Consider the following 114,175-nt stretch of genomic DNA (forward strand, 5'->3'; position numbering starts at 1 on the left):
CGACGTCGACGGTCAGCGGGAAGAAGTCGAAGTGCTCCTTCGGCGACTTGCTGGCCGTGGTCGCGGAGAGCACGGTCGTGTCGCCCAGCTGGACGATCACGGAGCCGGCGGCCTGCATGGCGAGGCGGCCGGTGGAGAAGATGATCTCGCGGGTGCCGAACGATCCGTTGTCGATGACGGCCGTGCGAGATTCGGTGCCGAGAGCGGTCTGCTCTGTCAAGTGAGGTACTCCTCATTCGTCGAGGACCCGGCGGTCTACAGCGCGTTTCAACTTGGCCGGTCTTCGATCGAAGTACCCAGGTAGAGATGCCTGGGAACCACTACCGGAGACCGGAGCTGCCGGTGTGAGCCGCGCGGGTCCGTGGGGTGGTGGTGCGAAGGGGGCAGCCGAAGCCGCCCCCTTGGGAAAACTATCGGCGCAGGCCGAGGCGCTCGATGAGCGTCCGGTAGCGGGCGATGTCCTTCTTCTGAACGTAGTTCAGCAGGCGGCGGCGCTGACCGACCAGCAGCAGCAGACCACGACGGCTGTGGTGGTCGTGCTTGTGCACCTTGAGGTGCTCGGTCAGATCGGCGATCCGCTTGGTGAGCATCGCAACCTGGACCTCGGGCGAACCGGTGTCGCCTTCCTTGGTCGCGTACTCACCCATGATTTTGTTCTTGGTGTCCTGGTCGAGCGCCATATTCTCCGAACTTCTGTGTTGCCGTTTTCAACGGCTCCGCGACCCGCGGCGTCGGGCAGGCCATGTGAGAAAGCGCGGCGGAGCCGGTGTCGCACAATCCATACGACGCCTAAACCCTACCAGGGGGTCACCGGAGCAACACGCGGGTCTCTTCCACGTCGGCCCGGATCTGCGCCACCAACGGCTCGATCGCGTCGTATTTACGCTGCTCACGAAGGTGCGCCACGAAGTCGAGGCTGACCCGCTCGCCGTAGAGGTCGCCCTCGAAGCCCAGGGCGTACGCCTCCACCCGGCGCTCCCGCCCGTCGAACGTCGGATTGGTGCCGATCGACACGCTGGCCGGCCAGCGCCCGGCGTTCTCCCCGGCCCGGGTGAGCCAGGCCGCGTAGACCCCGTCGGCCGGGACCGCGGCATAGCGGTGCGTCATCAGGTTCGCCGTCGGGAAGCCCAGCTCACGGCCGCGCTGGTCACCCCGGATCACCACGCCGGCGAGCCGGTGCGGCCGGCCGAGCGCGGCGGCCGCGGCGCGCACGTCCCCGGCGTCGACACAGCTGCGGATGTACGTCGAGGAGAACACCACCCCGTCCGCGGAGACCAGCGGGGCCTCCTCCACGGTGAAGCCGAACGTGCGCCCGAGCGTCTCCAGCAGCGTCACGTCCCCGGCCGCCTTGTGCCCGAACCGGAAGTTGTCGCCGACCACCACGTCCGCCGCGTGCAGCGCCTCGACCAGCACGTCGTGCACGAACGCGTCCGGGCTCAGCCGGGAGAACTCACTCGTGAACGGGACCACGCAGAGCGCATCCACGCCGAGCCGGTCGATCAGCTCGGCCTTGCGCACCGACTCGGTCAGCACCGCCGGGTGCGAGCCCGGGCGGACCACCTCGGAGGGGTGCGGGTCGAAGGTCATCACGACCGACTGCAGGCCCATGTCCCGGGCGCGCTTCACCGCGTGCCCGATGATCGCCTGGTGGCCGCGGTGCACGCCGTCGAAGACGCCGATGGTCACGACCGAGCGGCCCCAGCCCCCCGGAACCGATTCCAATCCCCGCCACCGCTGCATCGAAAAGCTCCTCCGCCTCGTTGTCAGCCATAGCGTATCGATCGCGTATTCCTTCTGCGACGCGCCCGGATCGGTACGATTGGGACCGATATGAGCGTCGAGTGGACCCGCCTCGTCCTGCTCGCCGCGGAGATCACCTTCGCGGTGCTCTTCCTGCGCGCGCTGTTCGGTTACCTACGCCGCCGGGATCCGCTGCAGGGCGACCTCACCCTGGTCTTCGGACCGTGCACGCTGGTCTTCGCGATCGACCTGGCGTGGCAGACGATCGGGGACCGGCCGGCCTGGACCGGCGCGCTGACCGCGGTGCCGCTGATGGCCCAGCCCTACCTGACGCTGCGCCTGGCCGCCCGGCTGCGGCACGTGCCACGCGCGCTGATGGCCGCCACCCTGCTGGGCTATCTCACCCTGGCGGTCCCGCTCGCGGTGCTGCCCCGCCCGCTGCCGCCCGGCCTGATCGGCGCCGAGGTGGTCTACTTCCTGACCACCGAGGTGATCGCGGCCGCGCTGCTGTTCGGCAAGGCGCGGACCCGGACCGGCACGAACCGGGCCCGGCTGATGACCGCCGCCGCGGCCACCCTCACGTTCGGCGTGATGATCATGCTGATCGGCGCGGCCACCACCGGGAACCCGGAGGTGCGCGCGGCCAGCCGGGTACTGGCCCTGGCCAGCGGGCTCGGCTATCTGATCGCGTTCGTGCCGCCGCGCTGGCTGCGCCGGCTCGCCTCGGCGTCCGCCGCGCAGTCGATCACCGAGCGGCTGCTGGGCACGCCGGCCGACTCGCCGGAGCAGGTGTGGCAGACGTACGCCGAGATCATGCGGGTGCAGACCGCCGCGGACGCGGTCGCGGTGCTGCTCCCCCGCACCGACGGGGCGCTCGAACAGATCGGGTACGCCGGCCCGTCGCTCGACCTGCCGGCCGAACCGGTGCACGCCGACCCGGCCGCGCTGATCCGGCCCGGCCGCCCGGTCCGGCTCCGGGAGGGCGATCCGGCGCTGCTCCGGCACTTCGGCGACGGGCTGCGCGACGACTTCGTGACCGTGCTGCGGATGCCGGTCCCACCCGACGTCGAGGGCTGGGTGCTGCTGTTCAACCGGCACCGGAACCTGTTCAGCGACGACGACCTGAGCCTGCTGGCCGAGCTCGGCGGGCAGGCCGGGATCCTCGCCGAACGGCAGGCGGTGACGGTCCGCGAGCGCCGGCTGGCCTCCGAGCTGAGCCGCTCGGTGAACGCGCTGACCAAGGCGAACGAGGCGAAGAGCAACTTCCTGGCGAACATGAGCCACGAGTTGCGGACGCCGCTCAACGCGATCATCGGGTTCAGCGACCTGATGCGGCTGGAGGACCCGGAGGGCGACCGCCGCCGGGTGCCGGCCGACTGGGTCGACCACATCCACAGCAGCGGCCGGCACCTGCTCGGCCTGATCAACGACATCCTGGACCTGGCCAAGGTGGAGGCCGGCCGGATGGACCTGCGGCTCGCCCCGGTCCGGGTGGACACCGCGATCGAGGAGCTGCTCACCTCGCTCGCGCCGCTCTTCGCCGACAAGCGGCTGACCGTGCTGGCCGAGCTGGCCGAGATCACCGCGCTCGCCGACCGGCTCCGGCTGCGGCAGATCGTGGAGAACCTGCTCTCCAACGCGATCAAGTTCACCCCGCCGGAGGGCACCGTCACGATCACCATGACCGGGACCGAGACCGACGTCCACGTGACCGTCTCGGACACCGGGGTGGGCATCGCCGACCAGGACGCGGAACGGGTCTTCGAGGAGTTCCAGCAGGTCGGTGACCCGGACCGGCGCCAGGCCGGGACCGGCCTGGGCCTGGCGCTGACGCGCCGGCTGGTGGAGGCGCACCGCGGCGAGATCACCCTGACCTCGGTGCCGGGTCAGGGCAGTTCCTTCACGGTACGGCTACCGGCCGCGCCGGTGGCCCGGTCCAGCGCCGCCGGGGCGGCCGACGCGCCGTACGTCCTGCTGATCGAGGACGACCCGCACTCGGCCGAGCTGATGCAGACCCAGCTGAGCAACGCCGGCTACCGCGTCGAGGTGGCCGGCACCGGGGAGAGCGGCCTCGCCGTCGCCCGCGCCCACAAGCCGGACGCCATCGTGCTCGACGTGGAGCTGCCCGGGATCTCCGGCTGGGAGGTGATCCGCCGGCTCAAGGCCGACGCGGCGCTCTCCTGCGTGCCGGTCTTCTTCGCCAGCATCCTGGACGAGGCCGCGGCCGGGCTGGCCCTCGGCGCGCACGACTACTTCATCAAGCCGGTCGACCAGCCGGCCCTGCTCAGCGCGCTGTCCAACGCGATCGCCGCCCGGCCCGCCCCGCGTGTGCTGGTGGTCGACCACGACGACGCGGTCCGTCAGGCGATCGAGGACGGCCTGCGGGCCGGTGGCGCCGACGTGGTCGCCTGCGCGGACGGCCGGGACGGCCTGGCCCGCAGCCGCGCCGAGAACTTCGACCTGATCGTCTGCGACATGCAGTCCCCCTCGGCGGACGGGTTCAGCCTGCTCGCCGCGATCGAGCAGGACCCGACCGGGCGGCACACGCCGATCCTCGGCCTGAGCTCGGCCGCGCTGGCCGAACGCGCCCCCGGTGACAACGCCCCGCTCATCGCGACCGCTCTGGCCGGCGGGGTGGTCGCCGAGGCGATGGCCGGCGGCGCCGGCTGGGACAGCCTGGCCCCGCTGCTCGGGCACCATCCGGCCGGGCACCACCCGATCATGCCGCACCACCCGGCCCACCCGGCGGCCCGGCGCACCCCGGGCGGCGCGCACCCACCGGCCACCGCGATCCACCTGCGCAGCGCGGTACCCACCCGATACGACGTCAAGGAGGAACCGTGAGCGATCCGCACCGCATCCTCCTGGTGGAGGACGAGGAACTGAACCGGATGCTGGTCAAGGCGGTGCTGTCCCGGGCCGGCGTGGACACGGTCCGCAACGCGACGCTGACCGACGCCACCACCCTGAGCCAGGCCCGGGAGAGCGTCCGGGACGGCGACTTCGACCTGATCCTGCTCGACCTGAACCTGCCCGACGGCAACGGCCTCACCCTGGCCCGCGAGCTGGCCGCCGCCGAACCGTCGCCGGACCGGCCGAAACCGGTGGTGGTCGCGGTGACCGCGAGCGTGCTGCCGCAGGACCAGAAGGCCGCCCTGGACGCCGGGTGCGACGACTTCCTGGACAAGCCGTACGCCGCCGCCGACCTGGTCGCGACGGTGGCCCGGCACCTGAAAAGCTAGTCGTCCGACGGGCTAGGCGGCGTTCTTCAGGGCGACCTTCTCGGCGTACATCGCCGCGTCCGCGTCGGCGAGCAGGTGGTCGGCGTTCGGCCGGTCCAGCGGCGTCCACGCCGAGACCCCGACGCTGACCCCGAAGGACAGGCTCTCGCCCCGCCAGCTGACCGGCTCCGCGGCCAGTGCCCGCAGCCGGTCGGCGAAGATCCGCGCGCCGTCCCGGTCGGCCAGACCGGTGGCGAGCACCACGAACTCGTCGCCGCCGATCCGGGCCGCGGTGTCCCCCGCGCTGATCGTCGCGGTCAGCCGCCGGGCGAACTCGGTCAGGATGCGGTCGCCGGCCGCGTGCCCGTACCGGTCGTTGATCTGTTTGAAGCCGTTCAGGTCCATGTAGAAGACCACCGGCCCGAACTCGGCCGCCCGGAACAGCTCCAGCTCCAGCTGGGCGTGCAGCGCCGCCCGGTTCGCCAGCCCGGTCAGCTGGTCGTGCTCGGCCTGATGCGCCAGGGCCGCCTTGATCCGCTCCTGCTCGCGGACCACGAACACGAAGCGGACCAGGATGAACGTGGTCAGCAGCGCGATCGAGACGAGCAGCGAGACCCGGCTGACCAGCGTGCCGAACGAGTGCAGGCCGGTCACCGTGGGCAGCACGACCAGCGCGATCCCGAGGAACACCACGCGCGCCGGGTGCAGCCGCTGGGCGGCCAGGTTGTCCGGCTGCGCGGCCCGTCCCGCGTCGCGGTGCACGATGCCCGCCGCGAGCAGGCCGTTCGCCAGCAGGAGCAGGCCGTCGAAGCGATCCGCCTGCCCGGAGCGGGACAGCTCCGGGAACAGCTGCGGCAGCAGCGAGATGCTGATGTCCCCGATCAGCGTCAGGACCAGCGCCGCGACCAGATAGCGGCCCGGTCCGCGGGTGGCGCCGGGCGCGAACACCAGGATCGCGGTGCCGGCGAAGAACGTCACGTCGCCGAACGGGTACGCCGCCCCGACGAACATCTCCAGCGACAGCCCCGCCCCCTCGGCCGCCGGCAAGATCATGAACTGCCAGAACAGCCAGGCCACCACGGTCGTCAGCGCGGCCGCGTCGAGCATGCCGTCGCGCAGCCGGCCGGGCGCCCGCAGCCGGACCAGCTTGACCATCGCGACCACCAGCAGCGGATAGCCGGAGAGCCAGAGCACGTCCGACGGGGAGACGTTGCCGAGCGGGCCGGCCACCCGGCTCAGCACGTCGTAGAGGACGTCACCGGTCAACCAGACCGTCAAAGCCGCCGTGATCAGCCGGTACGCGCCCCGGCTCGGGCCAGAGATCGCCCGCATCCCGGTCCACGCGGCCGCGACCACGGCGGTGAAGCCGATCAGATAGGCGATGTGGGCGGCGTCGGTGCCCGGCCAGAAGACGGACACCGCGCCGGCGGCCGTGGCGAACGCGGGGACCGCGGGGGCCGGGACACGTCTCATGCGCTCCCTATCGGCCCGCCGCGGGCGATCCTCAGGCGGGCGAGAGCACGATTTCGGCGCGGGCCCGCCCGTCCCGCTCGCTGACGATCGCCAGCACGTCGCCGGCCGGGTCGAACACCGCGTACGGCCCGTCGATGCCGACGGTGTCGAGCGGGCCACCGTGCCGCAGGATCCGGGTCTCCTCCTCGGTCGCGATCCGCTGCGGGAACGCGCGCCGGGCCGCCTCGGCCATCGGGAGGGTGACGACGTCGGGGGCGCGCTCCTCGAGTTGCTCCAGGGTGAGCGCGGTGTCGAGGGTCATCGGGCCGACGGCGGTGCGTCGCAGTGCGGTCAAATGGCCGCCGACCGCGAGGGACGCGCCCAGGTCCCGCGCGATGGCCCGGATGTAGGTGCCGGAGGAGCAGTCGACGTCCACGTCGACGTCGATCACGTCCCCGTCCGGCCGCCGGATGTCCCGCACGTCGATCTTGTGCACGGTGACCCGGCGCGCCGGGATCTCCACGGTCTCGCCGTCCCGGACCAGCTTGTAGGCCCGCTGCCCGTTGATCTTGATGGCGCTGACCGCGCTGGGCACCTGATCGATCGCACCGACCTGCACGGCCAGACCCGCCCGGATCGCCTCGTCGGTCACCGCGGCGGTGGACGCGGTCGCGGTCACGTCCCCCTCGGCGTCGTCGGTGATCGTCGACTGACCGAGCCGGATCGTGGCGGCATAGCTCTTCCCGGAGCCGATCACGTAGGTGAGCAGGCGGGTCGCCCGATTCACCCCGATGATCAGCACTCCGGTCGCCATCGGGTCCAGCGTGCCCCCATGGCCGACCCGCCGCGTCTTCGCCAGCCGCCGAATCCGCGCGACGACGTCGTGCGACGTCATCCCCGGGCCTTTGTCCACCACAATCAAGCCATCCACCGGCTCACCCTATGACTCCGGGTGGTTCATCTTCGCCGCGGGCTTGCCCCCTTCAAGATCAAATTCTTTTCTTTCCTCGGCTGCGGCCAATAACTGATCGTCGCTCCCGCGGGGACCCTTCCGGGCCTCGCAAGGGCGCGGGGCGCCCAGAACACGAGACCCGCAAGGGCGACGTCCGTGGGTGGGCGCGCTTACAAAACCCTAAACCCGTGAATGCCGGCCCATCGGGTTATCCACACCAGAGGGTTGTCCACAGGCCGTCTACATGATCAAGGCCGGCTTCGATAGCGTGATTTCGAGGGCGGGGGAACCCCCGGTGGGCGGGCCCCTGCCTGCGACACGACGGGCCCGACCCGCGAGGCCGCGAGCCGCGAGGCCGCGAGCCGCGAGCCGCGAGGCCGCGAGCCGCGAGGCCGCGAGCCGCGAGGCCGCGAGCCGCGAGGCCGCGAGCCGCGAGGCCGCGAGCCGCGAGGCCTGTGCGGCGAGTCGCGGGGTGCGCTGTGCCGGCGGCGAGCCGCGGGGTGCGGGGTGCGCGGGGTGCGCGGTAGGCCCGGGACGTGCGGCGTGTGCACGGTGCGCGGGGTGTACAGCATGCGCGAGCGCTGGGCCCGAGGTGCGATGCCGACGTGCGCGGGGTGCGCAGAACGCGTGACGTGCCAGGGCGCGTGAGGTGCGCAGCGGCGCGAGGCGCCCGGGGCACGTGAGGTGCGGGGCGCGTGAGGTGCCCGGGGCACGTGAGGTGCGGGCGCGTGAGGTGCGGGCGCGTGAGGTGCGGGCGCGTGAGGTGCGGGCGCGTGAGGTGCGCAGCGTCGCGCGGGGCGCCGGGGTGCGCAGCGTGCGTGAGGCGCCGGGGTGCGCAGCGTCGCGTGAGGCGCCGGGTTGGGTCAGCGGGTGGCGCCGATGACGGTCCAGCGTGGGGAGCGCCAGCGGGCCACCGTGGCGACCAGCCGGACCAGGACGAACAGGGCCAGGCCGGCCCAGACCCCGCCGAGGCCGAGGTCCAGCGCGTAGGCCAGCCAGATCATCGGCAGGAAGCCGAGCAGCGCCCCGGCCACCGTCGTGGTCCGCAGGTAGGCGACGTCGCCGGCGCCGATCAGCACCCCGTCCAGGGCGTAGACCACCCCGGCGAACGGGAGCAGCCCGACGAACCACGGCCAGATCACCGCGGTCTGGTCCCGCACCGACGGATCACCGGTGAACCAGCCGGGGATCACCGACGCGCCGGCCGCGACCAGGCCGGCGAAGACGACCGCGGCCACCCCGCCGGCGATGGTGACCCGCCGGGCCACGTCCCGGGCCTGGTCCACGTCGCCGGCGCCGAGGGCCGCCCCGACCAGGGACTGGGCGGCGATCGCCACCGCGTCCAGGACGAGCGCGGCGAAGAACCAGAGCTGCAGCGCGATCTGGTGGGCACCGACCGCGGCCACCCCGAAACGGGACGCGACCGCGGTCGCGGAGAGGAAGCAGATCTGGAACGCGGCGCCCCGGACCAGCAGGTCCCGGCCGAGCACCACCTGCCGGGCGATCACCGACGGCACCGGGCGCAGCTGCCGGGTCTCGCGGATCAGCGCCCACAGGAACAGGCCGCCGCCGACCGACTGCGCGGTCACGTTGGCGATCGCGGACCCGGTCAGGCCCAGCCCGAGCGGGTAGACCAGCACCGGGCAGAGGATCGCCGAGAGCACGTTGGCGCCGAGCACGATGAACAGCGGCCGGCGGGTGTCCTGCACGCCGCGCATCCAGCCGTTCCCGGCGGCGGCGAGCATCAGGCCGGGGACGCCGAGGACGGCGATCCGCAGCCAGCCGGCGGCGGCGTCGGCGGTCGCCGGGGCACCGGCCAGCGCGTGCGCGACCGGACCGGCGAAGATCGTGCCGAGCAGGACCAGCAGCAGGCCCATGCCGAGCGCCAGCCAGGATGCCTGGACGCCCTCGGCGACGGCGGCCGGGCGGTCACCCGCGCCGAACCGGCGGGCGGCGCGGCCGGTCGTCCCGTACGCCATCAGGGTGCCGAACCACACGGCGACCGACATCACCGTGCCCCCGACCGCGACGGCGGCGAGTGGGACCGGCCCGAGATGGCCGACGACGGCGGTGTCCACCAGCACGTACAGCGGCTCGGCGGCGAGCACCACGAGCGCGGGCAGGGCGAGCTTGGCGATCTGACGGGAACCAGCGGACGACTGGGCAGACGGGCTCATGGTGTCCCATGATGCCCGCCCAGTCGTAAGGGTCACAAGAGGGTCTGGGGCCTTACCCTACTGACGCGTGTCCAGCGAGGTCTGCAGCGCGCGGCGGGCCTGCTCACGGGCGTCTTCGGTGGGCTGGGGCTTCGGCTTGGCAGCCATCTGAGGTTCCTTCCACGGTGTGGTGTGGGCGCTCACGCCTGCGGAGCGCCCCGAATCGGTCGAGCGGGCGTCACAGAGGCCGGTCCGGGATCGCCGGACGCATGGCGGGGTGACGCGACCCGAGGCGGTGACCTCGGGCGGCTCGCGGTCTCGCGGAAGGCGGAAGGTGTCAGCCGCGCAAAACCAAATCACCGTTCAGGAACCAAACTAACGTTCAATCAACCCATCGCACGGACGGTTCCCGCGATCCGGGAAGAAAAGAAGGGGGCCGCCCTTTCGGGCGACCCCCTATGAGCTGTTGAAACAGCGTCAATTCAGGTAATCGTCAAGTAGCCGACGCACGGTGTCCACCACGTCGGTCGGCTCCCCAAATCCGGTGAAACCGGCCGCCAGGCGGTGACCTCCGCCACCCTGCGAGATGGCCAGGCGGCTCACGTCGACCGCGCCCTTGCTCCGCAGGGACACCGCCCACTCCCGCTCGGCCACCTGCTTCACCAGCAGCGTGACGTCCGCCTCGGCGACCGAGCGGACCGGGTCGATCAGCGTGTCCAGCACGTACGGCGGCTGCTCGTGCCGGTCCAGGTCGGCCAGCGTGGCGTAGGTCCAGACCAGGCCGCGCCCACCGGCCGCGGCCGGCTCCAGCACCGCCCGGCCGAGCACCTCGCCGGTCAGCTTCATCGCCCCGAACGGGCGGCTGTCGAAGATCCGGCGGGAGATGTCCCCGGGCCGCAGCCCGGTCGCGATCAGCCGGCCGGCCAGCTCGTGCACCGCCACCGTGGTCGAGTTGAACTTGAACGACCCGGTGTCGGTGGCCAGCGCCACGTAGAAGCACTCGGCGATCTCCGCGTCCAGCGGCACCCCGAGCCGGGTGATCAGCTGCTCGGCGAGCACCGAGGTGGCCGCGGCGTGCGGATCCACCAGACGGATCGTGCCGAAGCCGGTGTTCGACGCGTGGTGGTCGAGCACCACGCTGACCGGTGCGGCCGCGACCCGGCCGACGAGGCCGCCCAGGCGCGACTCGGCGGCCACGTCGAAGACCAGGACCAGCGCCGGGTCGAGGTAGGCGTCCGGTTCCGGCACCAGCAGATCAACACCCGGGAGCTCGGTGTACGGCGTCGGCACGCGGAACTCGCCCGGAAACGTCGCCCGGACCCCGGTGAACCCCAGTCGCCGCAGCCCCAGGCCGAACCCGAGCATGCTGCCGAGCGCGTCCCCGTCCGGGCTGACGTGGCAGATCAGCTGGATCTCGGCGTCGCCGCCGAGCGCGCGGACCGCCGCGACGGCGGCGTCCCACTGCTCGGCGGCGGGCTCGGTCGGGGCACTCGTCACCCGAGGTCCTCGCGGGCACCGACCCGCTCGGCCTCGTCCTCGTCCTCCGGCTCCTCGGCCTTGTACGGGTCCGGGTCGCCGGCATATTCCTTGCCGGCCGCGAGCCGGTGGACCTCTTCGTCCCGGTGCCGCGCGGCCGCCAGCAGGTCGTCGATCTCCTTGACGTTGTCCAGCACGTTGTCCGCCTTGAACGCCAGGCTCGGCGAGTGCCGCAGCCCCAGTGCATGGCCTACCCGGGTGCGCAGCATGCCCTTCGCGCTCTCCAGCGCCGCGGCCGTCGAGGCCTGCTCGGTCGCATCGCCCAGCACGGTGTAGAACACGGTCGCCTCACGGAGGTCACCGGTGATCCGGGCGTCCGTGACCGTCACCATGCCGAGGCGGGGATCCTTGATCTCCCGCACCAGCGAGGCCACCAGCTCACGAACACGCTCCGCGTGCCGTCGCGTCTTGGCCGGATCCGACATCTCGCCCACCTCCGACTGTGTAACCCGCGGGTCAAACCTGCCCCGCCCTTAACTGCTGAAGCCTACCTACCCCGGATTTCAGTCGTCGTCGCCGTAAAGGCGGCGCTTGACCGACAACAACTCGATTTCCGGGCGGCCGGCCATCTGGTGCTCGCACGTGTCGATCACCGCGCGGGCCTGAGCCGGGTCGGGGGCGACGACGGCCACCCCGATCTGTGCCCGGCCGTGCAGGTCGTGGAAACCCACCTCGGCCGCGCTCACCTCGAACTTCTTCAGCATCGCGATGATCGGGCGGACATACGAGCGCTTCTGCTTCAGCGATTGGGCGTCACCGGGCAGGAGCAGGTCGAAAACTGCGGTCTCGGTATACATCAGCGGGAAAGATTACGCCGCCTTACCGCCCTGGTCAGCCCCTTTTCCGGGCGACGATGACATCGCGCTCGATGCCCTGGTCCACGCGGTGCTCGAAGTAGCCGTGGTCGACCAGCTCCAGACCGGCGGCGAACAGGATGTCCTCGGCCAGCTCGCGCCGGGCGACCTTGGTGTTCCAGGACAGGCCGATCGCGCCGCCCGGGCGCAGCAGCGGCAGCCACTCCGGCATGGCCCGCTCCAGCAGGTCCAGCGGGCGCCGGGAGATGCCGCCGGCGTCGTCGTAGGAGCCGTGCGCCACCCCGTACGGCAGGTCGGCGACCAGCACGTCGGCGATGTTGCCGCGGATCAGCCCGTCCAGCGCGGTGGTGTCGGCGTGCAGCACGGTCAGCTTCTGCACCGCGCCGGCCTTGTGGTCGTCCTTGCTGGCCGCCATGGTCACCTCGAGGCGGCGCGCGGCCTTGCGGCCCTGGCGGCGCATCGGGACCAGGTCGGCGGTGTGCTTGAGCCGCTTGCGCTTGAGCCAGGTCTGCAGGAACAGCTTGTACGCCTCGACGTCCTTGCCGTCGATCTCCACGCCGATCGCGTCGTAGCCGTACATCAGGGCCTGGTTGAGGGTGGTCCCCCGGCCGCACAGCGGGTCGAGCACGGTGAGGTGGCCGTCCAGCATCCGGTCGGCGGAGGCGGAGGCGAGCAGGGTCAGGTTCAGCACCAGCTTGGTGAACTGCTCGTTGGTCTTGCCGGCGTACTTCGGGATGGTGATCAGGTCGCTGTCGTAGCAGGCCAGCGGGTTGAGCGCGAGCGGGCGCAGCAGATCCCCCTCGACCAGCTCGAAGAGCGCGTACGCCGAGGAGAGGTTGGAGACGAACGCGATGTCCCGGGGGGTCAGCTCGGCGGTGAACGTCACGTACTCCACCCCGCCGATCTCGGCGACCTCGATCTCCGTCAGCTCACTGGAGAGCACGGTGGCGAACGAGGCCAGCTCCGCCCGGGAGATGCGGGACGCCTGGTCGGCGTAGACGCGATTGGCGGACGGGGCGAGCAGCATGGCGTAGCGGGACATCCGTCCATCCTCCCAGCAGGCGCCCGGCCCCTGGAAAAGGGGCGGCCCCCGACGGAAATCCGCCGGGGGCCGCCGAAAGCCGGGGATCAGGCCCGCGGCTTCTCGCGCATCTCGTAGGTCTCGATCACGTCGCCGATCTGCGGCGTGCCGAAGCCCTGGAGCGTCAGACCACACTCGAAGCCCTCGCGGACCTCGGTCGCGTCGTCCTTGAACCGCTTGAGCGAGCTGATCGTGACGTTCTCCGCCACCACGGTGCCCTCGCGCAGGATTCGCGCCTTGGCGTTGCGGCGGAGGAGACCCGACCGGACCAGACAGCCGGCGATCAGACCGATCTTGGACGAGCGGAAGACCTCGCGGATCTCCGCCGTGCCCAGCTCGACCTCTTCGTACTCCGGCTTGAGCAGGCCCTTGAGCGCCGCCTCGATCTCCTCGATGGCCTGGTAGATCACGCTGTAGTAGCGGATCTCCACGCCGGCGCGGTCGGCCATCTCCTTGACCTTGTTGGAGGCCCGGACATTGAAGCCGATGATCGTCGCGGTCTGCTCGGACGAGGCCGACGCCAGGTTGACGTCGCTCTCGGTGATCGCACCGACACCGCGGTGGATGACCTTGAGCTGAATCTCGTCCGGGATCTCGATCTTGAACAGCGCGTCTTCGAGCGCCTCGACCGAACCCGAGCTGTCGCCCTTGATGACCAGCGTGAGCGAGGTCTTCTCGCCCTCCTTCAGCTGGGCCATGAGCGTCTCGAGCGTGGCCTTCGCACCCGAGTTGGCGAACGAGGCCGCACGACGGCGAGCCTGCCGCTGCTCGGCGATCTGGCGCACCGTGCGGTCGTCCTCGGCCGCCAGGAACGTGTCGCCGGCGCTGGGCACCGACGTCAGACCCAGGACCAGGACCGGACGTGCCGGACCCGCCTCGGCGACCTGCTGACCGTTCTCGTCGAGCATGGCCCGGACGCGACCGTGCGCGCCACCCGCCACGATCGAGTCGCCGGCCCGGAGCGTGCCCTTCTGCACCAGGACGGTCGCGACAGCACCGCGGCCCTTGTCCAGGTGCGCCTCGACCGCGACACCCTGAGCGGGGCCGTCGATCGGGGCGGTCAGCTCCAGCGACGCGTCCGCCGTCAGCAGGATCGCCTCGAGCAGCTCGTCGATGCCGATGCCGGGCTTGGCCGCGACGTTGACGAACATCGTGTCGCCGCCGTACTCCTCGGCGAGCAGGCCGTAGTCGGTCAGCTGCTGCCGGACCTTGTCCGGGTTGGCGTCCGGCTTGTCGACCTTGTTCACCGCGACCACGATCGGCACCTCGGCGGCCTTGGCGTGGTTCAACGCCTCGACCGTCTGCGGCATCACGCCGTCGTCCGCCGCCACCACGAGGATGACGATGTCGGTCACCTGGGCACCACGAGCACGCATGGCGGTGAACGCCTCGTGACCCGGGGTGTCGATGAAGGTGATCGCGCGGTCTTCGCCCTGGTGCGGGACGACGACCTGGTAGGCGCCGATGTGCTGGGTGATGCCACCCGCCTCGCCGGCGACCACGTTGGTCTTGCGGATCGCGTCGAGCAGCTTCGTCTTACCGTGGTCGACGTGACCCATCACCGTGACGACCGGGGGACGGGTGACCAGACGGTCCTCCGCCACCTCGGCGTCGAGGTTGATGTTGAACTGCGCGAGCAGCTCACGGTCCTCGTCCTCGGGGCTGACGATCTTGACGTCGAAGCCGAGGTGCTCACCGAGCAGCAGCAGCGTGTCGTCGGAGACCGACTGCGTCGCCGTGACCATCTCACCCAGGTTGAACATCTCCTGGACGAGCGAGCCCGGGTTCGCGTTGATCTTGTCGGCGAAGTCGGACAGCGAGGCGCCACGCGACAGCCGGATCTCCTGACCCTGACCGCGCGGAGCACCCGAGCTCATCTGCGGAGCCGACAGGTTGTCGAACTCTTGACGACGCTGCTTCTTCGACTTCCGGCCACGGGTCGGCCGACCGCCGGGACGCCCGAAGGCACCCGCCGCGCCACCACCGCGACCACGGCCACCGGCGCCACCGGGACGACCCGGAGCACCGCCGACGGGACCGCCGCCACCAGCACCGGGGCCACCGCCACCGGGCCGGAAACCGCCACCGCCGCCGCCACCGGGACGGAAGCCGCCACCGGCACCGCCACCGCCGCCGGGACGGAAGCCGCCACCAGCGCCGCCACCGCCGCCGCCACCGGGACGGAAGCCGCCACCGGCACCGCCGCCGGGACCGCCACGGCCCGCGCCGGGACCACCGGGACGACCAGCGCCGCCACCCGGACCGCCACGACCCCCACCGGGACCGGCGGGACGCTGCGACGGCATCGAGGCCGGGCTGGGCCGCGGCGGCATGGACGCCGGGCTCGGCCGCGGCGGCATGCCGGGCTGGTTGGGACGCGGCATCGAAGCCGGCGAAGGACGCTGGCCACCGGCGTTGCCGGAGACACCGAACGGGTTGTTACCCGGACCACGCGCCGGCGGGCGCGGAGCGCCACCGGCCGGACCCGGACGGGGACCGCCCTGACCCGGACCACCCTGGTTGCCACCGGGACGGGCCGCCGGGGAACCCGGACGCGGCGGGATTCCGCCGGGACCGGGACGGGGACCGGAGCCACGCTGGCCACCGTCGGTCGGAGCCTGCTGCTGGTGCTGCGGGCTCGGGCGACGCTCGGCATCCCGGGTACGGGCGGCCGACGCGGCCTGGGCCGCCTTGACAGCGGCCTCCTGCTCGGCCTTCAGCGCCGAGGCGCGCGCCTCAGCGGCCGCCACCTCGATGTCGTGCGCGCTGGCCGGCTTGGCGATCGGGCCGGGCCGCGGGCCCGGACGACCGGGCACCGGAGCGTTCGGCCGGGCGGCGGGGCCGCCGGCCGACGGAGCCGGCGAAGTCGGAGCAGCCGACGGGCCGGGGCCGGGCGTGGGCCCGGGACGGCGCGGAGGCTGCGGACGGACCGACGGCGGGCCGGGACGCGGCGAGCCGGACGGAGTAGGGGCACCGCTTGACGGGGCGGAGCCGGCGGCGGACGGAGCGGACGGAGCCGCCGGAACGCTGCCGCCTGCCTCGAGGGCGCCACGGAGCCGTCGAGCCACCGGGGCCTCGACGGTGCTGGATGCGGACTTGACGAACTCGCCCATGTCTTTCAATGTGGCGAGCACGGTCTTGCTGTCGACCCCGAGCTCTTTGGCGAGCTCGTGAACGCGGGCCTTGCCTGGCACTGCACTCCTCATCTCGAGGTCGTGCGAGCAGTGCCCGCACCGACCTCACTCGTGCACTAGAAGCCTGGTCATTTCAGGGACTTCATCGAGTGCTCATCTGGGTCGTCCTACCTTGCTGGGTCGTGACGGGGCGAAGACGCCACATCATCGGTGGTTCCGCACGGCACGGAGACCGTACGGATGTGCTCGGCAAGCAGTCCGGCGTCAGCAACACCGGTGAGACGCAGCGCGCGCCCGAAGGCGCGGCGTCGCTCCGCCTGCTCGAAGCAGGCCGGTTCGGGGTGCAGGTGAGCCCCCCGGCCCGGCAGTCGGCGGTTTGGATCGGGCGAAAGCCGGAGGTCTCCCCCGGATCCGACCGCGACGAACCGCAGCAATGAAGCGGCCGGCGCGCGTTTGCGGCAGCCGACGCAGGTTCGCGTCGGGCCGACCGAAGGCAAGTCTACCCCTCGATCGCGGCGACCGCGTATCCGGTCAGTTCCCCGCCTCGGCCGCATCACGGTCCGCGACTTGAACGGGTTCGTTGTCCGGACGGATGTCGATCCGCCAGCCGGTGAGCCGGGCCGCCAGCCGGGCGTTCTGACCCTCCCGGCCGATGGCCAGCGACAGCTGGAAATCGGGCACCGTGACCCTGGCCGTCCGGCTCGCCGCGTCCACCACCTCGACGCGCAGCGCCTTGGCCGGGGACAGCGCGTTCCCGACGAACTGGGCCGGGTCGTCCGACCAGTCGATGATGTCGATCTTCTCACCGTGCAGCTCGCTCATCACCGCGCGGACCCGCTGGCCCATCGGGCCGATGCAGGCGCCCTTGGCGTTCACGCCCTGCACGGTGGACTTGACCGCGATCTTCGTACGGTGACCGGACTCACGTGCGATGGCCGCGATCTCCACGGTCCCGTCGGCGATCTCCGGCACCTCGAGCGCGAACAGCTTCTTCACCAGCGCCGGGTGCGAGCGGGACAGGGTGATCTGCGGGCCGCGGAAGCCCTTGGCCACGTGCACCACGATGCAGCGCAGCCGGGAGCCGTGCTCGTAGGACTCGCCGGGGACCTGCTCGGACTGGGGCAGGATCGCCTCCAGCTTGCCCAGGTCGACGATCACGATGCCCTTCTCGGCACGCGCGGCGTCGGCCTGCACCACGCCGGTGATCAGGTCACCGTCGCGCCCCGCGTACTCCCCGAAGTGCTGCTCGTCGGTGGCTTCCCGGAGCCGCTGCAGGATGACCTGTTTGGCGGTCATCGCGGCGATCCGGCCGAAGTCGTGCGGGGTGTCGTCCCACTCCCGGACGACCGTGCCGTCCGAGTCCAGCTCCTGTGCCAGCACCGAGGCGACGCCCGACTTGCGGTCGATCTCCACCCGGGCGTGACCTTCCGCACCGTCGGTGTGCCGATAAGCCGTCAGCAACGCGGTCTCGATGGCCGAGATAATCGTCTCGAACGGGATCTCCCGCTCGCGCTCCAGGGCGCGCAGCGCCGCGAGGTCGATGTTCACTCCTCGCCCTCCCCTTCGTCATCGTCGCCGGCTTCGTCGTCACCGGCTTCGTCGTCGTCGCCGAAATCGGCGTCGTCCATACGTTTGAATTCGATCTGGACCTTGCCCGAGCCGAGGTCGGCCCAGGCCACGCGGCGCTCGGCGCCGTCCACGTCCAGCGTGACGCCGTCGTCGTCGGTGGCCAGCACCCGGCCGGTCACCCCGCCGACCGCGACCAGGCGGCCGATGTTGCGGCGCCAGTGGCGCGGCTGGGTCAGCGGCCGGTCGACCCCTGGGGAGCCGACCTCCAGCTGATACTCCCCCGCCAGGACCTCGCCGCCCTGCTCGTCGGCGTTATCCAGGGCCTCGGAGATCTCCCGGGAGACGACTGCCACGTCGTCCAGCCCGATCCCGTTGTCGGCGTCGATCATCACCCGGACCACGAACCGGCGGCCGGCCCGGGTCAGGGTCAGGTCCTCCAGGTCGTAGCCGGCCTTGGTGACCACCGGCTCGACCACCTCGCGCAACCGGGCGCGGGCGGCGGTCAGGTCGACCCGCGGGACAATGGGGGTGCTCCGGGGGTCCGGCTGGTTCCGCCGGCCGTTCGGGCGACCACCGGGCCGGGCCCCGGCGCGACCACGCTGCGTCATCGGGCTCGACCTCTCCCTCGTTTTTTACGCTGCAACGACTATATGCCGCCGGGCAGTCCGTGGCCCCGCGGCTGACGCAGAGCGTAACGTGCCGACCTGCCGGGCGGAGCGCCACCGCACCGAAACCACCCCGTCCGCAGGTCAGCGGCCCGGCACTTCATCCGGGAAGGGGATGGTGTTGACTGGCGCGGTGCGGATGAGCGATTCGGGACACACCCGCCGCCGGGTGCTGGGCGCGGGCGGCGCGCTGGCCGGCCTGGTCACCCTGAGCGGTTGCGGCCTGTTCGGCGACGATCCCGAGCCGCCCAAGGAGCCGGACGCGCTGGCCCCGCTGCTGGCCGAGGCGCTGGCCCTGGCCTCGGCGTACGACCGGGTGATCCTCGCCGACCAGACGCTGAGCGCCCGGCTCACCCCGCTGAGCCAGGCGCACCGGGCGCACGCCGCCGAGCTCGCGAAAGTGATCGGCACGACACTGCCCAGCGCGGGCGCCCCGTCCGCCCCGGCCGGTGCGGACACCGTGGCCGGGCTGCGCAAGGCCGAGCTGGCCGGGCAGAAGACCGCGGTCGCCGCCTGCAAGATCGCGCCGGCCGCGCGGGCCGCCCTGGTCGGATCGATCGCCGCCGCTCGGGCCACCCACGCCGAGGCGCTGCGCTAGATCGTCGTCCTGCGCTAGTTTCTCGAACGTGAAAGAGCAACTGGCCGGGGCGCTCGCCGCCGAGGAGGCGGCCATCTGGGCGTACGGCGTGATCGGCGTCCACCTCCGCGAGGGCGCCGAGCAGGACCAGGCCCGAGCCGCCGAGGACCTGCACCGGACCCGCCGCGACGACCTGGTGGAGCAGCTCGCCACGCTGCGGGCGAGCACCGCGCCCACCCCGGCCGGCTACGAGCTGCCGTTCCCGGTGACCGACCGGGCGTCCGCGCTGAAGCTGGCGATCCAGATCGAGGACGGGGTGGCCCAGGCCTGGCGGGTGGTGCTCCCGGTCACCGAGAGCGCACAGCGGGTGGACGCTCTGTCGGCTTTGACCGACTCCGCAGTTCGTGCGACGAAGTGGCGCAAGCTCGCCCAGGTCACGCCATTGACCCTGATCTTTCCCGGACGGCCGACCGCCTGAGGTCCCAGAATGGGGCGGTGATCGACGAGATCGACACCACCTCATCCCGCGGTGCGCTCGCCGTCCGGCTCGGCGACGCCGTCCAACGCAGGTGGCCGGCCGAGGTGCAGGCCGTCGGGGTGCGCGGCTCGCTCGCGCACGGCGACGACGCGGACAGCAGCGACGTCAACCTGGTGGTGATCACCTTCCGCCCGCGGACCGGGCCACGGCCGGCGCTGCGGCAGGTCCAGGGAGTCCCGGTCGAGCTGGCGGTGCTGGCCGCCGAGGAGGCGCTGGGCCAGGCCCGGCAGCTGACCCCGCAGTGGCCGCTGCTCGCCGACCGGTACCTGACGACGTTCCCGCTGCACGATCCGAAGGACTGCTTCAAGGAGCAGCGCGAGGCGCATCAGAGCCTGCTCGGCGAGGCCCGGCCGGCCGAGTTCAGCCGGCTGGCGCGGCACAACTGGGCGCTGGCGGACGGGGCCCGGCAGCGGGCGATCCAGCTGGCCCGGTGGCACGACACGGACGCCGCGCTGGTGATGATCGCCCGGGCCCGGGTGCACGCCGCGCTGGTCATCGGCTTCCTCACCCGCACCTGGTTCCGCAACGCGGCGGACGCGGTCCGGCGCACCGGGGTCGCCGCCGCGGACATGGAGCAGCTCGGCACGATCCTGCGGGAGCAGGCCGACGAGCTGGCCGCCCGCGGTCGCCCGGTGGACGGCACGATCGGCGCTCTGCTCGACTGACTGCCGGGACCGCCCGCCACGCCCGGATGCCCGCCGGGCGGCCCGGAGTGGCCGCGGCCTCGCGCTCGGAGCCACGGGGGTGGGCCGGGGCGGTCGGGGCGGCCTACGTCCGTACCGTCGAATCTCGGTTTTCCGGGTTTTACGGCAGGGTCAGGATCTCGTAACCGTCGTCGGTGACCACCAGGGTGTGCTCGAACTGGGCGGTCCAGCGGCGGTCCTTGGTGACGACCGTCCAGTTGTCCGGCCAGACTTCGTACTCGTGCGTGCCCAGGGTGATCATCGGCTCGATGGTGAAGGTCATCCCCGGCTCCATGACGGTGTCCAGGCGCGGGTTGTCGTAGTGCGGCACGTAGAGGCCGGAGTGGAACGTCTCGCCGATGCCGTGGCCGGTGAAGTCGCGGACCACGCCGTAGCCGAAACGCCGCGCGTAGGCCTCGATGACCCGCCCGATCGCGTTGATCGGCCGCCCCGGGGCGACCGCGCGGATGCCCCGCATCATCGCCTCGTGGGTGCGCTCGACCAGCAGCCGGGCCTCCTCGCTGACGTCGCCGACCAGGAACGTCGCGTCGGTGTCGCCGTGCACGCCGTTCAGGAACGCGGTGACGTCGACGTTGACGATGTCGCCGTCCTCGAGCACCGTGGAATCCGGGATGCCGTGGCAGATCACCTCGTTCAGCGAGGTGCAGCAGGACTTCGGGAAGCCCTTGTAGCCCAGGGTGGACGGATAGGCCCCGTGGTCCAGGATGAACTCGTGCACCACCCGGTCGATCTCGTCGGTGGTCACGCCCGGCTTGCAGTGCTCGCCGGCCAGCTGGGTGGCCTGCGCGGCGATCCGCCCGGCGACGCGCATCTTCTCGATGATCTCCGGCGTCTGCACGTGCGAGCCGCGCCACTCCTTCGGGCGTTTCTTCCCGACGTACTCAGGGCGGACGATGCCTGCCGGGACCGGTCGCCAGGGGGTCTGCTTACCCGGCACGAGAGGGGCACGTACGGTCATGAGCACAGCCTATCCGCCGCGCGTGGCGTCGCCCGGACCCGTCCTTGCCGCCCCCTGACCCGCTGTGAAATCGTGTATTGGTGGATCAAGAGGGTCAGTACCCGACTTTCTCGGCGACCGGCGCGGTCTCCGGCGACCGGATCACCGTCACGGTCACCGGCGAGGTGGACATGTCCACGGCCCCCGCCCTCTTCCAGGCCGCCACCCCGGAGCGGATCACCGGCGCGACGATCGATCTGCGCGCGGTCACGTTCTTCGACTCGGCCGCGATCCACACGCTGATCCGGCTGGCCGAGCGGTATCCCGGGACGCTCGAGGTGTTCCCGTCCGACCGGGTCCGGCGGGTGCTCGACATCTCCGGCCTGGGCGGCCAGCCCTGGCTCAGGTAAGCGGCCTGCGCAGGGTGACCGCGGTGCCCTCCGGGGAGCGGTGCACCGACAGCTCGGTCAGCGCGCCGATCAGCGCCAGCCCACGACCGCGGAAACCGGCGTCCCCGGCCGGCCGCCACCGCCCGGTGTCCCGGACGGTCACCACGATCGCGTCGTGGTGCGTCGACGCCTCCACCGTGATCCACGGCTCGGCCGGCTCGATCGGGTGCTCGATCGCGTTCGCCGCCGCCTCGGAGACCGCCACGGTCAGGTCGAACACGTCCGCCTCCGGCACCCCGTGCGCGGCCAGGAAATCCTCCAGCCGCTGGCGCAGCACGCTGAGCCGGGTCGGATCGGCCGGCAGCCGCATGACGAACTCCCGCGGCTCGGTCACTTCCAGCGCGATCATCGCGATGTCGTCCCGTCGTACCTGGCGGCCGGCCTTCGCCAGCAGCATGTCCAGCAGGTCCTCGACGTGCTCGGTGGGCTCGGCCACGTCCGCGGTCAGCTCGGCCAGCCCGGTGTCGATGCCCTGGCGCCGATCCTCGACCAGCCCGTCGGTGTAGAGCAGCAGCCGGTCACCCGGGGCGAGCTGGACCTCCCTGGTCGGATAGGGCACGTCGCCGAGCGCGCCGATCGGCGGCCCGAGCGCGGTCCGGTAGAAGAACGTGCCCGGTTCCCCGGGGGTCACCCGGATCGGTGACGGGTGCCCGGCCGAGGAGTAGCGCATCACCCGGGTGTGCGGATCGAAGCGCAGGCAGAAGACCGTGGCGAACTGCCGCCGGCCCATCGTGTCGACCAACCGGTTGAGCCGGCTCAGGGCCGGACCACAATCAAAACCTTCGAGGACGTACGCCCGGAGCGCGTTCCGCAGCTGGCCCATGGTGGCCGCCGCGGCCACGCCCTTGCCCACCACGTCGCCGATGACCAGGTACAACCGGCCGCCGGGGGCGGCGATCACGTCGTACCAGTCGCCACCGACCCGGGCCTCGCTGCTGCCGGCCACGTACCGGCTGGCCACCACCGCGCCGGCGACCCGCGGCAGGGACTGCGGGAGCAGGCTGTGCTGCAGGGTCCGGGCGATCCGGTGCTCGATCTCGTACCGGCGCGCGCCGGCCAGCCGCAGCCCGATCAGCCGGGCCAGCGGGGTGAGCGCGACCGGCTCGACCGGCCCGCCCGCGCCGGACCAGACCCGCAGCTCGCCGAGCGCCGTCCCGGCGGTGTCCGGCAGCGGCAGCACCAGATCCGGCTCGGCCGCCGCCGCGGCGCCGCCGTCCCGCTCGGCCCGCGCGTCCGGCGCGGTCAGCACCACCCGGCCGGCCGCCGTCATCGCCTGCACGTGCCGGGCCGCCACGTCCAGCACCTCGGCGGTGCCGGTCACCACGTTCAAGGCGACCGCGGCGTCCATCAGGATCCGGCCGGTGGTCTCGGCGAGGATGCACAGGACGCCGCCGATCGAGCCGTCCCCGGCCCGGATCGGGTCACACGAAACGGTGAAGTACGCCTCGCCGACCCGCCGGTCGGTGGCGACCAGCCCGTCGTCGGTCGCGAACACCCGCCGGACCAGGTCGTCGAACTGCCCGGTCACGGCCGGGCAGGCGTCATTGTGGAACGGGACGCGGGCCGGCCCCCAGAAGATCATGATCGGCGTCCGCGAGGCCAGCATCGTGATCACCGCGCCGGTCAGCTCCGGCGGCCAGGTCGACGGGTCCCCGGCCGGTGCGGCCGACCAGTCCCGATCGGCCATCCGCCGGCCCATCTCGCCGCCACGCTCGAAAGCGATGCGCAGCCGGGCCGGCAGGGCGCCCATGTGAAGCCTCCCGTGGGGGTCGGGTGACCGGGAATGATCCGGCCCGTGGCACGTTAACACCGGGCCGGCGCTTCTACAGAACCGCGCCGACCCGCCGGCCGATCGAGGCGGCCTGGGTCAGGGCCGCGAAGACCCGCAGATCCGCCATCCGCTCCGGATGCCACTGCACGCCCAGCGCGAAGGTCCGCCCCGGGTGCTCGAGGATCTCCACCACCCGGTCGTCCGGGCACCAGCCGGTCGCCACGCACTCGCCCGGGTCCGCCACCGCCTGGTGGTGGAACGAGTTCACCGTGGTGTGCCGGCCGAACAGCTCGTACGCGCGGGTGCCCTCGGCGATCACCACGTCGTGCCGGCCGTAGTCACCGGCGCTCGCCGCCAGCGGGTCGGTGCCGGCGTGCGCCCGGTGCCGGTCGTGCTTGATCAGGTCGGGCAGGTGCTGGTGCAGCGAGCCGCCGGTGGCCACCGCCATCACCTGGTGCCCCCGGCACACCCCGAGCACCGGCAGGTCCATCTCCAGCGCGGCGCGCATCAGCATCAGCTCCGAGGCGTCGCGCACCGCGTCCACCTCGGTCTCCGGGTGCGGCTCGGCGCCGTAGCCCGCCGGGTCGACGTCGCCGCCGCCGGTGAACACGATGCCGTCCAGCGATTCGAGCACGTCGGTGCCGGGGTCGTCGGGGGTGATCAGCACCGCCCGGCCGCCGCTCTCGTGCACCGCCTTGACGTAGGTCATCGGCAGCATCCCGGCCATCATCTCGTTGCGGCCGAAGTGCACGTACTGGGCGTACGAGGTGAGGCCGATCAGCGGTCTGCGCATGAGGGTGCGTGTCTCCTTCAGCTTCGTGCGGCCGCCGCCACCAGAGCGCCGAAGAGACGTCGGTCCCGGCTCACCTCGGGGTGCCACTGCACGCCGAGCAGGAATCGCCGGGCCGGGTCCTCGACCGCTTCGGGCAGGCCGTCCTCGGCCCGGCCGGTGACGGTCAGCTTGCCCGGATCGGCGACGCCCTGATGGTGGAAGCAGTTGATGGTCAGGTCGTCACCCATCAGCCCGGCGATCCGGCTGCCGGGGGTGAAGACGGCTTCGTGCTCGTGATAGACCCCGGGGGCGACCCGGTGCCGCTCGTGGCCCAGCACGTCCGGCAGATGCTGGTGCAGGGTGCCGCCGTGCGCGGCCACCAGCAACTGCATGCCGCGGCAGACGCCGAGAATCGGCAGATCCCGCTCCAGCGCGGCGTCCAGCAGGGCGCGCTCGCCGGCGTCCCGCTCCGGATGGGTCACCGTGTGCGGGCCCGGCCGCTCGCCGTACAGCTCCGGGGCGAGGTCCGGCCCGCCGGCGAGCAGCAGGCCGTCCAGCACCCGCAGCACGTCGGCGTCCAGGTCGTCCGGGGGCAGCAGCACCGCCCGGCCACCGGCCAGGGTGACCGCGGCGGTGTAGTCGTGCGGAACCAGCGTGGTGGGAAGATCGCGCCAGACGCCCCAGGAGGCGGTCGACACGTACGTCGTTATCCCGATGATCGGACGCATCGCACCACCGTAGTCACCACTCCACAGGTTTCCCCCGGACAGGCGCGCGGCGCCGACGATCCGGCGCCGCGCGACGGGCCCTTCTGTCCTACCCCAGACGGGGATCTGAGCCCGCCTGAGCAGGGATTCGACCCCTGTTCAAGGATGCCGTGCCCGGCCCGGGGACCGCCTAAACGTTTACAGCGGCGTTACATACGCACCGGTGATACCGCCGTCGACGACGAACTGCGACGCGGTCATGAACGACGCGTCGTCGCTGGCCAGGAACGCCACCGCGGCGGCGATCTCGTCCGGCTCGGCGAACCGGCCCATCGGCACGTGCACCAGGCGGCGGGCGGCCCGCTCCGGGTCCTTCGCGAACAGCTCCAGCAGCAGCGGGGTGGCCACCGGGCCGGGGCAGAGCGCGTTGATCCGGATGCCCTCGCGGGCGAACTGGACGCCCAGCTCCCGGGTCATCGCCAGCACGCCGCCCTTGCTGGCGGTGTAGGCGATCTGCGACGTCGCCGCCCCGAGCAGGGCCACGAACGACGCGGTGTTGATGATCGAGCCCTTGCCCTGCCGCTGCATGTGCGGGATCGCGTACTTGCAGCAGAAGAAGACGCTGGTGGTGTTGACCCGGAGCACCCGCTCCCAGGCGTCGATCCCGGTGACCAGGATCGAGTCGTCGTCGGGCGGGGAGATGCCGGCGTTGTTGAACGCGATGTCGACTTTTCCGTGCCGCGCGACGACGCCGTCGAAGAGGGCCTTGACCTGCTCCTCGTCGCTGACGTCGCAGGCCACGAACTCGCCGCCGACCTCGTCGGCGATGGCTTTGCCCGCTTCGGCGGAGATATCGACACAAACGACGAAAGCCCCCTCGGCGGCGAACCGCCGGGCGGTGGCCAGACCGATACCGCTGCCGGCGCCGGTGATCACGGCGACCCGGTCCTGTAGACGCTCCACTATCAATCTCCCGTAGCCAGGAACACGTTTTTCACATCGGTGAACGACAGCAGCGCGTCCGGACCCAGTTCGCGGCCGAGGCCGGACTGCTTCATCCCGCCGAACGGGGTCCAGTACCGCACCGACGAATTGCTGTTGACGCTCAGGGCGCCGGTCTCCACCCCGCGGGCCGCCCGCAGCGCGCGGCCGAGGTCCCGGGTCCAGATCGAGCCGGAGAGGCCGTACTCGGTGTCGTTGGCCAGGCGGATCGCCTCGGCCTCGTCGCGGAACGGGAGGACGGAGACGACCGGGCCGAAGATCTCCTCGCGCCAGTGCCGATCGCCGGCACTCGACGCGAGCAGCACGGTCGGCGGGAACCACCAGCCTTCGCCGGCCGGCTTGTCCCCGCGGAACGCCACGTCGGAGCCGTCGACATAGGACGCCACCGTGTCGCGCTGGCCGGCGGAGATCAGCGGACCCATTTCGGACAAATCACTGGAAGGGTCCAATACCCGAAATTTCTTGACGGCTGACTCGAACAGGCCGAGGAACTTGTCGTAGACCGACGCCTCGACCAGCAACCGCGACCGGGCACAGCAGTCCTGCCCCGCGTTGTCGAAGACGGCCCCCGGCGCCGCGGCCGCGGCCTTCTCCAGATCCGCGTCCGCGAAGATCACGTTGGCGCTCTTGCCGCCCAGCTCCAGCGTCACCCGCTTCACCTGATCGGCACAGCCCGCCATGATCGACTTGCCCACCTCGGTGGAGCCGGTGAAGCAGACCTTGCGGACCGCCGGATGGGTGACGAACCGCTGCCCGACCACCCGACCCTTGCCGGGCAGCACCTGGAAGACGCCCTCCGGCAGGCCGGCCTCGAGGGCCAGCTCGGCGAGCCGGATCGCGGTCAGCGGAGTGAGCTCGGCCGGCTTGAGGACGACCGTGTTGCCGGCCGCCAGCGCCGGGGCGAACCCCCAGCCGGCGATCGGCATCGGGAAGTTCCACGGCACGATGATCCCGACCACGCCGAGCGGCTCGTGGAACGTGATGTCCACGCCGCCGGCCACCGGGATCTGCCGGCCGGAGAGCCGCTCCGGGGCGCCGGCGTAGTAGTTCAGCACGTCCCGGACGTTGCCGGCCTCCCAGCGCGCGTTGCCGATGGTGTGGCCGGCGTTCCGTACCTCCAATTGGGCCAGCTCTTCGAGGTGTTCCTCGACGACCGCCGCGAAGCGGCGGAGCAACCGCGCCCGGTCGCCGGGCGCGACCGCCCGCCATCCCTCGAAAGCCTTGCTCGCACGCTCGATCGCCGCGTCGGTCTCGGTCAGATCCAGCGACGGTACGGTCGTGAAGACCGCCCCCGTCGCCGGATTGATCACGTCAGTAGTCCCCACGCCAAGATCCTCACACTCAGAGACGCTCAAATCCACGGCGTAGTTCCCAGTCGGTCACCGCGGCGTCGAAAGCGGCCAGCTCCACCCGACCCATGTTCGCGTAGTGGGCGACCACATCCGCCCCGAACGCCTCGGTCGCCCGCTCCGACGACTCCCAGAGGCCGGTCGCCTCGCGCAACGTCGCGGGCACCCGCCCCGCGTCGGGGTCCAGGTAAGCATTCCCGACAAACTCGTCTTCGAGCGACAATTCGGATTCGATGCCGTGGACCGCGCCCGCGACCAGGGCGGCGATCGCCAGGTACGGGTTCACGTCCCCGCCCGGCACCCGGTTCTCCACCCGCATGCCCTCGCCGTGCCCGGCGATCCGCAGCGCGCAGGTCCGGTTGTCCACCCCCCAGCGCAGCGCGGTCGGCGCGAACGAGCCCGGCTGGTACCGCTTGTACGAGTTGATGTTCGGCGCGAACAGCAGGCTGAACTCCCGCATCGTGGCGAGCAGCCCGGCCAGCACCCGCTGCCCGGTCACGCTGAGGTGGGCCGGCCCGTCGCCGAGCATGGCCGACTTGTTCTCCGCGTCGCGCAGCGAGAAGTGGATGTGACAGGAGTTGCCCTCGCGCTCGTTGGGCTTGGCCATGAAGGTCAGCGCCATGCCCTCCTGCGCGGCGATCTCCTTCGCCCCGTTCTTGTAGACGACGTGGTTGTCCGCGGCGGCGAGCGCGTCGGCGTAGCGGAACGCGATCTCGTGCTGGCCGTAGTTGCACTCGCCCTTGGCGCTCTCCGGGAGCAGGCCCGCGCCGTACATCTCGTTGCGGATTCTGCGCAGCAGCGGCTCCACGCGAGCCGTGCCCAGCAACGAGTAGTCCACATTGTACTGGTTTGCCGGAATCAACCCCCGGTAGTTCGACGAAAAGGCTTCCTCATACGTGTCCTTGTAGAGGATGAACTCCAACTCCGTACCGGCGAACGCGGTCAGCCCGTGCGCGGCCAGCCGCTCCAGCTGACGCTGCAGGATCTGCCGCGGAGACGCCGTGACCGGCGCCCCCGCGGTGTCGAACAGGTCGGCGAGCACCAGCGCGGTGCCCGGCTGCCACGGCACCTTGCGCAGCGAGCCGAAGTCCGGCCGCATCACGAAGTCGCCGTAACCGGTGGACCAGGAGGACATCGCGTAGCCGTCGACGGTGTTCATGTCGACGTCCACCGCCAGCAGGTAGTTGCAGCCCTCACTGCCGCCGCCGACCACCTCGTTCATGAAGTACTGCCCGTGCAGGCGTTTGCCCTGCAACCGGCCCTGCATGTCGGTCAGCGCCAGCAGCACGGTGTCGATCGAGCCGTTGCCGACCGCTACGTCCAGGTCCTCGAGATCCATGGAACAGTCCTATCAGTCGTTGGTGGTCGGCATGGTCTGCTCGCCGTGCGCGGCCGCCTCCAGCAGGTTCGACCGGGGGCCGGTGAACCACTTGCGGGCGCTCGCGAACCACCAGATCGTCGCGCCGCCGACCACGATCGCCACCGCGACGATGGTGTAGTTGAAGTTCTTCGCGGTGATCGGGCCGGCCGTCGGGAGCACGAACAGCACGCAGATGATGACTACCCAGACGATCGAGATCCACCCGATCGGCGCGCTCCACTTCCCGAGGTTCCACGGGCCGACCTGGAAGTCCGCCTTGCGGCGCCGGAGGAAAACCGGTCCGACGTACGCGATGTACAGGCCGATCACCGCGATGGAGGTGGCCGCGGCGTACGCGGTCGTGTTCCAGAGCGACGGCAGCACCAGGATCGTCGAGATCGTCACGCACAGCCAGATCGAGTTGGTCGGCGTGCCGGTGCGCGCGTTGACCTGCTTCCACAGCCGGGAGCCGGGCAGCGCGCCGTCCCGGGCGAACGCGTACGACATCCGGGAGTTCGCGGTCACCGACGCCATCCCGCAGAACCACTGCGCGACCATGCAGATGAACAGCAGGAACGTACCGGTGTTGTGGCCCACCGCGTCGATGAAGATCTGCGCCGGCGGCAACCCGAGCGAGGTGGTCGCCTCGGCGTCGTAGTCCTGGATCGACCAGGTGATCGCGAACAGCAGCACGAAGCCGGCGATCACCGAGACGACCACGGAGAGCACGATGCCCCGGGGCGCCGCGTTGGCCGCGTCGTGCGTCTCCTCGGCCACGTGCGCGGACGCGTCGTAGCCGGTGTACGTGTACTGCGCCATCAACAGTCCGATCAGGACGGCGTAGACGCTCGCCCCGGCGAACCCGAACCCGGTCGTGTTGCGGACCTCGAAGAACACCTCGGAGATCGGCTTGTGCTGGTCCGGGATGACGGCCAGCACGACCACGATCACCGCGACCCCGACCAGGTGCCACCAGGCGCTGACGTCGGAGAGCAGCCGCACCAGGTTCACGCCGAACGTGTTCAGCAGCCCGTGCACGATGATGATGACCAGGAAGATCAGGAAGGTCCGCCCGGGCGTCACCTCCATGTCGAAGGTCAGGCTCAGGAACGCCGCGGTGGTGATCGCCGCCCCGAAGTCGATCGCCGCGGTGACCGCGACCTCGCCGAGGAAGTTGAACCAGCCGATGAACCAGGCCCAGGCCGCCTTGTTCTGCTTGGCCAGCGCCGCGGCCCACCAGTAGAGCGCACCGGCCGTCGGATAGGCCGAGCAGACCTCGGCCATCGCCAGCGCCACCAGGGTGACCATGATGCCGACGAAGAGCCAGCCGAGCGTGATCGCGGCCGGGCCACCGGCGTTCATCGCGATCACGTAGGACGTGATCGCACCGGCCAGAATCGAGATGATCGAGAAGGAGACGGCAAAGTTGGAGAAGCCGGACAACCGGCGGTGAAGTTCCTGCTTGTATCCGAGCTGAGCGAGACGTTCCTCGTCAGTGCTGGTGACGGCGGCTGGTTCAGTGCTCATGCGCGAGCTCCCTATGCCGAAGGTGTGACCTGAGCCACGGGTTTCGGTGATGATCGCTCCGCTGTGTTACGGCCGTCAATGATCAGAGTTAATTGCGTTGCCGGTTGTCGCGGCCGGTGCGAGCCTTGACCACATCAGGGCGGTCGCTCGGCAGGTTTCCGCCCGGGTTGTCGACAACCCACCCGCGGTGATGCGGGGCGCGGTCACCTCTCTCTTCCCGCACGCGGCGGCACGGCCGCGAGCGCCCGCCCCGCATCACTGCCCTTTAAACCCCTTTTGCGGTACGTCCTGGCCCAGCCCCCAACCGCAACCGAAAGCCCCTGGTCCACAGACGCCAGGTCGTCCCGGTGCCGGGCCGCCCGGCGCCGTCGTCACCCGTCCACAACGGAGCGACTCATCAGGAGCGGCGCAGGGCCGTCATGAAGTTCGTCCGGACCTGGGTTCGCAGCAGCGACCCGGAGTAGACGCGGGCGCCCACCCCGAGCAGCCCCACCGCCGTGACCGCCAGCAGCACCAGGGCCACCACCGGCTCCCAGATCGCCGCGCCGCCGTCGAACAGGCGGATCGGCATCGCGATCGGCGAGGAGAACGGGATGTAGGAGAGCACCTTCATCGCCACCCCGTCGTGCGGGACGCTGAGGACCGCGAAGAACGGGATCAGGACCAGCATCTGCACCGGCACCGTGGTGCTGGTCAGCTCCTCCTGGCGGGAGGCGAGCGCGCCCACCCCGGCCCAGAGCGCGGCCAGCATGACGAAGCCGATCACGAAGAACGGCACGAACCAGCCGATCGCCGGGAGCGCGGCGGAGATCAGGCCGGGGGCCGTGTCGGTGGCGCTCATCCCCACGATCGCGACCAGGGCGAGCAGCGCCACCTGGCCGAACGCGAGCAGGGTCAGCGCGAACACCTTGCCGGCCAGCAGCGCGCGCACCGGGATGCTGGCGACCAGGATCTCCACGATCCGGGTCTGCTTCTCCTCGACGACGCTCTGCGCGATCTGCATCCCGAACGTGAACGAGGTGAAGAAGAACAGCATCGCGAACGCCAGCGGCACGATCACCTTCAGGAACGGGTCGACGTCGCTCGGCTCCAGCAGCCGGACCTGCGGCTCGACGCTGAGCGCCTGCACCACGTCGCCGGGGCTCTCGTCGTCGCCGACCACGACCGGGCCGGGCAGCACCGCGGCGTCCACCTCGCCGTCCCGGACGAGCTGCTCGGCGGTGGCCGTGTCAGCGACCGTCCGTACCTCGAAGCCGTGTTCCTGAAGGACGGCGACGGAGGCGCCGTCGGTGACCGCGACCTTGGCCGGCCCGCTGTTGAGCAGCGCCGGCAGCACCAGCGACGCGAGCACGATGACCAGGAAGATCCCGGTGCTGAGCAGGAACGCCTTGTCGCGCAGCTTGGTCCGGATCTCCCGGGCGGCGACGAGCTGGGCAGCCTCGAACGTGGTCACTGGATCACCTCTCGGAAGATCTCGGCGAGCGAGGGACGGACCGGGCCGAACGCGTGCACCGGGCCGCGGTCGAGGGCGGAGCGCAGGACCGACTGGTCGGTGACGGCCGGGTCGAGGTCGAAGGTCGCGTGCCGGCCGTCCAGGTCGATCAGGGTCACGCCGGCCTGGTCGCGCAGCCAGCCGGCGTCGCCGCCGACCTCGATCCGGTAGCGCGGCAGCGCGTACTGATCGCGCAGCCCGGCCCGGTCCCCGGCGGCCCGGACGGTGCCGTCCGCGATGATCACCAGGTCGTCGCAGAGGCGCTCGACCACGTCGAGCTGGTGGCTGGAGAAGAGCACCGCGGCCCCGGCGGCGGCCCGCTCGCGCAGCACGGCGACCACGTTGTCGACGGCCAACGGGTCCAGCCCGGAGAACGGCTCGTCGAGAACCAGCAGCTCCGGGTCGTGGACCAGGGCGGCGGCGATCTGGGCGCGCTGCTGGTTGCCCAGCGACAGCTTCTGCACGTGGTCGTTCGCCCGCTCGGCCAGCTCCAGCCGCTCCAGCAGGGCGAGCGTCCTGCGGCGCGCCTCGGCGGCGCTCAGCCCGTGCAGCCGGCCCAGGTAGACGACCTGGTCGAGGACGCTCATCTTCGGGTAGAGGCCGCGCTCCTCGGGCATGTACCCGAAGCGCTGCCGGATCTCCCGGTCGAGCGGTGCACCCTGCCAGGTCACGGTGCCCGCGTCGGCGGCGAGCACGCCCAGGATGATGCGCATGGTGGTGGTCTTGCCGGCGCCGTTGGCGCCGACGAACCCGGTCAGCCGCCCGGTCGTCACGGTGAACGACACGTCCTTGAGGACCTGCCGGTCGCCGAACGTCCGGTCGACCGCGTCGACGCTGAGTTCGCTGCTCATGCCATTGACGCTAGGCTTTCCGGCGGTCGGTGGCGTCCGGCTGGGGGAGGACCACCCGGGTCATTCCCGCGAAGGACGAACCACCCCCATTTCGTACGCGAGGACCACCGCCTGGGTCCGGTCCCGCGCCCCGAGTTTCATCAGCACCCGGCTGACGTGCGTCTTCACCGTCGTCTCCCCGAGGTGCAGCGCGGTCGCGATCTCCGCGTTCGTCGACCCGCCGGCCAGCTCGACCAGCACCTCGTGCTCGCGCGGGGTCAGCTCGTCCAGCCGCTTCCCCGGTTCCGGGACCCGCTGCCGGGGCGCGCTGAACTCGGCGATCACCCGCCGGGTCACCGCCGGGGCGAGTAACGCGTCGCCGGCCGCGAGCACCCGGACCGCCTCGGTCAGGGCCTCCGGCGTGCCGTTCTTCAGCAGGAACCCGCTGGCTCCGGCCTGCAGCGCCGCGAACAGGTAGTCGTCCCGGTCGAAGGTGGTCAGGATCAACACCGACGGACCACCCTCGGCCGCGATCCGGCGGGTCGCTTCCAGGCCGTCCATCACCGGCATCTCGACATCCATCAGTACGACGTCGGGCCGCAGCCGGAGCGCGAGCTCCACCGCGTCGGCCCCGTCGGCCGCCTCGCCGACCACCGTGATGTCGTCCTCCAACTCGAGGATGACCCGGAATCCGGAGCGGACCAGCCGATGGTCATCCGCGACGAGGACCCGGATGCTCATGTATTGCTCCCGACCGTCGCGTAGGGCAGCCGGGCGCGGACCCGGAACCCGCCACCGCCGCGGCGCCCGTGTTCCAGCGTGCCGTCGTGCACCGCCACCCGCTCCCGCATCCCGATCAGCCCCATTCCGCCGCCACCCGCGCCGGTGCCGCCGTGCCCGTCGTCGGCCACGTCCAGCTCCAGCTCGCCGGCCAGGTACCGGACCCGGATGTCGATCGTGGCGGCCTGCGCGTGCTTGAGGGTATTGGTCACCGATTCCTGGACGATCCGGTAGGCGGCCCGGGACAGGGAGTCGGGCAGGGGCGCCGGATCGCCGTACGTCCCGAAGTGCACCTCGAGCCCGGCGTCGCGGGCCCGTTCGGCGATCTCCTCGATCCGGTCGATGCCGGCGCCCGGCGCCGCCTCGGTCTCCGCGCTGGTGGAGCGCAGCGCGCCGAGCATCCGGCGCAGCTCGTCGACCGCGGTCCGCGCGCCGTCCTCGATCGCGGTCAGCGCGGTGACCGCCTTGACCGGGTCCTTCTCCAGGGCCCGGCGGCAGGCCGAGGCCTGGATGCCCATCACCGAGACGTGGTGCGCGACCACGTCGTGCAGTTCCCGGGCGATCCGGACGCGCTCGTGCAGGACCGCCCGCCCGGCGGCCGCCTCCTGGGCCGCGCGCAACTCCTCGGCCTGCTCCTCGAGCCGGTGCCGGCGGTACACCGCGCGCCAGGCCGCGTCGCCCATCAGGTAGACGAAGCCGAAGAAGACGATGTTCTGCAGGTAGGACGTGAAGATCATCGACGGGAGCGCCGGCAGCTCACCGGAGGCGCCGGACATCTCGGAGACCGCGATCACGTCCTGGTAGAGCGCGAACGACAGGGTCAGCCAGGCGAACATGGCCCCGATGATCACCAGCCGGACGGTCCGCGCGCGGTGCCGGTCGGTCCCCCACGCGCCGAGCGTGTAGATCGCCGCGAACAGGGCGTAGGTGGTGATCATCTGCTCCTGGGAGAGCCGGTACTGACCGCCGATGAACGCCACCGAGATGAAGACCGCGACCAGGTCCGGCGCGCGGCGGCGCCAGGCCAGCGGCAGCGTGGTCACCACCGCCCAGCAGATCTGCTCGGCGACCGGCGGGGCGTGCTCGGTGTGGAAGCTGCCGTAGCTGCGCTGCAGGTAGAGGCTGAAGACCGCGACGGCGGCGACCACCGACCCGGTCCACAGGTCGTTCCGGCGCTGCCGGGCGGTCGGTCCCGGCCGTCGCCACTCTTCGACGTTCCACGATCGCATGCTGAGACGATTACATGTCCGGCCGCGTCCGCGCATCCTCGGCCCGGCCGCGGGTCTGCACCGGGATGCTGGCGTCCTCGCCGGGGCCCAGCTTGCCGCCCAGCTCCAGGATCCGCCGATGGGCGGCGGCCAGCCGGTCCTCCAGGGTCACGATCCGGACCGCGGCGGCGAGCAGAAAACCGTCGTCGAGCAGGATCCGGACCCGGCCGGCGAGCTGCAGTTGGTGGCGGGAGTACCGGCGGTGGCCGCCGGCCGAGCGCTCCGGCTCGATCAGTCCGGTGCCGTCGAGAGTACGAAGAAAGGCCTGGGTCACGCCGAGCACCTCGGCGGCCCGGCCCGTCGTGTACGCCGCAAGGTCGGCGTCGTCCGCGATCCCCGGCATGGTCCCCTTTATGCGCACAACTCGGATCAGGTCACGACAAAGTCCAGGACCCCGGCGGGTAACCGGGGCCCTGGATTTTCAATTCTTGTGCCGGCGCTTTCGTCCGGCGCATGTGGTCGACCGGCTGCGTGCCGCTAGCAGTCGACCGGAGTGATGAGCATCGGCTGCGATCACCTCATGTCGGGTCGGGGACATCGTGATTACGCGTTGCTGCGGTATCTCGGTCCTCCTTCTCCAACTCAGCGTCTGTGCCAGTTGCTAGGCCGGCTGAAGCCGACCTGGAAAACATATGCCCATCCGCGCCAAATTTCTAGAGTCGCCGCTGTAGATTTTTTCGCCGGCCCCTCGGTTGACCTGCGATAACGCAAGACCCCGTCAATGTCTGCAAGCCCCTTCACGCGCTCCGGCACGACCGCGCCGAGCGCTTCCGGACGGTTCCCCGAAGCGATTTCGTGGTGGGCCGGGGCGGTCACTCGACCAGGGCTTGCGTGCCCAGGACGATGGCCAGGGCGAGGCGCTCGGCGTCCGCGGTGTTCGGCTCGGCGCTGTAGAGGGTGATCCGCAGGTCGTCGACGGCGACGAGCAGCGTGTCGCAGTCCAGCGTCAGGCGGCCGACCGCGGGATGGTCGACGACCTTGCGCTTGGACGGGTCGGGCAGCGGGGGTGGCGCCTCCGCCTCCCACAGCTCGGGGAACCGGGGCGCGGCGGCGAGGTCGGTGATCAGCCGCTGGAGCGACCGGTCCGCCGGGTAGCGCGAGGCGGTCAGGCGCAGGTCGGCGACCAGCCGGGCCTCGTGCTCGGCCTGCTCCCGCGGGGTGTGCACGACCCGGCTCGGACGGCGGGTGAGGTTGCGCCAGACGGCGTTGCGCTCCAGGCCACGCCACGTCGTCGTGTCGCCCATCAGCGCGTCGTAGGGCGCGTTGGCGAGGACCAGCGTCCAGCTGGCGTCGTAGACGACGACCGGATTGTTGGCCAGCCGGTCCAGCAGGCGCTGCACGCTCGCGGTAACCCGGGACGGGACGACGCCGGGGCCGGGGGCGGCGTGCCCGGCCAGCTGGTGGAGCAGGTCGCGCTCGGTGTCGGCCAGCCGCAGTGCCCGGGCCAGCGACTCCACCACCTGGGCCGACGGGGCGGTGGCCCGGCCCTGCTCGAGCCGGGTCAGATAGTCCGCCGAGATGCCGGCCAGGGCGGCCAGCTCCTCCCGCCGCAGGCCGGTGGCCCGCCGCCGGCGGCCGACCGGGACGCCGATGTCCTCCGGCACGACGCGATCGCGCCAGCGGCGCACCATCCGGCCGAACTCCCACTGCTCCACGCCGTCGAGTCTGCTCGACCGCCGGGACGTTGTCCTGGCCCTGTCAGTCCTACGAAAACCAGGCGGCTGGCTGACCACCCGCCGGGCCCCGAGGCTGGGTGCCATGACAAGCGTTCTGATCACCGGCCCGACCAAGGGTCTGGGCCGCATCGCCACCCTCGCCATGGCCGCCCGCGCCGACCGCCCCGACCTGCTGCTGGTCGGCCGCAACCTGGCCGCGGTCGCCGCCGAGGCCCGGGCCCTCGGCGCCACCGTGCACGAGATCGAGACCGACCTGAGCCGGCTCGCCGACGTGCGGGAGGCCGCCGCGAGCGCGCGGAAGCTGGTCGAGAGCGGGGCGGTGCGGCCGCTGCACGCGATCGTCGGCAACGCCGGCGCGATGTCCAGCGACACCCGGCAGGCGTCCGCCGACGGGTACGAGCTGACCTTCGCGGTGAACTACCTGGCCCACGCCCAGCTGATCGGCGATCTGGCCGCGACGCTCGCCGAGCCCGGCCGGATCGTGCTGCTCGGGTCGAACACCTATCACCAGAACTTCTGGCGGGGGCTGCTGCGGGTGCCGCCGGCGCAGTGGCGTGACCCGCTGGAGATCGCCCGGCCCGCCGACGCGGACGCGACGCCGGGTCTGGCGGCCAACGGCACCGCCTACTCCAACGCCAAGCTGGCGATCCTGTACTACGCCCATGAGCTGCAGCGCCGGGTCCGGCCCGGGATCGGGGTCACGGTGTTCGAGCCCGGCTGGATGCCCGGCACCAGCCTGGGCCGGGGCGCGCCGGCGGCGGCCCAGTCGGTCGCGCGTGGTCTCGGCCGGATCCCCGGGGTCTCCACGCCGGAGAAGTCCGGGCCGCTGCTGGCCTCGGTCGCGCTCGACGAGAAGTGGGCGCACCTGCGCGACGGCGCGTTCGTCCTGAAGGACCACGTGATCGAGGCGAAGCCGGTCGCCCACGATCGGCAGCGCGAGGCCCGCCTGTGGGCCGCGACCGGGGAACTCCTGGCGCGCGGCTGAGCGGGCTGCCGTCGTACCGTCGAAATCGTCTTTGAATGGGTTTTTCAGGCCACCCGGCGGACGATCGCGAGCATCGACTCCTCGACGTCCTCGATCGGCCGGTCGGGCTGGAAGACCAGCCAGTCCACCGCGACCACCAGGCCCACGCCGAACAGCGCCGCCGACGCGACCCGGACGTCCAGGTCGGCCGGGAGGTCACCGGAGTCCACCCCGGCCTGGACCGTCTCCGCGATCACCCCGATCGACTGCTCGCGGAGCAGGACCAGGGTCTGCTGCCACTCCCGGTTGGTCCGCCACATCTCGGAGACCAGCAGCTGGGCGAAGGCCTGGTAGCGCTGGATGTACGCCAGCTGCGCCCGGACCAGCGCCCGCACCGCCTCGCGCGGCGGCAGCCCCGCCACCGCGGCCCGGAACTCGTCGGTGAGCAGCCCGACCCCGTGCCGCAGCAGCTCCTCGAACAGGTCGGTCTTGGACTTGAAGTTGTAGTAGACCGTGCCCTTGGCCACGTTCGCCCGCAGGGCGATGTCGTCCACCGTGGTCTCGTTGTAGCCCTGCTCGGCGATCAGCTGCACGGCTGCCTCGTACAGCTTCTGCCGGGTGTCCGCCCGGCGCCGGCTCCGCCCGTCCATCGCCACGGACCCCAGGTTAGAGGACCAGCTCGGGATGCAGGTCGGTGGTGCGCATGCGGCGCTGCCGGCCGGCGATCACGACGGTGAGCAGGAACGCGACCAGACCGAATCCGCCCAGGACCAGCGCGCCGTGCACGATCGGCCCGGACTCCCCGCCGTCGATCGCGTGGCGCATCGCCTCCACCACGTACGTCATCGGCAGCAGCGGGTGGAGCGCCTGGAAGAACCCCGGCGTGGTCTGCACCGGATAGGTGCCCCCGGACGAGGTGAGCTGGAACATCAGCAGGACCAGCGCGATGATCCGGCCGGGTGCGCCGAGCGCGGCCCCGATCAGCTGCATGATCGCCGCGAAGACGCTGGCCGTGCCGAGCAGCAGGGCGAGGCTGGTCCACGGGTGGATCGGGGACAGGCCGAGACCGAAACGGACCACGACGAACAGCAGGGTCGCCTGGATCAGGCCCATCAGCACGCCGGGCAGCAGGCCGGCCAGGGCGACCCGGGGCGCGGGCGCGCCGGAGGCCAGGTAGCGCCGGTTCAACGGGCGCAGCAGCATGTAGTTGATCATCGCGCCCACCCAGAGGGCCAGGGCCAGGAAGTACGGGGCGAAGCCGACGCCGTACGTGCCGGCCGGGTTGCGCACCACGCGGTCGAGCGAGACCGGGTCGGCCAGGATCCCGGACCGGTCGGACGCGTCGTCGTACGCCGGGATCTCCTTCGCCCCGTCGGCCAGCTTGTCGGCCAGCTGACCGGCGCCGTCCTGGAGATCGGTGAGGGCGTCCGCGATCCGGTGCCCGCCGTCGGACAGCTTGGCCAGCCCGGTGTCCAGCTGCTGCGCGCCGCTGGCCAGCCGGTACACCCCGTTCTTCAGCTCGTTCGCGCCGTCCGCGGCCTGCGCGGTGCCGGTCTGCAGCCGCTTCGCGCCGGTGGCCAGCTGGTCCAGGCCGCCGGCCAGCTTGTCCACCTGGGTCCGGGCGTTCGCCACGTCGTCGGCCAGGTGCGGCGCGGCGGCGGCCACCGCGCGGGCGTCCTTGGCGACCGTGCGCAGCTCGGCGCGCAGCCCGTCCAGGTCGGCGGCGTCGACCCGCTGCTGGATCCGCTCGGCGTCCGCGACCAGGCGCGCGGCCAGGCGTTTCGCCTCCGGCAGCCCGTCGCTGTCGGGCAGGTCGTTCAGCTGCTTCTGCAGGTTCTTCGCGTCCTGGACGGCCTTGTCGGCGGCGTCGTCGATCGCGCCGACGTTCTTGGCCAGCTGGTCGGCGCCGTTCGCGACCAGGGTCGCGGCGTTCTGGATCGTCTCCGCGTTGTCCCGCAGCACCGGCTCGACCTTGTCGGCCGCGGCGTCGACCGCGGTGGCCAGCTTGCGGCCGCCGTCCGCGGCCTGCGAGGTGCCGGTGGCGAGCTGGGCCGCGCCGGTCTCCAGCTGCGCGAGGCCGTCGGCGAGCTGGTCGGCGCCGCGCCCGGCGGCACCCAGCTTGCCGGCGATCTGCCCGGCCCCGCGGTGCGCGGTGTCGATGCCGGCGGCCTCCTCGGCGGCGCCCTGGTGGATGCTTCCGGCGCCGTCGGCGATCTTGCCGGCGCCGTCGGCGGCCTTCTCGGTCTCGGCTTTCAGATCGGTGAATCCGATCAGCATCTGGTCGTAGTACTTCGCCGAGGCACTCGCACTCGCCGCCGCCCGGACCTCGTCGAAGGCGGTGCGGGCGAAAACCCCGGAAAGGTAGTTGGTGGAATCGTCGGAGACGGCGCTCAACCGGGCGTTCGCCGGGTCGGCGGAGGCATTCGGGGCGTCCGCCAGATGGCCGGAGAAACTCGCCGGGATCCGCAGTTCGATCTGGTACTTGCCGTCCTTGAGGCCGGCGTCGGCGGTCTTCGCGTCGACCACGTGCCAGTCGAAGATCTGCCGTTCGATGAGCTTGTCGGCCAGGTCGTGACCGGCGTTCACGGTGTCGCCGTTCTGGTCCCGGGCCGGCTGGTCCTCGATCACCAGGGCGGCCGGGATGTGGTTGAGGTGGCCGTAAGGGTCCCAGAAGGCGTACAGATAGAGCGCGCCGTACAGCAACGGGACGACCGCGAGAACCGCCAGGGCGGCGGCCGTCAAACGGCTCCGGAAGAAGCGGCGGAGTTCGAGCCCGGCCAATGAAACAGTCGACAACCCGGTCATTTCACTTGCTCCTCTTCGGCCGGGATCTCGTCCACGGCCGGCTCTTCGTCCACAGGCTCGGGCTCGGGTTGCGTTTCTTCCGTAGGCTCCGGCTCTTCCACAGGCGCTGGGTTTTCCACAGGCGCTGGGTTTTCCACAGGCGTCTCCTGGACCGTGGCGCGGCCCGGCTCGCCCGACTGCGGGTCGCTCAGCAGGACCGTGCGGGACACCCGCGCCGGATCCACCTCACGGGCCGTGACCAGCACCGCGACCCCCTCGGCGGCGATCTCCCCGAGCAGCGTCCACAGCCGCTCCCGCTCCCCCGCGTCCAGCCCGCTGTCCACCCCGTCGAGCGCGATCACCGCGGGCCGGGCCAGAAGAGCCAGGATCAAACCCAGGAGCTGCCTTTGGTACGGCGTGAGATCCCGTCCCCGGAGCTCCGGGTCGAGCCCGTGCAGCTCCACCGAGGCGGCTTCCTTCCGGGACCGTCCGAGCAGCGCCAGACGCTCGCGCACGTGCTCGCTCACGGTGAACACCGGCTCGAACTCATTGACCCCGGCCACATGGCCGAGTGCCGCCGTACCGAAAAGGGAAACCTTGCCCTGGGACAACCGCAACCGGCGCGCCAGAGCCAGCAGCGTGCTGGTCCGGCCGCTGCCGGGCGGGCCGGCGACGGCGATCGTCTCGCCGGCCTCGACCGTCAGGTCGAGGTCGCGCAGGAGCCAGCGCCGGTGGTGCCGCACCCCGGCACCGGTAGCGATGAGCACCGCCATGATGGCTCCTTGTTTAGACTGACTGGTCAGTTCAAAAACATACCCGCATCGAAGTCGCCGAGAATCCACAGGTGGTGGACATCACGCCGGTGCGGACGGCAGGATCGGGGTCATGTCAATGCGCTGGGGCATGACCGTGCCGCTCGGCGGCGTACCGCTCGCCGATCACGCCGCCGCCTTCTCGGCGCTGGCCGACGCCGGCTTCACCGACGTGTGGAGCTCGGAGGTGAACGGCGCGGACGCGTTCACGCCGCTCACCCTGGCCGCCGCCTGGGAACCGCGCCTGCGGCTGGGCACGGCGATCGCCCCGGTCTTCACCCGCGGGCCGGGCCTGATGGCGATGACCGCGGCCGCGCTCGCCGAGACCGCGCCCGGGCGATTCCAGTTCGGCATCGGCGCGTCCTCACCGGTCGTGGTCGGTGACTGGAACGCCGCCGACTTCACCCGGCCGTTCGCCCGCAGCCGCGACCTGCTCCGCTTCCTGCGCGCCGCGCTCGCCGGCGAGCTGGTCGACCAGGAGTTCCCGACGTTCACCGTGAAACGGTTCCGGCTGGAGCGCCCGCCGGCCGTCCCGCCGCAGCTGATGCTCGCCGCGCTGCGCCCGCAGATGCTGCACCTGGCCGCCGCCGAGGCGGACGGGGTGATCCTGAACTGGCTCTCCGCCGCCGACGTGCCCACCGCGCTGGCCGAGACCAAGGAGGCCGGGCCGGACTTCGCGGTCGCCGCCCGGATCTTCGTCGTCCCGACCTCCGACGCGAACTACGCGCGCATGCTGGGGCGGCGGCTCATCACGTCGTACCTGACCGTGCCGGCGTATGCCGCGTTCCACCGCTGGCTGGGCCGCGAGGAGATCCTGGCGCCGATGTGGCGGGCGTGGGAGTCGGGCGACCGCAAGGGCGCGCTGGCCGCCATCCCGGACTCGCTCGTCGACGAGCTGATCGTGCACGGCACGCCGGACGAGATCCGGGTCCGGGTCCGGGCGTATGCGGAGGCGGGCATCACCATTCCGGTGATGGCTCTGCTTCCGACGCCGGAGTTGGAGCGGGGTGGATTCGCCGCGCTGACCACGCTGATCAACGCCCTGAGCCGCCCCGGTTCCTAGCCGCCCCGGTTCCTAGCCGCCCCAGCTCCCAGCCACCCCAGCTCCTAGCCACCCCAGCTCCTAGCCACCCCAGCTCCCAGCCACCCCAGCTCCCAGCCACCCCAGCTCCTAGCCTCGCCGGACTCCTGGCCGTCCTGGGCTCAGCCATCCCAGGCCCGCCCATCCCAGGCCTGCCCACCCCAGGCCGGCCATCCTGCGCTCGGCCGGGTCCGGGGTCCTAGCCTTCGCCGTCCTAGGCTCCCGTTTGAAGGGTCCTAGGATCCCGCCTGAGGTCCTAGGCTCCGCTGTCCTAGGTTTCGTCCGGGGTCGCGTGACCATCGGTCGAACTTCCGCCCGTGGGGACGGTTCGGTGGCCGCCGAAACGTTCCGGTCGAAGAATGGGCGCATGACTGATGCGGCAGGGCTGGCGGCGTTCGCGGCGCTCCTGGCCGACCGGACCCGGGCGTCGATGTGCCTGGCCCTGCTCGACGGTCGCGCCTGGACCGCCGGAGAGCTCGCCACCCACGCCGGGGTCGCCCGCTCCACGGCCACCGAGCACCTGGACCGCCTGATCGCCGGCGGCCTGCTCACCGAGGCCCGGCAGGGGCGCCACCGATACGTCCGGCTCGCCGACCCCGGAGTCGCCGGCCTGCTCGAGGACATCACCGCGCGCCTGGAACCCGCCCTGCCCCCGGCCCGCGGACTACGGGCCACCACGGCCGACGCGGCCCTGCGTCGCGGGCGCACCTGCTACGACCATCTCGCCGGCCGCCTCGGCGTCGCGGTCACCGACGCGCTGACCGGCGCCGGGCTACTCGACCAGAACGGCGGCTTCGCGGTCACCAGCGACGGCGTGACCTGGCTGACCGACCGGCTCGGAGTCGCGCCGGAACAGCTGAGGGCCGGCCGCCGCCCCCTGGCCCGCGCCTGCCTGGACTGGACCGAACGCCGCCCGCACCTGGGCGGGCTCGCCGGCGCACGGGTCTGCGAGACGTTCCTCGACCGCGGCTGGGTGACCCGGATCGGCTCCGGCCGCGCGGTCCGCGTCACGACACCGGGCCGCACCGCCCTGTCCGACCTGCTCGGCGTAACCAATCTCGACTGATCACCCCCGCCCCGTCCCCGCCCCACCCAACCCCAACAAAATCAGCCGCCCCCAGCCCAGCCACCCCCGGCCCAGCTCCGCCGCACCCAGCGGCCCAGCCCAGCGCGGCCCAGCCCAGCCCAGCCCAGCGCGGCCCAGCCCAGCCCAGCCCGGCCCGGCACAGCCCGGCCCGGCACAGCCCGGCCCGGCCCGGCACAGCCGCACACAGAGCCACACCCAGCACGCCCGGTCGACCCCGCTTTCGCCTCCACGGGCCGCCTCCACAGCGCTCATCATCGCGCGAAAGCCCAACCCCCCGCTCAAGGCCTGTGGATAACTCCCTGGTGTGGACAACTCACCGGGCTCACCCCGTACAAAGGAGAATGGAGCGCACCCACAAGGGATGCGCTCCATTCCCGCGGACCTCGACCACCGCCTGGCTGATGGCCGAAAGGCCGGTTCACTCGCTGTCGGCGAGGATGGCGTAGAGCTTGCGCTTCGTCTCGTTCAGCACCTCGAGCGCCCGCTGCCGCTGCTCCGGCGTGCCGGAGAAGCCGACCTGCTTGAGGGCGCTGAAGATGCCGACCGCCGCGTCGCGGAAGTCCTGCACCTGGTTGAGGGTGTCGTCGCCGAACTGGGCCCAGGGCGGGTTCTGCGCGGCGGTCTCGGCCTCGGGGCGACCGTCCTCGGTGAGGCGGTAGCTCTTGCGGCCGCCCTCGGCGGTGACCTCGATCAGGCCCTCGTCCTCCAGCAGCTGGAGGGTGGGGTAGATCGAGCCGGGGCTCGGGCGCCAGATGCCGTTGGTGCGGGCGTCCAGCTCCTGAATCATCTCGTAGCCGTGCATCGGGCGCTCCAGGAGCAGCGCCAGGACGGCCGGGCGCACGTTGGGCCGGCCCCGGCCACCGCGCCGGCCACCGCCGCGCTGGCCGTGCTCACCGGGGCCGAACGGGCCGCCGGGGCCGAAGCCGCCGTGCCCGCCCGGGCCACCGGGCCCGAAGGGGAAGCCGGGCGGGAACCCGAACCCGCGCATCCGATGTCCGTGATGTCCTTCGTGGGGGAACCTCATGATCTTCTCCGTTCTGTCGTCGATAGTTAGACGATATATCGGCAACGTGTCGGAAGCAAGGGTTTCCGAACTGATGGGGTTGCCATGCGTGTCGAACGGCCGCGATCTGGCAATGTGGTAGCTGTGTTGACGGTGCCCATTCGCCAGCTCGGAGAGCCGGAGCGTGCTGCGGTCGAGCGGATCCTGGACGCCGACCCGTTCGCGGGTGCCCAGATCGCCGAGCGGGTCGCCGCCCACGGGCTGAACTGGTGGCGGTCCGACGGGCGGATCTACGGCTACGAGCCGGCCCGCCGCATCGAGTCGATCATCTGGTCCGGCGCGCATCTGGTCCCGGTCGGCGCCAATCCGCCGGCCATCGCGGCCTTCGCCGACCTGCTCAGCCACGAGCCACGGGTCTGCTCGTCGATCATCGGGCGGGCCGAGGCGGTCCTCGATCTGTGGGATCGGCTCAGCGTGCACTGGGGGCGCGCGCGAGACGTGCGGCCCAACCAGCCGTTGCTGGTCACCGACCGGTCGCCGCTGGTCGCGTCCGATCCCGAGGTGCGCCTGGTCCGGCCGAACGAGGTGGAGCAGCTGTTCCCGGCCGCGGTGGCGATGTACACCGAGGAGGTCGGCGTCTCGCCGCTGCAGGACGACGGCGGCCGGGGCTATCGACGCCGCGTCACCGAGCTGGTCAAGGGCAAGCGGGCGTATGCGCGGTTCATCGGCGATCAGGTGATCTTCAAGGCCGAGCTGGCGATCATCACCCGGCGCACGACGCAGGTCCAGGGCGTCTGGGTCCACCCGGAGTTCCGCGGGCGCGGGATCGCGACGGCGGCGATGGCCGCGGTGGTCGACGACGCGCTGCGCCGGGTCGCGCCGACGGTCAGCCTCTACGTCAACGACTACAACACCTCGGCGCGCCGGGTCTACCAGCGCTGCGGCTTCGTCTCCGCCGGCGCCTTCGCCACCGTCCTCTTCTAAAAGAGACTTGCCCGGGTCCGCATCCCAGACCCGGGCAAATTCAACATCAAATTCCGATTTGGTACGACCTGAGCACCGCCGCCGCACCCAAAACCCGCAAAACCCACGAAACGCCGCCGGTGCGGAAGCGTTTCGTGCGCGGAGCGAAGCGGAGCAATCCGGCTCAGTGCACGGTGACGACCGGTCCCGGGAGCAGCTCGCGGAGCTCGTCCGGCAGGTCGGCGCCCATCTGGTCGGCGAGCCGCAGCGCCTCCTCGACCAGCGTCTCCACGATGATCGACTCCGGCACGGTCTTGATCACCTTGCCCTTGACGAAGATCTGGCCCTTGCCGTTGCCGGAGGCCACCCCGAGGTCCGCCTCCCGGGCCTCGCCGGGCCCGTTCACGACGCAGCCCATGACGGCCACCCGCAGCGGCACCGGGAACCCGTCGAGCGCCGCGGTGACCTGCTCGGCGAGCGTGTACACGTCCACCTGGGCGCGCCCGCAGGACGGGCAGGAGACGATCTCCAGGCCACGCTCGCGCAGGCCCAGCGACTCCAGGATCTGGTTGCCGACCTTGATCTCCTCGACCGGCGGGGCGGAGAGCGAGACCCGGATGGTGTCGCCGATGCCCTCGGCCAGCAGCGCGCCGAACGCGACCGCCGACTTGATCGTGCCCTGGAACGACGGGCCGGCCTCGGTCACACCCAGGTGCAGCGGGTAGTCGCACTGCTCGGCGAGCTGCCGGTACGCCCGGATCATGACGACCGGGTCGTTGTGCTTGACCGAGATCTTGATGTCCCGGAAGCCGTGCTCCTCGAACAACGAGCACTCCCAGAGCGCCGACTCGACCAGCGCCTCGGCGGTGGCCTTGCCGTACTTCTCCAGCAGCCGCTTGTCCAGCGAGCCCGCGTTGACACCGATCCGGATCGGGACACCGGCGGCGCCGGCCGCCTTCGCGATCTCCTTGACCTTGTCGTCGAACTGCCGGATGTTGCCCGGGTTGACCCGGACCGCGGCGCAGCCGGCGTCGATCGCGGCGAACACGTACTTCGGCTGGAAGTGGATGTCGGCGATCACCGGGATCTGTGACTTCTTGGCGATCGCGGGCAGCGCCTCGACGTCGTCCTGCGACGGCACGGCGACCCGGACGATCTGGCAGCCGGACGCGGTCAGCTCGGCGATCTGCTGCAGCGTCGCGTTGACGTCGGAGGTGAGGGTCGTGGTCATCGACTGAACGCTGACCGGGGCACCACCACCGACGAGGACACCACCGACGTTGATCTGCCGGCTCTTACGGCGCGGGGCCAGCGGCGGCGGGGGTACGGCCGGCATTCCGAGACTGATCGCAGTCATTTCACTCACTTGAAGATCGTAATCGGGTTGATGATGTCGGCGGTCGCCGTCAGCAGCGTAAACGCGCCACCTATCAGGATGACCGCGTAGGTGAGTGGCATCAGCTTGTAGTAGTCGACACGCCCCGGATCGGGTCGCCGGAGTCGTCGGTAGAGCAGCGAACGGACCCGTTCGTACCACGCGATGGCGATGTGGCCGCCGTCGAGCGGGAGCAGGGGCAGCAGGTTGAACAGGCCGATGAACACGTTCAGCGAGATGAAGATCTGCCAGAAGACCTCCGGCACGCCCTTCTCGATCGCCTCGCCACCGAGCCGGCTCGCGCCGATCACGCTGATCGGGGTGTCCGGGTCACGCTCGTCGCCGGTGATCGAGTTCCACAGGGCGGGGATCTTCTGCGGGATCTTCCCCATCGCCTTGAACGAGTTCTCCACCAGGTACCAGCCGTACTCACCGGAGCCCTTGACCGCGCCGAGCGGACCGTACTGCACCACGTACGGCTGATCGGTGTCCCAGCTGATGCCGGCGACCGAGACCAGCGAGACCGCGCCCTTCGGATCCTCGACCGGCGCCCGTTCGTCGCTGATCAGGTCGACCGACAGGACCTTGGTCTGGCCGTCCCGGATCACCTCGAACTCGGTCGGGCCGGCCTTCGAGGCCCGGATGGCGTCGGTGAGCTGCCCGTAGTTCGCCACCGGGGTGGTGCCGACCCGGGTGATCCGGTCCAGATCCTGCAGGCCGGCGGTCTTGGCGGGCGGCACGATCGCGCCGTTGGTACCCGGCACACAGGTCTCGGTCGCGGTCTTCTGCGCCGCGGCGTCCAGCTTCTTGACCTCGGTCTGCACCGAGAGGCAGTCGCCGACGTGGATCATCGCCGGGTAGGACCGCTGGTCGGCGTTGGACTGCGGGAGGTGAATGTTCGGCAGGCCGACCGAGACGGCCATCACCCACGCGCCGGCCAGGGCCAGCAGGAAGTGGGTGATCGAGCCGGCCGACATCACGATCGTCCGCTTCCAGACCGGGAACCGCCACATCGCGCGCGGCTGGTCCTCCGGCAGCACGTCGTCGTCCTGCGGGGTCATCCCGACGATCTTGCAGAAGCCGCCGAGCGGGATGGCCTTGAGCCCGTACTCCGTCTCGCCGCGCTTGAACGAGAAGATCGTGGGGCCGAAGCCGACGAAATACTGCGTCACCTTCATCCCGAAGCGCTTGCCCGTGATCATGTGACCCAGCTCGTGCAGGCTCACCGAGACGAGGATGGTCAGCGCGAACGCCGCCGCACCCAGCCAGAACAGCATCAGGCTCCTTCAGCCACAGTCGCGATCGTCCGCTGTGCCTGGGCCCGCGCCCAGGCTTCCGCGGCCAGCACGTCATCGACGGTACCCGGCTCCGCGAAATCCGGAGCCGCCGCGAGCACCTGTTCCAGGGTGTCGACGATGCCCAGAAAAGGTAGCCGACCGGCGACGAAAGCGGCCACACACTCTTCGTTGGCGGCGTTGAAGATCGCCGGACGGCACCGCCCGGCGCGGCCCGCCGCCTTGGCCAGCTCGACGGCCGGGAACGCCTCGGCGTCCAGCGGACGGAACTCCCAGGTGTGCGCGAGGGTCCAGTCGACCGCCGGGGCGGCCTCCGGCACCCGGTCCGGCCAGGCCAGGGCCAGCGCGATCGGCAGCCGCATGTCCGGCGGGCTGGCCTGGGCCAGGGTCGAGCCGTCGGTGAACTCGACCATCGAGTGGATCACCGACTGCGGGTGGACCATCACCTCGAGGTCGTCGTAGGGCACGCCGAACAGCTCGTGCGCCTCGATCACCTCGAGCCCCTTGTTCACCATCGTCGCCGTGTTGATCGTGACGACCGGGCCCATGTCCCAGGTCGGGTGCTTGAGCGCGTCCTCCGGAGTGACGTTCGTCAACTCGCTGCGCCGGCGCCCGCGGAACGCTCCCCCGCTGGCGGTCAGCACCAGGCGGCGCACCTCGTCGGCCCGGCCGCCGCGCAGGCACTGGGCCAGCGCGGAGTGCTCCGAGTCGACCGGGACGATCTGCCCCTCCTTGGCGATCCGCCGGACCAGCGGACCGCCGGCGACCAGGGACTCCTTGTTGGCCAGGGCGAGTGTCCGGCCCTCCTCGAGGGCGGCCAGGGTGGGCTTCAGGCCGAGGCTGCCGACCACGCCGTTGAGCACCACGTCACAGCGGTGCCGGGCGAGCTCGGTCATCGCGTCCGGCCCGGCCACGATCTTCGGAAGCTTGAAGTCGCCGGAGGACCAGCCGCGCTTCTGCGCCTCGGCATAAAAAGCCAACTGCAGATCCTGTACGGCGGAGGCGCGCGCCACGCCGACCACCTCGACCGCCAGCTCCAACGCCTGCGCGGCGAGCAGCTCGACGTTGCCACCGCCGGCGCCGAGCGCGACCACCCGGAACCGGTCCGGGTTGCGGCGCACGATGTCGATGGCCTGGGTGCCGATGGATCCGGTCGAGCCGAGCAGGACGAGGTCTCGCATGCCGCCCATCTTCCCGGACCGCCCGCGCTCAGGCTCCGGCGACCCTGGCCCGGACGAACGCGGTCAGCCCGGCCGCCGTCTCCGGATCGAGCTCGGAGGTCCCCACGGTGACGTAGTCACCCTGCACCGTGCTGCACAGCAGCAGTCCGGGCAGTTCCTCGACGCGGGTCAGGGCGGGCCGGCGGTACCGCCCCTCGAACAGGTATCGGTAACCATGATCGCGTGATCCTGGTGAGCGCGGGGCCCTCGCGGGGTACACCCTGTTCGTGCTGATCAGGGTCCGACGGGCGGTCACGGTGATGCTGCGGCCGCTGCGGGGGCGGGATCTCGCGCTGCACGCCGCGGCGGTGACGTTCTACAGCGGGATCGCGGTGGTGCCGGTGGCGCTGCTGGCCATCTGGCTGACCGGGCTGGCGGCCGGCGCGGACCGGGTACGGCGGCTGACCGGCCGGACCATCGCGGCTCTTCCGGACGAGATCGGCGCACCTCGGGCCCTGGCCGCGCTGATCGACGCCGGCCTGCACCTCACCCCGCTGCTGGCGCTGGCCAGCCTGCTGCCGGCCACCCTCTACGGCGAGGGGCTGCGCCGGGCGTTCGTCTCGATCTACCAGCGTGGCGGCGAGTCGCTGGTCGGCTGGCGCGGGCGGGTGCTCTGGCTGCCGCTGCTGGCCGCCGCCCCGGCGCTGCTGCTCGCGCTCTTCCTGGCGCTGCCCACGACGAGCGCCCTGTGGCTCCGCGGCGGCTGGTGGTCGGTGCTCGGCGTGGTGCTCTCCTTCCTGGCCGCCTGGCTGGTGCTGACGCCGGTGGTGATCTGGGTGTTCCGGTACGTCGCCCCGGGCCGCCCGCCGTGGCTGCCCACGGCCCTGATCGGGTCGTTCACCGCCGCCAACCTGTCCGGCTTCCTGCACGGGTTCGTGCTGTTCTGCTCGCTGCCGCTGAACCTGGGCGCGCCGTTCGGCGGATTCGCCGCGATCGGCGGGACGGTCGCGGTCGGCCTGTGGCTCTACCTGTTCCACACGATCGTTCTTGTCGGATTCGCGGCAACACACGCCATCAAGCCACATTTATCGGGCGAATAGGCTAAGGCACGAGACACGAACGCGAGGTAGCGTCGCTCGGCATGACCCCCATTCCCGACCGCGCCGACGTGGTGATCATCGGAGCCGGTCACAACGGCCTGGTGTCCGCGATCCTGCTGGCCCGCGCCGGGCTCGACGTCGTCGTGCTCGAGGCGGCCGGAGTGCTCGGCGGCGCGACCCGCACCGAGCACCCGTTCCCCAAGGTGCCCGGTCTGGGCCAGTCCACCGGCTCCTACCTTCTCGGCCTGATGCCGCCCGAGCTGCTGAAGACGCTCGACGTCGACATCCCGGTGCTGCGCCGCGACCCGCACTACTTCCTGCCCACGCCCGGCCCGGCCGGCTCGCCGTACCTGCTGTTCGGGCGGGACCGCGAGGCCACCCGCCACCAGCTGGAGACGTTCTTCTCGGCGCGCGACGCGGCGGCCGACGAGGCGCTCGCGGTGGAGATCGGCGCGATCCGGTCCGACCTGGCGCCGGCCTGGCTGGAGGAGCCCGGCTCGGTCGAGCAGATCGCCGATCGGTACATCCGGCCCCAGCTGCAGAGCACCTTCCTCGACCTGGTGCGCGGCTCCGTGGTCGACTACCTGGCCCGGTTCGGCTTCAAGAGCGAACTGCTGACCAGTATGTACGCGGTGACCGACGGCCTCTCCGGGCTGACCGCCGGGCCGGACGACCCGGGCACCGGGCACAACTTCCTGGTCCACAACATGTGCCGGCTGCCCGGCTCGGACGGCACCTGGCTGATCGCCGAGGGCGGCATGGGCACCGTCTCCCGGACCTTCGCCGACGCCGCCCGGGCGGCCGGCGCCCGGCTCTTCACCGACGCCGCGGTGACCTCGGTGACCCTGGACGGGGGCGCGGCCGGCGGGGTCGTGCTCGCCGACGGGCGGTCGATCGGCGCCCGGGTGGTCCTGGGCAGCTGCGACCCCTACCAGCTGATGTCGCTGGTGCCCGAGGGCACGCTGCCCGCCGCGCTCACCGAGCACATGGCGTCGGTGCGTAAGCCGGGCACCACGCTCAAGGTCAACCTGGCGCTGCGGGACCTGCCGACGTTCAGCTGCCTGCCGGCGGGCGCGCCGTCGCCGTTCGGTTCGACGGTCCACCTGCTGCCCGGCGCCGGCGACTCGCCGATGGCCGCGCTGCGGAACATGTGGGCCGAGGTGCAGGCCGGGAAGCTGCCGGCCGAGCCGACCATCGAGTGGTACGTGCACACCACGGTCGACCCGTCGCTGCGGGACGACGCCGGGCACCACTCGTCCGCGCTGTTCGTCCAGTCGGTCCCGTTCGAGCCGGCCGGCTCCTCGTGGGACGCCGAGCTGCCGGGGTACGTGGAGCGTCTGCTGGCGATCTGCGACCGGTACGCCCCGGGCACGTCCGACCTGGTCGCCGACGTGTTCCCGCTCACCCCGCCGGGGATCGAGAAGCACTTCGGGATCACCGGCGGGCACATCCACCACGTGGACAACACGGTCGCCTTCGACCAGCGGATGCCGTATTTCACCGGGGTGGACGGCCTCTACGCCGGCTCCGCGGGGACGCACCCGGCCGGCAGCGTGATCGGCGCCGCCGGGCACAACGCGGCGGTCCGGATCCTGAAGGACCTCGGCCGCTCCTGAGTCCGCCGGCGGAACCGCCTGGCGTCTCCCCGGGCCCGGCCGGCGGCGCCGTGGCGGCCCGGACCGGCCGGATGTCGCGGACTGTGGGGACGGGCGTGGTGACCTGCGGTTGAGGGGCCGCTACGCCCGTACCGTCTAAGGGTTTTCGGTCTTGTGGGCCCTGATCTTGTGGCCGACGCCGGTGAGGCAGCGGCCGCTGGGAAGGTCGAACTTCCAGCCGTGCAGCTGGCAGGTCAGGACGTTGCCGTCGACGATGCCGAAGCGGGACAGGTCGGCCTTGAGGTGCGGGCAGCGGCGCTGCACGGTCCAGTCGCCGAACTGGGTGTCCTCGGCGTCGACCGACTTCTCGTGCTCGTCGTACCAGCCCTCGGCGTACTGCAGGCGCTCCTCGGAGAGGCACTTGAAGAACGCGTAGACGAACTCGTTGTACTGCCCGATCCGTGCGGCGGAGAAGCGGCAGGACAGGAAGAGCGAGTTGACCCAGTCACCCTCGTCGATGAAGATCAGGTGCTCGATCAGGGCGCGGCCGGTCTTGAAGCGGTAGCGCACCTTCTCGTCGGCATACTGCCGGACCTGCTTGCCGGGGAAGTCGACGACGATCGACTCGACGACCTCGCCGTCCGGGCCGAACGAGTCGGTGAGGTCGAAGCGGACCGGGCCGCCGACCCCGTTGGCCAGGTAGATCGACTCCTCGAGGAGCGGCTCGATCCGCTTCTTCATCGCGCCGAGCACGTCGATCTCCGGGTGCCGCCAGGACGCCTTCTCGGCGGCGATGATCGGGGCCTTGCGCTCCCGCATCTCCTCCAGGTGGGCGGTCTTGTTCGCGAAGAACTCGTCGACCGGCATCGGGTGCGTGGTCGTCTCGGTGGTGCCGCCGTCCGAGAGGACCGTCACACTGCCGGGGAGCTGCACGACGGCGTTGGTGCCGCCGACCTTCGCGTACTCCGAGAGGAAGACCGACTGGTCGGGGAAGATGTTCCCCTCGTCACCGTGGATGTCGTTGAACTGCCACAGGCTGTCGTCGAGGAAGCACGGCGGGCCGGCGATCGGGAAGACGAAGTCGGCCTTCAGGTCGTCGATGTAGCGCCAGGTGCGGTCGAACTGCCGGTCCCGCTTCTGCTTGCCGAACGCGGTCTTCGCGTTCTCCGGCAGCTCGTAGACCATCGGGTACCAGATCGCGCCGGAGAACTGCAGCATGTGCGCGTGCACGTGGCCCAACTCGGTGAAGCGGGTCAGGTCGGACGGGCGGGCGTCGTTCTGGTTCAGCAGGCGGATGCCGTCGTGCTCGACCCAGAGCGAGGAGTCGCCGATCGGGCCGTCGGTCGGGCTGATCAGCGCCTGGATCATGATCTTGAGGCCGCCGTCGAGCTCGTGCACCTCGTCCGACCGCGTCCGGAAGAACTTCGTGAAGCCCAGGTCACGCAGCTCGTCCTCGAGCTGACTCGTCGGGTACTCCGGGAGCAGAACGGTGGCCTTCTTGCTGATGAACCGCTTGAGGTGCGCCGCGTCGAAGTGGTCCCGGTGCAGGTGGGAGACGTACAGGTAGTCGACGTCGCCGAGGGTCTCCCAGTCGAGCTGGGAATTGTCCGGAAACGGGAACCACGAGGCAAAATACGCCGGATTCACCCACGGATCGGTCAGGATGCTGCCGGCGGCCGTGTCGATCCGCATGCTCGCATGGCCGGTGCCCGTGATCCGCACTTGTCACTCCTCTGCTTCGGCGCCTGGTGCCGCATCGAAAGTACAGCCGGGTTGGTAGCTTCCGCCCGGCGACCCCGTGACAGACTGTGGACGACGGTCAGATCATCGACGAGGAGGACCGACGTGTCCGCGGAAGAACATGGCGAGGTCTACGCCCCGGACCAGTTGAAGCCGACCAACCGGCGGCGGGCCCAGCGCGGCGCGATCATCTCCGCTGTGGTGCTGCTCATGTTCCTCTGGGGCAACCAGTCCGGGAACACCGAGAAGGTGTGGCTCGTCCTGATCGCGGCCGGTCTGGTCGCCGTCGTGATCGGCGACGCGGTGCTGCGCAAGGCCGGTCTGCGGCCGAACGACTGAAGCTTCTCAACGAGCGCGAAAGAAGGGGAGGGCCGACCGGCCCTCCCCTTCTTCGTCGTCGCTGTGCCTACCGGCGACCGCCGCGCAGGAGGATGTCCTTCACCTCGCGCAGGGCCGCGTCGACCTCGGCCTCGAAATACCCGTTCGGCACCAGGCCGAACTGCAGCATGTCCAGGTCGTTCTCGTTCACCGGCATCGGGCCGCGGCCGGTCATCGCCTGCAGGATGCCCTCGAACAGCCGGTCGACCTGCATCGGGTCGTACCCACTGCCGAAGCGCCGCGGCTGGAACGTCCGGCGCAGCTGGTCCACCCGGTAGAGCTCGCCACCGGGCTCGCCCATCGGCGGGCCCAGGTGCGACTGCTGCTGCTGCGGCGGCTGACCGTAGCCACCGGGCGGGCCACCCATCGGGTCGCCCGGCATCCCGGACGGCGGCGGCTGCATCGGCGGACCCATCGGGCCCTGCGGCATCTGCGGCGGGCCGCCGTAGCCACCACTGCGCGGGTCGCGGTCCGGCATCCGCATCTCGGCGGTCATGTCGGTGCGGCCGTGCCGGCCGGGCTCGAAGCCGCCGAACGTGGTCGGCTCGTCGTAGCCCTGCTGCTGCGGCGGCTGCTGCTCGTAGCCCTGCGGGGCGTTGCGCTGCGGGAGCTGCGGCTGCTGGGGCTGGCCACCGTAGGACGTGGGCTCGTCGTAGCGACCGCCGCCACCGTACTGCTCCTGCGGGGGCATCTGCGGGCGCTGCGGCATCTGCGGCGGCATCTGGAGCCGCTCGGTCTGCGCCATGCCCGGGTTCATCCCCTGACCGCCGAACTGCTGCTGGTTCGGGTTGCCGAACTGCTGCTGCTGGTTCGGGTTGCCGAACTGCGGCGGACCGGGCGGCGGGCCGCCCTGCGGGCCACCCATGCCCATGCCGGCGCCGGCCATCCCGTTGCGCGGCATGCCGCCGGAGAGCGCGGGCGGGCCGCTGGGCTGGCCGATCGGGCCGGACCGGTCGATGGAGCCGCGATCGATGGCACCGGAGCGCTCGGCGGACAGGCCACCGCGCATCGAGTCCCGCATCGGGTCGACCGGGCGGCCGCCACGCTCCTCGAACTCGGCGAGTTGCCGCTCGACCCGGTCGAGGTGCAGGTCCACCTGCCACTCGTCGTAGCCACCGAAACGCACCCGGAAGACGACGTCGTGCACTTCCTGAGCGGCGACCGGCGGGCCGGCCTGCTCACCGGAGAGGGTCGCCTCGACCCGGTCCAGGAAGGCGTCGACCTCGTCGACCTTGTAGCCCCGGCGCAGCGCACGCCGCCGGAAACGCTGTCCCTGACTCGTCACAACGTCTCCCACTCCGCTCGCTGGGACCTGCGCCCAGTCACTGTGCCACCTCCGCGTCGGCTGCGACGCTCCCTGCGCCCGCCTGCGTCAACTCTCCCGCGGCCAGTTGGCCACAGGCACCGTCGATCTCCCGGCCCCGGGTGTCGCGAACCGTGGTCGACACGCCCGCCTCACGCAGCCGCCGGACGAACTCGCGCTCGACCGGTTTCGGACTGGCATCCCACTTACTACCCGGAGTCGGGTTGAGCGGGATGAGATTCACATGGGCAAGCTTGCCGTGCAGTAGGCGGCCTAACAGGTCGGCACGCCAGGGCTGATCGTTTACGTCCCGGATCAGGGCGTATTCGATGGAGACCCGGCGACCGGTCTGCGCCGCGTAATCAAACGCGGCATCGAGCACCTCGGCCACCTTCCAACGCTGGTTGACGGGCACAAGCTCATCGCGCAGATCATCATCGGGGGCATGCAGTGACAACGCAAGAGTCACAGAGAGCTGTTCGGCGATCAACCGGCGCATTGCGGGCACCAAACCCACCGTGGACACCGTGATGTGCCGTTGTGAAAGACCGAGACCCTCCGGAGCGGGGGTCGTCAGGCGCCGAACGGCCTCGATGACCCGCGGATAGTTGGCCAGCGGCTCGCCCATTCCCATGAAGACGACGCGGGACAGCCGGGGCGGGGAACCGGTCACCGCGCCCGAGGCGGCCACCCCGGCGAGATAGACCACCTGGTCGACGATCTCGGCCACCGACAGGTTGCGGGTCAGACCCTGCTGGCCGGTCGCGCAGAACGGACAGGCCATGCCGCAGCCGGCCTGGCTGGAGACACAGGCCGTGACGCGGTCCGGATAACCCATCAGCACGCTCTCGACGAGCGCGCCGTCGTGCAGCCGCCAGAGCGTCTTGCGGGTCGCGCCGTCGTCGCAGGCCTGCTCGCGGATCGGGGTCAGCAGCGTGGGGAGCAGCTCGGAGGTGAGCTTGTCACGCGTGGCCGACGGCAGGTCGGTCATCGCGGCGGCGTCACGCACCAGGCGGCCGAAGTAGTGGGTGGAGAGCTGCTTGGCCCGGAAGGCCGGCTCGCCGAGCGCGGTCACCGCGGCTTGGCGCGCGGCGAGGTCGAGGTCGGCGAGGTGGCGCGGGGGCATGCTGGGACGGCGGCGGGTGAGCACCGCGTCCGGCTGGTCGGGACTGATCGGGATGACCGGAAGAATCGTCATGGCGTATCCAGTCTCCCACGCTCCACCGGCACGTCGCCCATGGCTAGTTCGGCGCGATGATCGCGAAGAGCAGGTAGGCCGTGGGGACCGCGAAGAGGATGGAGTCCAGCCGGTCCATCAGCCCGCCATGGCCGGGCAGCAGGTTGCTCATGTCCTTCACGCCGAGGTCCCGCTTCAGCATCGACTCGGCCAGGTCGCCCATCACCGCGACGATCGAGATCACCGCGCCGAACAGCAGGCCGTAGTAGACCGGGACCTCCATCAGGAAGAACAGCAGCGCGCCGGAGCCGATCGCGGCCGCCGTCATCGAGCCGGCGAAGCCCTCCCAGGACTTCTTCGGGCTGATCTTCGGCGCCATCGGGTGCTTGCCGAGGAACACGCCGGCGGCGTAGCCACCTGTGTCGGAGAGCACCACGGCGACCACCGTGGCCAGCACCCGCCACTTGCCGTCGTCCGGCTGCACCAGCATCGCGGCGAAGCTCAGCAGGAACGGCACGTAGACCGCGATCAACGTGATCGAGGTGAAGTCGCGGCGGACCGCGGCGGCGCCGTCGGCGAGACGCCACAGGGCCGCGGCGCCGATCGTGGCGAGCAGGCCCAGGGTGAGCGCGTCCGGCCCGGCGTACCAGGCCAGGCCGGTCATGCCGATCGTGCCGGCGATCAGCGGGATGACCGGCGGGCGGGCGCCGGTGACGTGCACCGCGCGGGCGGTCTCCCAGACGCCGACCGAGGCGGCCAGCACCAGGACCCCCAGCAGGGCCGGGGGCCAGATCAGCAGGGAGGCCAGGACCACCAGGCCGAGGCTGAGCCCGACCGCGATCGCGGCGGGCAGGTTACGGCCGGCCCGGCTCTTGCCGTCGGGCTTGCGGCCACGGCCGGCCCGGCGCTTTCCGGGACCGCGCTTGGCCTGCTCGTCGTCCGCGTGCCAGGCGGGATTCTGGTACGCCAGGGCGTCGGCGTGCGGTTCGCCCGGGATCTGCCCGGCACGCGGATCGAGGTAGGACATCAGACTTCGAGCAGCTCGGCTTCCTTGTGCTTGACCAGCTCGTCCACCACCGCGACGTACCGGTGGGTGACGTCGTCGAGCTCCTTCTCGGCGCGACGGCCATCATCCTCGCCGGTCTCGCCGTCCTTGACCAGCTTGTCGATCTGCTCCTTGGCCCGGCGGCGCACGTTGCGGATCGCGACCCGGCCCTCCTCGGCCTTGGAACGCGCCACCTTGATCATCTCGCGGCGGCGTTCCTCGGTCATCTGCGGGAGGTGGATGCGCAGCTGGGTGCCCTCGTTGTTCGGGTTGACCCCGAGGTCCGAGTCCCGGATGGCGCGCTCGATCGGGCCGAGCTGGGTGCTGTCGTACGGCTTGACGATGACCATGCGCGGCTCCGGAACGCCGACGGAGGCCATCTGCGTCACCGGCGTAGGAGCGCCGTAGTAGTCGACCATGATCTTGGAGAACATCGCCGGGGTGGCCCGCCCGGTCCGGATGGCGGCGAACTCCTCCTTGGCGTGCTCGACCGCACCGTCCATCTTCTCTTCGGCCTCGAAAAGGGTTTCCTCGATCACCGGCTCTCCTCGCTCTCTTGGGTGGGTACGGAAGGTGGCTGGCTCACGCGGTGATCAGCGTGCCGATCTTCTCGCCGGCGCACGCGCGCACGATGGTGTCGTCGCCGTCCGCGCCGAAGACGAGCATCGGCAGCTTGTTCTCCTCGCAGAGGCTGAACGCGGCCTGGTCGGCCACCCGCAGCCCGCGCTGGAGGATCTCCTGGAAGGTGATGTTGTCCAGCTTGCGCGCGGTCGGGTCGACCCGGGGGTCGGCGGTGTACACCCCGTCGACACCGTTCTTGCTCATCAGCACCATGTCGGCGTGGATCTCCAGCGCGCGCTGGGCGGTGACCGTGTCGGTGGAGAAGTACGGCATGCCGGCGCCGGCGCCGAAGATCACGACGCGGCCCTTCTCCAGGTGCCGGATCGCGCGGAGCGGGATGTACGGCTCGGCGACCTGGGCCATCGTGATGGCCGTCTGGACCCGGGTCTCGATGCCCTCCTTCTCCAGGAAGTCCTGGAGGGCCAGGCAGTTCATCACCGTCCCGAGCATGCCCATGTAGTCGGCGCGGTTCCGGTCCATACCGCGTTTCTGCAGCTCGGCGCCGCGGAAGAAGTTGCCGCCACCGACCACCACGGCAACCTGAATGCCGCGCCGGTTCACCGTGGCGATCTGCTTGGCCAGCGCCTGCACCACATCGGGATCGACGCCGACCGCACCACCACCGAAAACCTCGCCGGACAGCTTGAGCACGACCCGGCGCGGCCTCATGGTCTGCGGGTCCTGATCCTCAACCGTGGCGGACTGCTCGGTCACCATCGTCATGAGACCCGCCTTCCCTTCACTTTCTGCAGGAGACCTTATGCGACCGGGAGGCCGGACGCTCAATCGCGTACCCGACCTCCCGTGCCATTGCTTTGTGGTGCCTTACTCCTGGCCGACCTCGTACCGGACGAACCGGGTGATCTCGATGCCCGCCTCGGTGGCGATCTGCTTGACCGTCTTCTTGTTGTCGACGACCGAAGCCTGCTCCAGCAGGACGAAGTCCTTGAAGAAGGAGTTCACCCGGCCGTCGACGATCTTGGTGATCGCCTGCTCGGGCTTGCCCTCCTCGCGAGCGGTCTGCTCGGCGATCCGGCGCTCGGACTCGACGACCTCGGCCGGGACGTCCTCGCGGGTCAGGTACTTCGGCCGCATCGCGGCGGCCTGCATGCCGATGCCACGGGCATCCGCGTCGGCGGCCTCGTCGTCCTTGCCGGTGTACTCCACCAGCACGCCGACCTGCGGCGGCAGGTCCTGCGCCTTGCGGTGCAGGTAGACCGCGACGGTGCCGTCGAGGATCGTGAAGCGGTTCACCACGATCTTCTCACCGATCTTGGCGGCGTACTCCTGAACGATGTCGGCGACGGTCTTGCCGTCCTCCAGCGTCGCGGCGAGCAGCCCGGCGGCGTCGGCGATCTTGTTGGCCTCGCCGAACTCGACGAAGCGCTGACCCAGCGCGACGAAGTCCGGGGTCTTGGCGACGAAGTCAGTCTCACAGTTCAGCTCGAGCAGAGCCCCACCGGAGTGGCTGACGATGCCGTTGGCGGCGGTCCGGCCGGCGCGCTTGCCGACGTCCTTCGCACCCTTGATGCGCAGGAACTCGACGGCCTTGTCGAAGTCGCCCGCGGACTCCTCGAGCGCCTTCTTGCAGTCCATCATGCCGGCACCGGTGAGTTCGCGGAGCTTCTTCACGTCCGCGGCGGTGTAGTTAGCCATGACTCTTCTCTCGATGTCAGTCGGGAAAACGGCCGCCGCCTTTGACGGCGGCGGCCGGAAGCACGTCGGTTGACTTACTCGGCCGGGACGGCGGCAACCGGCTCGGCGACAGCGGCCGGCTCGGCAGCGACCGGCTCAGCGGCGGCAGCCGGCTCGGCGGCGACGACGGCAGCGGGCTCGTCGGCCTTCTTCTCGGCACCCTCGTAGAGGTCCCGCTCCCACTCGGGCAGCGGCTCGCCGGCGGCGACGGTGCCCGCCTCGGGCTTCGCGTCCGCGTCACCGCGGTTGCGGCCGGAACGCTGGATCAGGCCGTCGGCGACCGCGGTCGCGATGACCCGGGTCAGCAGCTCGGCCGAGCGGATCGCGTCGTCGTTGCCCGGGATCGGGAAGTCGACCTCGTCCGGGTCACAGTTGGTGTCCAGCACCGCGATGACCGGGATGCCCAGCTTGCGGGCCTCGTCGACCGCGATGTGCTCCTTCTTGGTGTCCACGACCCAGATCGCCGACGGCGTCTTGGTCATGTCCCGGAGGCCACCGAGGGTCTTGGTGAGCTTGGTCTTCTCACGGAAGAGCTGGAGGGTCTCCTTCTTGGTGTAACCCGCGGCGGTGCCGGTCAGGTCACCCAGGCCCTCGAGCTCCTTCATCCGCTGAAGGCGCTTGTAAACGGTCTGGAAGTTGGTCAGCATGCCGCCGAGCCAACGGTGGTTCACGTACGGCTGGCCGACCCGCGTCGCCTGCTCGGCGATGGCCTCCTGCGCCTGCTTCTTGGTGCCGACGAAGAGGATGTGACCACCCTCGGCGACGGTGTCCCGCACGAAGGCGTACGCCTTCTCGATGTACTCGAGAGTCTGGCGCAGGTCGATGATGTAGATGCCGTTACGCTCGGTGAAGATGAAGCGCTTCATCTTCGGGTTCCAGCGGCGGGTCTGGTGCCCGAAGTGGACACCGCTCTCCAACAGCTGACGCATGGTCACAACGGCCATGGTGGTGCTCCCTGATCTGCCCTGGTTGTCACGCTCACCGGCGGTGAGCATCCTGGCGCCCGGTCAGCGGCCGCAGTCGGGCCCGAAGATCATCGGGACCAGGGAGGGCCGTTGCCGCCGAACCGGCTCGCCAGGAACAGCGATCGGGACGGTCGGAGGGCGCGCGAGGTCGACCGCGTGGGCGGTCGCCGGGTCCAAGCATACGCCAACCCGATTTTTGGCAAGCCCCGGCCCGTTTGCCGGCCGCTTCGCTCAGGAAACTGCCAGGCCTGCGGCCAAGAGCAAGATCAAACCAATTGGCACGTACGCCGTGGGCGTGCGCAACCACGCACTGCGATCCGTCCGCACGGCGCCGCTCCCGGCCGCCGCGAACAGGCCGAAGCCGGTGAGCGCCAGGCCGAGCGTGAGCAGGACCGCGGGGACGATCCCACCGGCCGTCGGCTTGGCGGCGAACGTGGCGGTCATCAGCAGCCGCAGCACCGGGACGAACAGGACGAGCACCCCGATCGCCACGATCACCGACGAGAGCGGGCGGCGCTTCGCGGTGACCGGCGGGGCCAGGGCGGTCGGCTCGTTCGGGACCGGCGGCGGGGCCGGCGGCAACTCCCGCTGCCGCTGGGGCTGCGGCGGAGGCGGCGGGATCGTCGGGTACTCCGGGCCGCGGATCGGGATGCGGCCGGACTCGTACGGGCCGCGCGGCTCGGGCTCGGCGGGGCGCTGCTCGGGCAGCCGGACACCGCCGGTGTCGTAGGCGTCCTCCCGCAGCGCGTGCGAGCCGGAGGCCTCCGGCTCGTTCGGGTACCGGGGTGGATCGGTGTACCGGCTGCCGGAGTACCAGCTCGGGGCGGACTCGTCCGCGTAACGATGCTCCACGGATTCGCACCGTAGGCGACCGCGGGCGTTCAGGCCACAGCCAGGCACATATCACACCTCATCGGTGACCGTTCGGGAATCCACAGTGACGCTCTGTCCACAGGCCGGGTCGTCGCGGGCGGCCGTTCCTGCCACGGTCCGCGGCATGACGACTCAGCGGCAGGCGATCGGGGCGTACGGCGAACGACTCGCCGCCCGGCATCTGGAGGAACACGGGCTGCGCATCCTGGCCCGCAACTGGCGATGCGCGGACGGCGAGGTCGACCTGATCCTGCGGGACGGGGACGACGTGGTGTTCTGCGAGGTCAAGACACGGCGGACGGGAACCTTCGGGCCACCGGCCGCCGCGGTCGACCCGCGGAAGGTCAAGAAGTTGCGGCAGCTGGCGCTGCGGTGGCTGGCCGAGTCCGGGACGTACGCGCCGCGGATCCGGTTCGACGTGGTGGAGGTGCTGCCGCAGCCGCGGGGGGCCAGCCGGGTGGTGCACATTCGGGCGGCGTTCTGATGAGTTATGCCCGAGTGCTCTGCGTGGGCCTGGTCGGCGTCGGCGGCCGCCTGGTCGAGGTCGAAGCCGACCTCTCCCAAGGCCTGCCCACCGTGGTGCTGACCGGCCTGCCGGACGCCGCCCTGCACCAGGCCCGGGATCGGGTCCGCGCGGCGGTGGTCAACAGCGGCCGCGAGTGGCCCAATCGCCGCATCACGGTGAATCTGCTGCCGGCCGCACTGCCGAAGCACGGCAGCAGCTTCGATCTGGCGATCGCGGCGGCTCTGCTCGCCGGGGCCGGCGATCTCCCCGCCGAGCCGTTGGAGGGCGTCGTCCTCCTCGGCGAGCTGGGCCTGGACGGCGCGGTCCGCCCGGTGCGCGGTGTGCTCCCGATGGTGGCGGCCGCCGCCCGGGCCGGAATCACCCGGGTGATCGTGCCGCTGGCCAACGCCCGCGAAGCGACCGTGGTGCCCGGGGTGACCGTGCGCGCCGTCGACTCGCTGCGCCGCCTGGTCGACTTCGTGAACGGTGCCGACCAGCTGCTCGAACCACCGCCGGAATCGCCGCCGCCGGCCCACACCGGCCCCGATCTGGCCGACGTCGCCGGCCAGTCGTTCGGGCGGTACGCGTTGGAGATCGCCGCCGCGGGCGGCCACCATCTCGCGCTGCTGGGGCCGCCCGGCGCGGGCAAGACGATGCTCGCGGAACGGCTCCCGTCGATCCTGCCCGCCCTGAACGACGAGGCAGCGCTCGAGGTCACCGCGTTGCAGTCGATCGCGGGGGTGCTCCCGCCGGACATCGGCCTGGTGCGGCAGCCGCCCTACCAGGCCCCACACCACAGCTCCAGTCTCGCGGCGCTGATCGGCGGGGGCAGCGGGCTGGCCCGCCCCGGGGCGCTCTCCCTGGCCCATCGGGGCGTTTTGTTCCTGGACGAGGCCCCCGAAATCGCGAGGAGCACGCTGCAGGCGTTGCGGCAGCCGCTGGAGAGCGGGCGGGTCGTGCTGGCCCGGTCCCGCGGCACGACCGAATACCCCGCGCAGGTTCAGTTGGTGATGGCCTCCAACCCCTGCCCGTGCGCCACCGCGGATCAGCGCTGCACCTGCAGTCCCGTCGTGCGACGCCGCTACCTGGGCAGGCTCTCCGGGCCCCTGCTGGACCGGATCGACATGAAGGTCGACCTCCTCCCGATGCGAGCCGCGCAGTTGATCACGACAACGGTGCCGGCCGAGTCCTCCACGGCTGTCGCGGCCCGCGTCCGCCGAGCCCGGGACGCCGCCGCAGAACGCTGGAAGGAGTACCGATGGCAGGTCAACGCCGAGGTGCCGGGACCACGCCTGCGGCGGCCACCCTGGCTGCTGCCCGCCAAGGACACCGCGGCGCTGCGGACCGCGCTGGATCGGGGAACGGTCTCGGCACGAGGATTCGATCGGGTGCTGCGGCTGGCGTGGACCATCGCCGACCTCGACGGGCGCGACCGGCCCCGCGGGGAGGATGTGGCGGAAGCACTGCAGTTGCGGACCGGCATCACCGGACCGGCCGCCGCGGTGACCTCGGCCAAGCGGCTGTGGCTCGCTGACGTGCCTTCCTCCGGCACCCCGGACGGCGTCGCGGACTCACTTGCCGCCTTGCCCGGCGCCGATTCGCAGGTGGCGCGATGAGCGAGCCCGGGAGTCACGCCGATCGGATGGCCAGGGCGGCGCTCACCTGGCTGGCGGAGCCGGGGAATCGGGCGGTCTGGACGCTGGTTCAGCGGGTCGGGGCGCCGGCCGCGCTGGAGCGGCTGCTGGCCGGGAACCTGCCGGACAAGTGGCTGCAGGCGGCGATCTCGGCCCGGACCGCCGCCGGGGACGCCCGGCAGATGGCCGAGGAGGCGATGAGCCGGGCCGACGAGGTCGGTGCCCGGCTGGTGGTGCCGTCCGACCCGGAGTGGCCGGCCCGGGTGGACGCGCTGGCCAGGCTGGAGATCGACAGCGGCTCCCGGGTGAACCGGGACACCCGGCCGCCGCTCTGCTTCTGGGTGCGCGGCGAACTACGGCTCGGCGCGGCCCTGGACCGGTCGGTGGCGATCGTCGGGGCGCGGGCGTCGACCGGATACGGGACCTACGTGACCAACGATCTGGCGTACGGACTGGCCGAGAAGGGCTGGACCGTGGTGTCGGGCGGCGCCTGCGGGATCGACGCGGCGGCTCACCGGGCGGCGCTCGCCGCCGACGGCGTGACCGTGTCCGTGCTGGCCTGTGGCGTGGACCGGCCGTACCCCGTACTGAATGCGGAGATGTTCGCCCAGATCGCCGAGCGCGGTCTGCTGATCAGTGAGTGGCCACCGGGCGCCGAGCCGCTGAGGCACCGCTTCCTGATCCGGAACCGGGTGATCGCGGCGGCCACCGCGGGCACGGTCGTGGTCGAGGCCGCGGCGCGCAGTGGCGCCACCCAGACGATGAGCCGGGTGCTGGCCCTGGACCGGCCCGCGATGGTCGTGCCGGGGCCGGTGACCTCGGCGATGTCGGTGGGCTGCCACGAGTTGTTGCGGAAACATCCGTACACGCGGCTGGTCACCTCGGTCGCCGACGTGCTGGAGGAGGTCGGCCGGATCGGCGAGTACCTGGAGCCGCCGCCGCGCGGGCGCGAGCGGGTCCGGGACCGGCTGGACGAGGAGTCGGCGCTGATCATGGAGGCGCTGCCCCGGCGCGGGGCGGTGAGCGCGGAGGAGATCGCGGCCGAGGCGCGGCTGGATCTGCGGACGGTGCTCCGGCGTCTGTCCCTGTTGGAGGCCGCGGGTTTGGTGGTGCGGACCGAGTCCGGAATCACGCTCGCGCGGCGGGGTGGTTAGTCACGTGGACTCCGTCACCCGTTCGGGGGAAATCCTCGAAGTTCTCCGGCGCCCGGAATGTCGCTGTTCCCGCCGCGAAGCGGATCGTCCGCAGTGGACCAGGCCGGCCGCGGTCCCACCCTTCACCACGGTCCCCACCACGGCTTTCACCGCGAATCATTGCGGAAACTTTGTGTCAGGGTCGCGGGGTCACGCGGCGGCCGGGACGCTTGGCGCGCGCCGGCCGTCGCGTACCGAACAGAGGCGATCAGTCCTCGGATTCATCCAGGTCACGACGGTGGACCTTCATCCAGGCCTCGACGTCCTCGGTCAGCCACACCTTGCCCTGAGCCAGATCGGCAGCCGGCTTGGGAAAGTCCGCACGGCTGGTGATCTGGTACGCCCGCTGACGGCTCACACCGCCCAGGCGGATACGGATCTCGTGTGCGCCCATGAGGCGGATCGGCTTCACTCCCACATGATCGACCGTAGGCGCGGGACTATTAGGCGCTCAGCAGGTTGGCGGGAGACAGCTAGTCGTACGTTCACTAGGATCTCCGCCATGACTAGACGTCGCATGACAACTGGACAGGTGCCTTTTTCCCCACGTCATCGTCGCGACTGGCGGACTCTGTGGCGCCGCTGCCGCTGCGGCCTGAAGGCCCCGTGCATCGACCGTTTGGTGCCGGCGCCGGCGAAGCCCTACCCGCCGGGGGACGCTCCGCAGCGCCGGGCCGTGGTCGCCCATTCCGACAATGCGTCTCCGGACCGGCAAAAGCCCCGGCTGTCGGCGCCGCCGCGGGTGGAGGTTCCCCGGCAGCGCCAGGGCCCGGGCGTCCACAACGGGCGGCCGGTGTCCACCGAGCGCGAGACCGACGATCCGCATGACAACCATTCCCCCGGCCGGGACGGCGCCGCCCCCGCCCGGGACGGAGGCGACCCCGGCCAAGGCGGCGGCGACTCCGGCCAAGACGGGGGCAGCGGAGAGGCTGGTCCGCGGCCAGACGGGGGCAATGGAGAGATGGGTGGGCGGCCAAGCGAGGGCGGCGGAGATACAGGTGCGTGGGCGGACGCGGGCGGTGCGGAGGCCGGCGGTGCAGACGCGGGCCGTGCGGACGCGGGCGGTGCGGACGCGGGCCGTGCAGACGCGGGCGGTGCGGAGGCGGGCGCGGGCGGTGCGGAGGCGGGCGCGGGCGGTGCGGAGGCGGGCGCGGGCGGCGGGCAGCGCGCGGTTCGGGGAGGGCCTGGGGAGACAGCGGGCGGGCAGGACGGGCGGCCGGTGGGGCGAGCTTCGGTGCCGCGGCCGCGGACCAGGCACCTGGAGGCGAACGTGGGACGCGCCGGGAACCTGACGCCCGGGCAGCGGCATCGGACGGTCTGCAACGACCCGTTCAAGAACCATTTGCACCGCCGTCGCCACCAGCGCTGAGCAGCACATCAAGGAACTTTGGCGCCGGGGGCCGACCGGCGCGTGAGGCGTAAGCGAAATTACTGAGGGGCACCGCCGGGCATGAGCTCGCGGATCCGGGCCTTCGGAGGGAAGCCACGGACACGGGACGGCCACGACGGGCCCGGCCGGATTCGGGGGCACCGTTGACCACCGCACAAGAAGCCGAACACCTGCACGACCGGCCGGATTGGAACTGCCGCATCTGCGGCGGCGCCTGGCCGTGCTCCGACGCGCGGGCCAAACTCCTGTACGAGTACCGCGCTTTCCCGTCGCTGCTGCGGATCTACATGTCGAATCAGATGTACGAGGCCCTTGAGGACATGGCCGTCGACGAGCCGGTGAACCTGTACGAACGCTTCCTGGCCTGGGCCTGACAAAACCCTCCTGACCAGCCGCCATCCCTCCTGATCAGCCACTGCCCAACCTCGACCGGGAGGCAGCCCTCGCACACGACGCGGGCAGCGCAGGCGAGGTTGGGCACGGCCAGCGCAACGAGCACACGCACAGCCCGAGCGGCCACAGTTGGCGTCGGCGGCCGGGCCACGTTGGGCCGCGGCCTGGACTGGGCAGGGCCGAGCCTGGCGTGCGGCGGAGCCGGACATGCGGCGCGTTAGCTGAACCATCCGGGAGAGCTGTGCCGAGCGAACTGTGCCGGGCGGCCGGAGTCGGAGTCGGCTGACCGGAGTCGGAGTCGGCTGACCGGAGTCGGAGTCGGCTGCCTGGAGCGGGGCTGGCCGGAGCGGCGGGGCTGGCTGGGGTGGAGTCCCGGTGGCTGAGGGTGGGCGAGGGTGGCGAGCGGGCGGCGGTCGCGCCCAGCAGTCGCGTTGGACCGGCCTGGCAAAACCGTCGCCCGCTCTTCCGTCCCGGGGTGGCTGGGCCGCTGCGGGGCGGTGGGTCCATCATAGTTTCATTGGGCTGTAGGTACAACGTGACGGATCATCGTGGTCACGTAAAATACTTGCCATGATCGATCATTCGGCGGACCGGGCGGTCTTTCGACAGCTTGCTGACCTGCTGCGGGATCGTATCCAGTCCGGCGAGTTGGGGCCGGGTGAGCCGCTGCCCAGTGAGCTGCGGCTGGCTCAGGACTATGGGATCAGCCGGACCACGGTGCGCCAGGCGATCGGGCAGCTGCGGACCGAGGGGCTCGTCACGGTCGACCGGCCACGTGGGACATTCGTCCGGGTGCCGGAGCCGGTGCAGGTCATCGCCCTGGCCCGCGGCGAGCGGGCCGGCGCCCGGATGCCGACCGACGCCGAGCGACGGAAATACCGCCTCGGCGAGGGCGTGCCGGTCCTGGTGGTCACCACGCAGGAGGGTGTGGAGACGGTCCACCCCGCCGACCGCGTCCAGCTCACCCGCCCCTGACCAACCAAGCCGCATTCCAGCACCATAGGGACGGGGTACGACAAGAACGCCCGCCCGCGCAATAGACGCGCGCAACGCCAGTGTCGCCCGAGCCAATCGGAGCGCGGATGCGCCCGTCGGGCGGCGGATCGCTCAGATGGTGGCCGCGCGCTGGCAAGAGCCAGACTGTTCGGATGACGGCCGGGCGCCGGGAAAAGCTCGACGACTCGGATGAAGGCAGAGCGCCGGGAAAAGCTCGACGACTCGGATGGCGGCTGAACGCAGCGCCGATATCGGCTGGGCGCGGGGCACACTGAACATCGTGGACGCCTATCGCCGCCGGCCGAGAACGAAGCGTGTGACCGAGCTGCACGAAGCGCTGCCCCCGGCCCTGCGCGACGCCGTGGACCGGTTCGGGCATCACCTCGCGGTCGTCGAGGACCGCTCGGCGCACACCGTCCGGGCCTACCTGGGCGACGTCGTCTCGCTGCTCGCGCACGCCGCCGACCAGGGCTGCACGACAGTGGACGACCTGGACCTCACGGTGCTCCGCGGATGGCTGGCGGCCCGGCTGGGCGAGGGCGCCGCCCGTACGTCGCAGGCCCGTCGTGCCGCAGCGGCCCGGACCTTCACCGCATGGTCGCACCGCATCGGCCTCGCCCCCGCCGACGCCGGCGCCGGTCTGGCCAGCCCGCGCGCCCACCGCGACCTACCCCACGTCCTCCGCGCCGACCAGGCCGCCGCCCTGGTCACCGCCCCCGGCTCCCGCCCGGCCCCAAGAAACGCCCCCGAACCCGGCACCGCCTCAGAAAACGCACCAAAAAGCGCCCTAAAAGATGCCCTGGAAGGCGCCCTGGAAGACGACCAAGCGCCCGACACCACCTACCGGGCCGACGAAAGCGATCACCCGGACCAGGCCGCGGACAACGCGGAAGCGATCCGGGACCGAGCAGTACTGGAACTCCTCTACGCGACCGGAATCCGCGTCAGCGAGCTCTGCAACCTCGACCAGTCCGATATCGATCACACTCGGCAGGTGGTCCGGGTCTTCGGCAAGGGCGGCAAGGAGCGCGCCGTCCCCTACGGCCACCCGGCCCGCGACGCCCTCGCCACCTGGCTCCGCCTCGGCCGCCCGGCACTGGCCACCGCGAACAACGCAGCCCGCCCAGCGTCTGCCACCGCGAACAACGCGAACAACGCAGCCCGCCCGACGCCAGCCACCGCCAACAGCGCAGCCCGCCCAGCATCGGCCGCCGCAAACCGCGTGGCCCGCCCGAACCAGGGAAAGGCGAAGAAAGCCGGAGACCCCCTGTTCCTAGGACTAAAGGGCGCCCGCCTACAACCCACCGTCGTCCGCCGAATAGTCTCCGCCGCCGCCCAGCTCGCCGGCCTCCCCCACACCAAACCCCACGACCTGCGCCACTCCGCCGCCACCCACCTGCTCGACGGCGGCGCCGACCTGCGCGCCGTCCAGGAACTGCTCGGCCACAGCTCCCTGTCGAGCACCCAGATCTACACTCACGTCTCCACCGAGCGGCTGCGTGCCGCTTTCAATCAGGCCCATCCACGGGCCTGAACACCGTACGATCGGAGACCATGAGCGCCGAAGATCCACCGCCGCCCATTCCCGGCGCCCGGCTCCTGTTCTCCCTGGACCCGGCGGTCTCCTACCTCAACCACGGCTCGTTCGGGGCGCTCCCGATCACCGTGCAGCGCGCCCAGCAACGGCTCCGCGACGAGATGGACCTGAATCCGATGCGCTTCTTCGGCGTCGGGCTGCTGGACCGGATCGTCCACACCCGACGGCATCTGGCCGCGTTCCTCGGCGCCGACCCGGACGGCAGCGCGCTGACCACGAACACCACGACCGCGGTCAGCCTGGTGCTGCAGTCGGCCGGCCTGGGCGGCTCGGACGAGGTGCTGCTCACGGATCACACCTACGGCGCGGTCGCGATGGCGGTGCGGCGGGAGTGCCGGCGGACGGGCGCGACCGCGCGCACGGTCGCGGTGCCGCTGGGCGCTTCCGGGCCGGAGATCGTCGCCCGGGTCCGGACCGCGCTGCGCCCCGGCCGCACGAAGCTGCTCATCATCGACCAGCTGACCTCGGCCACCGCCACGCTCCTCCCGGTCCGGCAGATCGTGGCGGAGGCCCGTGCCCAGGGCATCCCGGTCTTCGTCGACGGCGCGCACGTGCCCGGCATGCTGCCGGTGAACGTGTCCGAGATCGGCGCCGACTTCTGGGTCGGCAATCTGCACAAGTGGGCCTGGGCGCCGCGCGGCACGTCGCTGCTGGTGGTCGCCCCGGAGTGGCGGCGGCGGATCGACCCGCTGGTCGTCTCGTGGGAGCACGACCAGGGTTTTCCGCTGTCGGTCGAGTTCCAGGGGACGCTCGACTACACCCCGTGGCTGGCCGCGCCGGCGGGCGTCTTCGCGATGCGCACGCTGGGACTGGACGCGATCCGGGAGCACAACGTGCGGCTCGCGGCGTACGGGCAACGGGTTCTCGGCGAAGCCCTCGGCCTCGCGCCGGCGGACCTGCCGGAGCCCGGCGCGGGGGTGTCGATGCGGATCGTGCCGCTGCCGGCCGGCGTGGCCACCACCATCCCGGAGGCGCACGCGCTGCGTGGGCACATCGCCGACAAGCTGGGCGTGGAGACGCAGGTCAACGCGTGGGGCGGGCGGGGTCTGCTGCGGTTGAGCGCGCAGATCTACAACCGGCCGGAGGAATATCATCACCTGGCCGACCGGCTGCCCGCCCTGCTCAGCGCCTGGCATTGGTAGGAGCCGGACCCGGCCGAGCCCGAGCAGGGTGAGCGGGTCGAGGTAATCCGCCCCGCGCCGGACGCCCCAGTGCAGGCAGGCGGCGACCGGGCAGCCGGGATGCCCGGCGACCAGGGTGCCGAGCGGCTCCCCGGCGCGCACCGGGTCGCCGACCGTGACGGCCGCCGTGACCGGCTCATAGGTGCTGCGCAGGCCGCCCGCGTGGGCGACGCTGACCACCCCGCGCCCGGCCAGTGGGCCGGCGAAGACGACCGTCCCGCCCGCGGCGGCCCGGACGGTGTCGCCGGGCGTGCCGCCGAGGTCGACCCCGCGATGCCCGGGCAGCCACGGCGCCGGTGGCGCCTCGAAGCGCCGGGTCACCTGTGCCGGGGTCAGCGGCCACGACCAGGGGCCGGCGATCGGCATCGCGGCCAGGAGAAGAGCCCAGAAGAGGAACATGCGGGCGAGTCTGGCCAGCCGTCACCCGGCCGGCGACCCGCCCTGTGGACAACCTCGCGGTGTGGAAAACCCGTCAGCCGCCGAAGTTGGCGTCATCCGGCAGCGAGATGTCCGGCTTCTCCAGCTCCTCGACGTTCACGTCCTTGAACGTCATCACCCGCACGTTCTTGACGAACCGGGCCGGACGGTACATGTCCCAGACCCAGGCGTCGTGCATCTCGACCTCGAAATACACCTCGCCGTCGGAGTTACGCACGTGCAGGTCCACCTGGTTGGCCAGGTAGAACCGGCGCTCGGTCTCCACGACGTAGGAGAACTGGCGGACGATGTCGCGGTACTCCCGGTAGAGCTGCAGCTCCATCTCGGTCTCGTACTTCTCGAGATCCTCTGCGCTCATCGTGTCTCGCCCTCCATGGCCTCATCTTCCCCCACCGACGGCGACGGCTGAGGCTGCTCGCCCGACGCCACGCCGACGGTACCCTCAGCCGCGACCGGAAGCAGCAGCGGCTCGGTAACGGAAACATCGAACAGGGACGGCACCGGCGCCGGAACGGGCCGTCTGGCCCGTGGCGGCACGTTGACCCGGCCCGAGGCGGCGGCCACGTTCACATACGAGAACCGGTGCTCGGTGCAGGGACCGTGCCGCAGCAGTGCGGCGCTGTGCTCGTCCGTTATATAACCTTTGTGCACGGCGAAGCCGTAATCCGGGAACTTGTCGTGCAACTCCACCATCAGCCGGTCCCGGGTGACCTTGGCCAGCACGCTCGCCGCCGCGACGCACGCCGCCACCCGGTCGCCCTTCCACACCGCCAGGCCGGGCACGCCCAGCCCGTCCACCGGGAAGCCGTCGGTCAGCACATAATCCGGCCGGACGGTCAGCGAGGCCAGTGCCCGCCGCATCGCCGCCAGGTTGCAGACGTGCAGGCCGCGGGCATCCACCTCGGTGGGCGGGATGATCATCACGGACCAGGCCAGCGCGCGGGCGACGACCTCGTCATACACCCGCTCGCGGGCGGCCGCGGTGAGCAGCTTGGAGTCGGCCAGGCCGGGCACCTCGCCGCGCTTGCCCGCGGGCAGGATCGCCGCGGCCGCGACCAGCGGACCGGCGCACGCGCCGCGGCCGGCCTCGTCGGCGCCGGCCACGTGCTCGAAGCCGCGCCGCTGCAAGGCCTGTTCCAGGGCGTAGAGCCCGGCTTCGCGCCGGACCACCGTGCGGGGCGGAGCAAACATCACAAACCCGCTTCCGGTACGTCGTGAGCCCCGCCCGAGACCCCGTCGACCTGCTGCGACCGGAGCAACGCCGCCAGGTCCACCGGATAGATCAGCTCGTCGCTGGCCTCGATCTCGGCCGCCGACCACCACCGGTGCTCGATGATGGTGAGCTTCTCCTCCTCGTCCATCCCCGCGGTGTCGACCTGCCAGTCGGCCACCCGGAACAGGAAGAAGTCCTGCGTCTGCACGTAGTCGCGACCGTTGTAGGAGAACTCGGCCCGCTCGTGCCGGATCGGGGCGCCCAGCTCGGCCGGGCCGGCGACCCGCAGCCCGGTCTCCTCGAAGAGCTCGCGGGCGGCCGCCTCGACCGTGCTCTCGCCCGGCTCCAGCCCGCCGCCCGGGGTGAACCACCAGCGCATCCCCGGCCGGGCCGGATCGCCGCCGTGCAGCAGCAGGGCGCGCCCGGCCAGATCGACCAGGAGCACCCGGCCGGCACGGCGCGCGATGGCGGGCTGGTTCGACTCGGTCACCGGTCAAGCCTAAGCGCCCGGGATGGATCTTTCGAACCGCCCTCTCAACGGGCCGCGGCGTCCGGGACGTCGTTGTACGTATCGGGCACCGTCAGCCAGGTCGCCCGGCCCGCCGGCCAGAAGATGGTGAACGCCCGCCCGACCACCGAGTCGATGGTGATCGTCGCGTCCTGGATCTTGCCGGCCTCGTCGGCCGCGGTGCTCTGCTCGTAGTGCTCCAGCGAGTCACCGGAGGCCTCGCGGTGGTCGCCCATCACCCAGAGGCGCCCGGCCGGGACGGTGATGTCGAACTTCTCGTCCGCCACCTGGTTCCGGTTGCCGTCCGCGTCGGTGTAGATGTACGGCTCGTCCAGCGAGTGCCCGTTGATCACCAGACGGTTCTGGGTGTCGCAGCAGACCAGGTGGTCACCGGGGGTGCCGATAACCCGCTTGATGAAGTCCTCACCCTCGGTGCCGGACTGCCACTCGGTCGGCGCCTTGAAGACGATGATCTCGCCGCGCTTCGGATCCCGGAAGTCGTAGACGAGCTTGTTGACGAGCACCCGGTCCCACACGTTCAGCGTGTGCTCCATCGAGGGGGACGGGATGTAGAACGTCTGCAACACGAACGCGCGCACCAGGACGGCGACCAGGATGGCCACGCCCAGCAGAATGGGAAGCTCGCGCCAGAAGGATCCCCGGCGCTTTTCGGTCTGCTCGTCAATCACGCTCGGAGCCTACGTCGTCGGCTTATGAATCTCATGCCGGAACGCGCGGACAGGGCGGCGGTCAACAACAACGGGAAAATGCTCCCGGCCACCTGGGGATCCTGTCGCGGCTGCGGTCCCGCGGGCCCGAGCGCGGCGGTCGGATGGTCCTGCGCGTACTGCTTCCAGACGTCCGGGACGTCGTGGCCGGTGAATCTGCTGCTCGGCCAGACGGTCACGAACGCGCGCCCGATCACGTTCTCGATCGGGACCGGACCCTGGCAGCGGGCGTCCTGGGAGACCTGGCGATGGTCGCCCATCACGAACATCTGCCCGGCCGGCACGGTGACCGCGGCGAACTTCCGGCTGGTGCACTGACCGGCGATCGGGGGCTGACTCAGGTCGGAGTTGTAGCCGTCGGCGATGTAAGGCTCGTCGATGCCGACCCCGTTGACCGTGATCCGGCCCTGGTCATCACAGCAGGCGACGATGTCACCCGGAAGGCCGATCACCCGTTTGATGAAGTCCCGCTCACCGGGACGGCTGACCCCGACCAGGTCGCCGATGGTCCGGCCGAGTTTCGCCCCGAACGTGTTGCTGACCGGCTCGGTGACCTCGGGCGCCCAGTTGTCGGTGCCGCGGAACACCACGATCTCGCCGCGCAGCGGGTCGCGCATGTCGTAGACGACCTTGTTGACCAGCACCCGGTCCTTGAGCTCCAGCGTCTTCTGCATCGACCCGGAGGGGATGTAGAACGCCTGGACCAGGAATGTCCGGATGAGCACGGCCAGGCAGAACGCCACCACCAGCAGCAGCGGCAACTCCTGCCAGAGCGGCATCTCCTTGCGCCTGCTGAGCATCGACCGCCGACGAGGGGACGGACGATAGCCTTCCATCGGATCCACGCTTCGCATCTCCTGACGCCTACCGGCCGAACCGCCCCCGGATACAGCACTACCGCCCGGGTTTCCCGACTAGGGGAAGTTACGGGCGGTAGGACTGGAATGGTTCACCATCCGGCACAGCAGCCAGCCTAGGCCCTCGCCGCTGTGCCGAATCTGAGAGGCTCAGACAGTCTGCTTCTCGCGAAGCTCCTTGATCTTGGCCTTCTTGCCCCGCAGCTCACGCAGGTAGTAGAGCTTGGCGCGGCGGACGTCACCACGGGTGACGACCTCGATCTTGTCGATCACCGGGCTGTTGAACGGGTAGGTCCGCTCGACGCCGACACCGAAGCTGATCTTGCGGATCTTGAAGGTCTCGCGCAGGCCACTGCCCTGACGACCGATAACGACGCCCTGGAAGACCTGGACACGGGAACGGTTGCCCTCGACGACCCGGGCGTACACCTTGAGGGTGTCACCGGCGCGGAAGTCGGGGAGGTCGGTGCGCTGCGACTGGGAGTCGAGCTCATCCAGCGTGTTCATCGCTGCATCCTTGTAGAACTAAAGCGCACCGGGTGTTCGGCGCGCGGATGAGTACTTCTGACCCCCCGCGACATCAGGGGGTCCTCGTCGCACCGCACGGCGTGAGGCGAGACGGCAACCTCCCTACTTTGCCACACCGGGTGGCGGGAGCTCCAATCCGGCCTCGGCCAGCGCCTTCCGATCCTTCTTGTCCAGATTCTCGGAAGGGTAGGAGGCGAAGAGGTCCGGCCTCCGGGCCGAGGTGCGCAAGAGGCTTTCGGTACGGCGCCACCGGGCGATCCGCCCGTGATCCCCGGACCGCAGCACGTCCGGCACCTCGCGCTCCCGCCAGGCCGCCGGCTTCGTGTAGACCGGGGCCTCCAGCAGGCCGGCCGCGTGGGACTCCTCGGTCAGCGAGTCCGCGTTGCCGAGCACGCCGGGCAGCAGCCGGGTGATCGCCTCCATGATCACGATGACCGCGACCTCGCCACCGAACAGCACGTAGTCGCCGAGGGAGACCTCGCGCACCGGCATCCGGTCCGCGGCGTCGTCGATCACCCGCTGGTCGATGCCCTCGTACCGGCCGCACGCGAAGACCAGGTGCGGCAGCGCGGCCAGCTCGTACGCGTCGGCCTGGGTGAACGGGCGGCCGACCGGGGACGGGATGACCAGGGTCGCCCCGGGTGCGGCGACCGCGTCCAGCGCCTCGCCCCACGGCTCCGGGCGCATCACCATGCCGGGGCCGCCGCCGTACGGGCTGTCGTCCACCGTCCGGTGCACGTCATGGGTCCAGGTGCGCAGGTCGTGCACGGTGAGATCGAGCGTCCCGGTGCTCCGCGCCTTGCCGATCAGCGAGAGGTCGAGCGGGGCGAAGTAGTCCGGGAAGATCGAGACGATGTCGACCTTCACAGATCCAGCAGTCCTTCGGGAAGGTCGACCACCACACGGCCACCGGCCAGGTCCACGGTCGGGACGATCGCCATCACGAACGGGATGAGCGCGGTCCCGCCTTCCGGCTTGGCCAGGACGATCAGGTCCGACGACGGCGCGTGGTCGATCCGCTGCACGGTGCCGAGCACGGCCCCGTCGAGCGACTCCACGCGCAGCCCGACCAACTGGTGGTCGTGGAACTCCTCCGGGTCCTCCGGGGGTGCCATGTCGGCGCTGTCCAGCTGCAGGTACACGCCGCGCATCGCCTCGGCGACGTTGCGGTCGTGGATGCCCTCGAAGACGGCGATGCCCCGGCCCTGATGCCAGCGGATCGACTCGAGAGTGAGTTGTTTCGGAACTTCGAAGAGAGCCCCGGGGGCGGGCGCGGCCGCCGGGCCGGTGCTCACCCGGCGGTCCCGGGGGACCTCCGTGGTGAACACCTGCCCGGCGGTGAAGCGTGCCTCGGGCTCATCGGTCCGCACGACCACCGAGACCTCGCCCCGGATGCCGTGCGGTTTGCCGATCTGGCCGACGACGAGCAGCATCGATCAGTACGCGTCGACGATGTCGACGCGGATACCGCGCCCACCGATCGACCCGATCACCTGACGCAACGCCTTGGCCGTACGCCCGCCGCGCCCGATGACCGTTCCCAGGTCCTCGGGGTGCACACGGACCTCGAGCCGCTTGCCGCGGCGCGAGTCGACCAGGCGAACCCGGACGTCGTCCGGGTTGTCGACGATGCCCTTGACGAGGTGCTCCAGCGCCGGCCGGAGCGCCCCGTCAGCTCGCGTCGGCGCCGGCACCGGCCGGGTCCTCCGCCGTCTCGGCGACAGCCTCACGGGTCGGCTCGGCGGCCTCGGCGGGCTTCGACTCGGCAGCCGGCTTCTCAGCCGCAGCCTTCTCGGCGGCGGGCTTCTCAGCCTTGGCCTTCTTCGGCGTGGTGGCCGGCTTGGTGGTCTCGGCGAGCCCCAGGGCAGCCTTGGCCTCCGCCTCGTACACCTCGGTCTTGCTCTGCTTGCTCGGCGCGACCAGCAGCGGCGGCGGAGCCGGCAGGTTCTTGAACTTCTGCCAGTCGCCGGTCTTCTCCAGGATGCGCTGCACCGGCTCGGACGGCTGCGCGCCGACGGAGAGCCAGTACTGCACACGCTCGGACTTGACCTCGATCACCGAGGGGTGTTCCTTCGGCTGGTAGATGCCGATGTACTCGATGGCGCGACCGTCACGCTTGGTGCGCGAGTCGGCGACGACGATGCGGTACTGCGGGTTGCGGATCTTGCCCATCCGCAGGAGCCGGATCTTAACGGCCACGGTTTATTCGCTCCTGATGACTGCGTGGGTGAGCCGACCGGACACCACGTGGGGATGCGGGACCGATGCCTCGTGGATTGGCAATGCGAGAGGGGTTAGAGGGCGCCTCACGACATGCCGGATACCAACAAGCCATTCTGCCAGATGGGAGGCCGGGAATCCCAACCGGGTGGCAGCGACCACCCGACCCCCGTCAAAAGCCATTTCTCAGTACGAACGGCCCAGGTACGCGATCAGGTCCGGCTCCTCGTCCGACTCCGGCATGGTGCCGTCCTCGCGGGTCAGGCAGCGGACCGTGACGGCCTTGCCGTTCGCCTGCTTCTCGCCGGCCTCGCCGACCGCCGACCACGGCACCCGGGCCCAGCCGGTCTGCGATGCCTCGATCGCCTCGTCCAGCGTCTTCACGTCGACGGTGCGCTCGACCCGGAACGCCAGCGCGTCGTCGTAGAGCCGCTGCTGGTCGGCCTTGAGCGCGGCGACCACCGCGTTGGCCACCTCGGCCAGGGCGATCGGCGACTTCGAGCCGTCCACCCGGCGGGCCACCACCGCGTTGCCGTTGGCCAGGTCCCGCGGACCGACCTCGACCCGGATCGGGATGCCCTGCAGTTCGGCGTCGACCGCCCGGCGACCGAAGGGGATGTCGCTGCGGTCGTCGAGTTTCACCCGTACACCCGCGGTTTTGAGATCGTCGCGGAGCTGGGTGGCCGCCTCGGTGACGCCCTCGCCTGCCTTGACCACCATGATCTGGACCTGGATCGGCGCCAGCCGCGGCGGCAGCCGCAGGCCGTTGTCGTCGCCGTGCACCATGATCAGGCCGCCCAGCATCCGCGTCGAGGTGCCCCACGACGTGGTCCAGGCGTGCTCGACGGTGCGCTCGGCGGACGAGTAGGTGATGTCGAACGCCTTCGCGAAGTTCTGCCCGAGCTCGTGCGAGGTGCCCATCTGCAGCGCCTTGCCGTCGCCCATCATGGCCTCGACGGTCATCGTGTTGGTCGCGCCGGCGAACCGCTCGCCCTTGGTCTTGCGGCCGGGCACCACCGGGATCGCCAGGATCTCCTCCATAAACGCCTGGTAGACGTTGTGGTGGATGTCACGGGCGTGGTCCCGGGCGTCCTGCTCGGTGGCGTGCGCGGTGTGCCCCTCCTGCCAGAGGAACTCGGTGGTCCGCAGGAAGGTCCGCGGGCGCAGCTCCCAGCGGACCACGTTGGCCCACTGGTTGAGCAGCAGCGGCAGGTCCCGGTACGAGTCGACCCACTTGGCCATGAACTCGCCGATCACGGTCTCGCTGGTGGGGCGCACCACGAGCGGCTCGGCGAGCTGCTTGCCGCCGGCGTGGGTGACCACGGCCAGCTCCGGCGAGAAGCCCTCGACGTGGTCGGCCTCACGGCGCAGGTAGCTCTCCGGGATGAAGAGCGGGAAGTACGCGTTCTGTACGCCCTGGTCCTTGATCCGGGCGTCCATGTCGGCCTGCATGCGCTCCCAGATGGCGTAGCCGACCGGCCGGATCACCATCGTGCCGCGCACCGGGCCGTTGTCGGCGAGTTGCGCCTTGGCGATGAGGTCCTGGTACCAGCGGGGGAAGTCCTCCGCACGGGGAGTGAGCACGCGAGCCATGAGGCAGCATCCTAGTCTCGCCCCGAGCGCAACCAGCCGGGTGGGCATCCCGTGTCCCTCTGCGGAGAAGGACGGGGTGACGGATGGATTTCGACGGCTTCTACCGGGACACCTCCCGGCGGCTGCTGCGATACGCGTACGGACTGACCGGCGATCCGGGCGAGGCACAGGACCTGGTCCAGGAGGCCTACGCCCGGGCGTGGCAGCGATGGCGCAAGGTTTCCGGCTATCAGGATCCGGAGGCGTGGCTGCGGCTGGTGGTGAACCGGCTCTCGGCCGACCGGTGGCGCCGGATCGGGGTCCGCCGGACCCGGGCCGCGGCCGAACCACCCCTCGACCCGGTGAGCCCGCCGTCCGAGGACGTGGTGCTGCTGGTCCGGGCGATGCGGGCGCTGCCGGACACGCAGCGGCGCGCGCTCGCCCTGCACTACCTGCTGGATCGTTCGATCGCCGAGATCGCGGCCGAGACCGGGACCTCGCTCGGCACCGTCAAGTCCTGGCTGTCCCGGGGCCGCGCCGCGCTCGCGGTCGCCCTGGGCACCGAGGAAGGAGCTCGCCGTGTCCACTGAACTGGACGACCTGTTCACGGCGCTGAGCCGGCAGGCCGACGCGCTCCCGATCGGCACCGCCTCGCAGGCCCGCCGCCGGGGCGAGCAGCGCCGCGCGCGGTCTCGGGCAGTGCTGGCCACCACCGCCGCGGTGGTGCTGATCCTGACCGGGGTGGGGGTGGTCAACGCCAAGCGGCACCGGGGTGCGGAGCCGATCCTGCCGGCCACCACCCCGACCCGGGTCCGCGGTATGACCCCGGTCGGGTCGCCGGTGCAGCCGCCGGCCGGGCAGACGTTCACCTCGGCGCGGATCTCCGGGACCCGGGTGATCGGGTACACCGGCTCCACGGTGGTCGCGCTGGACGCCACGACCGGGCGGACCGTCTGGACCCTGCCCGGGCTGGACGCGACCTACCGCGGCGTGGCCACCTCGGAGAACGCGGTCCTGCTGCTGCGCCAGACCGGGACGAGCGACGAGCCGACCGCGCCGGTCACCCGGGTCCTGGAGATCCACGACCCGGCCACCGGCGCGAAGCGCTGGGAACTGAAGCACACCTCCGCCGACCAGCTCGTGCTGCACCGGGACACGCTGGTCCGGCTGGTCGACGGCGGGCGGCTCGAGGCGTACGACCTGGCCACCGGCCAGACGCGCTGGGTGTCCCGGTCGGACGCGGTGCTGGTCAGCGGGATGCGGACCGAGGCGGACGCGTCCGAGGACGCCGACGGGGGCCTGCTGGACCCGGCGACCGGCAAGGTCTTCCCGTACCGCGACGACCGGGTGGTCACGGTCACCGCGCCGGGCCGGGTGGTGATCCGCGACATCCACACCGGCAAGGTCCGCTCGGCGGTCCAGGGCCGGCCGGAGCCACAGGGGCTGTTCGCGTACGAGGGGATGGTCTACACCGAGCAGTCCGGCACCGAGGGCCGGGCGATCGGCACCCCGTCCAAGATCGTCTACGAGCCGAAGCCGCCCTGGTACCTGGAGGCCGCGTTCCCGTGCGGGCACGACCGGCTCTGCGCGTACGAGTCCAGCTCGGAAACCGACATGCGGCTGACCATGGTCGACGCGACCACCGGACAGGTGCTGCGGACCACCACGGCGGTGCCGTTGACCGGCAGCACCGGGGTCCGGCTCGGCCACGTCATGACCAGCAGCGGGACCGGCAGCGGGACCGCGCTCTACGACGAGAGCGGGCAGGCCCGGTACTCGGACCGCGGGATCGGCGGGTTCGTCGACGACGGCAACGCGCTGACCCTGACCCGGGACGCCGGCGACGGGCGGTTCACCGCCCGGGGCGTCTCCAACATCGACTTCCGCGCGGTCACGCTCGGGACGATGCCGGAGATCGCCGGCCGGTGCGACTGGACCGCGGACCTGCTCACCTGCCCGACCCAGCAGGGCCTCTACACCTGGCGGTTCACCCGCTGACGGCCTGTTTGGCGGCTCATTTGATGACGGCGCCCCGCAGCACGATGCGGCGGGGCGCCCGCACCACCCGCAGGTCCTTGCGCGGGTCGGCGTCGTAGACCACCAGGTCGGCCAGGCCACCCTCGACCAGGCCGCCGAAGCCCAGCCACTCCCGGGCCCGCCAGGACGCCGCGGCGAGCACGTCCACCGCCGGGATCCCGGCGTCCTCGTGCAGGTAGAGCATCTCCTCGGCGGCCAGCCCGTGCCGGATCCCGCCGCCCGCGTCGGTGCCCACGTAGATCGGCACGCCCGCCTCGTAGGCCGCGCGCACCACGTCGGGGAAGTTGTCCCGCAGCGCGATCATGTGATCCGCGTACCCGGCGAACTTCTCCCGCGCCTGGTCCGCGATCGTCCCGAACGTCCGGATGTTGATCATCGTGGGCACCAGGGCGGTGCCCCGCCGGGCCATCTCGTCGATCAGCTCCAGGGACAGGCCGGTGCCGTGCTCCACCGAGTCCACCCCGGCCTTCACCATCACCTCCACGCCCTCCTCGGAGAACGTGTGCACGGCAGCCCGGGCGCCCGCCGCGTGCGCGGCCTCGACCGCCGCGGTCATGGTCTTCGCGTCCCAGCTCGGCGCCAGGTCGCCGACCTCCCGGTCGATCCAGTCGCCGACCAGCTTCACCCAGCCGTTGCCGGCCTTGGCCTGCGCGGTCACCGCGGCGGCGACCTCCTCGGCGGCCACCTCCACGCCGATGTCCCGCAGGTAGCGGCGCGGGGCCGCGACGTGCCGGCCGGCGCGGGCCAGGCGGGGCACTCCGGGTTCGTCGTCCAATTCGGGGTACGGGTACGGCGAGCCCGCGTCCCGCAGCGCCAGCACCCCGGCGTCCCGGTCGACGTGGGCCAGCTCGCGGGCCTGGTCGAGGCTCTCGATCGGCTTCGCCCCGTAGGCGATCCCGAGGTGACAGTGCGCGTCGACCAGCCCCGGCACGATCCACCCGCCGTCACTGATCGTCTCGGCCCCGGCCACGGGCTCGAACGTCACCCGATCCCCGACCAGCCAGATGTCCCGAACCTCACCGTCCGGCAGGACCACCCCACGCACATGCAACGCCATGGAACAGTCCTACCGGATCAGGACTCCTCCTGCGCAGCCAGGATCTCATCACGCAGCACGGTCAGCGCCGCAACATCGATCTTTATCGGATAGGGAACTTCCGTTTCGAAGATCTTGTTGGTGCTGGTAACGAGGTCATAGCCGGTTTCACCCAGCCGGAACTCGCTCAGTTCGATGCCATCCGCGAAGGAGATCGGATCAACGATCAGGTAGGTCTCGACGCCTGCCGCGGCAAAGATTCTGATCTTGCCCCACGTGTCACGAAAATGAGAACTCGGCGAGACGATCTCGACCACGAGGATCGCCTTTTCGATGGGCGCCGGGGTACGCGCGAGCACACTCTTGCGGACAACCACGACGTCCGGCCTCGGCTCGTTGCCGCTGTCGACCTTCATCGAGTAGTCCGTCACGGGCAAAAACTCCTTGGGGCAATTCTGCTCCAAGATCGCGGCCAGCTTCTGGCCGAGTATCTGATGAATGCCAGTGGGGGATGGCAAGACAAGCCTTCCGTCGATCAACTCATAACGGAGATCCGGCGGAAGGCTGGCCAGGTCGTCAACGGTCCAATCGTCCTTGTCGGGCGAGAACAGCCGCGGGTCGATAGGCGCGTGCAGGACAGCGGTCATGAGCTCCTCCTCGCTGGGATCGACACTCATGCTACTTGCCCCGCGACTAGTTGCGCCATGACTCGATTCAGCGATCCTTGTCCTTCGGCTTCTGCAGCTTGTTGAAGTCGAGTTTCGGCAGCTTGAAGCCCGGCGGCATGCCACCCCCGGCGAGCGCGCCCGGGTCCAGCCCCGGCGGCAGCTGCGGCATCCCGCCCGGGAATCCGGCCGGCATCCCACCCCCACCCGTACGCGGGCGGTTGTTCTTGCCCTTGCGCTTGTTCTTCGAGCTCTTGGTGGCGCTGCGGCGGCCGCCCGGGAGGCCCATCATGCCGCTCATCTGCTTCATCATCTTCTGCGCGTCGGTGAAGCGGTTGAGCAGCTGGTTCACGTCCATCACGGTGACGCCGGAGCCGTTGGCGATGCGCAGCCGGCGGGACGCGTTGATGATTTTCGGCTCGGTGCGCTCCTTCGGCGTCATCGAGCGGATGATCGCGGTGACCCGGTCGAAGTGGCTGTCGTCGAGCTCGGCCAGCTGGTCCTTCATCTGGCCCATGCCCGGCATCATGCCGAGGATGTTGGCGATCGGGCCCATCCGCCGGACGGCGATCAGCTGGTCCAGGAAGTCCTCCAGCGTGAACTGCTCGCCACCGAGCAGCTTGCTGGTCATCTTCTCTTTTTGATCGTCATCGAAGGCCGCCTCGGCCTGCTCGATGAGGGTCAGCACGTCACCCATGCCGAGGATCCGGCTGGCCATCCGGTCCGGGTGGAAGACGTCGAAGTCCTCCAGCTTCTCACCGGTGGAGGCGAACAGGATCGGCTGGCCGGTGACGTGCCGGACGGAGAGCGCGGCGCCACCGCGGGCGTCGCCGTCGAGCTTGGAGAGGACCACGCCGGTGACGCCGACGCCGTCGCGGAACGCCTCGGCGGTCTGCACCGCGTCCTGGCCGACCATGGCGTCGATGACGAAGATGACCTCGTCCGGGTTGACCGCGTCCCGGATGTCGCGGGCCTGCTGCATCATCTCCTCGTCGATGCCGAGACGCCCGGCGGTGTCGACGATGACGATGTCCTTCGCGGTGCGCTTGGCGACCTCGATGGAGTCCTTGGCGACCTTGACCGGGTCGCCGACGCCGCTGCCCGGCTCGGGCGCGTAGACGTCGACGCCGGCCCGGCCGCCGACCACCTGCAGCTGGTTGACCGCGTTGGGGCGCTGCAGGTCGGCGGCGACCAGCAGCGGCTGGTGACCCTGGCCCTTGAGCCAGCGCGACAGCTTGCCGGCCAACGTCGTCTTACCGGCGCCCTGGAGGCCGGCGAGCATGATGACGGTGGGCGGCTGCTTGGCGAAGACCAGGCGCCGCCCCTCACCACCGAGCGTGTTGATCAGCTCTTCGTGGACGATCTTGATGATCTGCTGGGCAGGGTTGAGGGCTTGGGATACCTCGGCGCCCCGCGCCCGCTCCTTCAAGCTGGCGACGAACGCCTTGACCACCGGCAACGCCACGTCGGCCTCCAGCAACGCGAGACGGATCTCGCGTGCGGTGGCGTCGATGTCGGCATCGGTGAGTTTGCCTTTGCCGCGGAGCTTGGTGAAGATCCCGGACAGGCGGTCACTCAGGGTGTCAAACACGGTGCGACTTCCCGTTGGTCGGTGGTGATGGCGTCGCCCGCAAGCCTATCCGCAGCGGACGACCCTCACCGGTTCCGCATCCGGTACGTCTTCGTCGCCGCCTCGATCCGCCGCTGCGTGCGGGTCCCCGGAGCGATCTCGCGCTTGACCTTTCCGTAGAGCCAGAGCCCACCGCCGACCACCGCGGCGATCAGCACCAGGTAGAAGAACGCGCCGAACAGCGCGTGCGCCACCCAGCTCACCACGACCACGCTACCGATCACCGCCAGCAGGAATACGACTGCCTTGCCCATCTGGACCCTCCCGGTCTCGACTGCGCTTACCACCATGCCTGGTCCGCGCAACGGCCCGCATCGGCCGAGCCCCTGAGACGTTCCCCTAGGGGTGGGACTTTCCGGATAACCCCCACCACGTGAACAACAGCCGTATACCGGCATTAAAGGGTATAGACCGCAACTTCCCTCTCGACCGTGGCGTTGAAGCACGCGTGGTGCGGCGAAAGGACGACGGCGTGACCCTGCGGCGGATTCTGCGTCGGACGCCCTGGCCGATCCGGAGACGGATCGCCCAGGCCGCCGGAAGCCGGCTCCTGCCCCGGATGGCGCCCCGGCGACGACTGCGGGTGGCCCGCGCCCTGATGCCGATCGAACCGGCCCGCGGCGGCCGGCCCGCCGCCACCGGACAGGCCATCCGGGTGCGTACCCCGCAGGGCCGGCTCAGCGCCCGGGTGGTGGCCGCGACCAGCCCCGCCGCCGCGCGCCGGGCCAACCTCGACCGGGTCGCCGACGCGCTGGACCTGGCCGGCGTCGACTGGTTCCGGCTGCCCGCCCCGCAGCCCACCGGCACCGCGGTCGGCGTCCCGGAGACCGACCGCGACCTGGTGCTGCGCATCCTGGCCGGAATCGCCGAGCGGGACCACGGGAGGATCCGGCGCAGCGGCCCGGACGGACGCGTCATCGCCGTCTGCTGGCCGGTCACCGACCCCGGCGGCAGCCTGGTCCTCGGCCCGGAGCAGGCCTGCGAGGTCGAGCTCTGGCGGGTCGAGCGGGGCAGTCTGGTCGCGCCGCGGCCCAACCCGATCGCCGACCGGATCCCGGCCGCCGAGCCGGTCGTGATCGCCCCGGAGCCGGTCTTCGGCGCGTTCTGCTCGCCGGACGACACCACCGGCTACCGCACCCGGCAGGTCTTCACCACGCTCGACCCGGACCGGATCGACTTCCCCGTGGACGTGGTCTACACCTGGGTGGACGGGGACGATCCGGCCTGGCGGCGGCGCAAGGAGCGGGCGCTGGCCGAGAACCCGTGGGTCGGCGCGGCGCACGGGCAGGCGGCCAACGACGCCCGCTTCACCAACCGGGACGAGCTGCGCTACTCGATGCGCGCGCTGCACCACTTCGCGCCCTGGGTCCGCCACGTCTACCTGGTCACCGACGATCAGGTGCCGGCCTGGCTGGACCTGGCCCACCCGCGGCTGACCGTGGTCGGCCACCGGGAGGTCTTCGGCGACACCGGCACGCTGCCCACCTTCAACTCGCAGGCGATCGAGTCGCGGCTGCACCGGATCCCCGGGCTGGCCGAGCACTTCCTCTACCTGAACGACGACGTGATCCTGGCCCGGCCGGTCACCCCGGACCTGTTCTTCACGGCCGGCGGGCTGACCAAGTTCTTCCCGTCGCCGTCGCTGGTCGACCTGTCCCCGCGCGGGCCCGGCGACCGGCCGGCCGACTCGGCGGCGAAGAACAACCGGCGGCTGATCCGGGACACCTTCGGGCGGGTGCTGACCCGCAAGATGATGCACACCCCGCACCCGTGCCGGCGCAGCGTGCTGACCGAGGTCGAGTCGCGCTTCGCCGAGCAGGTCCGGAGCACCGCCGGGCACCAGTTCCGGCACCCGGACGACGTGTCGCTGCTCTCCTCGCTGCAGCAGTACTACGCGTACCTGACCGGCCAGGCCACCCCCGGGAAGATCCGCCACCGGTACGCCGACCTGGCCGACCCGTGGACGCCGTTGAAGCTGGCCACCCTGCTGCGCCTGCGCAACGCCGACACGCTCTGCCTCAACGACGTGGACGGCCGGGACGCCGCGCCGGACGAGCTGGATTCGCTGCTGGCCGACTTCCTGCCGGCGTACCTGCCCTTCTCCGCCCCCTTCGAGCTGCGCGAACCACGCGCCGCCACGATGCCGGCCCCGCCGGCCCGTCAACCCCGCCGGCCGGTCCGGACCGTCGCGCTGCCCCCCGTCGCGTGATCACACCCAAACACGACAAGGAGATTCGCTTGAGCTACGACGTGGTCATCCTCGGCCTGGGGTACGTCGGCCTGCCGCTCGCCCAGCAGGCGATCCGGGCCGGCCTGTCGGTGCTCGGCTTCGACGTCGACGAGACCGTGGTCAAGTCACTGACCGACGGCCGGTCGCACGTGGACGACCTGAGCGACGCCGACGTCGCCGCCATGGTCGCCGCCGGCTTCCGGCCGACCTGCGACGAGACCGAGATCGCCGCGGCGCGGACCGCGGTGATCTGCGTGCCGACGCCGCTCTCCGAGGGCGACGGGCCGGACCTGCGCGCGGTCACCGGCGCGTCCGCCGCGGTGGGCCGCAACCTGCGCCCGGGGATGCTCGTGGTGCTGGAGTCGACGACCTATCCGGGCACCACCGACGACGTGGTCCGGCCGCTGCTCGAGGAGCTCTCCGGGCTGACCGCGGGCACCGGCTTCCGGCTGGCGTTCTCGCCGGAGCGGATCGACCCGGGCAACGCCGAGTACGGCGCGCACAACACCCCGAAGGTGGTCGGCGGGTTCACGCCGGCCTGCACGGACGCGGCGGCCGAGTTCTACGGGCGGTTCATCGAGACGGTGGTCCGGGCCCGCGGCACCCGGGAGGCGGAGACCGCGAAGCTGCTCGAGAACACCTACCGGCACGTCAACATCGCGCTGGTCAACGAGATGGCGCGGTTCTGCCACGAGCTGGACATCGACCTCTGGGACGTGATCAACGCGGCGTCCACCAAGCCGTTCGGCTTCCAGGCGTTCTACCCCGGGCCGGGCGTCGGCGGGCACTGCATCCCGATCGACCCGAACTATCTTTCGCACAATGTGCGGAGCAAGCTCGGCTACCCGTTCCGCTTCGTGGAGCTGGCCCAGGAGATCAACGCGACCATGCCGGCCTACGTCGCCCGGCGCGCGCAGAACCTGCTCAACGCGGACGGGCAGGCGGTGCGCGGGGCGACCGTGCTGCTGCTGGGCGTCACCTACAAGGCGAACATCGCCGACCAGCGCGAATCGCCGGCCACCCCGCTGGCCCGCCAGCTCGCCGCGCTCGGCGCCACCGTCGTCTATCACGACCCGCATGTCCGGAACTGGTCATTCCCCCGCACCGACGACCTGGAGGGCGCGGTCGCCTCGGCCGACCTGGTGATCCTGGTCCAGAACCACCGCGAATACGACGCCGATCACCTGGCCCGCCTGGCCAAACGCTTCTTCGACACCCGCGGCGTCACCACCGTCCGCGAGGCGCACCGCCTCTGATCTTCCGCGCGCTTCATCGGCCCGGTCCATGTCCGCTGTGGTCCGGGCCGCTTCGTTTGCCTCGGTACGTCCTGGCGAGGCACCAACCGCACCGGCCCACGCCCTGGGTCCGACGACGCGACGCCGATGCCACTCAAGACTCCGGCCGGCGGCTTGCGCGTCAGTCCGTGGGCACGGCCGGCGCTCCCCGGACCACAGACTGACGCGCAAGCCGCGGGCCGGGGCCGGGACCGGCCGCGGCGTCGCGAGGTTGGACCGGGGGCCGGACACCGGCCGTACCGTCGAAGGGTTTCAAGAGAAGGTCCAGCGTGAGTTGAGGTAGTAGTTGAGCAGGGGAATGAGGGTCAGCGCGACCGGCTGGACCAGCGGATACGGCGCGTCGAGGACCTCGGTGCCCAGCCAGAGGACGGTCGTGTTGATCGTGAAGGCGACCGCGGTGACGATCAGGAACTTCGATCCGGCGAGCGCGTGGCCGGCCGAGGAGCGGAACACCCACATCCGCTGCAGCAGGTAGGACACCGCGATGCTGGCGACGAACCCGGTCGTCGAGGCGAGCACCGGGCGCAGGTGCAGCACGTGCACCCCGAACAGGCCGATGCCGAAATGGGTGATTGTGCTGGCTCCGCCGCTCAACGCATACCGGATCAGGCGCCCCCACCGCATCTCAGTGGTGACGGGCACGCTCGGCCCACTGTTCCGGGACATCGAGCGACCGTAACGTGTCCGCGCCACCGGGCCGCGGCCCGGCCCACTCTTGGACCAGGTAGCGCGGCCGGCCCCGGACCTCCTCGTGGATCCGGGCCAGGTACTCCCCGATCACCCCGAGCCCGAGCAGCACGAACGTCCCGGTGATCAGCAGCAGCAGGATCACCGTGGGGAACCCGGCCACCGAATGGCCCTGCATCCACCGGACCAGGGTCTGGATCCCGAGCACCACCGAGAACCCCGCGAACGTCAGCCCCCCGAGCGTGACCAGGTGCAACGGCGCCGAGGTGAACGACGTGAGGCCGTTGACCGCGAGCCGGAACAGCGACCGCGCGGTCCACCGCGACGCGCCGCCCTCCCGGTGATCGATGTCGATCTCGACGGTCTCCCGGGTGAAGCCGATCCAGCTGCTGGTGCCGCGGAAGAACGACGAGTGCTCGGGCATCCGCAGCAGCGCGTCCAGCGCCGGCCGGGCGAGCAGCCGGAAGTCGGTCGCGTTGACCAGGTCCACCTGGGTCAGCCGGGTGAACGCGCGGTTGAACACCCGCGCGCCGAGCCGGCTGCTCAGCGACTGGCCGGTGCGGTTGCGCTTGACCGCCTCGACCACCTGCGCGCCGGCCCGCCAGCGCCGGATCATCTCCGGGATCACCGCCGGCGGGTGCTGCAGGTCGGCGTCGATCACGATGGTCGCGTCGCCGGCCGCGTGCTCCAGACCGGCCAGCAGCGCGGCCTCCTTGCCGAAGTTGCGGGACAGCCGCAGCCCGCGGACCCGCGGATCGGCGCCGGCGTGCGCGGCCACCCGGCTCCACGAGTCGTCGGCCGAGCCGTCGTCGACCAGGATCAGCTCGTAGTCGTGGCCGTCAAGCACCTCGGCCATCCGCCGGACGAACCGGTCGACGCCCGCGCCCTCGTTGTAGACCGGCGCCACCACCGAGATCACGACGGTGCCCGGGTGCAGAACGGGCGGTGCGCGAGCCGGTAGGTGGCCTGGTTCACGGCCTGGTCGAAGCGCCGCATCTCGGCCGGGTAGCCGGTCCGCCGGTCGCGCGGCAGGCTCGCCCGGAACTGGTCGCGCAGCGTGCAGCGGCGCCCGTCGCCGGCCACCGAGCGGTCGAAGTCGACGATCTCCTGGGCCACCCGGTCGTGGACGTACGCCGGTTTCTCCGAAGCCACGCCGGCCCGGTAGTCCCGGTTCGCCGAGGTGGAGACCGCGGCGATCACCACGAGCAGCAGCACCCCGGCGAGCGTGCCGCGCCGGTGCGCCCGCCCGCTGAGCCGGTCCCGCGCGCACACCGCGGTCAGCAGCGCGACCGTGAGCAGGGTGCCGCCCGCCCCGGCCAGCGCGCTGTCCCGCCAGCCCAGGCCCCACCAGCCGGCCGCGGCGAGGTGCTGCATCTGCTCGTTGAGCGCGCCCATCGTGGCGGCCGGCACCAGCACGGCCAGGCCGGTCGCGGCGAGCGCCAGGGCCTGCCGGCGGTCCGGGGTGTCGCAGCGCGGCAGGTCCCGCCAGAACCGGCGGACCAGCAGGAGCAGGGCGATCAGGGCGACCAGCAGGGCCGGGCCGACGGTGTGCCCGTACGGCCCCTCACTCGCCCGCTGCCACATCAGCGGCGGCACCCACGAGGTGAGCCGGTTCGGCAGCGCGCCCAGCGTCCCGGCCGGCGCCACGTCCGAGCCGGAGTAGCAGGTCCCGGCCGCGCACCGGCGCGCGATGATCATCCGGACCGGGATCGCCACCGGCAGGAAGCCGGCCCAGAGCAGCCCGGTGAAGCGCGCGCCCGCGCCGGTGCCGATCTCCCGCCACCGCAGGGCGAGCACCGTCCGGGCCCGGATCAGCACGGCGAACACCGCCAGCGGCAGCGCCAGCCAGGCCATCTCGTTGAACCCGGCCAGCACCGCGCCGGTCAGCACGGCGAGCCCGCCCAGCCGCGGGCCGAGCCGGATCCGCCCCACGGTCCGGGCCGCGGCCGCGGCGACCAGCAGCACCAGCGCGGCGGTCAGGAAGTAGAGCCCGCCGAACAGGACCGTGGTGCTGGTCCGGCCGGCCGCCACGAAACTCCCGCCGACCGCGAACGGCAGCACCGCGGCGACCAGCGACGGCGGCCCGGCGAACGCGCGTCCACGGCTCAGCACCGACTCGGCCAGCACCACGGTGGCCAGCGTCAGCACCACCGCACTCGCCGACGAGACCAGCCGCAGCGACACGTTGGCCGGCAGCCCGAGCAGGTCGGTGAGCGCGAACGTGACGGTGTCCAGCGCCCACTCGACCATCCGGCCGAGCGGGCGGAAATTGCCCAGGTTCAGGTACTGCGGCACCGAGCGGAACGCCTCGGCGGCCAGTTCCCACGGGCGGGTCAGGTAGCGGGCGCCGTTGGCGTAGACGTTGAACCGGTGGTCGGCGCTGGGCGGCAGCGCGATCAACGGGGCCAGCACGATCACCGGGACCAGCACGCAGCGGAGCACGATGGCCCGCCACACCGGCCGCCAGGGCCGCGGCGGCGCGGTCACCGGAGCCGGCCGGGCCGGTGGCCGGTCGATGGCGCTCAACGTCTCGGCTGTCACACCAGAGGCAACGAGGGCCGCCGGAGCGAGGTTGCGACACCTCCGCCCGGGGCGGCGCGTTGAGAGGCGGTGAGCCTCCCCCCGAAGAACTTCCGTCCCGACATCGAGGGCCTCCGGGCGGTCGCCGTGCTCCTGGTGGTGCTCGGGCACGCCGGGGCGCCGTGGCTGGCCGGCGGCTACGTGGGCGTGGACGTCTTCTTCGTGATCTCCGGGTTCCTGATCACCTCGCTGCTGCTGCGCGAGGCGGCCGGGGGCGGGATCTCGATCCGGCGCTTCTACGCCCGGCGGGCCCTGCGGCTGCTCCCGGCCGCGGCGCTGGTGCTGGTCACCACGCTGGTCGCGGCCCGGCTGTGGCTGCCCGCGATCCGGATGGGCGAGCTGGCCCGGGACGCGATGTCGGCCGCCGGGTACGTGGCAAACCTGCGGTTCGCCGTCACCGGTACGGACTACCTGAACGCCGACGCGCCGCCGTCCCCGTTCCAGCACTTCTGGTCGCTCGCCGTCGAGGAGCAGTTCTACCTGGTCTGGCCGCTCCTGCTGCTCCTGCCGAAGCGGAAGCCGCTGCTGGTGGCGCTGGTGCTGGCGTCGTTCACGGCCGGGGTGCTGGAGACCGCACGGTCGGCGCCGTGGGCGTACTTCGGGCCGCACGCCCGGGCCTGGGAGCTGGGCGTGGGGGCGCTGCTGGCGGTGTTCGGGGTGCGCCGGGAGAGCCGGCTGCTGGGCGGGGCCGGACTGGTCGCGATCCTGGCGGCGGCGCTGGTGTTCGACGACTCCACGTCGTACCCCGGGATCTATGCTCTGCTGCCGGTCGCGGGCACCGCGGCCGTGCTGGTCGGCGGGTTCCGGCCGCTCGGGGCCGGTCCGCTGCAGGCGGTCGGGCGGCTCTCCTACGGCTGGTACCTGTGGCACTGGCCACTGCTGCTGATCGCCCCGGCCGCGCTCGGCGTCGACTCCTCGCTGCCGCTCGCGCTGCTGCTGTCGGTGCTCGCGCTGGGCCTGGCCTGGGCGACGTATCACCTGGTGGAGAACCCGCTGCGGCACAGCCGGCGGCTGCGCGTCCGGCCGCGCCGGGCGCTCGGGCTGGGCGTCGGGCTGTCCGGGGCGGTGGCCGCGGTCGCGGTCACCATCGCGCTGCTGCCGCACCCGGTGCCGGCCGGCGCGGCGATCCGGGACCTGCGGGCGGCGACCGCGCACGCGGCCGACCCGTACGCGGTGATCACCCGGACCGTGCGGGCCGGCCGGCTCGCCCGGGAGCTGCCGGCGAACCTGACGCCGACGCTGGCCCGGGTGAACGACGACAAGGCCCGGGTCTGGGCGGACGGGTGTCACGTCGAGGCGCCGGTGGTGGTCGCGCCGGGCGGCTGCGTCTACGGCGACCCGGCCTCGCCGACGACCGTGGTGCTGTTCGGCGACTCGCACGCCGCGCAGTGGTTCCCGGCCCTGGAACGGCTCGCGACCGAGCACCGCTGGCGGCTGGTGTCGCTGACCAAGTCGTCCTGCTCGGCGGCCGATCTGCCGCTCTGGCACGACGGGCTGAAGCGGGAGTACACCGAGTGCGCGCGGTTCCGGGCGTCGGCGCTGGCCCGGTTCCGGGCGTTGAAGCCGGCCCTGGTGGTGATCGGGTCGAGCTTCAACTACCGCCCGGTGGACACCACGACCGACGAGGCGGTGCAGTGGCGGGCCGCCTGGCAGCGGACGTACGGCGCGTTCACCGGGATGGGCGCGAAGGTGGCGATGCTCGCGGACACCCCGTACTTCGCCGAGCGGGTGCCGGTCTGTCTGGCCCGCCAGGCCCGGCTCAAGCGGATCAACCGGTGCGGGTTGAGCACCGCGGCGGCGCTGCGCGGGCCGGTCCAGCGGAGCGTCGTGGCCGGCTTCACCACGGTCACCGTGATCGACCCGGTGCCGTGGCTCTGCGGCACGTTCTGCCCGCCGGTGATCGGCAACGTGCTCGTCTACCGGGACTCCAACCACCTGACCACGACGTACGCCCGGACCGTCGCGCCGCTGCTGGACCGGGCGCTACCGCAGCAGATCGGCTAGCGACGGCGGGCTGAGCCGGTCCACCACCACGGTCCGTTCGGTGTGGTGGTCCCGGCACAGCTGCGCCAGCCGCTCGGCGAGCAGGTCGTCCCAGGCCCGGTCCGGCCGGTGCCGCTCCCAGGTGGCCCGGTCCGGCAGGTACTCCATCAGCACCCCGAGCTTGCGGAACAGGGCGAACGCCGGATCGTCGGTCAGCACCACCGGCCGGTGGTCCGGCGTCACCAGCAGCCGCTGGTTGACCGTCACCAGGAAGTCGCGCAGTCCGTCGTGGTCCAGGCCGAGGGCCACGTACAGGTGGGCCGGCCGCCGCTTCGCGGCCGGCGGACGAGAGGCCTGCTCCGGTACGACCGGCACGCCCGGCCGGAGTCGGCGGGCCAGCCCCCGGACCAGCCGCGGTGAGGTGCCGAACGGATCCCGCGCGAACGAGACCAGTGCCCTCCCGAGCCGGTAGGACCCGCTGGTGCGCAGCCGCCGGCTCTTCTCCCGCTCCCCGTCACGCTGCTCGGTGAGCCGGTCGCAGCGGGCCCGCCAGGAGTCGCGCTCCAGCTCGACCGAGCGCATCCGCCCGGTCAGCGCCGCGATCTCCCACTGCATCCGCTCCAGCTCCGGTTTTGTGGATAAATCGGACATGTCGTTCACGCTCCGCTTCGTACGTTGTCCGCGGCCAGCCCTGCCAGCCAGCGCGCGGCGGCCTCCGCGCCGTTGCCGAACCCGAGCTCGGCGCAGCGCCGGGCCAGTTGTCGCCGTACCTCGGGCCGGACCGCCTCGGCCAGCACCCGGTCCAGCTCGTCGCTCTCCGGGTCCTCGACGCACAGCGCCGCGCCGGCCGCCGCGGCGAACCGGGCCCGGGCCAGCTGATCGTCCAGCGACGTGGCCCGGTTCGGCACGAACACCGCCGGCACCCCGAAGGCGAGCAGCTCATGGAAGGAGTTGTAACCGGACGCGCTGACCACCAGGTCCAATCCGCGCAGATACCGGCTGATCGGGTACACCTTGACCACCCGGGCGCCGGGCACCGGCGGCATCGGCTCGGTCGCGATCATCGACTCGGCGAGCAGCACCTGGAACCCGGCCTCGCGCAGGTGCCGGGCGATCCGGCCGACCGGCGACGCGATGTCGTTGATGTTCCCGGCACCGAGCTGCAGCAGCGCCGCCGGACGGTCGTCGGTCAGCCCCAGCGCGGCCCGGGCCTCGGCCGGCTCGGCCAGGTCGGCACGGTCCAGCAGCATGATCGGCTCGACCGCGTGCACGCCGGCCCGGTCCGCCACGGTCGGGCCCTCGTCGGCCTCCGCGGCGAACTCGCCCGGCTCCAGGATGCCGTCGAACGCCGAACCACGGGCGATCCACTCGGCGCCGGTGTCCCGCCGCCACATCGGGCGGCGCACCCAGACCCAGGTGACGTCCGGGCGGGCCGCGGCGGCGGCCACGATGCCCTCGTGCGGGACGCTGTCCACCGCGACGACGGCCGGGCGGTGCAGGTCGACCAGGTGCTCCAGCCGGGACTGCAGGAAGCCGGCCCAGCGCTGCTTGGCCAGGCCGAGCACGGTCCGGGACGGCAGGTACTCGGTGAGGAAGCCCTCCTGGTGGGCGACCGAGGCGCCGTACGACTGGGTCGCGATCACCGCGGGATGCGCCGACGGCAGCCGGCGGCCGATCGCCATCAGGCGGGACAGGTGCCCGAGGCCGGCGCCGTTGTCGCTGAGCAGCAGCACCGGGCGGGGCCGCTCGGCCGGCTCCGGCACGCGGTCCGGCCCGGGCGCCCGGTGCGCGGCCGGGCGGGCGCCGGCGCCCCGGTCGGCGAGCCGGGTCAGGTGCGAGGCGGTGCCGTAGCGGCTCTCGACGAACTCCCGGGCCCGGGTGACCACCCGCCGGTACCGGTCCGGATCCGCCCACAGCTCCCGGACCAGCGACTCCACCCCGGCCGGCGTCGAGTACAGCGCGGCGTCGCCGAAGATCGGGCGGAAGTGCTCGCCGATGATCGCGGGCACGCCGGCCGCCATCGCCTCCAGGATCGTCCGGCCGAACGCCTCGACCAGGTCCGGGTCGTGGAAGTAGACGAAGAAGTCGACGCTCTGCAGGAAGTGCAGCGGGGGCTCGGCGCCGAACGGGACCACCTCCCAGTTCGCCGGGCGCCGGCCCAGCAGCCGGGTGGCGATCTCGCCGCCGCCCAGGATCCGCACCCGCAGGTCCGGCCGGTCCGGGTAGGCCAGCAGCAGCTCCTCGGCGGTGCGCGGCCACTTCACCGGGTCGGCCCGCCCGTGCCGGCCGAGCACCGGGACGTCGTGCGTCTGCCGGGTGCCCGCCGACCACTCGGCGACGTCGATGATCTCGTGCCAGTCCCGCTCGTGGAACGGCGCGCCCGGCACCCGCTGCCGGATCTGCGGGCTGATCGGCGCCCACTCGATGTCCAGCCCGAAATACAGCTCGACCCGGTCCCGCACCTCGTGGAAGTCGTAGTACCGGCGCGGGTCGGCGGCGTCGCCGGGCGCCTGGTTGATCACCATGACGGTGTGGTCGGCGCGCACCCGCGGCACCACCGCCAGGTCCTCGGTGAAGATCCGGGGCTGGCGGATCACCAGCAGGCGGGTGTGCGTCACGGCGTCCGGCGCGGCCAGCTCGGCCAGCCCGTCCCGGAGCAGCTCGGCGATCCGCGGACTGAACGGCAGCCCGTCCCGGTTGTGCGGGGACGGCACGTGCACCAGCACCGTGCGCAGTCCGGCCTCGGCCTGGGCCCGCACCTCGGCCGCGATCGCCGCGGAGTTGCCCCCGGGGTACCGGAAGTCCGAGAGGATCGCCACGTCATGGACGGTCGCGGTCATGATCGTGTACTCCCCGTTGGTCAGGTTTTTCCCTCGGGTAGCAACGACCCGCGGGGTGCTCACGTCACGCCGGGCCGGGGCCGGGCGTTGGGCAGACCATGCGGACGCACATCACCCCCGGCACGTACGGATCCGCCCTGCTCGACCGGCATCTGCGAACGTTGCGCAAGTCCGGCCCGGACGGACCGGCGACCGCGGCGCTGCAGGCCCGCTCGGCGGACGCGCGGGTGCTGCTCGCGTACGCCGCCGGGCTCACCGACCCGCGCGGCCCGCTCCCGGACGACGCCGACCCGTGGGCGGTCGGCGAGCTGGCCCGGGTGATCGCGTGCCAGGACCTCGAGCCGGAGGACCGGTCCGACGGGCTCGCCCTGCTCGACGCGCTGCTGCGCGCCCAGGGGCCGGCCGCGGTCGCGCCGGCCCATCAGGGGCTGCACGCGCAGCTCGGATTCGCCGTCGGACGGGCCGCTGACCTGCTCGAACGGTATCCGCGGGTGCCCCGGCCGATCCGCGAGGCGCTGGGCGTGGACCTGGCCGAGCCGGCGGTCTGGCCGGCCCGCTTCAACGAGCTGCTCCCGGCGCCCGGGCTGACGATCGCCGACGGGGTGGGGCCGCGGTTCGACCGGATCGTGTCCGGGGCGGTTCCCCCGGTGGACGGGCCGCCGGTCACCACGATCGTGACGACGTACCGGCCCGGGCCGGCGCTGCTGGTCACGGTCCGCTCGCTGCTGGCGCAGAGCTGGGCGGCGCAGGAGATCCTGATCGTGGACGACGGCAGCGGGGAGTCCCCGGTCCTGGACGAGGTGGCCGGGCTGGACCCGCGGATCCGGGTGCTGCGGCTCGCGGTCAACGGCGGGACGTACGCCGCCCGCAACGCCGGGCTGGACGCCGCGACCGGCGAGCTCGTCACGTTCCAGGACTCCGACGACTGGTCGCACCCGCTGCGGCTGGAGCGGCAGGCCGATCTGCTGCTCGCCGACCCGGGGCTGATCGCGACCACGTCGGCGGGGATGCGGGTGACCGGGGACCTGGTGATCACCCGGCCCGGGCACGCGCGGCACCGGACGTACAACCTGTCGTCGCTGATGCTGCGCCGGGAGCCGGCGCTGGCCCGGCTCGGTTACCTCGACCCGATCCGCAAGGGCGCCGACGCGGAGTACGTGGAGCGGGCCCGCGCGGTGTTCGGCCGCTCGGCCGTCCAGCACCTGGGTGCCGAGACGCTCGCGCTGATCCGGCTCTCGGCCGGCTCGTTGTCCAGCGCGGACCTGGCGCCCGGCTGGATGCATCCGGCTCGGCAGGCGTACCTGTCGGCGTTCCAGGCGTGGCACACGCGGGTGGTCGCCGGGCGGGAGCCGGGCTTCCGGCCCCGCACGCCCGCGCGCCGCGCCTTCGCCGCACCCCAGCGCCTCACCGCCGCGTCCGATGCTTCCGTGCCCGCTGCTTCCGTGCCCGCTGCTTCCGTGCTCGCCGTCGACCTGGTGCTGGCCGGGGACTTCACCGTGCCGGAGAGCGCCGGGCCGATCCGCGCCCTGCTCGACAGCGTGCCCACCCCGATCGCGCTGCTGCACCTCCCGGCACTCGGCGCCGCGGCTCGCAACCTCGACCCGGACGTCCAGCGGATGATCAACGTGGCCGCGGTGCGGCAGGTCATGCTCACCGATCGGGTACACGCGAAGCTCCTGGTGGTCCGCACCCCGGCCGCGCTGGCCTTCGCCACCGGTCTGCCCAGCACCGTCCGCGCCGATCGGGTGGTGATCGAGGAGGACCCCGCCTGGGTCTCTGCCACCGGCCCGGTCGAAGCCGCCGCGCAGCGCCTGTTCGGCACCGCGCCGGTTTTCCTGCCGCTGCCCAAGACCGTCGATCCACACCGGTGGCGCGCGATCCGCACCGACCCGTCGCCGGACCGCCCGGTCCTCGGCCGCTTTGCCGCCGAGAGCCCGTCCGAGCTGCGCGCTCTGCGGACCATTTTCAAGGACACACCCGATTTCGACGTACGGATCCTGGACCGCACCGCCGAGGCCAAGGCCGCCTTCGGGCCGCGGCCGCCGTTGAACTGGCTCATCTACCAGGCCCCGGACCTCCCCCCGCGGGCGTTCCTCCACCAGCTCGACTTCTACGTGGCCCTCCCGGAGCCCGCCGATTCGCTGGCGGACCTGCTCGCCCCGCTGGCCGCCGGTTGTGTCCTGCTGCTCCCCCCGGAGCGCGAACCGGAGTTCGGCCCCGCCGCCGTCTACTGCACCCCGGCGACCCTCCACCAGACGTTGCGCCGCCTGCACCGCAACCCGTCCCGCTGGTCCACCCAGAGCGCCCGGGGCCGGGACTTCGCCCGCCGCCACCACCACGGCCGCTACGCCGACGCGGTCCTGTCCCTGCTCCGCGAGCCCACCAACCTCCCCCACCCCCGCGCCGCCCACTGACCCCCTCCCCAGCCGGCCGTCCGGGGTACGGCCGTGCGCCCGAAACCACAACGCCGGGCCGCACCACGGACCCCAGCGGCGCCCGCGGATCCGGCCGGCCGCCGGGCTGCTTCAAGGCCCGCGAAGCAGCCCTCGGTCAAGCGGCGGCCGGGACCGCGGGTCGTGGCCGGGCCGGGAGTGACGTGGGTCCTTTGAAACCGCAACCACCCGCGGACGTCGCCCTGGAGGGCTTCGCGTTCAGGGCGCGCCAGCGCCCTGCGAGGCCCGGAAGGGTCCCCGCGGGAGCGACGATCAGTTATTGGCCGCAGCGTAGGCAAAAAAGAATTTGATCTTGATTTAAGACCGGCGGAAATCCGGCAACCAACTGGTGACGTATCGACAACCGTTCAACAATCAACGGGATCGGAGCAGGGCCGAAGGGAACGGTGAACCTGGCAGTGAGCCAGGCGCCGCACTTCGAAAGGGCCCCACTTGCGCTCGCTGTTCCGTCGCCTCGCCGTTGTCGCCGCGCTCGCCCCCGCCGCCGCCCTGGGCGTCACGCTCTTCGCGGCTCCGGCCGACGCCGCCGCGGTCTCCGAGACGACGCTGCAGGCGGACATCGTCAAGCTGACGAACGCGCAGCGGACCGCGCACGGCTGTGCGGCGCTGAAGGTGGACAACCGGCTGATCACCGCGGCTCGCGGGCACAGCGCCGACATGGCGCAGACCGGCGCGTTCAGTCACACCGGGCGGGGCGGCTCGAACTTCGTGGCGCGGGAGAAGGCGGCCGGGTACCCGAAGCCGTCGGCGGAGAACATCGCGTGGGGCTACCGGACCGGCCGGGACGTGGTCAGCGCGTGGATGAAGAGCCCGGGTCACCGCGCGAACATCCTGAACTGCAAGTCGCGGACCGTGGGTGTCGGGGCCGTCTACAGCGAGGGCGGCGCGCCGTACTTCACGCAGGACTTCGGTTACTGAGCGAGTGACCGGATGAGCGTTCCCGCCGATCCCCCTGCGGCGGGAGCGCTCGCACCACCCCCGCACGAACCGGCCCCCGCCGGCTCGTGCCCGGCCCGCGTCCCCGCCGATCCCCCTGCGGCGGGGGCGCGGGCCGTCCGTCAGTCGCCGGTCAGTCGATCCGGGCGGATGACCAGTGTGCTGATCGTCCCGCTGCCCCAGACCGTCACGCAGAGCATCGCCTTGTGGTCGGTGGACAGCATGGTGAACTCGGGCAGGTAGCGCTCGGTGAACAGCTCCCCGAAGCCGCTCCCCAGCAGGGTCGACCCGCTTCCGGCCAGGTCCCACTCGTCGGCCAGGCGGACCCGGGCGAAGGTGTACTCGTTGTACCTGACCTCGCCGAAGCTGACCGCGAGCAGAAGTTCCCGCCGCTCGTCGAGCACGCCGAATTCGGTCGCCATCCGGAACCAGTCGGCGTTGACCTTCGCCACCAGATCCGGATCGTCGGGCTGGAACGCCCGGTCCGAGTCGAATCTCCCGTGCTCCCAGCGGCAACTGGCCGGCGTGTAATAGGGCGGCGGGTTCGGCAGCGGCGGGGTGACCTTCTCCCGGACCCGGTTCAGGAAGATCAGCCCGGCCGGGGCCAGGTCCGCCGCGACATCGGCATCGGTGAGCGCCACCGCGGCAGGCTAGTCGATCACCGCAGGGACAGGTCGGCCGCCCGGTCCAGGACCAGGACCGCGTGCCGGCCCAGCATCTCGTTGGCGCGGGCGAGCCCGTCGACCGTGGACAGCCAGCTCTCGATCGCGGCCTGCTCGTCCTTGCGGTTGGCGTCGTCGAAGACGATCGTCGCGCGGTCGGCGAGGCGCGGGCCGGCGACCGGCAGCGCCGGGTAGCGGCTGTCCGGGCCGACGGCCGCGGGTGGGCCGTCGACCAGCAGGAAGTCGATGTCGTCGAGGTCTTCCAGGACGGCCGGGTCGTACCAGGAGTAGGTCCGGTCGTCGAGCTCGACCGGGGCCAGTGGCGCGTCCCGGACCTCGGCGACGGCGGTCAGGCCGTGGGCGCGGAGCGCGTCGCGGGTGCGGTTGGCGTACTCCGGGTCGTGGTCGAGCGAGATCAGCCGGCCGCCGGTCTGTTCCAGCACGTAGGCGAGCCAGACCGTGGACGTGCCGCTGCCCAGTTCCAGCACCAGCCGCGGCCGGCGGGTGCGCACCAGGAAGAGCAGTTCCAGCAGGTCGGTCGGGTTCAGCGCGTAGTCGCCGGAGGACGGCATCGGCGCGCGCGGCGTGAAGCCCTGGAACAGCTGGACCGTCGCCTCCAGCTCGCGGGGTACGGCGAACCGCAGGTCCCGCACGCCCCGGTCGGCGATCCGCTGCACCCGGGCGAGCGCGTCGGACAGCTCGCGGTGCCGGTCCTCGGTGTCGAGCCGCTGCCGTTCCACCGCGGAGACCACCCGTCGCTGGGTCTGGTCCAGCACCGTGCGCAGGTCGCGGATCTCCCGGCGGTCGGCGCGCATCCCGAGCAGCCGCAGGTTGACCCGCAGCACCCCGGCGACGGCGAGCGCGAGCAGCAGGGCGAGCAGGCAGACCGCGACCCGGGTGCTGCCGAGCGCGGCCGCGAGGGTGGTGCCGGCGACGAGCGCCGCGGTGGCCGCGACGGCGCCGATGGTCAGCGGGCCGAGTTCCCGTACCCGGCCGGCCAGCTTGCGAAGGACCATGAACACCGCCACCTCCCGTGCCTGCGTGCGGCCGCGGGGGCGACCACACTCCCCTAACGGAGCAACTCATCGGGCGTTACGCGCGAGCTCCGCTATCCGATTCGCGAACTTTTCCGGGCTGTGCGCCATCAGCAACGTCGCCCGGTCGTGCCGCCGGCGCTCGGTCGCGAGCGCCGGATCCGCCGAGTAGCGCCGGATCTCCTGGGCGACCCGGTTCGGAGGGACCACGATGCAACCCATCGCCGTGGCGTCGAGCACCGAGCGCGGCGACGCGGACAGGTCCACGTAGAAGTCGAGCTGCCCGAAGAACTCCAGCGGCGTCACCTCGGACGCCCGGTAGACCAGCCGCTTCGCGGGTTGCCGGGGCAGCCGCACGTCGTCGGCGACCCGGATCCGCACGTCCGCGCCGGTCAGCCCGTTCAGCTGCCGCTGGTCGGTCACCTCGGCGCCGACCACCGGGGTCCCCGGCATCCGGAGCCGGCGGGGCGCGACGGACGCCGGAAGCGCGACGGTCGGCAGGTCGAATGCGGTCATGGCGTGGTCCATCAGCGCGGCCCGGACGGCCGGGGACTGCGGGCACCAGAGGGGTGCGACGCCGAACATCTCGACGTCGAAGGCGCCTTGCGGCGCACTTTCCAGGACCACGGCGACGGTACGGGGTACCAGCCCGACCGCCTCCACGGGCGGATGCCGCAGCACCTCGGCCTGCCGGACCAGCAGCAGCCCGCAGCCGACCGTCTCGGTCAGCGTGACCTGCCCGATCCGGCCCGCGTTGACCAGGTCCTGCGCGGTGTGGTGCACCGGCAGCCGCTCGCGCACCGGGCGCCGCCAGTCCTCCAGGTGCAGGATCGCCACCCGCAGTCCCCGGGTGACCAGCGCCTCGATCTCGGCGAGCGCGGACCGCTGGGTCTCCTCCGGGAACCGCCAGTCGGCGGTGACGATCACGTCGTACGGCGCGGTCGTCTCCTGCTCGGAGGCGGACCGCAACAGATGCGCCGGGGCCGGGAACGGGCGACCCGATCCGTCCCGCGGCCGGAAGGCCGCCGCCGTGCCCGCCGCGATCCGGCGATGCCAGGCGAGGTAGGCGGAGCGGTAGACGGCCCGGGCCGGATGGATCCAGTACGGCCGGATCTCGGCCCGGGACAGCGACCCGCCGGAGAGCCGGATCAGCGCCAGGTGCAGCGGCAACCGGCGGACCGCGGGCGCGCCGAACGCCGCGGTGATCCGGTCGATGTACTCGGAGTCGCCGCCCTTGCGGACCACGTCGAGGTAACCGACCGCGGCCAGCACCGCGTCCTTGCGGAACAGCAGGGCGGACGGGTTGAGCTTGCCGCCGCTGCGGCCCAGCCGGGTCAGCGTCAGGTCCTCGGTGACCCGCAGGCCGTCCGACGTGGACGCGACCAGCCCGGGATCCCGCAGCAACGGCGTGACCTGCAGCTCCAGCCGCCGCGGGTGGGACCAGTCGTCGGAGTCCTGAAAGGTCACGAACTGGCCGGTGGCGGCGTCCAGCCCGGCGTTGCGGGCCACGTACGTCCCGGCGTTCGTGGTCTGGCAGAGCAGCCGGACCCGCGGGTCGAGGGCCACCGCCCGGTCCAGGATCGGCGCGAACTCCGGCGGGGACGCGTCGTCGACCACCAGCACCTCCAGGTTCCGCCAGGACTGGCCGAGGATCGACCGGACCGCGGTCAGCAACCCCTGGTCCGGCCGGTACGCGGTGACCACCACGGTGATCTTCTCCGGGCGGTCGACCGGCGCCGGGGCGGCCGTGCACAGCCGGTCGAACGGCGGCAGGTGCTCGCGCCCGTCCAGCCGGATCGCCGGGGCCGGCAGGCCGGCCCGGAACAGCCGCAGCCAGCGGGCCCGGGAGCGGCGCGGATGACGGAACGGGTTGGCCAGGTCGGTGCGGATCTCGTGGCGGACCCGGCGGGGGGCTCGCGTCCGGGCGGAGCGGGTCAGCTGGGCGTGGATCGCGCGCTGCTGGGGCGGGATCCGGCGGGCGCCGATGCGCTCGAAGAGAGCCAGCGCGTCGGCCTGGTCGGTCGGCTCGATGTCCTGCAGCGCGATGATCTGCGCGAGGAGAGCGAGCAGCCGGACGTCGTCCGGGTGCTCGTCATGGGCCGCGCGGGTCAGCTCTTCCCGCAGGCCCACCGCGCGATTGCGGACCGCGGCGGCGACGAAGGCCACCGGATTCTCCACCTGGAACATCGGTGGTCCAACGCGCTCCGGCGCCGCCGGTTACACCGCCGCGAGCACCGCTTGTTCGACCCGGTCCCGCTCGGCCACCGACGACCATGCCCCGACCAGGTAGAACGCGTCCACCACGTCCCCGCCGAGGGTGGAGATGCGGGCCGCCCGGATCTCCGCGCCGGCCGCGTCGAGCGCCGCCGTCACCCGGTAGAGCAGGCCCGGCGAGTCCGCCGAGCGCAGTTCGAGGACCACCGCGTCGGTCGCCGCGGCCCGCTGCCAGATCACCTTCGGCTCGGCGGTGCCGCCACGGGCGCTCATCGCACGGGCGCGGACCCGCTGGGTGACCGAGACGTCCCCGGACGCGACCCGGCGCAGGTCGGCGGTGAGGGCGACCGGATCGTAGGGCGTCCCGTACCGCGGCGACGTGTAGAACTCGACGATCGCCCGCCCGTCCACCGTCGAGGTGTTCGCGGCGACCACGTCCAGCCGGTGCATCGCCAGGCAGGCGGCCACACCGGCGAGCAGGCCCCGCCGGTCGGCCGCGGCCACCGACACCTGGTCGCCGTCCAGGTGCACCACCGGCAGCACCCCGGTGAGCAGCTCCGGATCGGGCTCGGGCGGCTCGGGCAGGGCGCCGGTGTCCAGCGCGGTGTGCACCCGGCGGACCAGCTCGGCCATCAGCCGGCCCTTCCAGTCCGACCAGGCGGCCGGGCCGGTGGCCATCGAATCGGCCCGGGCCAGCGCGTGCAGCAGGTCGAGGGTGGCCGGGTCGCCGACCGCCTCGGCGACCGTGGAGATGGTCTTCGGATCGTCCAGGTCGCGGCGGGTGGCCACGTCCGGCAGCAGCAGGTGCAGCCGGACCATCTTCTCGATGGTGGCCACGTCGGCCGGCGGCAGGCCGATCCGGGTGGCGATGTCGGCCGCGATCGGGGCGCCGACCAGGCTGTGGTCGCCGGGCAGGCCCTTGCCGACGTCGTGCAGGAACGCGCCGATCAGCAGCAGGTCGGGGCGGTCCACCTCCCGGGCGTGCCGGGTGGCCTCGTAGGCGGCCTGCACCAGGTGCCGGTCCAGGGTGAACCGGTGGATCGGGTGGTGCTGCGGCAGGCTGCGCATCCGGGCCCACTCCGGGAGCCAGGCGTCGATCAGGCCGTACCGGTCGCAGGTCTCCCAGGCCGGGAGCAGGCCGGGCCCGGCGCCGAGCAGCGAGACCAGCGCGGCCCGGGCGGAGGCCGGCCACGGGTGCGGCAGCGGCGGGCAGAACGCGGCCAGCCACTCGCAGGTGGCCCGGGCGATCGGCAGCTGCACGGTGGCGGCCGCGGCGGCCACCCGCAGGGACAGGCTGGGGTCGGCGACCGGGCCGATCGCGGTCCGGGCCAGGACCAGCTCGCCGTCCTGCTCGACCACGTCCCGGGCGACCGGGCGGCGGCTCGGGCCGGGCGGGATGCCGGGGCCCCGGCGGCGGCCACCGCGCAGCCGGTCGACGGCGCGCCAGGCGTCGTCGACGGCGTGCGCGACCGTGCGCGCGTCGCCGGAGACCCGGCGCAGCAGGGTGTCCGGGTCCTCGATCTCGAGCAGGCCGGCGACCGCGGCCCGCTCCTGGGCGACCAGCCGGTCGACCCGGCGGCCGACGGCGAGGTGCAGGGCGTCCCGGGTGTCCAGCAGCCGCAGGGTGGCGGCGCGCACCGCGGGGCGCATGGTGTCGGCGATCCCGGCGCGGCCGATGCCGCGCAGCAGGGTCACGTCGCGCAGGCCGCCGGCCGCCTCCTTGAGGTCGCCCTCGAGCAGGAAGGCGAGCTCGCCGTGGCTGGCCCAGCGCGTCTGCGTGATCTCTTTCAACTGCGGCATGAGACGTACGGCCGTCCGCCGCCACTGATCCGCCGCGGCCGCCACCACCTCGGCGGAGAGCGCCGCGTCCCCGGCCACGTGCCGCGCGTCGAGCAGCCCGAGCGCGGCCTTCACGTCGTCGTGCGCGACCGAGAGCACCTCGGGCAGCGTGCGCACCGAGTGGTCCAGGCCGAGGCGGGCGTCCCAGATCGGGTACCACAGCGCCGAGGCGATCCGGTCGATCCCGGCCGTCCCGCGGTGCAGGAGGACCAGGTCGAGGTCGCTGTAGGGGGCGCAGTCCCGCCGGCCGAGCCCGCCCACCGCGAGCAGGCTCACGCCGGGCAGGTGGCTCGGGAACAGCTCTTTGAGCCAGACGTCGAGAGCCGCGGCGCGCTCGTCGCGCGCCGCGGCACCGATGTGTTCGCGGAGCTTGTCGAGCGAGCCACCGGCCGTCGGCCGTGCGGGCGGGGCCGGGGGCTCACTCAACGGGTTGGTCATGTGATCAGAGGGCGTCGAGGCCGCGCTCGCCGGTGCGGACCCGGATGACGTCGTCGACCGTCGTCACCCAGACCTTGCCGTCACCGATCTTGCCGGTCCGTGAGGCGGTCACGACCGCGTCGACGATCTTCTCGACGTCGATCTCGTCCGTGATCACCTCAACCTTGATCTTCGGGAGGAACTCGACGGTGTACTCGGCACCCCGGTAGACCTCGGTGTGCCCCTTCTGCCGGCCGTAACCCTGTACCTCGCTCACGGTGAGCCCAGCGACGCCCAGGGCGTGCAGAGCCTCCTTCACCGCGTCGAGCTGGTACGGCTTGATGACCGCGGTCACCAGCTTCATGCTCAGTCCTTCCAGTTCAGCAGCCATGGGAGAGATTAACCGGAGACCTTCTGGCTGGTGTCAGCCTTGCCGTCGGCGTCGACCGATTTGGCCGTGCCGAGGCCCGCCATCGCGAAGGCGCTACCGGTACCGGAGCCGGCGGCCGGGGTGAAGTCGTACGCGCTCTCGCCGTGAGCCGCGATGTCGATGCCGCCGATCTCGGTCTCCTCGCTGACCCGGAAGACCTTGAGGGCCTTGAGGACCAGGGCGATGATGGCCGCGATCGCCATCGAGTAGACGGTGACCGCCGCGCTGCCGACGAACTGCCGGCCGAGCTGGGTGAAGCCGCCGCCGTAGAAGAGGCCGTCGCTGCCACCGAGCACGTCGGTGATGGCGCTGTTGGCGGTGTTGGTGGCGAAGAGGCCGATGAAGAGCGAGCCGATCCAGCCACCGACGAAGTGGACGCCGACCACGTCGAGCGAGTCGTCGTAGCCCAGCTTGTACTTCAGGCCGACGGCCAGGGCGCAGACCACACCGGCGATCAGGCCGAGCAGCACGGCCGGCAGCGGGGCGATGAAGCCACAGGCCGGGGTGATGGCGACCAGACCGGCGACCGCGCCGGAGGACGCGCCGACCAGGGTCGGCTTCTTGTCCCGGATCCACTCGACGGCGACCCAGCCGACCAGCGCGGCGGCCGTGGCGAGCTGCGTGTTGACGAAGGCGACACCGGTGACGCTGTCGACGGTCAGCTCGGAGCCCGCGTTGAAGCCGAACCAGCCGAACCAGAGCAGACCGGCGCCGAGGGCGACGAACGGGACGTTGTGCGGGCGCATGTTGTCCCGCGGCCAGCCGACCCGCTTGCCGAGCACCAGGATCACACCGAGAGCGGCCGCACCGGCGTTGATGTGCACCGCGGTGCCACCGGCGAAGTCGAGTGCGTGCAACTTGGCGCCGATCCAGCCACCGCCCCAGACCCAGTGCGCGACCGGGACGTAGACCAGGGTGAACCAGCCGATGGCGAAGAGCACCCAGCCGCCGAACTTGAGGCGGTCCGAGAGGGAGCCGCTGATCAGGGCGACGGTGATGATGGCGAACATCATCTGGAACGCCATGAAGACGTAGACCGGGATCTTGGTGGTGCCCCAGAGGTCGCCGGCCCAGCTGATGTCGGTGCCGCCGTACTGGGTGAGGTTACCGATGATGTTGTTCAGGCCCGCGCTGCCGCTGGAGCCGAACGAGAGGCTGAAGCCGTAGAGCGCCCACAGAATCGAGATGATCCCGATGCTGGAGAAGCTCATCATCATCATGTTCAGGGTGCCCTTGGACCGGTTGAGGCCACCGTAGAAGAGCGCCAAGCCGGGGGTCATGAGCAAAACGAGTGCAGACGACAGGAGCAACCACGCGGTATTGCCGGTGTCCATCGCTCTGCCTCCTCTCGGATAGGTGTCCTCTCAACACACGACCGAGGGGGCAGCATCGCCATGTCGGCCGGTTCGACGCAGACTGTGTCGGCTGGCTGTTTCGAGCACGGTCTACGCGCGATTTCCGGCGCGTCACGGCTTGTTTCCGACGTGTGAAGAAACTCTCACAGGCCGGACGTTGATCTTGACTGACCTGGCAAAATGCCCGGCTACGTCAGCGAAGTGCGTATTCGAGCGTGTGCCGTTCGTAATCCAGCAGGCGCAGATCGCGCATTGGCCGCCGCAGATGACCCTTGTGCACGATCCGGACGAATGCCGGGTCGCCGGCGGCCGCCATCCGGCGGATGCCCTCGACGTGATCGACGATCCGCTTCCTTATGGTCCGCACCAGCCGGTGCCGGTCGCGCGGGATCAGCCCGTAGGCGTCGGCGAACAACCGGAGGCGGCGCGGCCGGTTCGGCCGCTTCCAGCCCAGGGTGTACGAGTCCCGGTCGCTGAACAGCGGCACCCAGGTCCACGCGGCGTAGGCCACGTCGTAGATCCGCGAGCCGGGCGAGGCCAGGTCGAAGTCGATCAGGGCGAGCGTGCCGTCCGGCCGCCAGACCACGTTGTGCGGGGCGGCGTCGTGGTGACAGATCACCTCGGTGTCCGGCGGGGGCGGGCCGAACGAGCGCCAGACCGCGCCGGGCGGGGGCACGAAACCGTACTGCGCGTCGTGGAACATCCGCAGCATGGTCGCGACCGTGACCAGCGCCTCCTCGGTCACCCAGTGCGGGGCCAGCGGATACTCGCCGCACTCGCCGTCGAGGTAGGTGAGCACCTCGCGGCCCTTCTCGTCCATGCCCAGCGCGGAGGGCGAGCCGGTGAACCCGACCCGCTCCAGATGGTTGAGCAGCGCGTGGACAGCGGGCGTCCACGGCCCGGCGTTACGCCGGACCGTGTCACCGATCCGGGACACCGTGCTGACGTTGCCACCGTGCAGCGGTATCTCGCGCAGCGGCTCCTGCGTCACCCACAGCCTCCCTGATACTTCCCCGTAACGTCCGTGTGTGAGCCTACGCGGTCTCGCCCAGCAGAGCCTCGACGAAGGCCGCCGGCTCGAACGGCGCGAGGTCGTCCGGCCCCTCGCCCAGCCCCACCAGCTTGACCGGAATTCCCAGCTTGCGCTGTACGGCGATGACGATGCCACCCTTGGCGGTGCCGTCCAGCTTGGTGAGCACCACACCCGTGACGTCCACCACCTCGGTGAAGACGCGCGCCTGTTCGAGCCCGTTCTGCCCGGTGGTGGCGTCCAGCACCAGCAGCGTCTCGTCGACCGGGCCGTGCTTCTCCACCACCCGCTTGACCTTGCCCAGCTCGTCCATCAGGCCGACCTTGTTCTGCAGCCGGCCGGCGGTGTCCACCAGCACGACGTCGATGCCGGTGTCGATGCCCCGCTTGACCGCGTCGAACGCCACGCTCGCCGGGTCGCCGCCCTCCGGCCCGCGGACCGTCTCGGCGCCGACCCGCTCACCCCAGGTGGCCAGCTGCTCGGCGGCCGCCGCCCGGAACGTGTCGGCCGCGCCGAACAGCACCGTACGGCCGTCGGCGATCAGCACCCGGCCGATCTTCCCGCAGGTGGTGGTCTTGCCGGCGCCGTTCACGCCGACCACCATGACGACCGCCGGGCGGCCGTCGTGCGGGGTGGTCCGCAGGCTGCGGTCCAGATCCGGTTCGAGCGCCGCGGTCAGCTCCTCGGCGAGCTGCTCGCGCACCCCGGCCACGGTCCGGGTACCGAGGATCCGGACCCGCTCCTTGAGCCGCGCGACGAGCACCTGGGTGGCCTCGACGCCGACGTCCGCGGAGATCAGGCTGTCCTCGATCTCCTCCCAGGCGTCGTCGTCCAGGTGGTCCCGGGAGAGGACGGTGAGCAGGCCGCGGCCCAGCGCGGTCTGCGAGCGGGCCAGGCGGGCGCGCAGCCGGACCAGGCGGCCGGCGGTCGGCTCCGGCGTCTCGACGACCGGCTTCTCCTCGACCGCCTCCTCGACCGGCGCCTCGACCGGCGCCTCGACGACGACCGGCCGGGGTTCCGCCGGTGCCGCGGGCTTCTCGATGAGCGGCGGGAGCTCCTCCTGGACCGCGGGCACCTGGGGCACCGGCGGCGGCGGAAGCTCCTTGCGGCGCATCCGGGGCACGACGAGCCCGACCGCGCCCACGACCAGGACGACGAGCAGGATCACTGCGGCGACCACGTATTCCATGCCGAAATCCTGACAGATGAGCCGTCCGGCCGTGGCGTGGGCCACGCACTGGCGATTCCGGGCACTCATTGGGAAGTATGTGGGCACCCCCGAACCTGCTTGGAAGGCCGGTAACGCCACGTGACCGCGCAACTGCTCATCGGACCGGTTCTCCGCCGGGTCACCGGCGATCGCGCCACCCTCTGGGTGGAGACCAGCGAACCGGCCACCGTCCGGGTCGAGGCGGGCGGCGACGCCGCCGGGTCCGCTTCGACATTTTCGGCGTACGGCCACCACTACGCCCTGATCGTGGTGAGCGGACTGACCCCGGAGTCGGCCCACGCCTACCGGGTGCTGCTCGACGACCGGGAGGTGTGGCCGGCGGCCGGGTCGCCGTACCCGCCCTCGGTGATCCGCACCCGGGCCGCCGACGACACCGCCCAGCCGGTCAGCCTGCTCTTCGGCTCGTGCCGGCAGGGCAGCCCGCAGGACGCCGGCCGGCAGCTCCCGCCGGACGCGCTGGACGCCTACGCCCGCCGCCTGATGGCCGACCCGGACCACCGCCCGGACCTGCTGGTCCTGCTCGGCGACCAGGTGTACGCCGACGAGACGTCCCGCAAGGTGCGCCGCTTCCTGAAGCGGAGCCGCCCGGCCGACCACGACGGCCCGGTCGACCAGGTGGTGACGTTCGAGGAGTACACGAAGCTCTACCTGGAGTCGTGGCGCGACCCGGAGGTGCGCTGGCTGTTCTCCACCGTGCCGAGCGTGATGATCTTCGACGACCACGAGATCATCGACGACTGGAACACCTCGGACTCCTGGCGGGCCGACATGGCGAAGCAGCCCTGGTGGCGGGAGCGGATCTCGGCCGGGCTCGCGTCCTACTGGGTCTACCAGCACCTGGGCAATCTCAGCCCGGACGAGCTGGCCACCGACCCGCTGTTCCAGAAGATCACCGCCAGCGGGGACGGCACCGAGCTGCTGCACGACTTCGGGCTCGAGGTGGACGATCCCGGGTCGTCGGAGAACACCGACCGGCCGTACCAGTGGAGCTTCGCCCTTGATCTCGGCCGGACCCGCCTGGTCGTCCTGGACAACCGCTGCAACCGGGTGCTGACCCCGGGCGCGCGGGCGATGCTGCCGGCCGCCGAGTGGGACTGGTTCATCACCCAGGCCCACGGCGACTACGACCACCTGGTCGTCGGGTCGTCGCTGCCGTGGCTGATGCCGCCCGCGATCCACCACCTGGAGGCGTGGAACGAGGCGGTGTCCGAGTCCCGCCGGTCGAAGCGCTGGGCCGCGTTCGGGGAGAAGGTGCGGCGCGCGTTCGACCTGGAGCACTGGGCCGCGTTCGGGAAGTCGTTCACCGCGCTCGGCGAGCTGTTCCGGCGGCTCGGCGAGGGTGGCCTGGGCGCGCCCGGGCACCGGGTCGGGGCGGGCGGGGCCTATGCGGCGCCGGCGTCGATCAGCGTGCTCTCCGGGGACGTGCACCACTCGTACGTCGCCCGGGCCGACTTCGGGCACGCCATGGCCACCCCGGTGATGCAGCTGACCTGCTCACCGATCCACAACGAGGTGCCCGCGCCGATGCGCCCGCTGATGCGGATCGCCTGGCTGCCGCCGGTCACCCGGGCGGTCCGCGTCCTGGCCCGGTCGGCCGGGGTGAAGAAGCCGCTGATCCGGTGGAAGCGGCTCTCCGGGCCGTACTTCGGCAACGCGGTCGGCACGCTGACCCTGGACGGGCGGCACGCCCGGGCGCTGATCGAGGGCACCACCAAGGACGGCCGGCTGCACGAGGTGGTGTCGACCGAGTACCAGCCGTGAAATGCGTGGCGGGGTGACCCCGGCTGGGACAGGATGACCCCGATGACTACCTGGACCGCCCCCGAGGCGCAACGCGTATCCGAACCACTGACCGGCGACGAGCGGCCCATGCTCCAGGGCTGGCTCGACTATCACCGGCAGACGTTGCTGCTCAAGTGCGCCGGCCTGACCGCCGAGCAGCTCAAGCTGACCAGCGTCGAGCCGTCCGCGCTGACGCTGCTCGGCCTGGTCCGGCACATGGCCGAGGTGGAGCGCTGGTGGTTCCGGATCAAGGCCGCGCAGGCCGACCCCGGTGATCTGTTCTGCCCCGAGGGCAACGACAACGGCGACTTCGACGACGTGGCGACCGCGGACGCCGAGCCCGACTTCGCCACCTTCCGGGCCGAGATCGTGCTGGCCGACGAGGCGGTGGCCGCGCTGCCGCTGGAGCACGAGTTCCCCGGCCGGCGCGGCCCGATCAGCCTGCGCTGGGTCTACACCCACATGATCGAGGAGTACGCGCGGCACAACGGCCACGCCGACCTCCTCCGCGAACGCATCGACGGCGTGACCGGCGACTGATCAGTCGCCCAGGCGCGGGAGGGTGGACTTGCCCTGGTCGCGGACGGTGAAGCTGGTCAGGCCGTCGCCCTCGCCGCTCTCCTGGGCGATGATCTTGTCGTCGGCGGTGGCCATCACGAACAGGCCGCCGACCTCGATCAGCCGCCCCTTGCCGTCCTGCGACTTCGGGAACGTGAAGACCTGGTCGTCCTTGCCGGCGTCGCAGGCGGCGATCTTCAGCTGCAGGGACGCGCTGCCGCCGGGCGAGTGCACCACCAGGCACCACGGCTCGCCGCCCTCGATCATCCTGGCGGTCTGCAGCACGTACTTGTCGCTGCCCGCCGCGACCGGCGTGGTCACGAAGTAGGCGCGGTCGTCGAGGTGGTCGGTGGTGGTCAGGATGCCGTCCGCCCCGACGGTCAGCATCTTGCGCCCGCCGGACCGGGTGGTGGCGAAGACGAACTGCCGCCCGCCCTGGATCGCGGCGCCCGGCCCGACCGGCGCGATCCCGGCCGGCGCGCCCGGACTGCCGCCGCTCTCCACCGGCGCGCTGCTGCCCGCCGGCGCACTGCTGCCCGCCGGCGCGCTGCTCGCGACCGGGGCCGCCCCGGTCGCCGGCGCCGAGCTGCCGGTCGGCGCGGCCGCGGTGTCCCCCGCGGAACAGGCCGCCGCGCTCAGGGCGAGAAGGCAACTTCCGGCGAGCAGTGCGATCTTGGACATGTCGACCCTTTCGGATGGGCGTGCCCCGCTGGCACGCCCCCATCCTGGACGAAATGCCCCATCGCCGCCGTCCGGGAACACCCCGGCGGCATCAATCCGGGAGATCAAGAACCTTGCGGAGGTACGGGATGTGCTCGGTGCCCGTCCACCGGTAGCCGGCCAGCCCCGCCGCCCGCGCGCCCCCGATCGCCCGGTCGTCGTCGTCCACGAACAGCACGTGCTTGGGCACCGCCCCGATCGCCAGGCAGGCCTGCTGGAAGAACTCCGGCGCCGGTTTGTGCACCTTCAGCTCCCACGAGCTGATCACCAGGTCCACCTCGTCGGTCAGGCCGAGCGCGTCCAGGTCGGCGTGGAGCCGGTCGGTGGCGTTGGTGGCCAGCCCGACCTTGCGCCCGGCGGCCCGCACCGAGCGGACGAACGCCAGTGCCTCCGGGTCCACCTCACCCCGGTACGCCTGCCACTCCGCGACCGCCGCGGTGGCCGCCGCCTCGTCGAGCGGCAGCCGGCTCGCGACCAGGCCCATCCACTCCGCGTCGGAGATCTCGCCGGCCACCGCGGGGCGGTAGAGATCCCACGACATCGACGTCTCGAGGAGGGCGGCCGGTTTGAGGCCGTACTTCACCTCGACGGCGATCATCGGAGCCGGGTCCCAGCGGCGCAGCACGCCGTCCAGGTCGATGAGCAGGGCCCGGGCGCGGTCGCGCATAAAAGTTACCTAGTCCTCTGGTTCGCGGTTCAGGCGTTGGCTGATCACCTGGGTGACGCCGGCTCGCATGGTCACGCCGTACAGCGCGTCCGCGACCTCCATCGTCCGCTTCTGGTGCGTGATGATGAGCAGCTGGCTCTTCTCCCGAAGTTGCTGGAAGAGCGTAATCAACCGGCCCAGGTTGACGTCGTCGAGGGCCGCCTCGACCTCGTCCATGATGTAGAACGGCGAGGGCCGGGCCCGGAAGATGGCACACAGCATCGCCACCGCGGTCAGCGAGCGCTCGCCACCGGAGAGCAGCGACAGCCGCTTGATCTTCTTACCCGCCGGCCGGGCCTCCACGTCGACGCCGGTGGTCAGCATGTCCTCCGGGTCGGTCAGGATCAGCCGGCCCTCACCACCCGGGAAGAGCACCTGGAAGACCTGCTCGAACTCGCGCGCGGTGTCCTCGAACGCGGACGAGAACACCTCGAGGATCCGGTCGTCCACGTCCTTGACCACGGTGAGCAGGTCCCGGCGGGTCGCCTTGAGGTCCTCGAGCTGGTCGGAGAGGAACTTGAACCGCTCCTCCAGCGCGGCGAACTCCTCCAGCGCCAGCGGGTTGACCTTGCCGAGCAGGGTCAGGTCGCGCTCCGCCTTGTTGGCCCGCTTCTCCTGGGTCGGCCGGTGGAACGGCGCCGGCTCGGGAACCGGCTTGCCGTCCTTCTCCGCCGCGGTCACCTCGGCCTGGGTCGGCGGGACCGGCTGCTCCGGACCGTACTCGTTGATCAGCGTCTCGACGTCGAGCGAGAAGTCCTCGGCGGCCTTCGCCTCCAGCTGCTCGATCCGCATCCGCTGCTCGGCCCGGGCCATCTCGTCCCGGTGCACCTCGCTGGTCAGCCGCTCCAGCTCGGCGACCAGGCGTTTCGCGGTGGCCCGCACCTCCTGGAGCGCGGCCTCCCGGCTGGTCCGCTCGGTGGCGATCCGGTCCCGCTCCTCGGCCGCCGCGAGCACCGAGACGGCGACCCGGTTCAGCGCGGTGTGCGCGCCGGCCGCGACCGCCCGGGCGATCTCGGCGCCCCGCGCGCGGGCCGCCCGCCGGGCCGCGGCCCGCTCCCGGGCCTGCCGCTCCTGGTTCGCCTGGCGCTGCAGCGAGTCCGCCCGGCCGGCGATCGAGGAGACCCGCTCCTCGGCCGTGCGGACCGCGAGCCGGACCTCCATCTCGTTCTGCCGGGACTGCGGGACCAGCGCGCCCAGCCGGTCGCGCTCCTCGGTCGACGGCTCCTCGTCGATCGGGGAGTCCTCGGCCAGGCGCAGCCGCTCCTCCAACTCGGCCACCCGCATCAGGTCGGCCTCGCGGGCCGCCTCGGCCTTCTGCCGGGACGCGCCGAGCCGCTCGCTCTCCGCCTTCGCCGACCGGGCCGCCGCGCCCAGCTCGGCCAGCCGGCGGGCGGCGGCGTTCCGCTCACCCTCGGCGGCCCGCTTGGCCTGAGCCGCGACCTGCACCGCCTGCTTGAGCTCGGCGACCTGGGCACGTACCTCGGAAAGCTGTTCCTTGAACTCGGCGATCCGCGCCTCGGCGGCGGCCCGGCCGGCCTTCGCCTCGTCGACCGCCGCCTGCACCTCGATGTAGCTGGTCGCCTTCGCCGAGCCGCCGGCCGCCGCGTACATCCCGAGGACGTCGCCCTCCGGCGTCACCGCGCGCAGCTCGGCGTTCTCGCCGATCAGTGCGACCGCCGCGGCCAGGTCCGGGACCAGCACCACGTCACGCAGCGCGCGGTTGACCGCCGGGCGGAGCTGCTCCGGGCAGTCGACCACGTCGGGCGCCCAGAGGGCGCCCTCCGGAAGATTCGGAC

The 114,175-nt window shown here is 71.7% G+C and carries 105 protein-coding genes and 2 pseudogenes (2 of these 107 running past the window's edge); 29 read left to right on the forward strand and 78 right to left on the reverse strand.

What is annotated here, in order from left to right; all coding sequences use genetic code 11:
* The 3 genes from L3i22_RS47200 to L3i22_RS47210 all read right to left on the reverse strand — a co-directional run.
* Positions 1–220: the beginning of a polyribonucleotide nucleotidyltransferase gene (locus L3i22_RS47200; protein WP_221323923.1), read on the reverse strand. It extends 2,096 nt beyond the left edge of the window; the window shows 220 of its 2,316 coding nt (coding positions 1–220); the start codon lies at positions 218–220; the stop codon falls past the left edge of the window.
* A gap of 190 nt (positions 221–410) precedes the next feature.
* Positions 411–680 (reverse strand): 30S ribosomal protein S15, encoded by a 270-nt coding sequence (gene rpsO, locus L3i22_RS47205; RefSeq protein ID WP_203745227.1) that lies wholly within the window; start codon positions 678–680, stop codon positions 411–413.
* Between the two features lie 127 nt (positions 681–807).
* Complete coding sequence (locus L3i22_RS47210) at positions 808–1,740, reverse strand: bifunctional riboflavin kinase/FAD synthetase (RefSeq protein ID WP_221323924.1); 933 nt, start codon at positions 1,738–1,740, stop codon at positions 808–810.
* A 90-nt stretch (positions 1,741–1,830) separates the two neighbouring features.
* Here L3i22_RS47210 and L3i22_RS47215 point away from each other — a divergent pair, with 90 nt between their 5' ends.
* Together L3i22_RS47215 and L3i22_RS47220 are read left to right on the forward strand one after the other, a co-directional pair.
* Positions 1,831–4,584, forward strand: coding sequence for a response regulator (locus L3i22_RS47215; RefSeq protein WP_221323925.1), 2,754 nt, complete (start codon positions 1,831–1,833; stop codon positions 4,582–4,584).
* Positions 4,581–4,982, forward strand: a complete 402-nt coding sequence (locus L3i22_RS47220; RefSeq protein WP_255657687.1) for a response regulator — start codon at positions 4,581–4,583, stop codon at positions 4,980–4,982. Before L3i22_RS47215 ends, L3i22_RS47220 begins: the two co-directional genes overlap by 4 nt.
* A 12-nt stretch (positions 4,983–4,994) precedes the next feature.
* On the opposite strand, the gene L3i22_RS47225 is transcribed toward L3i22_RS47220, so the two are convergent.
* The 11 genes from L3i22_RS47225 to rimP form a co-directional block, all read right to left on the reverse strand.
* Complete coding sequence (locus L3i22_RS47225) at positions 4,995–6,434, reverse strand: GGDEF domain-containing protein (RefSeq protein WP_221323926.1); 1,440 nt, start codon at positions 6,432–6,434, stop codon at positions 4,995–4,997.
* Between the two features lie 31 nt (positions 6,435–6,465).
* Positions 6,466–7,344 carry a tRNA pseudouridine(55) synthase TruB gene (gene truB / locus L3i22_RS47230; protein ID WP_221323927.1) on the reverse strand — a complete coding sequence of 293 codons (879 nt, stop codon included), beginning with the start codon at positions 7,342–7,344 and terminating at the stop codon, positions 6,466–6,468.
* Between the two features lie 884 nt (positions 7,345–8,228).
* Positions 8,229–9,542 (reverse strand): MATE family efflux transporter, encoded by a 1,314-nt coding sequence (locus L3i22_RS47235; RefSeq protein ID WP_221323928.1) that lies wholly within the window; start codon positions 9,540–9,542, stop codon positions 8,229–8,231.
* Between the two features lie 456 nt (positions 9,543–9,998).
* Positions 9,999–11,018, reverse strand: a complete 1,020-nt coding sequence (locus L3i22_RS47240) for a bifunctional oligoribonuclease/PAP phosphatase NrnA (protein ID WP_221323929.1) — start codon at positions 11,016–11,018, stop codon at positions 9,999–10,001.
* Complete coding sequence (gene rbfA / locus L3i22_RS47245) at positions 11,015–11,482, reverse strand: 30S ribosome-binding factor RbfA (RefSeq protein ID WP_221323930.1); 468 nt, start codon at positions 11,480–11,482, stop codon at positions 11,015–11,017. Before rbfA ends, L3i22_RS47240 begins: the two co-directional genes overlap by 4 nt.
* Before the next feature lie 78 nt (positions 11,483–11,560).
* Positions 11,561–11,854, reverse strand: a complete 294-nt coding sequence (locus L3i22_RS47250; RefSeq protein WP_221323931.1) for a DUF503 domain-containing protein — start codon at positions 11,852–11,854, stop codon at positions 11,561–11,563.
* Between the two features lie 34 nt (positions 11,855–11,888).
* Entirely contained in the window at positions 11,889–12,914 is a 1,026-nt protein-coding gene (locus tag L3i22_RS47255; protein ID WP_221323932.1) for a TRM11 family methyltransferase, read from the reverse strand.
* Between the two features lie 86 nt (positions 12,915–13,000).
* Entirely contained in the window at positions 13,001–16,147 is a 3,147-nt protein-coding gene (gene infB / locus L3i22_RS47260; protein WP_221330496.1) for a translation initiation factor IF-2, read from the reverse strand.
* Between the two features lie 107 nt (positions 16,148–16,254).
* Positions 16,255–16,641 (reverse strand): YlxR family protein, encoded by a 387-nt coding sequence (locus tag L3i22_RS47265; protein ID WP_221330497.1) that lies wholly within the window; start codon positions 16,639–16,641, stop codon positions 16,255–16,257.
* The gene (nusA, locus tag L3i22_RS47270; RefSeq protein WP_221323933.1) at positions 16,619–17,635 is read right to left on the reverse strand and encodes a transcription termination factor NusA; all 1,017 of its coding nucleotides are present in this window, start codon (positions 17,633–17,635) and stop codon (positions 16,619–16,621) included. Before nusA ends, L3i22_RS47265 begins: the two co-directional genes overlap by 23 nt.
* Positions 17,632–18,264 (reverse strand): ribosome maturation factor RimP, encoded by a 633-nt coding sequence (gene rimP, locus L3i22_RS47275; protein ID WP_221323934.1) that lies wholly within the window; start codon positions 18,262–18,264, stop codon positions 17,632–17,634. Before rimP ends, nusA begins: the two co-directional genes overlap by 4 nt.
* Before the next feature lie 196 nt (positions 18,265–18,460).
* Here rimP and L3i22_RS47280 point away from each other — a divergent pair, with 196 nt between their 5' ends.
* From L3i22_RS47280 to L3i22_RS47290, 3 genes are read left to right on the forward strand one after another with little or no spacing between them, the layout of a single operon-like run.
* Complete coding sequence (locus L3i22_RS47280) at positions 18,461–18,919, forward strand: hypothetical protein (RefSeq protein WP_255657688.1); 459 nt, start codon at positions 18,461–18,463, stop codon at positions 18,917–18,919.
* 28 nt (positions 18,920–18,947) lie between these two features.
* Entirely contained in the window at positions 18,948–19,376 is a 429-nt protein-coding gene (locus L3i22_RS47285; RefSeq protein ID WP_221323936.1) for a ferritin-like domain-containing protein, read from the forward strand.
* A gap of 17 nt (positions 19,377–19,393) precedes the next feature.
* The gene (locus L3i22_RS47290; RefSeq protein WP_221323937.1) at positions 19,394–20,101 is read left to right on the forward strand and encodes a nucleotidyltransferase domain-containing protein; all 708 of its coding nucleotides are present in this window, start codon (positions 19,394–19,396) and stop codon (positions 20,099–20,101) included.
* A 139-nt stretch (positions 20,102–20,240) separates the two neighbouring features.
* Here L3i22_RS47290 and map read toward each other — a convergent pair whose 3' ends face one another.
* Entirely contained in the window at positions 20,241–21,098 is an 858-nt protein-coding gene (map, locus tag L3i22_RS47295; protein WP_221323938.1) for a type I methionyl aminopeptidase, read from the reverse strand.
* Between the two features lie 80 nt (positions 21,099–21,178).
* Between map and L3i22_RS47300 the strand changes: the two genes are divergently transcribed.
* A complete protein-coding gene (locus tag L3i22_RS47300; protein ID WP_221323939.1) occupies positions 21,179–21,487 on the forward strand; it encodes an STAS domain-containing protein in 309 nt (102 codons plus the stop codon).
* Here the strand turns inward: L3i22_RS47300 and L3i22_RS47305 are convergent.
* The 13 genes from L3i22_RS47305 to L3i22_RS47365 all read right to left on the reverse strand — a co-directional run bounded on the left by L3i22_RS47305 (position 21,480) and on the right by L3i22_RS47365 (position 36,039).
* On the reverse strand, positions 21,480–23,276 hold the full coding sequence (locus tag L3i22_RS47305; RefSeq protein WP_221323940.1) for a SpoIIE family protein phosphatase: 1,797 nt from the start codon (positions 23,274–23,276) through the stop codon (positions 21,480–21,482). The two genes, L3i22_RS47300 and L3i22_RS47305, sit on opposite strands and share 8 nt — an antisense overlap.
* A gap of 73 nt (positions 23,277–23,349) precedes the next feature.
* Positions 23,350–24,090 carry a gamma-glutamyl-gamma-aminobutyrate hydrolase family protein gene (locus tag L3i22_RS47310; protein WP_221323941.1) on the reverse strand — a complete coding sequence of 247 codons (741 nt, stop codon included), beginning with the start codon at positions 24,088–24,090 and terminating at the stop codon, positions 23,350–23,352.
* Between the two features lie 17 nt (positions 24,091–24,107).
* The gene (locus tag L3i22_RS47315; RefSeq protein WP_221323942.1) at positions 24,108–24,797 is read right to left on the reverse strand and encodes a gamma-glutamyl-gamma-aminobutyrate hydrolase family protein; all 690 of its coding nucleotides are present in this window, start codon (positions 24,795–24,797) and stop codon (positions 24,108–24,110) included.
* A gap of 177 nt (positions 24,798–24,974) precedes the next feature.
* Positions 24,975–25,742, reverse strand: coding sequence for a 3-oxoacyl-ACP reductase (locus L3i22_RS47320; RefSeq protein WP_221330498.1), 768 nt, complete (start codon positions 25,740–25,742; stop codon positions 24,975–24,977).
* Positions 25,742–27,103, reverse strand: coding sequence for an aldehyde dehydrogenase (locus L3i22_RS47325; RefSeq protein ID WP_221323943.1), 1,362 nt, complete (start codon positions 27,101–27,103; stop codon positions 25,742–25,744). Before L3i22_RS47325 ends, L3i22_RS47320 begins: the two co-directional genes overlap by 1 nt.
* Positions 27,104–27,119: 16 nt before the next feature.
* A complete protein-coding gene (locus L3i22_RS47330; RefSeq protein ID WP_221323944.1) occupies positions 27,120–28,466 on the reverse strand; it encodes a glutamine synthetase family protein in 1,347 nt (448 codons plus the stop codon).
* A gap of 12 nt (positions 28,467–28,478) precedes the next feature.
* Positions 28,479–30,014, reverse strand: a complete 1,536-nt coding sequence (locus tag L3i22_RS47335) for an amino acid permease (protein WP_221323945.1) — start codon at positions 30,012–30,014, stop codon at positions 28,479–28,481.
* Between the two features lie 397 nt (positions 30,015–30,411).
* A complete protein-coding gene (locus L3i22_RS47340) occupies positions 30,412–31,467 on the reverse strand; it encodes an ABC transporter permease (protein WP_221323946.1) in 1,056 nt (351 codons plus the stop codon).
* A complete protein-coding gene (locus L3i22_RS47345; protein WP_221323947.1) occupies positions 31,464–32,357 on the reverse strand; it encodes an ABC transporter ATP-binding protein in 894 nt (297 codons plus the stop codon). The genes L3i22_RS47340 and L3i22_RS47345 overlap by 4 nt, the downstream gene beginning before the upstream one ends.
* A gap of 60 nt (positions 32,358–32,417) precedes the next feature.
* Positions 32,418–33,077, reverse strand: coding sequence for a response regulator transcription factor (locus L3i22_RS47350; protein WP_221323948.1), 660 nt, complete (start codon positions 33,075–33,077; stop codon positions 32,418–32,420).
* Complete coding sequence (locus L3i22_RS47355; RefSeq protein WP_221323949.1) at positions 33,074–34,345, reverse strand: sensor histidine kinase; 1,272 nt, start codon at positions 34,343–34,345, stop codon at positions 33,074–33,076. Before L3i22_RS47355 ends, L3i22_RS47350 begins: the two co-directional genes overlap by 4 nt.
* Positions 34,346–34,355: 10 nt before the next feature.
* Positions 34,356–34,727, reverse strand: coding sequence for a helix-turn-helix domain-containing protein (locus L3i22_RS47360; protein ID WP_221323950.1), 372 nt, complete (start codon positions 34,725–34,727; stop codon positions 34,356–34,358).
* Between the two features lie 469 nt (positions 34,728–35,196).
* Positions 35,197–36,039 (reverse strand): helix-turn-helix transcriptional regulator, encoded by an 843-nt coding sequence (locus L3i22_RS47365; RefSeq protein ID WP_370644310.1) that lies wholly within the window; start codon positions 36,037–36,039, stop codon positions 35,197–35,199.
* 103 nt (positions 36,040–36,142) lie between these two features.
* Here L3i22_RS47365 and L3i22_RS47370 point away from each other — a divergent pair, with 103 nt between their 5' ends.
* Positions 36,143–37,045 (forward strand): SDR family NAD(P)-dependent oxidoreductase, encoded by a 903-nt coding sequence (locus L3i22_RS47370; RefSeq protein ID WP_221323951.1) that lies wholly within the window; start codon positions 36,143–36,145, stop codon positions 37,043–37,045.
* 44 nt (positions 37,046–37,089) lie between these two features.
* Here L3i22_RS47370 and L3i22_RS47375 read toward each other — a convergent pair whose 3' ends face one another.
* Genes L3i22_RS47375 through L3i22_RS47385 form a run of 3 tightly spaced genes read right to left on the reverse strand, consistent with a single transcriptional unit; the run spans position 37,090 to position 40,581 of the window.
* Positions 37,090–37,674: a TetR/AcrR family transcriptional regulator gene (locus L3i22_RS47375; RefSeq protein WP_221330500.1), complete on the reverse strand. Its 585-nt coding sequence runs from the start codon at positions 37,672–37,674 to the stop codon at positions 37,090–37,092.
* A gap of 16 nt (positions 37,675–37,690) precedes the next feature.
* A complete protein-coding gene (locus L3i22_RS47380) occupies positions 37,691–39,829 on the reverse strand; it encodes a YhgE/Pip domain-containing protein (RefSeq protein WP_221323952.1) in 2,139 nt (712 codons plus the stop codon).
* Positions 39,826–40,581, reverse strand: coding sequence for an ABC transporter ATP-binding protein (locus L3i22_RS47385; protein WP_221323953.1), 756 nt, complete (start codon positions 40,579–40,581; stop codon positions 39,826–39,828). The genes L3i22_RS47380 and L3i22_RS47385 overlap by 4 nt, the downstream gene beginning before the upstream one ends.
* A gap of 130 nt (positions 40,582–40,711) precedes the next feature.
* Between L3i22_RS47385 and L3i22_RS47390 the strand changes: the two genes are divergently transcribed.
* Together L3i22_RS47390 and L3i22_RS47395 are read left to right on the forward strand one after the other, a co-directional pair.
* Positions 40,712–41,683, forward strand: coding sequence for an LLM class F420-dependent oxidoreductase (locus tag L3i22_RS47390; RefSeq protein WP_221330501.1), 972 nt, complete (start codon positions 40,712–40,714; stop codon positions 41,681–41,683).
* Between the two features lie 385 nt (positions 41,684–42,068).
* Positions 42,069–42,767 carry a helix-turn-helix transcriptional regulator gene (locus tag L3i22_RS47395; protein ID WP_221323954.1) on the forward strand — a complete coding sequence of 233 codons (699 nt, stop codon included), beginning with the start codon at positions 42,069–42,071 and terminating at the stop codon, positions 42,765–42,767.
* A gap of 439 nt (positions 42,768–43,206) precedes the next feature.
* On the opposite strand, the gene L3i22_RS47400 is transcribed toward L3i22_RS47395, so the two are convergent.
* The gene (locus L3i22_RS47400) at positions 43,207–43,812 is read right to left on the reverse strand and encodes a PadR family transcriptional regulator (protein WP_221323955.1); all 606 of its coding nucleotides are present in this window, start codon (positions 43,810–43,812) and stop codon (positions 43,207–43,209) included.
* 123 nt (positions 43,813–43,935) lie between these two features.
* On the opposite strand from L3i22_RS47400, the gene L3i22_RS47405 reads away from it, so the two are divergent.
* Complete coding sequence (locus L3i22_RS47405) at positions 43,936–44,775, forward strand: GNAT family N-acetyltransferase (RefSeq protein WP_221323956.1); 840 nt, start codon at positions 43,936–43,938, stop codon at positions 44,773–44,775.
* Between the two features lie 163 nt (positions 44,776–44,938).
* Here the strand turns inward: L3i22_RS47405 and ispG are convergent, their stop codons facing one another.
* From ispG to L3i22_RS47425, 4 genes are read right to left on the reverse strand one after another with little or no spacing between them, the layout of a single operon-like run.
* Positions 44,939–46,111: a flavodoxin-dependent (E)-4-hydroxy-3-methylbut-2-enyl-diphosphate synthase gene (gene ispG / locus L3i22_RS47410; RefSeq protein ID WP_221330502.1), complete on the reverse strand. Its 1,173-nt coding sequence runs from the start codon at positions 46,109–46,111 to the stop codon at positions 44,939–44,941.
* Between the two features lie 5 nt (positions 46,112–46,116).
* Positions 46,117–47,406 (reverse strand): RIP metalloprotease, encoded by a 1,290-nt coding sequence (locus tag L3i22_RS47415; protein ID WP_221323957.1) that lies wholly within the window; start codon positions 47,404–47,406, stop codon positions 46,117–46,119.
* Positions 47,406–48,614, reverse strand: a complete 1,209-nt coding sequence (dxr, locus tag L3i22_RS47420; protein WP_221323958.1) for a 1-deoxy-D-xylulose-5-phosphate reductoisomerase — start codon at positions 48,612–48,614, stop codon at positions 47,406–47,408. The genes L3i22_RS47415 and dxr overlap by 1 nt, the downstream gene beginning before the upstream one ends.
* 19 nt (positions 48,615–48,633) lie before the next feature.
* Entirely contained in the window at positions 48,634–48,864 is a 231-nt protein-coding gene (locus L3i22_RS47425; protein ID WP_221323959.1) for a hypothetical protein, read from the reverse strand.
* Between the two features lie 40 nt (positions 48,865–48,904).
* Here L3i22_RS47425 and L3i22_RS47430 point away from each other — a divergent pair, with 40 nt between their 5' ends.
* Both L3i22_RS47430 and L3i22_RS47435 read left to right on the forward strand, forming a co-directional pair.
* Positions 48,905–49,684 carry a YhjD/YihY/BrkB family envelope integrity protein gene (locus L3i22_RS47430; RefSeq protein WP_221330503.1) on the forward strand — a complete coding sequence of 260 codons (780 nt, stop codon included), beginning with the start codon at positions 48,905–48,907 and terminating at the stop codon, positions 49,682–49,684.
* Positions 49,685–49,725: 41 nt separating this feature from the next.
* Positions 49,726–51,300 (forward strand): NAD(P)/FAD-dependent oxidoreductase, encoded by a 1,575-nt coding sequence (locus tag L3i22_RS47435; protein ID WP_221323960.1) that lies wholly within the window; start codon positions 49,726–49,728, stop codon positions 51,298–51,300.
* 135 nt (positions 51,301–51,435) lie between these two features.
* Here L3i22_RS47435 and L3i22_RS47440 read toward each other — a convergent pair whose 3' ends face one another.
* Entirely contained in the window at positions 51,436–53,001 is a 1,566-nt protein-coding gene (locus L3i22_RS47440) for a Rieske 2Fe-2S domain-containing protein (protein ID WP_221323961.1), read from the reverse strand.
* Positions 53,002–53,124: 123 nt separating this feature from the next.
* On the opposite strand from L3i22_RS47440, the gene L3i22_RS47445 reads away from it, so the two are divergent.
* Positions 53,125–53,358 carry a DUF2631 domain-containing protein gene (locus L3i22_RS47445; protein ID WP_221323962.1) on the forward strand — a complete coding sequence of 78 codons (234 nt, stop codon included), beginning with the start codon at positions 53,125–53,127 and terminating at the stop codon, positions 53,356–53,358.
* A gap of 67 nt (positions 53,359–53,425) precedes the next feature.
* Here L3i22_RS47445 and L3i22_RS47450 read toward each other — a convergent pair whose 3' ends face one another.
* The 8 genes from L3i22_RS47450 to L3i22_RS47485 form a co-directional block, all read right to left on the reverse strand.
* Positions 53,426–54,682, reverse strand: a complete 1,257-nt coding sequence (locus L3i22_RS47450) for a DivIVA domain-containing protein (protein WP_221323963.1) — start codon at positions 54,680–54,682, stop codon at positions 53,426–53,428.
* A gap of 37 nt (positions 54,683–54,719) precedes the next feature.
* Entirely contained in the window at positions 54,720–55,898 is a 1,179-nt protein-coding gene (gene rlmN, locus L3i22_RS47455) for a 23S rRNA (adenine(2503)-C(2))-methyltransferase RlmN (protein ID WP_221323964.1), read from the reverse strand.
* Positions 55,899–55,941: 43 nt separating this feature from the next.
* The gene (locus L3i22_RS47460) at positions 55,942–56,904 is read right to left on the reverse strand and encodes a phosphatidate cytidylyltransferase (RefSeq protein WP_221323965.1); all 963 of its coding nucleotides are present in this window, start codon (positions 56,902–56,904) and stop codon (positions 55,942–55,944) included.
* Positions 56,904–57,461: a ribosome recycling factor gene (gene frr, locus L3i22_RS47465; RefSeq protein ID WP_221323966.1), complete on the reverse strand. Its 558-nt coding sequence runs from the start codon at positions 57,459–57,461 to the stop codon at positions 56,904–56,906. The genes L3i22_RS47460 and frr overlap by 1 nt, the downstream gene beginning before the upstream one ends.
* Before the next feature lie 43 nt (positions 57,462–57,504).
* Positions 57,505–58,212, reverse strand: a complete 708-nt coding sequence (gene pyrH / locus L3i22_RS47470; protein ID WP_221330504.1) for a UMP kinase — start codon at positions 58,210–58,212, stop codon at positions 57,505–57,507.
* Positions 58,213–58,368: 156 nt separating this feature from the next.
* Positions 58,369–59,199 carry a translation elongation factor Ts gene (gene tsf, locus L3i22_RS47475; RefSeq protein ID WP_221323967.1) on the reverse strand — a complete coding sequence of 277 codons (831 nt, stop codon included), beginning with the start codon at positions 59,197–59,199 and terminating at the stop codon, positions 58,369–58,371.
* Positions 59,200–59,273: 74 nt separating this feature from the next.
* On the reverse strand, positions 59,274–60,182 hold the full coding sequence (rpsB, locus tag L3i22_RS47480) for a 30S ribosomal protein S2 (protein ID WP_221323968.1): 909 nt from the start codon (positions 60,180–60,182) through the stop codon (positions 59,274–59,276).
* A 252-nt stretch (positions 60,183–60,434) separates the two neighbouring features.
* Complete coding sequence (locus L3i22_RS47485) at positions 60,435–61,055, reverse strand: hypothetical protein (RefSeq protein WP_221323969.1); 621 nt, start codon at positions 61,053–61,055, stop codon at positions 60,435–60,437.
* A gap of 145 nt (positions 61,056–61,200) precedes the next feature.
* On the opposite strand from L3i22_RS47485, the gene L3i22_RS47490 reads away from it, so the two are divergent.
* The 3 genes and pseudogenes from L3i22_RS47490 to dprA all read left to right on the forward strand — a co-directional run bounded on the left by L3i22_RS47490 (position 61,201) and on the right by dprA (position 64,369).
* Positions 61,201–61,560 carry a YraN family protein gene (locus L3i22_RS47490; protein ID WP_221323970.1) on the forward strand — a complete coding sequence of 120 codons (360 nt, stop codon included), beginning with the start codon at positions 61,201–61,203 and terminating at the stop codon, positions 61,558–61,560.
* Positions 61,560–63,062 (forward strand): annotated as a pseudogene (locus tag L3i22_RS47495) (YifB family Mg chelatase-like AAA ATPase); the annotation flags it as partial. The gene L3i22_RS47490 and the pseudogene L3i22_RS47495, both read left to right, overlap by 1 nt.
* A gap of 131 nt (positions 63,063–63,193) precedes the next feature.
* Complete coding sequence (gene dprA, locus L3i22_RS47500; protein WP_221323972.1) at positions 63,194–64,369, forward strand: DNA-processing protein DprA; 1,176 nt, start codon at positions 63,194–63,196, stop codon at positions 64,367–64,369.
* A gap of 247 nt (positions 64,370–64,616) precedes the next feature.
* Here the strand turns inward: dprA and L3i22_RS47505 are convergent, their stop codons facing one another.
* Entirely contained in the window at positions 64,617–64,802 is a 186-nt protein-coding gene (locus L3i22_RS47505; protein WP_067698744.1) for a regulator, read from the reverse strand.
* A gap of 1,139 nt (positions 64,803–65,941) precedes the next feature.
* Between L3i22_RS47505 and L3i22_RS47510 the strand changes: the two genes are divergently transcribed.
* From L3i22_RS47510 to L3i22_RS47525, 4 genes are all read left to right on the forward strand, one after another.
* Complete coding sequence (locus tag L3i22_RS47510) at positions 65,942–66,172, forward strand: hypothetical protein (RefSeq protein WP_221323973.1); 231 nt, start codon at positions 65,942–65,944, stop codon at positions 66,170–66,172.
* A gap of 589 nt (positions 66,173–66,761) precedes the next feature.
* Positions 66,762–67,166, forward strand: a complete 405-nt coding sequence (locus L3i22_RS47515) for a GntR family transcriptional regulator (protein ID WP_221323974.1) — start codon at positions 66,762–66,764, stop codon at positions 67,164–67,166.
* 247 nt (positions 67,167–67,413) lie between these two features.
* The gene (locus L3i22_RS47520) at positions 67,414–68,721 is read left to right on the forward strand and encodes a tyrosine-type recombinase/integrase (RefSeq protein WP_221323975.1); all 1,308 of its coding nucleotides are present in this window, start codon (positions 67,414–67,416) and stop codon (positions 68,719–68,721) included.
* 20 nt (positions 68,722–68,741) lie between these two features.
* Positions 68,742–69,926, forward strand: coding sequence for an aminotransferase class V-fold PLP-dependent enzyme (locus L3i22_RS47525; protein ID WP_221323976.1), 1,185 nt, complete (start codon positions 68,742–68,744; stop codon positions 69,924–69,926).
* 45 nt (positions 69,927–69,971) lie between these two features.
* Here the strand turns inward: L3i22_RS47525 and L3i22_RS47530 are convergent.
* The 12 genes and pseudogenes from L3i22_RS47530 to proS all read right to left on the reverse strand — a co-directional run.
* A pseudogene (locus L3i22_RS47530) lies at positions 69,972–70,364 on the reverse strand (murein hydrolase activator EnvC); the annotation flags it as partial.
* Between the two features lie 73 nt (positions 70,365–70,437).
* Entirely contained in the window at positions 70,438–70,761 is a 324-nt protein-coding gene (locus L3i22_RS47535) for a DUF2469 domain-containing protein (protein ID WP_043532656.1), read from the reverse strand.
* Positions 70,758–71,594, reverse strand: a complete 837-nt coding sequence (locus L3i22_RS47540) for a ribonuclease HII (RefSeq protein WP_221323977.1) — start codon at positions 71,592–71,594, stop codon at positions 70,758–70,760. The genes L3i22_RS47535 and L3i22_RS47540 overlap by 4 nt, the downstream gene beginning before the upstream one ends.
* Positions 71,594–72,106: an NUDIX hydrolase gene (locus L3i22_RS47545; RefSeq protein WP_255657689.1), complete on the reverse strand. Its 513-nt coding sequence runs from the start codon at positions 72,104–72,106 to the stop codon at positions 71,594–71,596. The genes L3i22_RS47540 and L3i22_RS47545 overlap by 1 nt, the downstream gene beginning before the upstream one ends.
* A gap of 44 nt (positions 72,107–72,150) precedes the next feature.
* Positions 72,151–72,813 (reverse strand): signal peptidase I, encoded by a 663-nt coding sequence (lepB, locus tag L3i22_RS47550; RefSeq protein ID WP_221323978.1) that lies wholly within the window; start codon positions 72,811–72,813, stop codon positions 72,151–72,153.
* Complete coding sequence (lepB, locus tag L3i22_RS47555) at positions 72,810–73,688, reverse strand: signal peptidase I (RefSeq protein WP_255657690.1); 879 nt, start codon at positions 73,686–73,688, stop codon at positions 72,810–72,812. The genes lepB (L3i22_RS47550) and lepB (L3i22_RS47555) overlap by 4 nt, the downstream gene beginning before the upstream one ends.
* Before the next feature lie 171 nt (positions 73,689–73,859).
* On the reverse strand, positions 73,860–74,216 hold the full coding sequence (gene rplS, locus L3i22_RS47560; protein WP_221323980.1) for a 50S ribosomal protein L19: 357 nt from the start codon (positions 74,214–74,216) through the stop codon (positions 73,860–73,862).
* Between the two features lie 123 nt (positions 74,217–74,339).
* On the reverse strand, positions 74,340–75,104 hold the full coding sequence (gene trmD / locus L3i22_RS47565) for a tRNA (guanosine(37)-N1)-methyltransferase TrmD (protein ID WP_221323981.1): 765 nt from the start codon (positions 75,102–75,104) through the stop codon (positions 74,340–74,342).
* A complete protein-coding gene (gene rimM, locus L3i22_RS47570; RefSeq protein ID WP_221330506.1) occupies positions 75,101–75,667 on the reverse strand; it encodes a ribosome maturation factor RimM in 567 nt (188 codons plus the stop codon). Before rimM ends, trmD begins: the two co-directional genes overlap by 4 nt.
* A gap of 6 nt (positions 75,668–75,673) precedes the next feature.
* Positions 75,674–75,931: an RNA-binding protein gene (locus L3i22_RS47575; protein WP_014447131.1), complete on the reverse strand. Its 258-nt coding sequence runs from the start codon at positions 75,929–75,931 to the stop codon at positions 75,674–75,676.
* Positions 75,909–76,436, reverse strand: coding sequence for a 30S ribosomal protein S16 (gene rpsP, locus L3i22_RS47580; RefSeq protein ID WP_221323982.1), 528 nt, complete (start codon positions 76,434–76,436; stop codon positions 75,909–75,911). The genes L3i22_RS47575 and rpsP overlap by 23 nt, the downstream gene beginning before the upstream one ends.
* A 207-nt stretch (positions 76,437–76,643) precedes the next feature.
* Positions 76,644–78,050 (reverse strand): proline--tRNA ligase, encoded by a 1,407-nt coding sequence (gene proS, locus L3i22_RS47585; RefSeq protein ID WP_221323983.1) that lies wholly within the window; start codon positions 78,048–78,050, stop codon positions 76,644–76,646.
* An 83-nt stretch (positions 78,051–78,133) separates the two neighbouring features.
* On the opposite strand from proS, the gene L3i22_RS47590 reads away from it, so the two are divergent.
* Both L3i22_RS47590 and L3i22_RS47595 read left to right on the forward strand, forming a co-directional pair.
* A complete protein-coding gene (locus tag L3i22_RS47590) occupies positions 78,134–78,619 on the forward strand; it encodes a SigE family RNA polymerase sigma factor (RefSeq protein ID WP_221323984.1) in 486 nt (161 codons plus the stop codon).
* Positions 78,609–80,027: a PQQ-binding-like beta-propeller repeat protein gene (locus L3i22_RS47595; protein ID WP_221323985.1), complete on the forward strand. Its 1,419-nt coding sequence runs from the start codon at positions 78,609–78,611 to the stop codon at positions 80,025–80,027. The genes L3i22_RS47590 and L3i22_RS47595 overlap by 11 nt, the downstream gene beginning before the upstream one ends.
* Positions 80,028–80,043: 16 nt before the next feature.
* Here the strand turns inward: L3i22_RS47595 and L3i22_RS47600 are convergent, their stop codons facing one another.
* The 4 genes from L3i22_RS47600 to L3i22_RS47615 form a co-directional block, all read right to left on the reverse strand.
* Entirely contained in the window at positions 80,044–81,123 is a 1,080-nt protein-coding gene (locus L3i22_RS47600; RefSeq protein ID WP_221323986.1) for an amidohydrolase family protein, read from the reverse strand.
* 17 nt (positions 81,124–81,140) lie between these two features.
* Positions 81,141–81,749 (reverse strand): Uma2 family endonuclease, encoded by a 609-nt coding sequence (locus tag L3i22_RS47605; protein WP_221323987.1) that lies wholly within the window; start codon positions 81,747–81,749, stop codon positions 81,141–81,143.
* Between the two features lie 67 nt (positions 81,750–81,816).
* On the reverse strand, positions 81,817–83,358 hold the full coding sequence (gene ffh / locus L3i22_RS47610; protein WP_221323988.1) for a signal recognition particle protein: 1,542 nt from the start codon (positions 83,356–83,358) through the stop codon (positions 81,817–81,819).
* Positions 83,359–83,423: 65 nt separating this feature from the next.
* Positions 83,424–83,687, reverse strand: a complete 264-nt coding sequence (locus L3i22_RS47615) for a hypothetical protein (protein WP_255657691.1) — start codon at positions 83,685–83,687, stop codon at positions 83,424–83,426.
* A gap of 158 nt (positions 83,688–83,845) precedes the next feature.
* On the opposite strand from L3i22_RS47615, the gene L3i22_RS47620 reads away from it, so the two are divergent.
* Both L3i22_RS47620 and L3i22_RS47625 read left to right on the forward strand, forming a co-directional pair.
* On the forward strand, positions 83,846–85,606 hold the full coding sequence (locus L3i22_RS47620; protein ID WP_255657692.1) for a stealth family protein: 1,761 nt from the start codon (positions 83,846–83,848) through the stop codon (positions 85,604–85,606).
* A gap of 29 nt (positions 85,607–85,635) precedes the next feature.
* Positions 85,636–86,883: a nucleotide sugar dehydrogenase gene (locus L3i22_RS47625; RefSeq protein ID WP_221323989.1), complete on the forward strand. Its 1,248-nt coding sequence runs from the start codon at positions 85,636–85,638 to the stop codon at positions 86,881–86,883.
* A gap of 291 nt (positions 86,884–87,174) precedes the next feature.
* On the opposite strand, the gene L3i22_RS47630 is transcribed toward L3i22_RS47625, so the two are convergent.
* Genes L3i22_RS47630 through L3i22_RS47640 form a run of 3 tightly spaced genes read right to left on the reverse strand, consistent with a single transcriptional unit; the run spans position 87,175 to position 90,135 of the window.
* Positions 87,175–87,564 carry a GtrA family protein gene (locus L3i22_RS47630; protein WP_255657693.1) on the reverse strand — a complete coding sequence of 130 codons (390 nt, stop codon included), beginning with the start codon at positions 87,562–87,564 and terminating at the stop codon, positions 87,175–87,177.
* Positions 87,548–88,528 carry a glycosyltransferase family 2 protein gene (locus tag L3i22_RS47635; RefSeq protein WP_255657694.1) on the reverse strand — a complete coding sequence of 327 codons (981 nt, stop codon included), beginning with the start codon at positions 88,526–88,528 and terminating at the stop codon, positions 87,548–87,550. Before L3i22_RS47635 ends, L3i22_RS47630 begins: the two co-directional genes overlap by 17 nt.
* Positions 88,525–90,135, reverse strand: coding sequence for a hypothetical protein (locus tag L3i22_RS47640; RefSeq protein WP_221323991.1), 1,611 nt, complete (start codon positions 90,133–90,135; stop codon positions 88,525–88,527). Before L3i22_RS47640 ends, L3i22_RS47635 begins: the two co-directional genes overlap by 4 nt.
* A gap of 84 nt (positions 90,136–90,219) precedes the next feature.
* Here L3i22_RS47640 and L3i22_RS47645 point away from each other — a divergent pair, with 84 nt between their 5' ends.
* Positions 90,220–92,193 (forward strand): acyltransferase family protein, encoded by a 1,974-nt coding sequence (locus tag L3i22_RS47645; protein WP_221323992.1) that lies wholly within the window; start codon positions 90,220–90,222, stop codon positions 92,191–92,193.
* Here the strand turns inward: L3i22_RS47645 and L3i22_RS47650 are convergent.
* Positions 92,173–92,823: a hypothetical protein gene (locus L3i22_RS47650; protein ID WP_221323993.1), complete on the reverse strand. Its 651-nt coding sequence runs from the start codon at positions 92,821–92,823 to the stop codon at positions 92,173–92,175. The genes L3i22_RS47645 and L3i22_RS47650 overlap by 21 nt on opposite strands.
* 5 nt (positions 92,824–92,828) lie before the next feature.
* Complete coding sequence (locus L3i22_RS47655; RefSeq protein WP_221323994.1) at positions 92,829–95,012, reverse strand: glycosyltransferase; 2,184 nt, start codon at positions 95,010–95,012, stop codon at positions 92,829–92,831.
* A gap of 98 nt (positions 95,013–95,110) precedes the next feature.
* On the opposite strand from L3i22_RS47655, the gene L3i22_RS54515 reads away from it, so the two are divergent.
* Together L3i22_RS54515 and L3i22_RS47665 are read left to right on the forward strand one after the other, a co-directional pair.
* On the forward strand, positions 95,111–97,426 hold the full coding sequence (locus tag L3i22_RS54515) for a glycosyltransferase family 2 protein (protein ID WP_221323995.1): 2,316 nt from the start codon (positions 95,111–95,113) through the stop codon (positions 97,424–97,426).
* 471 nt (positions 97,427–97,897) lie between these two features.
* Positions 97,898–98,383: a CAP domain-containing protein gene (locus tag L3i22_RS47665; protein WP_221323996.1), complete on the forward strand. Its 486-nt coding sequence runs from the start codon at positions 97,898–97,900 to the stop codon at positions 98,381–98,383.
* A gap of 140 nt (positions 98,384–98,523) precedes the next feature.
* Here the strand turns inward: L3i22_RS47665 and L3i22_RS47670 are convergent, their stop codons facing one another.
* The 8 genes from L3i22_RS47670 to ftsY form a co-directional block, all read right to left on the reverse strand.
* Positions 98,524–99,042 (reverse strand): hypothetical protein, encoded by a 519-nt coding sequence (locus tag L3i22_RS47670; RefSeq protein WP_221323997.1) that lies wholly within the window; start codon positions 99,040–99,042, stop codon positions 98,524–98,526.
* Positions 99,043–99,059: 17 nt separating this feature from the next.
* Positions 99,060–100,079 carry an O-methyltransferase gene (locus tag L3i22_RS47675; protein ID WP_255657695.1) on the reverse strand — a complete coding sequence of 340 codons (1,020 nt, stop codon included), beginning with the start codon at positions 100,077–100,079 and terminating at the stop codon, positions 99,060–99,062.
* A 66-nt stretch (positions 100,080–100,145) separates the two neighbouring features.
* On the reverse strand, positions 100,146–102,284 hold the full coding sequence (locus L3i22_RS47680; protein WP_221323999.1) for a glycosyltransferase family A protein: 2,139 nt from the start codon (positions 102,282–102,284) through the stop codon (positions 100,146–100,148).
* Between the two features lie 30 nt (positions 102,285–102,314).
* Positions 102,315–104,588 carry a [protein-PII] uridylyltransferase gene (locus L3i22_RS47685; protein ID WP_221324000.1) on the reverse strand — a complete coding sequence of 758 codons (2,274 nt, stop codon included), beginning with the start codon at positions 104,586–104,588 and terminating at the stop codon, positions 102,315–102,317.
* 4 nt (positions 104,589–104,592) lie between these two features.
* On the reverse strand, positions 104,593–104,931 hold the full coding sequence (locus tag L3i22_RS47690) for a P-II family nitrogen regulator (protein WP_014694245.1): 339 nt from the start codon (positions 104,929–104,931) through the stop codon (positions 104,593–104,595).
* Between the two features lie 35 nt (positions 104,932–104,966).
* Positions 104,967–106,331 (reverse strand): ammonium transporter, encoded by a 1,365-nt coding sequence (locus tag L3i22_RS47695; RefSeq protein WP_221324001.1) that lies wholly within the window; start codon positions 106,329–106,331, stop codon positions 104,967–104,969.
* A gap of 214 nt (positions 106,332–106,545) precedes the next feature.
* Positions 106,546–107,343 (reverse strand): aminoglycoside phosphotransferase family protein, encoded by a 798-nt coding sequence (locus L3i22_RS47700; RefSeq protein ID WP_122980938.1) that lies wholly within the window; start codon positions 107,341–107,343, stop codon positions 106,546–106,548.
* A 43-nt stretch (positions 107,344–107,386) separates the two neighbouring features.
* Positions 107,387–108,571: a signal recognition particle-docking protein FtsY gene (gene ftsY / locus L3i22_RS47705; protein ID WP_221324002.1), complete on the reverse strand. Its 1,185-nt coding sequence runs from the start codon at positions 108,569–108,571 to the stop codon at positions 107,387–107,389.
* Between the two features lie 120 nt (positions 108,572–108,691).
* On the opposite strand from ftsY, the gene L3i22_RS47710 reads away from it, so the two are divergent.
* Both L3i22_RS47710 and L3i22_RS47715 read left to right on the forward strand, forming a co-directional pair.
* Positions 108,692–110,374 (forward strand): alkaline phosphatase D family protein, encoded by a 1,683-nt coding sequence (locus L3i22_RS47710; protein ID WP_221324003.1) that lies wholly within the window; start codon positions 108,692–108,694, stop codon positions 110,372–110,374.
* Between the two features lie 42 nt (positions 110,375–110,416).
* Complete coding sequence (locus L3i22_RS47715) at positions 110,417–110,935, forward strand: DinB family protein (protein WP_221324004.1); 519 nt, start codon at positions 110,417–110,419, stop codon at positions 110,933–110,935.
* On the opposite strand, the gene L3i22_RS47720 is transcribed toward L3i22_RS47715, so the two are convergent.
* The 3 genes from L3i22_RS47720 to smc all read right to left on the reverse strand — a co-directional run.
* Positions 110,936–111,634 carry a hypothetical protein gene (locus tag L3i22_RS47720; protein WP_221324005.1) on the reverse strand — a complete coding sequence of 233 codons (699 nt, stop codon included), beginning with the start codon at positions 111,632–111,634 and terminating at the stop codon, positions 110,936–110,938.
* A 91-nt stretch (positions 111,635–111,725) separates the two neighbouring features.
* Positions 111,726–112,340 carry an HAD family hydrolase gene (locus L3i22_RS47725; protein WP_221324006.1) on the reverse strand — a complete coding sequence of 205 codons (615 nt, stop codon included), beginning with the start codon at positions 112,338–112,340 and terminating at the stop codon, positions 111,726–111,728.
* A gap of 9 nt (positions 112,341–112,349) precedes the next feature.
* Positions 112,350–114,175, reverse strand: partial view of a chromosome segregation protein SMC gene (smc, locus tag L3i22_RS47730; RefSeq protein WP_221324007.1) — the 3' portion only. Its footprint extends 1,756 nt past the window's final position; the window shows 1,826 of its 3,582 coding nt (coding positions 1,757–3,582); its start codon lies beyond the right edge, outside the window; the stop codon is at positions 112,350–112,352.

Source organism: Actinoplanes sp. L3-i22, from assembly GCF_019704555.1.
Taxonomy (GTDB): Bacteria; Actinomycetota; Actinomycetes; order Mycobacteriales; family Micromonosporaceae; genus Actinoplanes.

Bases quoted from the DNA above. Each gene is read 5' to 3' on its own strand.
- rpsO (WP_203745227.1), bottom strand. From the start codon at position 680: ATGGCGCTCGACCAGGACACCAAGAACAAAATCATGGGTGAGTACGCG.
- L3i22_RS47210 (WP_221323924.1), bottom strand. From the start codon at position 1,740: ATGCAGCGGTGGCGGGGATTGGAATCGGTTCCGGGGGGCTGGGGCCGC.
- L3i22_RS47215 (WP_221323925.1), top strand. From the start codon at position 1,831: ATGAGCGTCGAGTGGACCCGCCTCGTCCTGCTCGCCGCGGAGATCACC.
- L3i22_RS47225 (WP_221323926.1), bottom strand. From the start codon at position 6,434: ATGAGACGTGTCCCGGCCCCCGCGGTCCCCGCGTTCGCCACGGCCGCC.
- L3i22_RS47235 (WP_221323928.1), bottom strand. From the start codon at position 9,542: ATGAGCCCGTCTGCCCAGTCGTCCGCTGGTTCCCGTCAGATCGCCAAG.
- rbfA (WP_221323930.1), bottom strand. From the start codon at position 11,482: ATGTCGGATCCGGCCAAGACGCGACGGCACGCGGAGCGTGTTCGTGAG.
- L3i22_RS47250 (WP_221323931.1), bottom strand. From the start codon at position 11,854: ATGTATACCGAGACCGCAGTTTTCGACCTGCTCCTGCCCGGTGACGCC.
- L3i22_RS47255 (WP_221323932.1), bottom strand. From the start codon at position 12,914: ATGTCCCGCTACGCCATGCTGCTCGCCCCGTCCGCCAATCGCGTCTAC.
- L3i22_RS47265 (WP_221330497.1), bottom strand. From the start codon at position 16,641: ATGCGGCCGAGGCGGGGAACTGACCGGATACGCGGTCGCCGCGATCGA.
- rimP (WP_221323934.1), bottom strand. From the start codon at position 18,264: ATGACGCAGCGTGGTCGCGCCGGGGCCCGGCCCGGTGGTCGCCCGAAC.
- L3i22_RS47280 (WP_255657688.1), top strand. From the start codon at position 18,461: ATGAGCGATTCGGGACACACCCGCCGCCGGGTGCTGGGCGCGGGCGGC.
- map (WP_221323938.1), bottom strand. From the start codon at position 21,098: ATGACCGTACGTGCCCCTCTCGTGCCGGGTAAGCAGACCCCCTGGCGA.
- L3i22_RS47305 (WP_221323940.1), bottom strand. From the start codon at position 23,276: ATGGGCGCCCTGCCGGCCCGGCTGCGCATCGCTTTCGAGCGTGGCGGC.
- L3i22_RS47310 (WP_221323941.1), bottom strand. From the start codon at position 24,090: ATGCGCAGACCGCTGATCGGCCTCACCTCGTACGCCCAGTACGTGCAC.
- L3i22_RS47315 (WP_221323942.1), bottom strand. From the start codon at position 24,797: ATGCGTCCGATCATCGGGATAACGACGTACGTGTCGACCGCCTCCTGG.
- L3i22_RS47330 (WP_221323944.1), bottom strand. From the start codon at position 28,466: ATGGATCTCGAGGACCTGGACGTAGCGGTCGGCAACGGCTCGATCGAC.
- L3i22_RS47335 (WP_221323945.1), bottom strand. From the start codon at position 30,014: ATGAGCACTGAACCAGCCGCCGTCACCAGCACTGACGAGGAACGTCTC.
- L3i22_RS47345 (WP_221323947.1), bottom strand. From the start codon at position 32,357: ATGAGCAGCGAACTCAGCGTCGACGCGGTCGACCGGACGTTCGGCGAC.
- L3i22_RS47350 (WP_221323948.1), bottom strand. From the start codon at position 33,077: ATGAGCATCCGGGTCCTCGTCGCGGATGACCATCGGCTGGTCCGCTCC.
- L3i22_RS47355 (WP_221323949.1), bottom strand. From the start codon at position 34,345: ATGCGATCGTGGAACGTCGAAGAGTGGCGACGGCCGGGACCGACCGCC.
- L3i22_RS47360 (WP_221323950.1), bottom strand. From the start codon at position 34,727: ATGCCGGGGATCGCGGACGACGCCGACCTTGCGGCGTACACGACGGGC.
- L3i22_RS47370 (WP_221323951.1), top strand. From the start codon at position 36,143: ATGACAAGCGTTCTGATCACCGGCCCGACCAAGGGTCTGGGCCGCATC.
- L3i22_RS47375 (WP_221330500.1), bottom strand. From the start codon at position 37,674: ATGGACGGGCGGAGCCGGCGCCGGGCGGACACCCGGCAGAAGCTGTAC.
- L3i22_RS47380 (WP_221323952.1), bottom strand. From the start codon at position 39,829: ATGACCGGGTTGTCGACTGTTTCATTGGCCGGGCTCGAACTCCGCCGC.
- L3i22_RS47385 (WP_221323953.1), bottom strand. From the start codon at position 40,581: ATGGCGGTGCTCATCGCTACCGGTGCCGGGGTGCGGCACCACCGGCGC.
- L3i22_RS47390 (WP_221330501.1), top strand. From the start codon at position 40,712: ATGACCGTGCCGCTCGGCGGCGTACCGCTCGCCGATCACGCCGCCGCC.
- L3i22_RS47395 (WP_221323954.1), top strand. From the start codon at position 42,069: ATGACTGATGCGGCAGGGCTGGCGGCGTTCGCGGCGCTCCTGGCCGAC.
- L3i22_RS47400 (WP_221323955.1), bottom strand. From the start codon at position 43,812: ATGAGGTTCCCCCACGAAGGACATCACGGACATCGGATGCGCGGGTTC.
- ispG (WP_221330502.1), bottom strand. From the start codon at position 46,111: ATGACTGCGATCAGTCTCGGAATGCCGGCCGTACCCCCGCCGCCGCTG.
- L3i22_RS47415 (WP_221323957.1), bottom strand. From the start codon at position 47,406: ATGCTGTTCTGGCTGGGTGCGGCGGCGTTCGCGCTGACCATCCTCGTC.
- dxr (WP_221323958.1), bottom strand. From the start codon at position 48,614: ATGGGCGGCATGCGAGACCTCGTCCTGCTCGGCTCGACCGGATCCATC.
- L3i22_RS47430 (WP_221330503.1), top strand. From the start codon at position 48,905: ATGCTGCGGCCGCTGCGGGGGCGGGATCTCGCGCTGCACGCCGCGGCG.
- L3i22_RS47435 (WP_221323960.1), top strand. From the start codon at position 49,726: ATGACCCCCATTCCCGACCGCGCCGACGTGGTGATCATCGGAGCCGGT.
- rlmN (WP_221323964.1), bottom strand. From the start codon at position 55,898: ATGACGATTCTTCCGGTCATCCCGATCAGTCCCGACCAGCCGGACGCG.
- L3i22_RS47460 (WP_221323965.1), bottom strand. From the start codon at position 56,904: ATGTCCTACCTCGATCCGCGTGCCGGGCAGATCCCGGGCGAACCGCAC.
- pyrH (WP_221330504.1), bottom strand. From the start codon at position 58,212: ATGAGGCCGCGCCGGGTCGTGCTCAAGCTGTCCGGCGAGGTTTTCGGT.
- tsf (WP_221323967.1), bottom strand. From the start codon at position 59,199: ATGGCTAACTACACCGCCGCGGACGTGAAGAAGCTCCGCGAACTCACC.
- rpsB (WP_221323968.1), bottom strand. From the start codon at position 60,182: ATGGCCGTTGTGACCATGCGTCAGCTGTTGGAGAGCGGTGTCCACTTC.
- L3i22_RS47490 (WP_221323970.1), top strand. From the start codon at position 61,201: ATGACGACTCAGCGGCAGGCGATCGGGGCGTACGGCGAACGACTCGCC.
- dprA (WP_221323972.1), top strand. From the start codon at position 63,194: ATGAGCGAGCCCGGGAGTCACGCCGATCGGATGGCCAGGGCGGCGCTC.
- L3i22_RS47505 (WP_067698744.1), bottom strand. From the start codon at position 64,802: ATGGGCGCACACGAGATCCGTATCCGCCTGGGCGGTGTGAGCCGTCAG.
- L3i22_RS47515 (WP_221323974.1), top strand. From the start codon at position 66,762: ATGATCGATCATTCGGCGGACCGGGCGGTCTTTCGACAGCTTGCTGAC.
- L3i22_RS47520 (WP_221323975.1), top strand. From the start codon at position 67,414: ATGGCGGCTGAACGCAGCGCCGATATCGGCTGGGCGCGGGGCACACTG.
- L3i22_RS47525 (WP_221323976.1), top strand. From the start codon at position 68,742: ATGAGCGCCGAAGATCCACCGCCGCCCATTCCCGGCGCCCGGCTCCTG.
- L3i22_RS47535 (WP_043532656.1), bottom strand. From the start codon at position 70,761: ATGAGCGCAGAGGATCTCGAGAAGTACGAGACCGAGATGGAGCTGCAG.
- L3i22_RS47540 (WP_221323977.1), bottom strand. From the start codon at position 71,594: ATGTTTGCTCCGCCCCGCACGGTGGTCCGGCGCGAAGCCGGGCTCTAC.
- lepB (WP_255657690.1), bottom strand. From the start codon at position 73,688: ATGGAAGGCTATCGTCCGTCCCCTCGTCGGCGGTCGATGCTCAGCAGG.
- rplS (WP_221323980.1), bottom strand. From the start codon at position 74,216: ATGAACACGCTGGATGAGCTCGACTCCCAGTCGCAGCGCACCGACCTC.
- proS (WP_221323983.1), bottom strand. From the start codon at position 78,050: ATGGCTCGCGTGCTCACTCCCCGTGCGGAGGACTTCCCCCGCTGGTAC.
- L3i22_RS47590 (WP_221323984.1), top strand. From the start codon at position 78,134: ATGGATTTCGACGGCTTCTACCGGGACACCTCCCGGCGGCTGCTGCGA.
- L3i22_RS47600 (WP_221323986.1), bottom strand. From the start codon at position 81,123: ATGGCGTTGCATGTGCGTGGGGTGGTCCTGCCGGACGGTGAGGTTCGG.
- L3i22_RS47605 (WP_221323987.1), bottom strand. From the start codon at position 81,749: ATGACCGCTGTCCTGCACGCGCCTATCGACCCGCGGCTGTTCTCGCCC.
- L3i22_RS47615 (WP_255657691.1), bottom strand. From the start codon at position 83,687: ATGGTGGTAAGCGCAGTCGAGACCGGGAGGGTCCAGATGGGCAAGGCA.
- L3i22_RS47650 (WP_221323993.1), bottom strand. From the start codon at position 92,823: ATGTCCGATTTATCCACAAAACCGGAGCTGGAGCGGATGCAGTGGGAG.
- L3i22_RS47655 (WP_221323994.1), bottom strand. From the start codon at position 95,012: ATGACCGCGACCGTCCATGACGTGGCGATCCTCTCGGACTTCCGGTAC.
- L3i22_RS54515 (WP_221323995.1), top strand. From the start codon at position 95,111: ATGCGGACGCACATCACCCCCGGCACGTACGGATCCGCCCTGCTCGAC.
- L3i22_RS47675 (WP_255657695.1), bottom strand. From the start codon at position 100,079: ATGGTCCTTCGCAAGCTGGCCGGCCGGGTACGGGAACTCGGCCCGCTG.
- L3i22_RS47680 (WP_221323999.1), bottom strand. From the start codon at position 102,284: ATGTTCCAGGTGGAGAATCCGGTGGCCTTCGTCGCCGCCGCGGTCCGC.
- L3i22_RS47685 (WP_221324000.1), bottom strand. From the start codon at position 104,588: ATGACCAACCCGTTGAGTGAGCCCCCGGCCCCGCCCGCACGGCCGACG.
- L3i22_RS47690 (WP_014694245.1), bottom strand. From the start codon at position 104,931: ATGAAGCTGGTGACCGCGGTCATCAAGCCGTACCAGCTCGACGCGGTG.
- L3i22_RS47695 (WP_221324001.1), bottom strand. From the start codon at position 106,331: ATGGACACCGGCAATACCGCGTGGTTGCTCCTGTCGTCTGCACTCGTT.
- ftsY (WP_221324002.1), bottom strand. From the start codon at position 108,571: ATGGAATACGTGGTCGCCGCAGTGATCCTGCTCGTCGTCCTGGTCGTG.
- L3i22_RS47715 (WP_221324004.1), top strand. From the start codon at position 110,417: ATGACTACCTGGACCGCCCCCGAGGCGCAACGCGTATCCGAACCACTG.
- L3i22_RS47720 (WP_221324005.1), bottom strand. From the start codon at position 111,634: ATGTCCAAGATCGCACTGCTCGCCGGAAGTTGCCTTCTCGCCCTGAGC.
- L3i22_RS47725 (WP_221324006.1), bottom strand. From the start codon at position 112,340: ATGCGCGACCGCGCCCGGGCCCTGCTCATCGACCTGGACGGCGTGCTG.